This is a genomic window from Treponema bryantii (assembly GCF_900111035.1).
Classification (GTDB): domain Bacteria; phylum Spirochaetota; class Spirochaetia; order Treponematales; family Treponemataceae; genus Treponema_D; species Treponema_D bryantii_C.
Genome location: NZ_FOFU01000002.1, coordinates 288,357 through 403,699 on the forward strand (window position 1 = coordinate 288,357; position 115,343 = coordinate 403,699).

At 39.1% G+C, this 115,343-nt stretch carries 91 protein-coding genes and 2 tRNA genes (2 of these 93 cut by a window edge); 34 read left to right on the forward strand and 59 right to left on the reverse strand.

The window, feature by feature from the left end; translation table 11 throughout:
* A protein-coding gene (locus BMY21_RS04615; RefSeq protein ID WP_074641353.1) for a proline--tRNA ligase crosses the window boundary here: on the forward strand, positions 1 to 1,725 show its 3' portion. It extends 87 nt beyond the left edge of the window; only the last 1,725 of its 1,812 coding nucleotides appear in the window; the start codon falls outside the window, past its left edge; its stop codon occupies positions 1,723 to 1,725.
* A gap of 100 nt (positions 1,726 to 1,825) precedes the next feature.
* Positions 1,826 to 2,878 carry a DUF7954 domain-containing protein gene (locus BMY21_RS04620; protein WP_074641354.1) on the forward strand — a complete coding sequence of 351 codons (1,053 nt, stop codon included), beginning with the start codon at positions 1,826 to 1,828 and terminating at the stop codon, positions 2,876 to 2,878.
* Here the strand turns inward: BMY21_RS04620 and BMY21_RS04625 are convergent.
* Positions 2,875 to 3,690 (reverse strand): GerMN domain-containing protein, encoded by an 816-nt coding sequence (locus BMY21_RS04625; protein ID WP_074641356.1) that lies wholly within the window; start codon positions 3,688 to 3,690, stop codon positions 2,875 to 2,877. The genes BMY21_RS04620 and BMY21_RS04625 overlap by 4 nt on opposite strands.
* A 175-nt stretch (positions 3,691 to 3,865) precedes the next feature.
* Here BMY21_RS04625 and BMY21_RS04630 point away from each other — a divergent pair, with 175 nt between their 5' ends.
* Positions 3,866 to 5,074, forward strand: a complete 1,209-nt coding sequence (locus BMY21_RS04630) for a glutamine synthetase family protein (protein WP_074641357.1) — start codon at positions 3,866 to 3,868, stop codon at positions 5,072 to 5,074.
* 2 nt (positions 5,075 to 5,076) lie between these two features.
* Positions 5,077 to 5,643 (forward strand): ANTAR domain-containing response regulator, encoded by a 567-nt coding sequence (locus BMY21_RS04635; protein ID WP_074641359.1) that lies wholly within the window; start codon positions 5,077 to 5,079, stop codon positions 5,641 to 5,643.
* Here BMY21_RS04635 and purF read toward each other — a convergent pair.
* The gene (gene purF / locus BMY21_RS04640; RefSeq protein WP_074641945.1) at positions 5,640 to 7,112 is read right to left on the reverse strand and encodes an amidophosphoribosyltransferase; all 1,473 of its coding nucleotides are present in this window, start codon (positions 7,110 to 7,112) and stop codon (positions 5,640 to 5,642) included. The two genes, BMY21_RS04635 and purF, sit on opposite strands and share 4 nt — an antisense overlap.
* Positions 7,113 to 7,241: 129 nt before the next feature.
* Positions 7,242 to 8,531 (reverse strand): GGDEF domain-containing protein, encoded by a 1,290-nt coding sequence (locus tag BMY21_RS04645; protein ID WP_074641361.1) that lies wholly within the window; start codon positions 8,529 to 8,531, stop codon positions 7,242 to 7,244.
* Between the two features lie 117 nt (positions 8,532 to 8,648).
* Between BMY21_RS04645 and BMY21_RS04650 the strand changes: the two genes are divergently transcribed.
* Positions 8,649 to 8,721 (forward strand) — tRNA-Ile (locus tag BMY21_RS04650).
* A 224-nt stretch (positions 8,722 to 8,945) separates the two neighbouring features.
* Here the strand turns inward: BMY21_RS04650 and glmS are convergent.
* The 4 genes from glmS to BMY21_RS04670 all read right to left on the reverse strand — a co-directional run bounded on the left by glmS (position 8,946) and on the right by BMY21_RS04670 (position 14,393).
* On the reverse strand, positions 8,946 to 10,862 hold the full coding sequence (gene glmS, locus BMY21_RS04655) for a glutamine--fructose-6-phosphate transaminase (isomerizing) (protein ID WP_074641362.1): 1,917 nt from the start codon (positions 10,860 to 10,862) through the stop codon (positions 8,946 to 8,948).
* 98 nt (positions 10,863 to 10,960) lie between these two features.
* Positions 10,961 to 12,523 carry a glycoside hydrolase family 9 protein gene (locus BMY21_RS04660; protein WP_074641364.1) on the reverse strand — a complete coding sequence of 521 codons (1,563 nt, stop codon included), beginning with the start codon at positions 12,521 to 12,523 and terminating at the stop codon, positions 10,961 to 10,963.
* A gap of 51 nt (positions 12,524 to 12,574) precedes the next feature.
* Positions 12,575 to 13,219: a hypothetical protein gene (locus tag BMY21_RS04665; RefSeq protein WP_074641365.1), complete on the reverse strand. Its 645-nt coding sequence runs from the start codon at positions 13,217 to 13,219 to the stop codon at positions 12,575 to 12,577.
* A gap of 1 nt (position 13,220) precedes the next feature.
* Positions 13,221 to 14,393, reverse strand: a complete 1,173-nt coding sequence (locus tag BMY21_RS04670) for a C40 family peptidase (RefSeq protein WP_074641366.1) — start codon at positions 14,391 to 14,393, stop codon at positions 13,221 to 13,223.
* 57 nt (positions 14,394 to 14,450) lie between these two features.
* On the opposite strand from BMY21_RS04670, the gene BMY21_RS04675 reads away from it, so the two are divergent.
* On the forward strand, positions 14,451 to 16,217 hold the full coding sequence (locus BMY21_RS04675) for an AMP-dependent synthetase/ligase (RefSeq protein WP_074641368.1): 1,767 nt from the start codon (positions 14,451 to 14,453) through the stop codon (positions 16,215 to 16,217).
* On the opposite strand, the gene BMY21_RS04680 is transcribed toward BMY21_RS04675, so the two are convergent.
* Positions 16,214 to 17,449, reverse strand: a complete 1,236-nt coding sequence (locus BMY21_RS04680; protein ID WP_074641370.1) for a hypothetical protein — start codon at positions 17,447 to 17,449, stop codon at positions 16,214 to 16,216. The genes BMY21_RS04675 and BMY21_RS04680 overlap by 4 nt on opposite strands.
* A 96-nt stretch (positions 17,450 to 17,545) precedes the next feature.
* On the opposite strand from BMY21_RS04680, the gene rsmI reads away from it, so the two are divergent.
* The 4 genes from rsmI (at position 17,546) to BMY21_RS04700 (ending at position 20,627) form a co-directional block, all read left to right on the forward strand.
* Complete coding sequence (gene rsmI / locus BMY21_RS04685; RefSeq protein WP_074641372.1) at positions 17,546 to 18,253, forward strand: 16S rRNA (cytidine(1402)-2'-O)-methyltransferase; 708 nt, start codon at positions 17,546 to 17,548, stop codon at positions 18,251 to 18,253.
* A 21-nt stretch (positions 18,254 to 18,274) separates the two neighbouring features.
* Complete coding sequence (locus BMY21_RS04690) at positions 18,275 to 18,562, forward strand: flagellar biosynthesis anti-sigma factor FlgM (RefSeq protein ID WP_074641374.1); 288 nt, start codon at positions 18,275 to 18,277, stop codon at positions 18,560 to 18,562.
* A gap of 98 nt (positions 18,563 to 18,660) precedes the next feature.
* Positions 18,661 to 19,809, forward strand: a complete 1,149-nt coding sequence (locus BMY21_RS04695; protein WP_074641376.1) for an iron-containing alcohol dehydrogenase — start codon at positions 18,661 to 18,663, stop codon at positions 19,807 to 19,809.
* On the forward strand, positions 19,809 to 20,627 hold the full coding sequence (locus tag BMY21_RS04700) for a TrmH family RNA methyltransferase (protein ID WP_074641377.1): 819 nt from the start codon (positions 19,809 to 19,811) through the stop codon (positions 20,625 to 20,627). The genes BMY21_RS04695 and BMY21_RS04700 overlap by 1 nt, the downstream gene beginning before the upstream one ends.
* Before the next feature lie 2 nt (positions 20,628 to 20,629).
* Here BMY21_RS04700 and BMY21_RS04705 read toward each other — a convergent pair whose 3' ends face one another.
* Complete coding sequence (locus BMY21_RS04705; RefSeq protein WP_074641380.1) at positions 20,630 to 22,003, reverse strand: hypothetical protein; 1,374 nt, start codon at positions 22,001 to 22,003, stop codon at positions 20,630 to 20,632.
* 257 nt (positions 22,004 to 22,260) lie between these two features.
* On the opposite strand from BMY21_RS04705, the gene BMY21_RS04710 reads away from it, so the two are divergent.
* Both BMY21_RS04710 and BMY21_RS04715 read left to right on the forward strand, forming a co-directional pair.
* The gene (locus tag BMY21_RS04710) at positions 22,261 to 23,424 is read left to right on the forward strand and encodes a diacylglycerol/lipid kinase family protein (protein ID WP_074641381.1); all 1,164 of its coding nucleotides are present in this window, start codon (positions 22,261 to 22,263) and stop codon (positions 23,422 to 23,424) included.
* An 18-nt stretch (positions 23,425 to 23,442) separates the two neighbouring features.
* Positions 23,443 to 23,928: a YkgJ family cysteine cluster protein gene (locus BMY21_RS04715; RefSeq protein WP_074641383.1), complete on the forward strand. Its 486-nt coding sequence runs from the start codon at positions 23,443 to 23,445 to the stop codon at positions 23,926 to 23,928.
* Positions 23,929 to 23,936: 8 nt separating this feature from the next.
* Here the strand turns inward: BMY21_RS04715 and BMY21_RS04720 are convergent, their stop codons facing one another.
* Both BMY21_RS04720 and BMY21_RS04725 read right to left on the reverse strand, forming a co-directional pair.
* Complete coding sequence (locus tag BMY21_RS04720; protein WP_074641385.1) at positions 23,937 to 26,387, reverse strand: glycoside hydrolase family 127 protein; 2,451 nt, start codon at positions 26,385 to 26,387, stop codon at positions 23,937 to 23,939.
* Between the two features lie 46 nt (positions 26,388 to 26,433).
* Complete coding sequence (locus tag BMY21_RS04725) at positions 26,434 to 27,768, reverse strand: MATE family efflux transporter (RefSeq protein ID WP_074641386.1); 1,335 nt, start codon at positions 27,766 to 27,768, stop codon at positions 26,434 to 26,436.
* Between the two features lie 181 nt (positions 27,769 to 27,949).
* On the opposite strand from BMY21_RS04725, the gene BMY21_RS04730 reads away from it, so the two are divergent.
* Positions 27,950 to 28,855 (forward strand): DMT family transporter, encoded by a 906-nt coding sequence (locus tag BMY21_RS04730; protein WP_074641947.1) that lies wholly within the window; start codon positions 27,950 to 27,952, stop codon positions 28,853 to 28,855.
* On the opposite strand, the gene BMY21_RS04735 is transcribed toward BMY21_RS04730, so the two are convergent.
* Positions 28,822 to 29,517 (reverse strand): aspartate/glutamate racemase family protein, encoded by a 696-nt coding sequence (locus tag BMY21_RS04735; protein WP_074641388.1) that lies wholly within the window; start codon positions 29,515 to 29,517, stop codon positions 28,822 to 28,824. The two genes, BMY21_RS04730 and BMY21_RS04735, sit on opposite strands and share 34 nt — an antisense overlap.
* 167 nt (positions 29,518 to 29,684) lie before the next feature.
* Positions 29,685 to 30,299: a flavodoxin family protein gene (locus tag BMY21_RS04740; RefSeq protein ID WP_074641390.1), complete on the reverse strand. Its 615-nt coding sequence runs from the start codon at positions 30,297 to 30,299 to the stop codon at positions 29,685 to 29,687.
* Between the two features lie 167 nt (positions 30,300 to 30,466).
* On the opposite strand from BMY21_RS04740, the gene BMY21_RS04745 reads away from it, so the two are divergent.
* Together BMY21_RS04745 and BMY21_RS04750 are read left to right on the forward strand one after the other, a co-directional pair.
* On the forward strand, positions 30,467 to 31,444 hold the full coding sequence (locus BMY21_RS04745; RefSeq protein ID WP_074641392.1) for an SUMF1/EgtB/PvdO family nonheme iron enzyme: 978 nt from the start codon (positions 30,467 to 30,469) through the stop codon (positions 31,442 to 31,444).
* Between the two features lie 36 nt (positions 31,445 to 31,480).
* Positions 31,481 to 31,780 carry an STAS domain-containing protein gene (locus BMY21_RS04750; RefSeq protein ID WP_074641393.1) on the forward strand — a complete coding sequence of 100 codons (300 nt, stop codon included), beginning with the start codon at positions 31,481 to 31,483 and terminating at the stop codon, positions 31,778 to 31,780.
* 97 nt (positions 31,781 to 31,877) lie between these two features.
* On the opposite strand, the gene BMY21_RS04755 is transcribed toward BMY21_RS04750, so the two are convergent.
* The 8 genes from BMY21_RS04755 to BMY21_RS04790 all read right to left on the reverse strand — a co-directional run bounded on the left by BMY21_RS04755 (position 31,878) and on the right by BMY21_RS04790 (position 60,753).
* Positions 31,878 to 32,180, reverse strand: a complete 303-nt coding sequence (locus BMY21_RS04755) for an ATP-binding protein (RefSeq protein WP_218141025.1) — start codon at positions 32,178 to 32,180, stop codon at positions 31,878 to 31,880.
* Positions 32,177 to 33,787 carry a PP2C family protein-serine/threonine phosphatase gene (locus BMY21_RS04760; RefSeq protein WP_074641395.1) on the reverse strand — a complete coding sequence of 537 codons (1,611 nt, stop codon included), beginning with the start codon at positions 33,785 to 33,787 and terminating at the stop codon, positions 32,177 to 32,179. Before BMY21_RS04760 ends, BMY21_RS04755 begins: the two co-directional genes overlap by 4 nt.
* Positions 33,788 to 33,837: 50 nt before the next feature.
* The gene (locus tag BMY21_RS04765; protein WP_177177716.1) at positions 33,838 to 34,479 is read right to left on the reverse strand and encodes a lysophospholipid acyltransferase family protein; all 642 of its coding nucleotides are present in this window, start codon (positions 34,477 to 34,479) and stop codon (positions 33,838 to 33,840) included.
* 206 nt (positions 34,480 to 34,685) lie between these two features.
* Positions 34,686 to 35,756 carry a ComEC/Rec2 family competence protein gene (locus BMY21_RS04770; protein ID WP_074641398.1) on the reverse strand — a complete coding sequence of 357 codons (1,071 nt, stop codon included), beginning with the start codon at positions 35,754 to 35,756 and terminating at the stop codon, positions 34,686 to 34,688.
* A 72-nt stretch (positions 35,757 to 35,828) separates the two neighbouring features.
* Positions 35,829 to 48,131 carry a hypothetical protein gene (locus tag BMY21_RS04775; protein ID WP_074641399.1) on the reverse strand — a complete coding sequence of 4,101 codons (12,303 nt, stop codon included), beginning with the start codon at positions 48,129 to 48,131 and terminating at the stop codon, positions 35,829 to 35,831.
* Between the two features lie 244 nt (positions 48,132 to 48,375).
* The gene (locus BMY21_RS04780) at positions 48,376 to 58,134 is read right to left on the reverse strand and encodes a hypothetical protein (RefSeq protein ID WP_074641401.1); all 9,759 of its coding nucleotides are present in this window, start codon (positions 58,132 to 58,134) and stop codon (positions 48,376 to 48,378) included.
* 259 nt (positions 58,135 to 58,393) lie between these two features.
* Positions 58,394 to 59,794 carry a sodium-dependent transporter gene (locus BMY21_RS04785; protein WP_074641403.1) on the reverse strand — a complete coding sequence of 467 codons (1,401 nt, stop codon included), beginning with the start codon at positions 59,792 to 59,794 and terminating at the stop codon, positions 58,394 to 58,396.
* A gap of 101 nt (positions 59,795 to 59,895) precedes the next feature.
* The gene (locus BMY21_RS04790) at positions 59,896 to 60,753 is read right to left on the reverse strand and encodes a putative ABC transporter permease (RefSeq protein WP_074641404.1); all 858 of its coding nucleotides are present in this window, start codon (positions 60,751 to 60,753) and stop codon (positions 59,896 to 59,898) included.
* Positions 60,754 to 60,775: 22 nt separating this feature from the next.
* Between BMY21_RS04790 and ptsP the strand changes: the two genes are divergently transcribed.
* The 4 genes from ptsP to BMY21_RS04810 all read left to right on the forward strand — a co-directional run bounded on the left by ptsP (position 60,776) and on the right by BMY21_RS04810 (position 65,737).
* Entirely contained in the window at positions 60,776 to 62,491 is a 1,716-nt protein-coding gene (gene ptsP, locus BMY21_RS04795; protein ID WP_074641406.1) for a phosphoenolpyruvate--protein phosphotransferase, read from the forward strand.
* An 8-nt stretch (positions 62,492 to 62,499) separates the two neighbouring features.
* A complete protein-coding gene (gene der / locus BMY21_RS04800) occupies positions 62,500 to 64,065 on the forward strand; it encodes a ribosome biogenesis GTPase Der (protein WP_074641408.1) in 1,566 nt (521 codons plus the stop codon).
* 72 nt (positions 64,066 to 64,137) lie between these two features.
* Positions 64,138 to 64,461 (forward strand): MerR family transcriptional regulator, encoded by a 324-nt coding sequence (locus BMY21_RS04805; RefSeq protein ID WP_074641409.1) that lies wholly within the window; start codon positions 64,138 to 64,140, stop codon positions 64,459 to 64,461.
* Entirely contained in the window at positions 64,448 to 65,737 is a 1,290-nt protein-coding gene (locus tag BMY21_RS04810; RefSeq protein ID WP_083379683.1) for a small ribosomal subunit Rsm22 family protein, read from the forward strand. Before BMY21_RS04805 ends, BMY21_RS04810 begins: the two co-directional genes overlap by 14 nt.
* Positions 65,738 to 65,742: 5 nt before the next feature.
* On the opposite strand, the gene BMY21_RS04815 is transcribed toward BMY21_RS04810, so the two are convergent.
* Entirely contained in the window at positions 65,743 to 66,150 is a 408-nt protein-coding gene (locus BMY21_RS04815) for a hypothetical protein (RefSeq protein WP_074641411.1), read from the reverse strand.
* A gap of 105 nt (positions 66,151 to 66,255) precedes the next feature.
* Positions 66,256 to 67,734 carry a phytoene desaturase family protein gene (locus BMY21_RS04820; protein ID WP_074641413.1) on the reverse strand — a complete coding sequence of 493 codons (1,479 nt, stop codon included), beginning with the start codon at positions 67,732 to 67,734 and terminating at the stop codon, positions 66,256 to 66,258.
* 90 nt (positions 67,735 to 67,824) lie between these two features.
* Here BMY21_RS04820 and BMY21_RS04825 point away from each other — a divergent pair, with 90 nt between their 5' ends.
* Positions 67,825 to 68,907, forward strand: coding sequence for an MraY family glycosyltransferase (locus BMY21_RS04825; RefSeq protein ID WP_083379685.1), 1,083 nt, complete (start codon positions 67,825 to 67,827; stop codon positions 68,905 to 68,907).
* 2 nt (positions 68,908 to 68,909) lie between these two features.
* Here the strand turns inward: BMY21_RS04825 and BMY21_RS04830 are convergent, their stop codons facing one another.
* Positions 68,910 to 69,662, reverse strand: a complete 753-nt coding sequence (locus BMY21_RS04830) for a uracil-DNA glycosylase family protein (RefSeq protein WP_074641416.1) — start codon at positions 69,660 to 69,662, stop codon at positions 68,910 to 68,912.
* Between the two features lie 100 nt (positions 69,663 to 69,762).
* Here BMY21_RS04830 and BMY21_RS04835 point away from each other — a divergent pair, with 100 nt between their 5' ends.
* A complete protein-coding gene (locus BMY21_RS04835) occupies positions 69,763 to 70,617 on the forward strand; it encodes a toxin-antitoxin system YwqK family antitoxin (protein ID WP_074641418.1) in 855 nt (284 codons plus the stop codon).
* A 96-nt stretch (positions 70,618 to 70,713) separates the two neighbouring features.
* Here the strand turns inward: BMY21_RS04835 and rbr are convergent, their stop codons facing one another.
* Complete coding sequence (gene rbr / locus BMY21_RS04840) at positions 70,714 to 71,250, reverse strand: rubrerythrin (protein ID WP_074641419.1); 537 nt, start codon at positions 71,248 to 71,250, stop codon at positions 70,714 to 70,716.
* Between the two features lie 206 nt (positions 71,251 to 71,456).
* Here rbr and BMY21_RS15645 point away from each other — a divergent pair, with 206 nt between their 5' ends.
* From BMY21_RS15645 to BMY21_RS04860, 4 genes are all read left to right on the forward strand, one after another.
* Positions 71,457 to 73,169 (forward strand): Hsp70 family protein, encoded by a 1,713-nt coding sequence (locus tag BMY21_RS15645; protein ID WP_074641421.1) that lies wholly within the window; start codon positions 71,457 to 71,459, stop codon positions 73,167 to 73,169.
* Between the two features lie 12 nt (positions 73,170 to 73,181).
* Positions 73,182 to 75,368, forward strand: coding sequence for a flagellar assembly lytic transglycosylase (locus BMY21_RS04850; RefSeq protein WP_074641423.1), 2,187 nt, complete (start codon positions 73,182 to 73,184; stop codon positions 75,366 to 75,368).
* Between the two features lie 73 nt (positions 75,369 to 75,441).
* Entirely contained in the window at positions 75,442 to 75,717 is a 276-nt protein-coding gene (locus BMY21_RS04855; protein WP_074641425.1) for a NifU family protein, read from the forward strand.
* Entirely contained in the window at positions 75,718 to 76,272 is a 555-nt protein-coding gene (locus BMY21_RS04860; RefSeq protein WP_074641428.1) for an FKBP-type peptidyl-prolyl cis-trans isomerase, read from the forward strand. It abuts the gene before it with no gap.
* A 6-nt stretch (positions 76,273 to 76,278) separates the two neighbouring features.
* Here BMY21_RS04860 and BMY21_RS04865 read toward each other — a convergent pair whose 3' ends face one another.
* Complete coding sequence (locus tag BMY21_RS04865) at positions 76,279 to 76,860, reverse strand: shikimate kinase (RefSeq protein ID WP_083379687.1); 582 nt, start codon at positions 76,858 to 76,860, stop codon at positions 76,279 to 76,281.
* A 94-nt stretch (positions 76,861 to 76,954) separates the two neighbouring features.
* Here BMY21_RS04865 and BMY21_RS04870 point away from each other — a divergent pair, with 94 nt between their 5' ends.
* From BMY21_RS04870 to BMY21_RS04880, 3 genes are all read left to right on the forward strand, one after another.
* Positions 76,955 to 77,647, forward strand: coding sequence for a PrsW family glutamic-type intramembrane protease (locus tag BMY21_RS04870; RefSeq protein WP_074641432.1), 693 nt, complete (start codon positions 76,955 to 76,957; stop codon positions 77,645 to 77,647).
* A gap of 117 nt (positions 77,648 to 77,764) precedes the next feature.
* A tRNA-Met gene (locus tag BMY21_RS04875) sits at positions 77,765 to 77,837 on the forward strand.
* Positions 77,838 to 78,264: 427 nt separating this feature from the next.
* Positions 78,265 to 80,079, forward strand: a complete 1,815-nt coding sequence (locus tag BMY21_RS04880) for a DUF6788 family protein (RefSeq protein ID WP_074641434.1) — start codon at positions 78,265 to 78,267, stop codon at positions 80,077 to 80,079.
* 48 nt (positions 80,080 to 80,127) lie between these two features.
* On the opposite strand, the gene sdaAA is transcribed toward BMY21_RS04880, so the two are convergent.
* The 15 genes from sdaAA to BMY21_RS04955 all read right to left on the reverse strand — a co-directional run bounded on the left by sdaAA (position 80,128) and on the right by BMY21_RS04955 (position 95,369).
* Entirely contained in the window at positions 80,128 to 81,000 is an 873-nt protein-coding gene (sdaAA, locus tag BMY21_RS04885) for an L-serine ammonia-lyase, iron-sulfur-dependent, subunit alpha (RefSeq protein ID WP_074641436.1), read from the reverse strand.
* Positions 81,001 to 81,012: 12 nt separating this feature from the next.
* Entirely contained in the window at positions 81,013 to 81,672 is a 660-nt protein-coding gene (gene sdaAB, locus BMY21_RS04890) for an L-serine ammonia-lyase, iron-sulfur-dependent subunit beta (RefSeq protein WP_074641438.1), read from the reverse strand.
* Entirely contained in the window at positions 81,659 to 82,786 is a 1,128-nt protein-coding gene (alr, locus tag BMY21_RS04895; protein WP_074641440.1) for an alanine racemase, read from the reverse strand. The genes sdaAB and alr overlap by 14 nt, the downstream gene beginning before the upstream one ends.
* Before the next feature lie 14 nt (positions 82,787 to 82,800).
* Entirely contained in the window at positions 82,801 to 83,553 is a 753-nt protein-coding gene (locus BMY21_RS04900) for a LamB/YcsF family protein (protein WP_074641442.1), read from the reverse strand.
* Positions 83,550 to 84,392 (reverse strand): DUF4392 domain-containing protein, encoded by an 843-nt coding sequence (locus tag BMY21_RS04905; protein WP_074641444.1) that lies wholly within the window; start codon positions 84,390 to 84,392, stop codon positions 83,550 to 83,552. Before BMY21_RS04905 ends, BMY21_RS04900 begins: the two co-directional genes overlap by 4 nt.
* Before the next feature lie 8 nt (positions 84,393 to 84,400).
* Positions 84,401 to 85,258 carry an aminotransferase class IV gene (locus BMY21_RS04910; protein WP_074641446.1) on the reverse strand — a complete coding sequence of 286 codons (858 nt, stop codon included), beginning with the start codon at positions 85,256 to 85,258 and terminating at the stop codon, positions 84,401 to 84,403.
* A gap of 36 nt (positions 85,259 to 85,294) precedes the next feature.
* On the reverse strand, positions 85,295 to 85,969 hold the full coding sequence (locus tag BMY21_RS04915; protein ID WP_256210294.1) for a putative hydro-lyase: 675 nt from the start codon (positions 85,967 to 85,969) through the stop codon (positions 85,295 to 85,297).
* A 161-nt stretch (positions 85,970 to 86,130) separates the two neighbouring features.
* Positions 86,131 to 87,798: a 5-oxoprolinase subunit PxpB gene (gene pxpB / locus BMY21_RS16025; protein ID WP_074641448.1), complete on the reverse strand. Its 1,668-nt coding sequence runs from the start codon at positions 87,796 to 87,798 to the stop codon at positions 86,131 to 86,133.
* Positions 87,788 to 88,528, reverse strand: a complete 741-nt coding sequence (locus BMY21_RS04925) for an ABC transporter ATP-binding protein (RefSeq protein WP_074641449.1) — start codon at positions 88,526 to 88,528, stop codon at positions 87,788 to 87,790. The genes pxpB and BMY21_RS04925 overlap by 11 nt, the downstream gene beginning before the upstream one ends.
* 9 nt (positions 88,529 to 88,537) lie before the next feature.
* Positions 88,538 to 89,368: an ABC transporter ATP-binding protein gene (locus BMY21_RS04930; protein WP_074641451.1), complete on the reverse strand. Its 831-nt coding sequence runs from the start codon at positions 89,366 to 89,368 to the stop codon at positions 88,538 to 88,540.
* Positions 89,365 to 90,489: a branched-chain amino acid ABC transporter permease gene (locus tag BMY21_RS04935; protein WP_256210255.1), complete on the reverse strand. Its 1,125-nt coding sequence runs from the start codon at positions 90,487 to 90,489 to the stop codon at positions 89,365 to 89,367. The genes BMY21_RS04930 and BMY21_RS04935 overlap by 4 nt, the downstream gene beginning before the upstream one ends.
* A 12-nt stretch (positions 90,490 to 90,501) precedes the next feature.
* On the reverse strand, positions 90,502 to 91,413 hold the full coding sequence (locus BMY21_RS04940; protein ID WP_074641453.1) for a branched-chain amino acid ABC transporter permease: 912 nt from the start codon (positions 91,411 to 91,413) through the stop codon (positions 90,502 to 90,504).
* 86 nt (positions 91,414 to 91,499) lie between these two features.
* A complete protein-coding gene (locus BMY21_RS04945; protein WP_074641455.1) occupies positions 91,500 to 92,666 on the reverse strand; it encodes an ABC transporter substrate-binding protein in 1,167 nt (388 codons plus the stop codon).
* Between the two features lie 217 nt (positions 92,667 to 92,883).
* Positions 92,884 to 94,041 carry an iron-containing alcohol dehydrogenase gene (locus BMY21_RS04950; RefSeq protein ID WP_074641457.1) on the reverse strand — a complete coding sequence of 386 codons (1,158 nt, stop codon included), beginning with the start codon at positions 94,039 to 94,041 and terminating at the stop codon, positions 92,884 to 92,886.
* Positions 94,042 to 94,043: 2 nt separating this feature from the next.
* Complete coding sequence (locus tag BMY21_RS04955) at positions 94,044 to 95,369, reverse strand: aminotransferase class III-fold pyridoxal phosphate-dependent enzyme (RefSeq protein WP_074641459.1); 1,326 nt, start codon at positions 95,367 to 95,369, stop codon at positions 94,044 to 94,046.
* 151 nt (positions 95,370 to 95,520) lie between these two features.
* Between BMY21_RS04955 and BMY21_RS04960 the strand changes: the two genes are divergently transcribed.
* Entirely contained in the window at positions 95,521 to 96,720 is a 1,200-nt protein-coding gene (locus BMY21_RS04960; RefSeq protein WP_074641461.1) for a PucR family transcriptional regulator, read from the forward strand.
* A 1,081-nt stretch (positions 96,721 to 97,801) separates the two neighbouring features.
* Here BMY21_RS04960 and BMY21_RS04965 read toward each other — a convergent pair.
* From BMY21_RS04965 to BMY21_RS05010, 9 genes are all read right to left on the reverse strand, one after another.
* Positions 97,802 to 98,509, reverse strand: a complete 708-nt coding sequence (locus BMY21_RS04965; protein ID WP_074641463.1) for a hypothetical protein — start codon at positions 98,507 to 98,509, stop codon at positions 97,802 to 97,804.
* Between the two features lie 26 nt (positions 98,510 to 98,535).
* Positions 98,536 to 100,299 carry a plasmid recombination protein gene (locus tag BMY21_RS04970; protein ID WP_074641464.1) on the reverse strand — a complete coding sequence of 588 codons (1,764 nt, stop codon included), beginning with the start codon at positions 100,297 to 100,299 and terminating at the stop codon, positions 98,536 to 98,538.
* Between the two features lie 87 nt (positions 100,300 to 100,386).
* On the reverse strand, positions 100,387 to 101,241 hold the full coding sequence (locus BMY21_RS04975; protein ID WP_074641466.1) for a ParB/RepB/Spo0J family partition protein: 855 nt from the start codon (positions 101,239 to 101,241) through the stop codon (positions 100,387 to 100,389).
* Positions 101,242 to 101,330: 89 nt separating this feature from the next.
* Positions 101,331 to 101,528: a hypothetical protein gene (locus tag BMY21_RS04980; RefSeq protein ID WP_074641468.1), complete on the reverse strand. Its 198-nt coding sequence runs from the start codon at positions 101,526 to 101,528 to the stop codon at positions 101,331 to 101,333.
* Positions 101,529 to 101,575: 47 nt separating this feature from the next.
* Positions 101,576 to 102,961, reverse strand: a complete 1,386-nt coding sequence (locus BMY21_RS04985; protein ID WP_074641470.1) for a tyrosine-type recombinase/integrase — start codon at positions 102,959 to 102,961, stop codon at positions 101,576 to 101,578.
* An 880-nt stretch (positions 102,962 to 103,841) separates the two neighbouring features.
* Positions 103,842 to 104,162 carry a nucleotide pyrophosphohydrolase gene (locus tag BMY21_RS04995; protein WP_074641472.1) on the reverse strand — a complete coding sequence of 107 codons (321 nt, stop codon included), beginning with the start codon at positions 104,160 to 104,162 and terminating at the stop codon, positions 103,842 to 103,844.
* Between the two features lie 11 nt (positions 104,163 to 104,173).
* Positions 104,174 to 104,671: an O-acetyl-ADP-ribose deacetylase gene (locus BMY21_RS15800; protein ID WP_074641473.1), complete on the reverse strand. Its 498-nt coding sequence runs from the start codon at positions 104,669 to 104,671 to the stop codon at positions 104,174 to 104,176.
* Between the two features lie 3 nt (positions 104,672 to 104,674).
* Complete coding sequence (locus tag BMY21_RS15805; protein ID WP_074641475.1) at positions 104,675 to 105,265, reverse strand: P-loop NTPase family protein; 591 nt, start codon at positions 105,263 to 105,265, stop codon at positions 104,675 to 104,677.
* 6 nt (positions 105,266 to 105,271) lie between these two features.
* Entirely contained in the window at positions 105,272 to 105,571 is a 300-nt protein-coding gene (locus BMY21_RS05010; protein ID WP_074641477.1) for a S24 family peptidase, read from the reverse strand.
* A 121-nt stretch (positions 105,572 to 105,692) separates the two neighbouring features.
* On the opposite strand from BMY21_RS05010, the gene BMY21_RS05015 reads away from it, so the two are divergent.
* The 4 genes from BMY21_RS05015 to BMY21_RS05030 are packed head-to-tail and all read left to right on the forward strand — an operon-like array spanning position 105,693 to position 108,809.
* A complete protein-coding gene (locus BMY21_RS05015; protein WP_074641479.1) occupies positions 105,693 to 106,322 on the forward strand; it encodes a S24 family peptidase in 630 nt (209 codons plus the stop codon).
* Positions 106,323 to 107,711 carry a Y-family DNA polymerase gene (locus tag BMY21_RS05020; protein ID WP_074641481.1) on the forward strand — a complete coding sequence of 463 codons (1,389 nt, stop codon included), beginning with the start codon at positions 106,323 to 106,325 and terminating at the stop codon, positions 107,709 to 107,711.
* Positions 107,708 to 107,911 carry a hypothetical protein gene (locus BMY21_RS05025; RefSeq protein ID WP_074641483.1) on the forward strand — a complete coding sequence of 68 codons (204 nt, stop codon included), beginning with the start codon at positions 107,708 to 107,710 and terminating at the stop codon, positions 107,909 to 107,911. Before BMY21_RS05020 ends, BMY21_RS05025 begins: the two co-directional genes overlap by 4 nt.
* Positions 107,901 to 108,809 (forward strand): hypothetical protein, encoded by a 909-nt coding sequence (locus tag BMY21_RS05030; protein ID WP_218141026.1) that lies wholly within the window; start codon positions 107,901 to 107,903, stop codon positions 108,807 to 108,809. The genes BMY21_RS05025 and BMY21_RS05030 overlap by 11 nt, the downstream gene beginning before the upstream one ends.
* A 16-nt stretch (positions 108,810 to 108,825) precedes the next feature.
* Here BMY21_RS05030 and BMY21_RS05035 read toward each other — a convergent pair whose 3' ends face one another.
* The 9 genes from BMY21_RS05035 to BMY21_RS05075 all read right to left on the reverse strand — a co-directional run bounded on the left by BMY21_RS05035 (position 108,826) and on the right by BMY21_RS05075 (position 115,121).
* Positions 108,826 to 109,992 carry a helix-turn-helix domain-containing protein gene (locus BMY21_RS05035; protein ID WP_083379690.1) on the reverse strand — a complete coding sequence of 389 codons (1,167 nt, stop codon included), beginning with the start codon at positions 109,990 to 109,992 and terminating at the stop codon, positions 108,826 to 108,828.
* Between the two features lie 61 nt (positions 109,993 to 110,053).
* On the reverse strand, positions 110,054 to 110,776 hold the full coding sequence (locus tag BMY21_RS05040) for a class I SAM-dependent methyltransferase (RefSeq protein WP_074641486.1): 723 nt from the start codon (positions 110,774 to 110,776) through the stop codon (positions 110,054 to 110,056).
* A gap of 35 nt (positions 110,777 to 110,811) precedes the next feature.
* A complete protein-coding gene (locus BMY21_RS05045) occupies positions 110,812 to 111,447 on the reverse strand; it encodes a nucleoside deaminase (RefSeq protein ID WP_074641488.1) in 636 nt (211 codons plus the stop codon).
* A gap of 62 nt (positions 111,448 to 111,509) precedes the next feature.
* Complete coding sequence (locus tag BMY21_RS05050) at positions 111,510 to 112,244, reverse strand: alpha/beta fold hydrolase (protein WP_083379692.1); 735 nt, start codon at positions 112,242 to 112,244, stop codon at positions 111,510 to 111,512.
* Between the two features lie 53 nt (positions 112,245 to 112,297).
* Positions 112,298 to 113,182, reverse strand: a complete 885-nt coding sequence (locus tag BMY21_RS05055; RefSeq protein WP_074641490.1) for an AraC family transcriptional regulator — start codon at positions 113,180 to 113,182, stop codon at positions 112,298 to 112,300.
* A gap of 83 nt (positions 113,183 to 113,265) precedes the next feature.
* A complete protein-coding gene (locus BMY21_RS05060; RefSeq protein ID WP_074641492.1) occupies positions 113,266 to 113,901 on the reverse strand; it encodes a hypothetical protein in 636 nt (211 codons plus the stop codon).
* An 81-nt stretch (positions 113,902 to 113,982) separates the two neighbouring features.
* A complete protein-coding gene (locus tag BMY21_RS05065; RefSeq protein ID WP_218141027.1) occupies positions 113,983 to 114,333 on the reverse strand; it encodes a hypothetical protein in 351 nt (116 codons plus the stop codon).
* Positions 114,334 to 114,354: 21 nt separating this feature from the next.
* The gene (locus tag BMY21_RS05070; RefSeq protein WP_074641493.1) at positions 114,355 to 114,681 is read right to left on the reverse strand and encodes a hypothetical protein; all 327 of its coding nucleotides are present in this window, start codon (positions 114,679 to 114,681) and stop codon (positions 114,355 to 114,357) included.
* A 20-nt stretch (positions 114,682 to 114,701) separates the two neighbouring features.
* Positions 114,702 to 115,121 (reverse strand): GNAT family N-acetyltransferase, encoded by a 420-nt coding sequence (locus BMY21_RS05075; RefSeq protein WP_074641495.1) that lies wholly within the window; start codon positions 115,119 to 115,121, stop codon positions 114,702 to 114,704.
* Between the two features lie 93 nt (positions 115,122 to 115,214).
* Here BMY21_RS05075 and BMY21_RS05080 point away from each other — a divergent pair, with 93 nt between their 5' ends.
* Positions 115,215 to 115,343: the 5' end (the start) of a flavin reductase family protein gene (locus BMY21_RS05080; RefSeq protein ID WP_083379694.1), read on the forward strand. Its footprint extends 531 nt past the window's final position; 129 of the gene's 660 nt are visible here — the first part of the coding sequence; its start codon is at positions 115,215 to 115,217; its stop codon lies beyond the right edge, outside the window.

Below are 115,343 nucleotides of genomic sequence, written 5' to 3' on the forward strand. Positions count from 1 at the left end.
GGTTTAATCCGCAAACTTGGAAACGGACTTTATGCTTACATGCCATTCGGATTCCGTTCTTTAATGAAAGTTGAAAAAATTATCCGTGAAGAACTTGACAATGCAGGGCTTCTCGAAATCAAACCTACAGTAATCGTACCCGGTGATTTATGGAAGGAATCTGGCCGCTGGGACAAAATGGCTGGTGAAATGCTTACTGCACAGAACCGCCAGGGCCAGGACATGGTTGTTTCTCCAACTGCAGAAGAGGCTTTTACAGCTATCGTTCGCGATGGTCTTTCTTCTTATAAACAGCTTCCATTCACACTCTACCAGATCAATACAAAATACCGCGATGAAATCCGCCCACGCTATGGTGTAATGCGTGGCCGCGAGTTCACAATGATGGACGCTTATTCTTTTGATAAGGATCAGGCAGACCTCGACGCTTCTTACGACAACGTAGCAGCTGCTTACCGCCGTATCTTTAAGCGCATGGGCCTTACAACTATCTCTGTAAAAGCTGATACAGGTTCTATGGGCGGTTCAGGTTCAGAAGAGTTCATGGTTGAATCAGAAGTTGGTGATGATACACTCCTCCTTTGTCCAGACTGTGATTATGCTGCTAACGTTGAAAAGGCAGCATGTAAAACAGAAGTTCCACTCGACAGCAATGGTCAGCCACAGAAAAAGACTGACGCTGCAATTGAAGAAGTTGCAACTCCAAACGTATTCAGCATTGAGGATATGGAAAAGTTCTTTGGTGAAAAACCAACTACATTCCTTAAAGCACTTGTTTACAAAGTTTACAACTGTGCTGTTGACTTGTCTGGTACAGAGTTCTACAAGAATGCTCAGACAGTTACAGAAGGCGGCCAGACATATATTCCAGAGACTTTCTTCTGCGTACTTATCCGCGGCGACCTCGATGTAAACGAAACAAAGCTTGCAGCAGAACTTAAAGCTTCTGGTGCAGAACTTGCAAGCGACGAAGATGTATTGAAGTACTCTGGTGCTCCACATGGATTCGTTGGTCCAGTTGGAATTAAGATTCCTGTAATTGCAGATAAGTCTACTGTTGATATGCACGACTGTATCGCAGGTGCCGGAAAAGCAGGCTTCCACATCAAGCACGTTGAACCAGGCCGCGACTTCACTCCATTTATGACTCTTGATGTTCGTACTTGTAAAGAAGGCGATGCTTGTCCTGAATGTGGCGGAAAGTTCTATATGAAGAAAGGTAACGAGCTTGGACACATCTTTAAGCTTGGTACAAAATATACAAAATCAATGAACGTAACATACCTTGGAGAAAGCGGAAAACCAGTAACTCCACTTATGGGATGTTATGGTATTGGTGTAGACCGCACTCTTGCTTCTATTATCGAAGGACATCACGACGACAAGGGAATTATCTGGCCTATGACTGTAGCTCCATATCAGCTAGCAGTTATTCCTGTTCAGTACAAAGACAAGATGAAGGAAGTTGCAGATAAGATTTATGAAGATTTGAAGGCTGATGGTATTGAGGTTATTCTCGACGACCGCAACGAACGCCCAGGCGTTAAATTCACAGACTCAGAACTTATCGGCTACCCAATCCGCATCGTAGTTGGTGACAAGAACCTTCCAAACGTAGAAATGAAGCTCCGCCAGGATGCAGAAGCTACACTTGTTCCAGCAGACGAAGTTGCTAAAAAGGCCGCTGACATTGTTCGTGAAGAACTCAAGAAATTAAATGCGTAATTTCCATAGTCATTGCGAGGAGTGAAACGACGAAGCAATCCATAATAAATAGATTGCTTCGCTTCGCTCGCAATGACGCATCCTTACAGGACTTCCATTTATGAAAAAAACTATTCTTTCCTTAATCACATCAATCATCCTGACAACCACTGCTGCTGCGCTTCCTGGAACTACTTCATTTATTCCAGACAGTGCCGGTGAGTATGTTTACTATCGCGACACTTCATTTACCCGTGAAAGTTACGTTGGTATTCTGATGTACGATGAAGCAACCTATCAGATCCGCTACATTGCACCTCAGGATAACACAGAAAAGCTTCCTGAAAAAGAAATTGCCCTTCTGCTCACAGTTGATGCAAAGGCAGATTTCTGGAATATGACCGGTGAAAAAATAATTTCTACAATTCTTCCTGATACTGATGACACAGAAATTGTAAACTATCTTCATGATCTGCTTTATGAATTCTCTGCACGCCGTATTAAAGCTGATGTTGTAGAAACAGATAAGCTTATTATTGATCAGGATTATGCTCAGTTTGGTGGTAATACTTCAATTACTTTTGATGCACGAGTTCCTCTTTTTAATATTCGCACAATTGCAGATGAAAAAGGAAACAAAGTTTTTGACTGTGTAACAATAGGAACAATTAAATCAAGCGAAGACCAGACTTTCTCACAGTTTAAGGGAATTAACACAACAAAGCCTGCTGTTCAAAAAGAAACAAAAAAGCCTGCAAAATCAAAGGTTTACAAGTTTGAAAACCGCTCTGTAACTTTGGATGAAGCATGGGAACAGAAAATGGAAAACTTCTGGACTTTAGGAAATGAATCTCTGGTAACAATGTCTGTACTTCCTAAAGTTGCAGAAAATAAGTTTTTGAATGATCTGTATGTTCAGAGAAAACTTCTGGAAAGTTCTGAAGGCTCTTATATCGATTTCAAAAACAACGAAATTACCTATACAGCAGCTAAAGACAATTATAAGATTGTTACAGTCTCATATTTCCCAGAAAACAAAACCACAGTCTGCCTTACAAAACTGCTTACACGCAATAAAGAAGGCGGATTCGATTATTTTTCAATCTCTACATATCAGACAGCTTATCTTAAAACATCTGCTTACTTTGATAAGATTGTAAAAAGCTATCGCTAGAACGAGCTCCTCGAAAGAGGGGCTGCAATCAGCACGCCTTCACTACCAAGATAATCTCTTTTTTCACCTTCAATTAAAAACTGAACGCTTGTAACAGTAGAAAAGGCTGTTGCAGTATAAACAATCTGCTCCAGCTGATGAATATAGCCTTCAACCCCATAGGAATTGATTTCAAAATTTTCATTAAAATTCAAATAAGCAACTCCGCCCTGTACCTTAGCGCTTAAAAGCTTTGTTCCAGGCGGAATAAGACTCATAAGATTACGTTCTCCCGAAATTGTTGAATCAGGTCCTTTAAGCAGCAGATTTATAGCAGTTGTCAGCGGAGAATCACTCTTTGCTACCTTACGTTTAATAACCTGACGTACAACAGCGCCATCACCATCAATATTTACAAAACAAAGCTGGAGTTCTGTTGTTCCTGTAGCCTGCTGTTTCTTTTCATTTTCCGCTTTCTTTGGAGTTTCCTCTTTAGGTTTTGCAGTTTCAACAGGTTTTGCTGATTCTACAGGCTTTTCCGGCTCTGGCTCAGTATATTTTGGAGCAGGAGTTTCTTCAGTTTCAATTTTTATAGTAACTTCATCATTTTTTAGAGGAATTGTCTCTGGTTTCTTTGTTTCCACCGGCTCATGATTTTCAATTACAGTCGGTGTACTGCCAAATACCTTATCAAAGAAGGCTGTTTCCTTCAAATTAGTGAATATCTGATCTTTTTTTACAAGAAATATAACTAAAATAACCAGCAGGCCCAAAAGTACACAGGCTGCTGCAAATAACGTGCTGTTTTTCTTTGATTTTTTTTTCTGTGCCATATTCTGATTATCGGAGGTTTTCTTGATCAGGTTTATCGGAAATCCGCTTATTCTTGACAGATGAGCGGCAAATAGAATAAAATAAAATCATTAAGGGCAAAGGCGCTCATTCAATCTTACGACGGGACTGTCGCCGGATGGAATGTGCGCCTTTTTTCGTTCACGAGAGGTAAATATGTATTCAGAAAGTGAAGTTTTAGAGTATGTACAGGAAGAAGATGTAAAATTTATTCGTCTTGCTTTTTTTGATTTGAAGGGTGTACAGAAAAATATTTCTATAATGGCAACTCAGCTGCAAAACGCTTTTGAAAACGGAGTCAGCTTCGATGCTTCTGCAATTTACGGATTTGAAACCGCAGAAAAATCAGATTTATTTTTGCATCCGGATCCGACAACCGTTTCTATCCTTCCATGGCGTCCAAATACCGGAAAAGTTATAAGAATGTTCTGTACAATTTCGCATCCAGACGGAACTCCGTACAAAAAAGACTGCCGTACCCTTCTCGCAAACGCAGTAAAAAAGGCAAAAGACGACTTTGGAATTGAATTCAGCTTTGGAACTGAAATTGAATTCTACCTCTTCAAACTCGACGAAAAAGGCGAACCAACAAAGATTCCTTTTGATAATGCAAGTTATATGGACATTGCTCCGGAAGATAAGGGAGAAAATATCCGCCGTGAAATCTGTTTTACACTTGAACAGATGGGTATTCAGCCGGAAGCAAGCCATCATGAGGAAGGTCCTGGTCAGAATGAAATCGACTTCCATTATTCAGACGCCCTTACAGCCGCAGATAACGCTGCAACCTTCAAATGGATAGTCCGCACCCGTGCCGCAAGCGCAGGTCTTTATGCAGATTTCTCTCCAAAACCACTTACAGATAAAGCAGGAAGCGGTTTCCACATCAATATTTCCTGCTCAGATAAATCAAAAAACAGAAACGTTCTTGCAGGTATCTTAAAACATGCTGAAGAACTGACTTATTATATGAACTGTACAGAAGCTTCATATGACCGTCTTGGTTCCTGCAAAGCACCTTGCTATCTTGCATGGGGATACGAAAACCGTTCAACCTTTATCCGTGTTCCAGCCATCACAACCGATGAAGCAAGCCGTATGGAAATCCGAACTCCAGACAGCGAATGTAATGTTTACCTGGTATTCACACTTTTAATCCACGCAGCTCTTGATGGAATTAAAAATAATCTGGAACCTCCGGAGCCTGTAACTGAAAATCTGTTCTCTAACTCTTCTAACAGTCTCAGTAACCGTCCGGTAACTCCATTGAGAGACCTCAGACTAAAAACTCTGCCAGACACTCTGGATTCTGCAAAAGAAATCGCTGAAAAAAGCTCATTCATTAAGGAAGTTCTTGGATTCTAAAAATGACAGAAGACACCCACAGCGTTTTAGTTGTTACAAAAGACTCAAAACTTTCTCAATCTATAAGCGTAATGCTCATGCCGCCGCTTTTTGAAACAGAAGTCCTGTCTGATTTCAATGAAGCAAGGCGCCGTGTTTCAGAACGCACTTACAATATCATTCTTGTTGATTACTCAGATGGCGAAGGAGCAGATTTTGCAACTGATGCTTCAGAATCACTAAGTACAATACTGCTTTTGACTCCGCCAGCCCTTTTTGAAGAAGTAAGCTATCGTGTTGAAGGATATGGAATTATCTCTATCACAAATCCTTTTGATCAGTTCTATTTTTACAACATGATTAAGGCAGCAATTGCAGTTCAATACAAGGTACAGGTACTTTCAAGCCAGACTACAAAACTCAAAGTCAAAATGGAAGAAATCAAGCTTGTAAACCGCGCAAAAATGCTGCTTATGCAGAATATGAGTATGACAGAACAGGAAGCACATCGATTTATAGAAAAAAATGCAATGGACCGCAGTATGAAACGTACTGCGATCGCTGATGAAATTATTAAGAGATACGGCTAAACCGGATACTCGCCGTTAAAACAGCCTTTACAGAACGAATCTGCACCGAAGGCTTTTCTCATTCCTTCAAGACTTATAAAAGCCAGAGAATCAGCCCCAATCTCCTTTCTGATTTCCTCAAGTTCGTGATTACTAGAAATCAGTTCATTCTTACTTGGTGTATCAATTCCCAAATGGCACGGAAACTTAACCTGCGGAGATGATACGCGGAAATGCACTTCTTTAGCTCCAGCGCGGCGGAGAATCTGAACAAGGCGGCGGCTCGTAGTACCGCGAACTATCGAATCATCAATTACAATCACGCGTTTACCCTCAAGGTCGCTGCGAATAGCATTCAGCTTTACAAACACCATATTCTCGCGCTCTTTCTGAGTTGGAGCAATAAAGGTTCGGCCGATATATTTATTCTTGATAATGCCCATTCCATAAGGAACTCCGCTGGCTCTGGCATAGCCCTGTGCAGCTCCAAGACCACTGTCTGGAACTCCAATTACAATATCAGCATCAACCGGAGATTCTTTAGCTAGTTCCTCACCCATCCTGTAACGAGCCTCCTGAACAGAAATTCCATCAATCTCAGAATCCGGACGCGCAAAATAAACGTACTCAAAAATACAGGTTCGCTTTTTATCTTCTGCGTATTTTTTAGAGCGCAACCCATCCTTGTTAATTACCACAATCTCGCCCGGCTCAACATCACGCACAAAACGTCCATTTACAGAGTCAATCGCACAAGATTCAGAAGTAATAATGTAAGAGGGGGAAGCCTCCCCCTGCGCTCGCACTTCGTCGCTCGCTACCCCTTCCAACGGGGGCTCCGCCCCCGTAACGCCCCCGCCAATCAGACCAATACATAAAGGCCGGATTCCATTAGGGTCCCGAACTCCAATCAGCATATTCTCAGTCATAATACAGAGCGCAAACGAGCCCTTAATCAATTTAGCCGTCTGCACTACAGCTTCAACAAATCGCTGCTGATTCAGTTCTCCACTGTTTTCTTCTTCGTTCGGCGTTCCCAGATGACCGCCGTTTTCAATATATTTTCTTACAATCAGTTTTAATATAACTTCACTATCACTCGAGCTTGAAAAAGTACTGCCGTGGTCTTCAAGCATTTCCCTAAGCGTTGTATGGTTCACAAGCTGACCATTATGAGCCAGTGCAATAGAACCATTCTTAAACGAATTCATAAAGGGCTGAGCATTATCAATTGTTCTGCCGCCTGCAGTCGCATAACGAACATGACCTACAGCAATACTTCCATTAAGAGCTTCAAAATGTCCCTGTTCAAAAACATCACTTACAAGTCCCATTCCTTTATGAAGCTTGATTTTTGTTCCATCACTAACTGCAATTCCTGCACTTTCCTGTCCACGATGCTGCAGACTTGTAAGCGCAAAATATGAAAGAGCTGCTGCATTCTCTACTCCATAAATTCCTGTAACACCACATTCGTCACGAAAACCCATAATTACCTCGGTTAAATAAAAAACGCCGTAGACATAATCCTGCCAGAGCAGAATCATATCTACGGCGTCTTTGCCTTAATTGCCTATATTATTGTAAAATACGGGCCTTCTGTCAATCAGCTGTAAAAATCAGTTTGTGATTATTCGGTTTCGTCCATTAGTTTTAGCTTCATACATTGCATGGTCAACACGGTCAAAAATAATCTGCGCAGTGTCATCTTTTTTTACCTCTGTCAGACCAATACTACAGGTAAGCTTAATTACTTTCTTAAAATCTGTTTCAGAAATCTTCTGTCTCAGCTCATCAGCAAGTTTTGCAACTTCATCAAGCTTCATATCGTAGCAGACACAAACAAATTCCTCACCACCCCAGCGGCCGATTGTAAAATTATAAGGAGCAATAAATTCATTTATCTCTTTTACAAACTGCTTAAGAACAATATCTCCAACAGAATGTCCATATTTATCATTTACACTCTTAAAATGGTCTATATCAAGCATCATAAATGACACAGGAATACCTTTTGTATGGAAAGCATCAATTGAATTGATAATTTCGGTTTCAATTCGTCCATGATTATAGATAGATGTCAGCGGATCCTTCGATGCAAGCTCTTCATATCGTTTTAGAGTATCAAACAGCTTTAATGAGTTATCATGAATATCCTGAACCATAAACACAAATCTAAAATCATCTGTATTTGTAGTTTCTGTACGGCTGAAAATCAGTTTTACCCAGATAAAAGCACCTTCCAGATTCTTCATCTGACAATCAAATGAAGTTGTACGGCCTGGTTCAAGATTATTTTTAAGATAATCAGGATCTGTACGTTCAAGGAAAAGCTTCTGATCTGCCGGCCAGATCATATTTACAATCATCTGACGCCAGGTTGAATACTTAACATCGTAATTCATCGGGTCATTTGAAATTTCTGAAACATTTATACTGTAGGAAATATCTTTAATTAAATCGACATACATTGAAAAAAGGAATGTACTTTGAATTGTATCCAGCTTGCGGTCGGTAAGGAATTCTCGAAGATATTCGCAGTTATCCAGTTCATCAAGCATGAAAATATAATGACTTGCAGTTTCATCAAGCGGATAAATGGATATTTGAACAAGATGAATCTGATTTTCCCAATTGATTTTGACACGATCTACATATTTACCCTTAAATTCACCAATCATCGGAATAAATACATGATATTCTTCTGCAATCTTGTTGGAATTATCATTAAGGTGAAACCAGAGTTTTTCGATTAAACTTTTATAACTACCATTGTCCTCAAGAAAATTCTCAAAAACTCCATGTTTTTTTATGGTGTGATAGCTATCGTTCTTAGCGTCTACGACAATGATTGAATCAATCTTGTCAAATATCAAATCAGAAATAGATTCTTTTGAATAGGCATTCATTTTTGTAATCCTTTTATCTTACGTACCTATTATTATTACACCGAGTTGGCAAGAATTCAATCTTTTTTTTATTATCTTGATTAAGCCGTCTTTTTCTGATATTATAACAAACAATTCGGGCCATTAGCTCAGTGGTTAGAGCAGAGGACTCATAATCCTTTGGTCCTTAGTTCAAGTCTAAGATGGCCCAGTTCTTATATAAGATTCCGTTCATTTGCGGAATCTTTTTTTATTTCTCTATAAACAAACAAGCATAGCTTGTTTGTGCGCATTTTTGAAGTAAAGCCTAAAACGACCCGCTGTCGCAGCCCATTTTTTAACGGTTCTGCTATCGTTGGCGAGTTCAAGTCTAAGATGGCCCAGGTTTCGGTTGTATACAAAAAAATCCAGTCTTTTGACTGGATTTTTTTTAGCTTACTCTACTGTAACGCTCTTTGCGAGGTTTCTTGGTTTGTCCGGGTTGTAGCCGCGCATGATTGCGCAGTAATAAGCGAACAGCTGGGCTGGGATTACGGTAAGCAGCGAAGCAAGTGTTGAAGAACACTCCGGTATTTTACATACTAAATCAGCCTTTCCTTCAAATGCATCACCAGAATCCTGGGTAATTACCATTACAGTTGCGCCTCGGCTCTTTACTTCAACCATGTTTGAACCGATTTTGTCATAAAGTTTAGGCTCGCTGGCAATTGCAACAACCAGAGTTGCAGGATCAATAAGAGCTATAGGACCATGCTTAAGCTCTCCGGCTGCAAATGCTTCAGAATGCATATATGAAACTTCCTTAAGTTTCAATGCACTTTCAAGGGAAGTTGCGCTGTCAAACTGACGGCCGATATAGAAAATCTTGTCTTTATTAAACTGCTGTGAAGCAAACTTCTGTATTACATCTTTTCCATCAAGAATTTCCTGAATCTTAGAAGGAATACTTTCAAGTTCACACAAAAGCTTTGTAGCCTCTTCATCAGATAAAGTTCCGCGAAGTTTTCCAGCCTTAACAGCAAGCAGGAATAAACAAAGCAGCTGAGTTGTATAAGCCTTTGTTGAAGCAACTGCAATTTCCGGTCCGGCAAGAGTATAAATTACATCATCTGCTTCACGGCTGACAGTTGAACCAACACAGTTAGTGATTGCTACAACCTTAAGTCCCTGTTCTTTAGCAAGACGGAGAGCACTTAAAGTATCTGCAGTTTCTCCAGACTGAGAAATAACCATAAAAATATCACTTGGATCAAGAATTGGATCACGATAACGGAACTCAGATGCTACATCAACATCTACCTTCATACGGGCAATCTTTTCAAAAGCATATTTTGCAACAACGCCGGCATGATATGCAGTTCCACATGCAGTAATTACTACACGGCTGGCCTTTTTCCAGGCTTCATCCATCTTGTTTTCTTCAAAATAAACATCAACAGGCTTACCACTTGCATCTTTTACAATACGAGGACGCATTGTATCTGTAAGACCTTTAGGCTGTTCATGAATCTCTTTAATCATAAAGTGTTCATAACCGCCCTTTGTTGCTGCATCCATATCCCATTCAACATGACTAGGCTGCTTAATGATTTTTTCACCATCAAAATTGAACAAATCAACATGATCTGTATAAAGAACTGCGAGTTCACGTTCCCCAAGATAGTAAACATCACGGGTATGCTCCAGAAGGGCTGGAACATCAGAAGCAATGAAGTTTTCGCCTTTTCCAATTCCAACGACAAGAGGGCTCTCTTTACGGGCAGCAATAATTCTGTCTGGATAATCCTTACAGATAACTCCAATAGCATAAGATCCTTCAAGAACATGAAGGGTTTCAATTACAGCCTTAAAAATATCACCACTTGCCTTATACTTCTGATCAAGCAGGTGTACAACAACTTCTGTATCTGTTTGAGATTTAAAAACAATACCCTGAGCCTGAAGTTTTGCCTTCAAGTCTGCATAGTTCTCAATAATACCGTTATGAACAATAGAAATTGAGCCGTCCATATTTGTATGTGGATGGCTGTTCAAGTCACTTGGCTCACCATGAGTAGCCCAGCGGGTATGACCGATTCCCATACATCCCTTAATGAAGTCACCGGTCTTATCATATAAAGCCATTTCAGTATCAGAAAAATCCTGTTTTTTTACCTGATCAGGAATAATCTCACCTGTAATTTTTTCAGCAAGATTTAAAAGCTTTCCTTTTGCTTTCTGAACAAGAATTTCTTCCCCTGTATATATAGCAACACCAGCTGAATCATAACCACGATATTCAAGCTTTTTTAAAGCCTTAATCAAAACCGGTGTCGCATTTTTATTTCCAACATAGCCGACAATGCCGCACATAATAATCTCCTGAGATTTTAATAGGATTATTCTACAAGAAACCCTTGCTTTTCGCAATCAGTGGGTAGAGGCGTTTTTCTGTCCGTGAATTTAGACTGTTATACTCTTACAAGTGTATAAACAAAAGCAGAATTCCAGTAAATTGCAACTTCGTTAGTACTGTAACTTGGTTCTGCATCAGCATAGCACTTAAGAGCCGGTTGACCTGCGAGATGTTCTTTTGCATAAGCATCAAGAAGAGCACCACATGGCCCGCCTGCAAGCATTCCCGGATAAACCTTTTTACTTGCACCACTTGGTCTGTGATGAGGATGTACAACAGATTTTGTTCCAGCACCTGTAACATAGCAGTAATTCAAAGGATTGCAGCCAAGAATAAAGTCTATCTGAGCCTTTGCAGCTTTTATGAATTCTTTTCTACCTGTTAAATCAAAAGCCATGAGCATTATATGCGCAAGATCACAGATTGCACCATTACTGCCCCAGAAAACAAATTTTGAACAGTATTTAAAAGCCGATGCATCACAGGTTTCAAGATATTTTTCTGCCTGCGAAATTATTCCACTGTGAATCTCTGAAATAAGGTCTGCATCCAGCTTATCTTCATTTTCCAAAAGAAGCTCTGTACCATAGCCCGAAACAAAAGGCCAGCCAAAACCTTCCTGCCAGCCACAGTTCCAGGGATGCTTTGGATCAGGTTTATCTTTCTTCTTGTCTTCACGATATTTCAGAGCTTGAGAAAGATAATTTTTCTCTCCTGTAGCTGCAAAGAGAGAACAAAGGGCAAAATAACGTTCATCGCGGACATCATGGTCACCATAACCGCCCGTAGTTATTTCCGGAGGATTGATATAAAATTCATCATCATGTGAGAAAAGATAATTCTGAGCTTTGATTGCAGCCTGCAGAAGCTGAGCTGAAAATTTTGGATCACTTTCCTTATAAAAACCACTCGCATAAGCAAGACAGCCTGCAAAATCAGCTGTAGCCGCAGTAGAAACAGGAGCCAGTACAAGCTGATCTTTTTCTTCCTGAGGCATTATAAAAGGACAAAAATGATAGCAGGAAATCTTATGATAAACCGCACCATCTTCTCTCTGCATCTGAAGCATCCATTCAAGTTCAAAACGAACTTCACCAAGAAGATCAAAGCCTGAAAATTTCTGAGGACATTTCTTATAGCCGAGCAATAAATCCATTACGGCTTTTGAACCGGCAACAACATAACGTCCATAGTCGCCCGCATCATGCCAGCCACCCTGAACGTTTTTCTGTTCTCCAGTTCCATAAACTTCAGCAATTCCTGTATGGCAGATTCCCTGCCCGCAGCGTGAATCAGTAAAATATTTTAAGGTAGAAAGAGTTAATTCATCATAAACGTTATCTGAAAGAGTGAAAGGAAAGCTTTTTTCTTCGCCAATCTGGATATAATATTCACCTGGTGTCTGAACCGCAGAAAAATCGCCGGTAAAATATCCGCCGCCCGATTCTTCATCGTCCGGAGCTGCAATAAGAGGACCAGTCAGAACTACTTTTCCACCCGCTTTTTCACAAACAGAAAACTGTTCTGCTTCACCCTTTGCAGTTTTACTTACGAAAACGTTTTTGTTATCAAGTATGCGATAACCAAGTTGATTGATAAAAATTTCTGACTCTTTCATAACATAATGTTATACATATATTCAGAAAAAATAATTGAATAAAAGTCTATGCTAGTAGTTGAAATTTCCGCAAAAAAGCTGTGTAAGCGGAAGATTCAAGGTTTCTTTACTTCCATCTTTAGATATCAGATTGATTTTTACAAAACTCTGACTGACTTCCGTTGCAGTTCCATCTCCGTAAAAAGCACCAACCATTTCCAGATATTCATCTTCTGACATTTCTTCATCATTAAAAACAGGAGCCAGGAAAAGATCTAAAATCATTCTAGTCTGTTCATCCGAAGCCTTATAAAAATCTTCCAGACTTTTACGGGTAATTGCTGTTATCAGCTTTCCTTTTTCAGCCTTTATGATTTTTGATGAGAAGATATAAGAGGTCTGTTTTTTATCACACATAGAGATTGAAACAGCCCCACCCTTTTTCTGATTTATTACGATATCTGAAAAACCAGCTTTAGCAAGTTCATAAGAAACAGATTGTGAATCTATCAAAAGGTCACTTGTGGAAACAGAATAATCTTCTGCACCCAAACCTGCTGCAGAATTAATCAGCTTTGCAAAAGCCTCTCCAGATTCACCTTCAAAACGGATATCAACAGAATCATCCTGCCGCAGAGTAAGAGTTATTTCTGTCTGACAGGACATAAAAAGAGCTGCAAAAATCAAAATAAAAAATGAGCGTATTGCTTTATTCATACTATTTAAACAAACTTCCAATACCCAAAGTTACCCTGACACCTGTAAAAAATACAAGACCGGAAGATATAGAGTTTGTAAAGGAAAGCGCAGAATTATCAGGTCTGTTGAAAACAGTATAACTTATATCCTGAACAAGCTGAGCTTTTGCCTTTCCAATTGCAATAGACGGAGTTGAAAGTGATACTCCTATAATTCCCGGGAATACAGAAGCCTTTACGTCTTCTCCAGTTACCATCATTCGTGCATTTCCAAAAGTAATTACCGGGCCCGCATAGAATCTGAAATAATCATTTACAGTTGCAGAGAACATAAGCGGAATCTGGAAAACACCCATTCCATAATTAAATCTGAAACCGAGACCAAATCCTGGCTCCAGAGGCCATTTTGTGTAACGCACGTTTGTATGTAAATCAATACCACGCCACTGGAACATAAAGGAATTAGGAGATATCAAAGACCAGTCACAGAAAAGAGAGGCATCTGCTGCAAGGACATCAAGACCTTCTGCCTTTGGATTATAATAGCTGCTGCCTTTAAAGCTTATATTACTGCCAGAGTTTCCAGAAGATTTCTTTTCATCAACAAAATCTTCTTCTTCAAAATCTGTTTCATTAGAATCTGAATTTGCCTTTCGTTTACCTGAAGGCAAAAATTGTCCGCAGGCAACATATTTCGGCTTCCAGTAATCCTGTTTAAGAGATGAAATAATAACGCCGGTATTAGGGCCATCACTTATTGCAGAAATAAACTGATTATTTCCTATATAAATGCCAACATGTGTGATTGGTGCAGTATTATTTGTTTTGAAAAAAAGAAGATCACCAACTTCCTTATCCTTATCTGGAACAATACGGCAATAGTTATAAAGAGCCTTTGCAGTACGAGGAAGCTGCTTTTTGATTGATTCACGAGCGGTATAATAAACAAGACCAGAACAGTCAAATTTATCCGGGCCGATTGCACCAAGTACATAAGGTGCTCCGACATGCTTTTTTGCTTCAGTAACAAACTGTTCACGCATAACCTGTGCTTCGGCAGGACTTGTATCTTCTGCGCAAAGTTTTATACAACACATGCAGAAAACAAGAAGCATAAGAGAAAGTGTTTTTTTAGCAGCCGCTCGGGCACTTTTTTCAGTTAAAAAAGCCTTAGCCTTATCTATAATCATCATATTTATATTGTCGATATTTTTTTGCAAAAATTAAGTTTCAGACTTAAAATATATCATATGGCAGAGATAAATAATATTCCATGGAAGTACCTTGATGATTTTAGGGGCTCAGAGTTCAAAGGTGAATGGCCTACATTCCCTGAACTCCTTCGCATTCAGGCTAAAAGAAACGGAGAACGTCCGTGCTTTACAGCCTTTGATGGACCAGGAGATTCTAAGCGCACTCAAACCTACAACGAAGTTCTTGCGAATGTGACTGCACTTGCCGACTGGTTAATTGAAAACGGTCTTAAAAAAGGAGACCGGGTTGCCGTTATGGGAAAGAATTCTCCCGAATGGGCGACAGCTTACCTTGCTGCTCTTTTTGCAAGTGGTATTGTTGTTCCTGTTGATAACGGACTACACGAACCAGAAGTAGTAAATATCGTAAACACAGCAAAGCCTGAATTTGTTTTCTGTGACGACGATAAAGCTTTTTACTACAAAAACAATTGTCCCGGGGTTAAAATATATTCGCTGAATCCGGAAGCCGGCGAACGATATGTCTATAATCTGAAGGCAAAAGCTAAACCTGAACCAAATGAACCTGCTACCGAATATGATACTGCAGCCATTTTGTTCACCTCTGGAACCACAGGAAAGCCAAAAGGCGTAATGCTTTCCCACAGGAATCTTATTTCTGATGGCTTTATTGCACAAAGGAACTTTAATCACTATAACACAGATGTTTTCTACGCTCTTCTTCCAATTCACCATGCTTATACAATGCAGGCAGCCTTTATAAACCCGCTGCAGACCGGTGCTTCAATTGTATTCGGAAAGAGTATGGCTGTTTCTAAGCTGCTCAAAGAACTGAAAGAAGGAAAAATCACCGTCATGCTTGGTGTTCCTCTTCTATATAATAAGCTGCTTTCGGGAATCAGAAGAGGCATTAAATCAAAAGGACCTGTTGTTGCAGGGTTTCTCGCTTTTGTGAGCTGGCTTTCTTATATGATTAAAAAGGTTTTCCATGTAAATCCTGGAAAACAGCTCTTTAAAACAGTCCTTGAACAGGCAAGTATTTATACAATCCGTGTTGCAATTTCGGGAGGCGGCCCTCTTGCTGCAAGTGTCTGCCGTCAGTACAACGCTATGGGTATTGATTTTATCCAGGGCTACGGTCTTACAGAAACTTCACCAATTATTGCATTAAACCCGGTTGAACACTTTAAGAGTGAAAGTGTCGGCATGTCTTTTGCACCTTACGAGGAAATCAAAATCCTTAATCCGGAAAAAGTGATTACCAAGAAAGGTGTTGAAGAAGTTGGTGAAATTGCAGTTAAAGGACCTATGGTTATGCAGGGCTACTATAATATGCCTGAAGAAACCAAGGCTATGTTTACTGAAGATGGATTCCTTAAAACCGGAGACCTTGGAAGCATCGACAGCGAAGGCTTTATTAAACTTTGCGGTCGTGCCAAGAATCTTATTGTAACAAGCGGTGGTAAGAACGTTTATCCTGAAGAAATTGAAGATGCATTCCAGTTGTATGATGGAATTCAGCAGATAACAGTTCGCGGTTATTATGCAGATGATGAAAAGACTTCTGAAGAGATTGAAGCACTTATTTATCCTAGTGATGATCTGTATAAATCACTAGGATTTGAACGAAATAATGAGTTTGTTCAGGATGAGGTGCTTGAAGCAGTTCAGAAAATAGTAGCCAAAGTAAACAAAAACTTCCAGGCTTACTCTCAGATTTCTAAAGTAACACTGCTAAAAGAACCTCTTGAAATGACAACTTCTCAGAAAGTAAAGAGAAATTTCGTGCCTAAGACTTACTAGCGTACATAATTTCTGATTTCTGAACACATTTTGATTAAATCGTCGGGGCGGCGCTGGTAGACTGCATAATAAAGGTCTGGCTGGGCGCCGCCTTTGCATGATGCTGCCCAGAAGCGGACATCATCTGCCTGGCGGTCATAAGCCTGTGCCCTATAATGTACCGGTGCAAGAGCAGTTTTATCAGAAAGAAGTGTCTGTGCATCTTCTGTAAAGAAGGCTCCAACATATCGTTTACTGTTTGAATTGTCAGAAAGCAGCATTACCGAAACAGCCGGTGCAATCAAACCATAGTTTTCTGCATTCTTATCTGTCGGCATCAAAGAAGATTCATAGTTTTTGATTACGTTATAAGGTATTTTTCTGTGTTCACTTAGCAGTGTAAAGAAACATGAAAGCTGTTTATCTTCTGCAAAGAACAAAAGGTCATTTCCCTTTCCATTAAACCAGGCAGGATGAGTAAGTCCTTCCTTTGGCCAGGTTGTAAGTTCATCAAGAATTGAATGAAGAGTCAGATTCTGACCATCAAGAACAACATCAATAACAGATTCCAGATTCTCTGCCTTTCGAAGCTCTTCAATCAGCTTATCATAAGAAGAAAGACCACCTTTTGCCATCACAAGAGCACCGATAAAATCAATCAGAATACGATTTTCAGCACCATTACAGAAGAACGGACTGAATACAGCGCCTTTAGCAGTATTCAAATAATCAGTCAAACTTTTATAGCTCATAGGAATCTCAAGTTTGATTTTGTTCATAACTTCTGTACTGAAAGCCAGTTCACAATGATCAAGAACAATCGGAATGCATTTTTTATTTCTGAGCGAGCTTGGTATTGTTTCCAATACTTTAGCAGGAATATCCTCTGCAACTCCGGAAAGTGCAGATGTAATTTCTCCGTTCCAGGTAAAAAGCATGTCGTATTTAGCTTTTATAATCTGAAGGTCAAAATCTCCTTCAGAAATAACATCAAAATCAAGAATAATATTCTCTTCCTGAGGAATCTGAGCTTTTAGAAGTTCTGTCATCTCCTGAGAAAGGCCGTAGAAAGCGACTCGGACAGTTCTGTCGGCTTTTCGCTTACGGTTTATTTTAACTCCGACACAAATACCAATAATAAGCAGGATAGCACAAAGTGTACTGATGCTATAAATAATTGTTTTCTTGTTGAAAAGCTTTTTGATTTCAAATTTCTTAGTGTTTTTCTTGTTTTTTCCGGATTTCTTACTCATATTAAAAATATCGGACAAAAATGCGTCTTTTCTTATCTTTTTTCTTATATATATATTTCACTTGCAAGCACTTCCGTTTCATTCTATAATATATGCGTGGCAAAGCTTTTTGTTGTTGGAACACCGATAGGAAATCTTGGGGATATTACTTACAGAGCAATCGAAACGCTCAAAAGCGTAGATTATATTGCGGCTGAAGATACCCGCCATACGTTGCAGCTTTTAAATCATTTTGAGATTAAAAAGCCGCTTATTTCCTGCAGGGCCCAAAACGAAAGAGTTGCTGGGGAAAAGATAGTCAAACTGCTGGAAGAAGGACATGACGTTGCTTATGCTAGTGACGCAGGAACTCCTGGAGTTTCTGATCCGGGCGCTGTTCTTGTTGATGTTGTTCGCCAGGCAGGTTTTGATGTGGTGCCGATTCCAGGCCCTGCTGCGTTTGCAACTCTTGTGAGCGTTGCGGGTACGGGCGGTAAAACACTTATTTTTGAAGGCTTTCTTTCTCCAAAGCCAGGCAGACGTCGAAGCCGTCTGAAAGAGCTGATGGAAACCGGAAATGCGGTAGTAATTTACGAAAGTCCGTTCAGAATTACTAAACTTCTTGCGGACATTGCCGATATTGAAAGTAACCGGCGCATCGTTGTAGGACGTGAATTAACAAAACTGCACGAGGAAATAACCAGTGGAACGGCCGTTGACCTGTACAATGATTATTCTTCGCGACAAGCTATTAAAGGTGAGTTTGCAGTTTTTATTTCTGGTGTAAAAAATATTAAGAATTCTGATGAATCTACCGATAATTAAAAGGTAGAGGGGTAGGACGTTATGATGATAAATGGTGTAAACAGTGTAAATCCACTGAACAATGTTCAGAATCTCCGCAAAACCGAAAGCTCTGCAAAGGTAGACCGCGAATACGATTCTATCAGCGTATCTGACGAAGCCAAAGAGATGGCTGAAGCTTACTACCTGGAAAAAGTTGCAAATGAAACTCCAGATGTAAGAGCAGATCGCGTAGCAGCCGTTAAAGAAAAGCTCAAGGATCCAAATTATTTGAATGATGCCGTAATTAAATCGGCAGCAGACAAATTTCTGTCTGCAATTGGACTCTAATAGCGGCCTTTAATTGACTCTCAAAAGACGGAACACGCTTCCGTCTTTTTTTGTTTAGAGACATAAAAATGGAGAATTAGGAGAGAAGAGGAAAAAAAATGGCAGATTTAGCATTCAGAATAAATCCAAATATTATTTTAGGGCCTTATACAATCAGCCGTCTTGGCGCTCAGGTTCATGAATGGGGCTCACGCTACATGGTAATCATGGATCCTATGCTCAATGAAGCACAGCTCGCCGGTCAGATTATGCAGTCTTTGATAGACCGTAAAATTGAAAGCTTTGTATTTGCAGAACTGGCCGAAGGTCCTACTACACAGGTTATTTCACGCGCACTCGGACTTGCTAAAGAAGGTCACGTTCACGGTATTATTGCAATTGGTGGAGAAAAAGCAATTCAGGTTGGACGTGCAGTTGCTGCTTATTACAACGAAGTACATGATTTTTATAATTTCGTAGATGGTGCACTTCCTACAGCTAACGCAATTCCATGTATCTGTATTCCTACAACTTACAGAAGTCCTTTTATGTTTACACAGGATATTCCAATTGTAGATTCACGCAGCCATCAGCTTAAATTCCTTCGCGTTCAGGGTGGTGTATGCAAGCTCGTACTTACAGATCCTAACCTAATGCTCACACTTACAGATAACCAGAAATCTACACTTTCAATTGATTTGATTTCAATTGCAGTAGAAGCTTATCTTTCTCAGAAAGCAAACTTCTTCAGCGATATGTTTATAGAAAAGGGCCTCGAGATTCTTTCTTATGCACTCGACGGCTCACCTACTCTGGATATTACAACTCCTGCTGAAGTTCTGCTTGCTCAGGCAGGCTGTCTGATTTCTCTTGGAGCTGCAGCTTCAAGCGTTGGAATTGGAACTCTGCTTTCTTTGAGTATCTATTCTCGTTATCACAAGAGTAAGTCTCTTATTTCTTCTATTTTGCTGCCTTTCCAGCTTGAAGATGTAACAAAATTTAAGCTTGCAAAGGTTGAAAAGCTTGCTCATATTATCCGTGCATGCCCGGAAGAAGCTAGCGGTGAAGATGCTGCTAAACAGTTTATTGAGTACGTACGTCAGAAGATTGCAAAATCTGCCCTGCCTACCCGTCTAAAAGATTTAAACCTGACAATTGAACAACTGTCTTTGCCGGTTGAGGATATTAAGGCTGTTAATCTTATGAACAACCTGCCTCGCAGCATGACAACAGATGATTTGTTTGATTTTGTGAAGTTGGCTTACTAATGATAGAACCCGGCAAACTTTTTCAACTTGAGGGCGGACAGAAACGCCGTAAATTAGCACTTACATTTGGAGCGCTTGAGCGCGATATTCTCGGAATTGCAGAAAAAGGTACGGAGTATACTTTTACGAGTTTGCCGCGCGCCGAATATATACGGCAGGTTGCGGCTGTGTTACTGCGGGATCCTAAATTGAGCGAGGAAGCCGGCGCGCGGCTGCGCACGCTGCTGCAGACAGAACCACTCGACGAGCTTCGTGTGTGCAACTACGCCCGCAACACACTTTTGGAACTGCTCGGAACCTTTCCTGCGGAGTGGGATCTCGTTATCGCGCCACATGCTGACCCGACCACAGAAGACGGCACCGTCCGCGCCCGCGACTTTTTCCCGGGAGTCTGTGTATACGCAGAAGATATCCGCTCGCCATTTAACATCGGTTCAATTTTCCGTACCGCTGAAGCAATGGGCGCCGAAAAAGTTTTAATTTCACCGCATTGTATTGATCCTGAACAGCCGCGAGCAATCCGCTCAGGAATGGGCTGTATAGAAACCATGGGCTGGGACCGTGTTCCCCTTGAACAGCTGCCCTCAGATATTCCCGTTTTCGCGCTGGAAACCGGCGGAACTCCAATCGAAGAGTTCAAGTTTCCTGAACGCGGCATCTGCATCATAGGCTCCGAGGAACTTGGAGTAAGCCCCGAGGCCCTCACCCGCGCCACCTACGGCACAGTAACAATCCCAATGAAAGGGCTTAAAGCTTCATTAAACGTTGGTGTGGCATTTGGAATTTTAATGCAAAAATGGGTAGAGTCGCTTCAATAGTTTTATTCGCCGTACTCTTTCTTATAACCTGCTTCTAAATCGCTTACAAGCTTATTAAACTGACGCTCATCAACAATATTGAAAAGTTTAAGGGCATATCTATCAATCTGATAAAAATCAACCATTCCACGGGAATAAAAATCAATTGTTTCGGCAACATGAAGAATAGCAACTCTGTTCTTATCTTTATCAGGCACTATAGAAAGTCCATTCCAGCCGACAAGGTCAAAACAAACTCCCGAATCAAACCCATATCGTTTAGAAGCTACAAGACTCAGATAAGTTGCCGCATTTCTATGCATGAACATGTCCAGAATATTATCTCCATATTCAGGATACTGTTTACTTAACTCTGTGATATATTCAAGCTGATTTTTACTTGCCCCTGCCAGAAGAACCGCACCCATACTATTTAAAAGACCAAGCAGGTACATATATTCTTCATCCTGTGGGAAAGTATCTTTAAAAGTACAGTTCTTATAAAGATTATATGCATAGTAAGCAACCTTTCTTGAATGGAGCAAAATCTGTTCAAAATATTCAGAGTTCTCAACCAGACGGTTATGAGGATTGCTTTCGCTGTAAATAAATTTCAAATCATAATCAGAAAGCATAGCTATTGCCTTCTGAAGATTGAAGCATTGTTTATCCTGCTGAAGCACATATCTGAATGGCAAAATTGAAAGAGATAAATCTTTTCTGACTACATCATAAAGAGCCTTACGATCCACTGTTCCTTCAACATTGACCATCTTACTTACTTCATCAAAATGAGATTTCAGAATTGGTATTGAATCTTCTAGATTTACAAACTCATAAGAAAGCATTTCAACACCACAGAAAACTGTTGAATTACAAGGAAGTATAATTCTTGTAACAGTTTCATTGCCTTCAGAAAGGACCTGATAATTGTCCTTTGAGAGTCCTACCTTCTGCAGCATAAGAATGATGATAATGATACCAAGTCCGGCACCTTCTGACTGATCGAGTACATTTGTGAAAACCTCGTCCATTTCTTTATACTGCTGAACACTGTCCAGTTTCTGCTGGATACGTTCTTTTTCAAATATTGTAAGTGTTGAATTGTTTCTGATTTCTATGTAGATTTTGTCGGCAAGAATTCTTAAGGAAAGTTTTATATAAAGGCCAGCTTTTTTCTGAAGTTCAAGATAATGATCTATATTTGTAAGGGTATCCATCTTAAAGTTTTCCATACCCTTTTCGTAATCATCCCGATTATTTATATCAAGCCCTTTTTCTTTGAAGTAAACTCTCTTTGTATTGGCTTTTTTGGCATTCGTAAGAAGTTCGCTTAAACAGAAATTAAGATATTCCTTCAGATGATCCTGATGACACTCTTCCAGAAACATTTCCATTACACTGCGAATATACACTTCGGTATTTCTCGGCAACGTATATGAGGTCATCTCTATTGGCAACTGCAAACCGACGGAGACTCTTATTTTATCCCTGTCGATTTCCAAGCGTTCTTCTAAATCATCCATATATACTTTTTAATATTATATACCCTAAATACCATAAAATGCAAAAAAAAATGATTCTGCATTCATAAAAACCGATAACTAAAACGTTTTTATTTGACTAAAATAGAGAAGCAGACTTATAGTTAACTATGGACTTAAAATTGACTCCACAGGATATTGCAGAATGCATAAGCGCTCTGGTTGCCCGAAATAAACTCTGGAGTAAAAAGAGAGTATATCTTTATTTTATTGCCAATAAGACTGCAGGCTGTTTTACAAATCCCCAGAAATCAGAACATCTTAAAAGATACTTTTCTGATGTTTATGATGCTATTAAAGACCAGCCGGAATGTGCCACTTCTGTTTCCTATAAGATTTTTTCTACTGAATATGCAGGACACGCAAAGGATTTAACTCAATCAGTCGTTGCCCAGCTGATTGCAACTGATGAACCTGATTCAGAAAGCATGATTGTTACTGCAGGCGGAGATGGCACATCTCTTGAAGTTCAGACTGCACTTTTTAAAGAAGCTATGCAGGGGCCTAAGCATAATGATGCAATTATGAATCATATTACGATTCTGCGTCTTCCACTTGGAACCGGTAATGATGGAACTGATGGCCACAAAATCGAAGAAACAATTGAACTGCTGAAGGGTGGCCTTGTTTTTGCTAATGACAGGGCTGTTCGTATTTACCCTGAGAATGAACCTGATAAAGCTGCTATAAAATCCTATGGGAAAGATCCGGCAAAATATGGTGATATAAATTTCTGTGCACCGTGGTATGCCTTCAATATTGCCAGCATTGGCCTTGATGCCTATGTAGTTCATATGACTAATACTATAAAGAAAAGACTACCTGGAAATTTTTATCATCTATGTGTTCCATTGAGCGGCTTTACTTACGATAAAGTTTTTCCTTCAGGAACTGTAACAATTGAACTTTTTGAAAATAGAGAAAACAAGTCTGGAGAACTGAATTTACCTATTACTCTGCTTGCCTTTGGCGCTTCAGGCTACAGAGTTTATGGTGGTGGTCACAATATTCTTCCAGATTCAAACAATCTTTGCGTTGCTCCAAAAATCTCACTATGGACTTTAATAAAGGATAATCATCGCTTTGTTGATGGTTCTTTTAAGGGAACTAAACTTGCTACTCTTCATAGTGTAGAAAAGATCCGGCTTTCTTATGATAAGTCTATTTTGCTGCAGTGTGATGGAGAAACTGTTCTTCTGACTCCTGCACATTTTCCAATCATTATGGAACTTACAGATCCATGTCTTAGGGTTCTCAAACCTGTCAGTTTGTGATATAAATACGTCAATCTGATGGAAAACGAAAACTCTGAAAACTGCTTTTATAAAAATGGACTCCACTTTGAATGCCAGCGCTGCTCTTATTGCTGCGGTCATTCTCCTGGCTTTGTATATCTTTCTAAACGAGATTTAATGACTCTCTGTTCTCACTTTAACATGAAAGTAGCTGAGTTTGTTGCAAAATACTGTCGCTGGGCAGATTATTATTATGGAACTCAGGTACTGGCTCTTCTTGAAAAAAAGAATTACGACTGTATTCTCTGGGAAAATGGCTGTTCTGCTTATGAGGCTAGACCTGTTCAGTGTTCAACTTATCCATTCTGGTCATGGATGATTGCTGATGAAAAGACCTGGAATGAATGTGCCGCCGAGTGTCCTGGTATGAACAAAGGACGCGTGTGGCCATATGAGGAAATCGAAAAAAACAAAAAGGCTTATACAGATAATGTACCTCTTCACAGAGAAGAGGTAGAAGCAATGATTGCTAACGGAGAATAGCGCCCGTTTTATTTCCAGCTTGTACTTACCGGGGCTACTAATCGTGCCGACTCATTACCATCTTTTCCGCTGAACTCTATTCTCAGTTCTTTCTGACCTTTTGTCAGAGACTGTGGTAATTCAAAGCTTTTTACAAACTTCTCATCATCACCATCACAACTTAGTGTATAATCTGCAATCAGTGTGTCACCGGATTTTATAATTATCTGCTTACCTTCATCTGTTTTCAGGAAAGTACAATCCAGATAAATCTTTTTATCTTCATCTGGAAGAACCTTAAACATATACGAGAAACTTCCGCCTGCCTTTGCATAACGGGTAAGCTCGTGAGGATCAGCAACAGAACCAGTTCCAGTTTCCTGCATATATGGCCAGGTTGTTTCATTACCTTCTGTCTGAGCACCATAGCCCACACCGATTCCTTCAATATAGTTTGCGGTGCTGTCTGCAGAACTCTGTGCCATAGTCTCAAGCATTCTGATTTCTTCTTGAGAATCAGTGAACAACCAGTAAATACCATATCGCTGATTATTGATTCTATAATACGGAGTAAAACAAAGAGTTCCATACCAGTCTGCATTTCTGAGAATAAATCTCAAACCTTCCTGTTTTTCAAAATGTTTATTGATATTCTTCATAAACTCATCTACTGGTTCTTCCACCAGCAGTGTCTCTGTAGCAAGCGGTTTAAGTCCACTGGTTCCACCGTAGTTTCCATTAAGCGGCATCTCGAGTCCGCGGACAATCTTATTTGCACAAACATCGCACTGCACCCCGACCTGTCTCAAAGACATTTTACTGTCGCGGCCGAGTTCCGCAGCCAAAACCACCGGTCCATACTTAAACGCAAAGCAGCGGCTGTTGTCCGGAAGATTATACGCACGAATCTCCATAGGGAAATCAACAGTTATCTTATCTCCATTCTTCCAGCTTCGTTTAATATAAAAATAATCAATGTCTTTTGTTGCACTTGCAGAAACTCCGTTAATCATAAAACAAGGAATGCCGGCAACCCAGTCTGGAATACGAATAGCGATTGTAAAATCAGACTCACCCGCCTTCACAGTTAATTCAATTTTTCCACTTTCCGGCAGATCCGAACTCTGACAAATCACTACGTTCTTAGAGTGCCATCTTACTTCCGAACTTACAAACTGATTCACATAAAGCGTGTCTTCATCATAAAAATACAGACTGTCTCCAAGCTTTGTGAAATTCTCAAGACCAGTTCCCGTACAGCACCAGAAGTAGTTTTTATTTACATCAATATTGCAATAAGTCTTAAAACAACCTGTAGCCATCGGCTGAAAATAAGTTGTCATTCCAGTTTCATGATTTACAGAAGCAAGAATTGCATTTACAAAAGTATTCTCATAATAATCTGCATATTTTTTCTCGCCTGTCAGCATGAAAAGTGTGCGGGTTAATTTGAGCATATTATGAGTATTACAGGTTTCGCAGTTACAGTTACTTCGTTCAGCATCAAGAATATTATCACGGCCAAAATGCTCACACTCACTGTTTCCACCTGTGATGTAAGTATGACGCTCCGTTACGATTTTCCAGAAGGCCTTACAGTACTCAAGATATTTCTGCTGTTCGGCCGCAGCCCCGCTTTCTTCAAGCAGAGTTACACAGCGGTTTATAGCGCCAACAAATTTCGGGATTGTACAGTTTGCGTGCTTGTTATTCAGAACATCAGGCTTGCCACCTTCACGACTGGCTGCCAGAACATCTTCAAAAAGTTTTTCTTCATCAAAAGCATGAGCCGCATTCTTAAAATGCACTGCGTTCTCATAACCAGCGGCCTTTGCAACTTTATAAAGCTCATAAAGGCAGTCGTTCATTGCGCCATATTCAACGGCAAGTACATGGTCTCTCTGTTCAGCTGTCCAGCGGCTGGTACGGTTATAAATCCATTCACCAAGTTTTTCTGCCACTTCAAGTGAACGCTGGGCTGTGTCACTATCTGCAAGCTTTGCAGTCTCCACAAGCCCATTCACAATTTTATGCATTGTGTACCAAGGCACCCAGGTATCGTTATAATCAGCAGCTTCCATCTTATCAAACTGAAGTTCAGGCTTAGAAGGATCTGCCATAGTGGCACCAAAAACAAAACCTGTACCTGTCGCATTCTGACATTCTGCAAGTCCTTCGATTATGAGTTTTAAACGGGCCTTAAGAGTTACTCCGTCAGTTCCTGAACAATCTCCGTAACCACCTGCACAAGCCTGGGCAGCGGCAGTCAGATAGTGCCCCAGTGTATGTCCGCCGATTCTTGTATTTTCCCACCCACTGTAAGGTCCACTTGCCTTATTAGGCAGGCCGGCAGTTAGTCTGAAATTATAAAGAAGTCTGTCTAGATCAAAGTTATTCAGAAAATCAACATCCTTCTGAGTAACCTCTGTAAAAAAATCATCCTTAAGAATTACATCACCAAGATTGAAAGCCTTAATCATATTACCTCCACGTCATGCTGAACTTGTTTCAGCATGACGAGTTCTTCTATATCTTTTTATTTTTTACCCACAAATATCTGAGATAAGCTGTGAATCCACTCAGGAACCACACAATTCCCACAGACCACCAGATTCCCCATACGCCGATAGCCGCAATAGATGTTAGAGCAATTGGTACTGTAAATCGTCCAATTACCTCTGTAATTCCGTTAATCAGAGAGAAGGTTGCATCGCCTACTCCGTTAAGAACACCGCGCACCATATAAATCAGTCCAAGGAAAATGTAGAACCAGCTGGAAATTCTAAGCGCCTGCGCACCCATAGAAATTACTTCTGCATCCTTTACAAAAACTCTTGTAACTCCATTTCCAAAAATCTGAATGATTGGAATCATCACAAGTGTAAAGATTGTCATCATCAGCATGCTCTTTCTGTAACCAAGAATGAGACGATCTTTCTTCTTAGCGCCAAAGTTCTGTCCACTGAAAGTTGAAAGAGCTGCACCAAGTGTCTGATACGGCTGATGAATTAACTGCTCAATTCGGCTGGTTGCGGTAAACGCTGCAACTGTAACCGGACCAAAGTTATTTACAACACGCTGAAGTGCCATGCAGGAAATTGCAATCAGAGAGAACTGAAGTGAAATTGGAACACCGAGTCTTGTACACTTCCACAAAATATTTGCATCCAGGCGAACATCTTTTTTATGAAGTTTAAAGTACGGATTTGTTTTGAAAGCAAACGTAAGGCACAAAAGTCCACAGACAAAATTTGCTATCAGAGTTGCAATTCCCGCTCCCACTACTCCCTGATGCAAAAAGTAAACAAAAATAATGTCGAGAATTACGTTGAGGATGCATGAGAAAATCAGAAAATAGAGCGGAGTTTTTGAATCTCCAAGAGCTCGAAGCATAGAAGAAACAAAGTTATAAATGGAAATCAGAGGAAGGGCACAACACATAATTTTCATATAAGCTGCAGCCTCATCAAGAATTGATTCCGGAGTTTTCAGAAAAACAAGAAGAGGCTTTGTTGTAAAAAATGCTACTGTACCAATCACAAGAGGAACTAGCACCATGATAAACGCCGTATTTACAATACAAACCTTTACTTTTTCATCATTTCCCTCTCCAAAAAAGTGTGATGTAATAATTCCACCGCCGGTTCCAATTCCGTTACAGAGCGCAAAAAAGAAAAAAGTAACAGAACCTGTGGCTCCAATTGCAGCAAGTGCATGTGCTCCAATAAGCTGGCCTACAATTACTGAATCTGCAAGATTATAAAGCTGCTGAAAAATGTTTCCATTAAGCATTGGAACAGAAAAAGTAAGCAGCAGGCGGACAGGACTTCCTTCCGTCATGTTAATCATATTTGATTTCATCTCACTATCTATTATAACGCTCAGCAGTTTAGTGAAATTGTATAATTATATTTGAAATATGTATGATACATGTCATGCTGAACTAGTTTCAACATCTATAAACAAGCTCCCGAAACAAGTTCGGGATGACAGAATTTATGTAATAATGACAACCCATAAAAAATGTAGTATAATTAAAGAAATGAAGCCCGAGTCAAACACCTCAAAGGGTATTTTTTTTATAATCTGCTCTGCATTTTTCTTTGCTCTGATGGCCGTTTTTGTTCGGCTTGCAGGCGACATTCATTTTATACAGAAAGCCTTTTTCAGAAACGCAGTTGCCTTTTTTATTGCCCTTGGCGGAACTATTCGCGATGCACGTCATAACGGGAGGGCAGCCATTCAGATTCCTAAGGGTGCAATGCTTTATCTTTTTCTACGCGCCATTGCAGGCTCTGTCGGTGTATTCGGAAACTTCTACGCTATAGACCACATTCTTTTAGCAGATGCGGCCATTCTCAATAAAATGGCTCCGTTCTTCACAATTCTTTTCTGCTTTATAATATTAAAGGAAAAGATTAAAACTGTTCCGCTGATTTGTATCATCATTGCTTTTTCAGGATCAATTCTGATTGTAAAACCATCCTTTAACTTTACACAGATGATTCCAACACTTGCAGCATTTATGGGTGGCGTTGGAGCTGGTCTTGCATATGCAAGCATCAGGAAATTGAGCTATCTTAACTGTAACGGCAAAATCATCATTCTGTTTTTCTCTGCTTTTTCAATGCTGCTATCAGTACCGTATTTAATTACAAGTTTTAATCCTATGACCCTAAAGCAGACTCTATTACTCTGTTGTGCAGGTGGCTGCGCTGCCGGCGGACAGTTCTCGGTAACTGCAGCATACTATCACGCACCTGCCAGCAAAATCTCAATTTACGATTATTCACAGGTTTTATTTTCTACCCTGTTTGGTCTGGTGTTCTTCGGTCAGATACCAGACTGGATGAGTCTTGCAGGCTATATAATTATCATCTCAATGGCAGTTGTGAATTATATTTACACTCACAGTCATGCAGAGGTCGATAATTCAACAAGTTTCTGAATATGAATTTCCATAATATCAAGGCAAGGAACCGGGCAATTGTTATCATTCAATGCCAAAGGTAATTCTGTGCATCCCAATATAAGAGCTTCAATTCCCTGCTCTTCTTTCATTTTTTGAATAATCGAAATAAGTTCTTTGAGAGATTCTTCTTTGACAATTCCATATTCAAGTTCATTTGCAATATGATCATGAACAATTAATCTGTCCTCTTTGCAAGGTGTACATACTTCAATTCCGTTTGCAACAAACGCTCCGGAAAGATAATCCTGCTCCATGGTAAAAATAGTTCCAAAAAGTCCAACCTTTTTAAAACCTTTTTTTACAGCATATTCTGCAGCTGCAACTGGAATACTTATAAATGGTTTATGGACAGCTGGTTTTAATTTATCAAAAACAACATGCATTGTTGCTGCAGTTAGCGCAATTATATCTGCACCACCATTTTCCAAATTCTGGATTTTCGCACCAATGTAATCTGTCAGTTCGTCATATTCTTTTTTTGCAACAAGATCCAATGCCTTATGCAAATTCAAACTTTCGATTGCTATTTCAGGAAAACCAATTCCACCAAGCTTATTATTTATTCTGGTATTGAGTTCCTTATAATATACAAGCGTAGATTCAGGTCCAGTTCCACCAATCAGTCCAATTTTTTTCATAAATACCTCTTTTTTTTAATTATGCATTTTATTTATTAAAAATAATTATATATAATACGCAAGCACCTTATCAACATCATAAATAGTCATATTTTTACATAAATTCGGAAAATGTCATAATTTATTTGAACACTAAGGCTGGAACCACTGTCAGCGAAGGTTGATGCTTAAATAAAGTTTGTCCATAGATGAGTTTCTTTTTCAGGGAGGCCAAACTGCTCTTTTCCGAGAGCTATGGACTTCATAAGGAAGCTCATATTACGGGCGAGAACACGGAGAGTCTGCATACCTTCTGCATCTTCAGCAGCTTCACCAGCGGCTCCTCCGTGAATATTGTTCCAGTACTGACTTGTAGCGATAGGCATTCCGCTTATTGTAAAGAACTTATTCAAAACATCAAAAGCAGCAGTAGTACCACCACGTCGTGCACAGATAAATCCGGCTCCAACCTTCATTGTCTTATCAAAATGGCTGCTATAGAAAAGACGCTGTAAAAAAGCCTGTACAGTAGCATTTGGAGCAGCATAATAAACAGGTGTTCCTACTACCATTCCGTCAGCAGCTTCAAGTTTTTTGGCAAACTCATTAACTGCATCATCAAAAACACAATGTCCAAGCTCTCCACATCTTCCGCAGGCGATACAACCGCGGATATCTTTATTTCCAATATTAAAAATCTCAGTTTCAATTCCCTGAGCCGCAAAAATCTTTTCCATCTCATGCAATCCAAGCAAAGTATTGCTGTCTGGACGTGGACTTCCATTTACCAAAAGAACTTTCATATCAACCTCTTATAAAATAATATAATTATAAGATATTTTAAGGGAGGGCAGAAAACAAGAAGAATTCTCTATTAAAAAAGAACGTTTATGCTATTCCAGAGCCCAATCTAAAACGTTTATAAAGGATTTATTTCCTAAATTTCAGGATATGGTTTATAATATTATTTATGAAATGTATTAAATGTGGCACTATGCTTCCAGATGAAGCTCATTTTTGTTTTAATTGTGGATATCCTACAAGCGATGTAAAGGTTTTACGCTCCTGTGAAGAATGCGGAAACACCCTCAGCACAATGGACAAATTCTGTTCGCGCTGTGGCGTTCCTGTAAAAGTTGTAAAAGAAGGTGATGGAGCAGCACAAACCTCAGAAAAGCCACGTGTAACTTTAGGAAAAAATCCAAAGATGATTTTGATTCCTGGAGGCCAGTTTGTAATGGGAGGAGGTTCTCACAACAGCCTCGTTACTCTTGTAAGTTATTATTTAAGTGAAGTACCAGTAACTCAGCAGCAGTATGCTAATGTAATGGGTAAAAACCCTTCAAAACTTCAGGGTGAAAATCATCCGGTTGAAAGCGTAAACTGGTGTGAAGCAATCATCTATTGTAATATGCTCAGCAAACTTAATGGTCTTATGCCATGCTACAGTATTGGAACAACAACTGATTTAAGCGCTTTTGAAGCAACAAGCCCAGTATGGAAACGAATCAACTGTAACTTTACTGCAAACGGATACCGACTTCCAACCGAAGCTGAATGGGAATATGCTGCCAGAGATGGAAAGACCTCTACCCCAAGTCCTTATGCAGGAAGCACAAATATAAATCAGGTTGCCTGGTACGGTGAAAACAGTGGAATTACAAGTCACGATGTTGCAACAAAAGATCCTAACGGATTAAAACTCTATGATATGTGCGGAAACGTTTCTGAATGGTGCTGGGACTATTACGTACCAAATCTGCCTACAGGCGCACAAACTAATCCACATGGTCCAAGTACAGGTGATATGCATGTAAAACGAGGAGGAAGCTGGCTCGATGATCCTCAGCAGTGTACAGTTTTCTATCGTAGTGGAAGTGCACCAAACGGAAAGAGCAGCAGCCTTGGATTCAGAGTTTGCTGCAGTGCCCTTGGCGATACAATGTAACTTGCAAAATAAATAAAATGGTGAGAAAATAGCAATATGACAATTACAGAAAATAAATCATCAAATTCTCTCGAACTCGTAATCAGCGGCCGCCTTGATACAGGTACAGCCCCAGAACTTGAAGCAAAGCTTAAACAGATTGATAAAGATACTCAGACCTTGTATCTGAATCTTCAGAATATTCAGTATATTTCCAGTGCAGGACTTCGTGTTGTTCTTCTGGCACACAAACTTATGCTTCCAACTGGTGGAAAGATGATTATCCGTTCACCGTCTGCATTCACAAAACAGGTACTCGAAGCAACTGGAATGGACAGCATTCTTACTGTCGAATAATACATTTTTTTATTGTTAATTTATTTTTCCCGTCAATAAATTCGTATTCAACCGAATCCATAAATTTCTTTGTAAGGAAAATTCCAAGCCCGCCAATTTACCGTTCATCTGCACTTAAGGTCAGATCCGGGTCTGGCCGTGCAAGCGGATTAAACGGCTTTCCACCATCACAAAAAACAACTTTAAGAATGCCAGTTCCAACCCCATCTACGGCAAAATCACAACAGATTTCAGCTTCTTCAGCCCCTGAATAATGTGCAATATTTACAAAAATCTCTTCCACCGCTAAATCAATTTGATTCAGAATCATTTCATCACAATCAGAAGGAATTTGAGAATGAATAAAATCATTTACAGCCTGCATACTCTCATCTGCAGCTTTTATTATAATTTGCTTCATTCCACCCCCTGAAATAAAAGTTCAAGCATTGTAATATCATCAAATTGAGGTGCAGTTTTTACAAAAGCATCAATATCACTGCGAACAAATTCAAGCACCTCTCGAGGAGTTTTATTTCCAGCAGATTTCATAACTTCAAGCAGACGGTTTTCTCCATAAAGCTCATTTTCTGAATTAGTTGCCTCAGTAACACCGTCAGTATAAATAAAGAGCCGGTCACCTTTTGCAAGAGTTGTAGAGTGCGTTGTATAAGGAATACCATCCATCCCGGCAAGCATTAAATTAGGTTTAGTTGTAAGATATTTTATTTCACCATTCTGCATAATCAGAGGTGCATTATGGCCTGCATTTGCAAATTTGAGTTCACCAGTTGAAAGAGTCAGAATACCCATCCAGCAGGTAACAAACAATCCGCTCTCATTTCCTTCACATAAGATTGTATTCACATGTTCAAAGATTTTGGCAGGATTAAACTCGTGCGCCGCAGTATCCTTCAGAAGCGTTTTTGTAATAACCATAAACAGAGCCGCAGGAACACCTTTACCACTTACATCACCAACAACAACCGCAAAATGGTCATCATCAATCATATAGAAATCATAAAAATCACCGCCAACTTCCTTAGCAGGCTCCATTGAAGCAAAAAGCTCAAGTTCTTTGTGATTATCATAAGGCGGGAACACACGCGGAAGCATTTCGGCCTGAATCTGCTTAGCAACATTCAGTTCAGCTCCAAGGCGTTCCTTTTCTGCAGTAGCAACAGTAAGGTCTTCAATAAACTGATTCAAATCCTTACTCATCTTTTTTACAGATTTTGCAAGAATACTGATTTCATTATGACCGTGGATTTTTTCCAGAAGTCCCGTTAATTCACCGTGATGTTCTGCTAAATGACTGGTTTCGTATGTTACAAAAAGAATAGGACGAATAATTCCCAGATAAAGGAATAGCGCATAAAGAGCAATAAAGAGAGCAGTAAGAACCAGCGCCCAGATTATGATAGATTGAAGAAAGCGCTTTTTGTACGCTTTGATTTCATGCATCGGCTTTACGACACTGACAATCGCACACGGTTTTCCTGCAGAATCAAAAAGAGGAACAGCACTAGTAACATGGCCGCCTCCTTTTTTATAAGAGAACATACTATAATTATTACCCTGTTCAATTACACTTCGCAACTTACTTATATAAAACTCGTCTTTCTTTTCAAGAGACTGAACATAACCGAGTTCAATTATTTTACTGTTCAATTCCTTGCTGTTTACAGTATCAAAAACATAAGTCCGTGATTTGAAATCTGTAGCAACAGTCGTAACATAAACATATACAAGTTCTGAGGCTTCTGTAATATCAATCAGACGCTGATTAGTCTCTTCCCATTCAGCATCTGGACCGTCATTAAGCCAGTATTCAAGTTTGCTGCCATCTATGTAAGTTGCAGCTGTCTGAGCAAATTGTTCTGTTACAGTTCCGTAAATAATTTCCAGTTCCCGCTTAAATTCCCTGTAACCATTGTAACTGTTTACGAGACACATAAAGGCACCAAAAATTACCGCGCCAAAAATCAGTTCAAGGCCAAGTACAGAAATGCGAAACTTTTTTTTCATCAGAAATACCTCAATAAAAATTATACATCATAATTGAGGAAAGAGAAAAATTATTTTTGATAGATATTAAGATGTTCCTGAATACGATTTTTTACAAGCTCAGCAATTTCAGTAGTAGACATTCCATCATATTCTTCCGGGGCAATTGGTTTAAGATAGTGAACCTGAATAGGATTAGTTGTTTTAAAGCCTTTATCAAAAATCTTGAAAGAATCAACAATAGCAACAGGAAGGATTGGACAGTGAGCTCTCTGAGGACTTTTAAAACTGCCTGCCATAAATTCGCCAAGCTTTCCATCCTGTTTCTCATAGCCGCCCTCAGGAAAAACCATGTAGTTTAAGCCCGCTTTCAGGTCCTTTGTAATTTCGCTGTAAGCCTTTACAACAGAATGAGTATTTCGTTTTAAAAGTCTCTGCGATTTTATAAGCCTGCAAACCTCACGAATAAAAGGCCGGTGAGTAACGCTATCATCCAGAATAACCCCAACCTTCCTTGGAAATGTATACCAGATTGCAAGTGGATCAAATTTTTCCTGATGATTTGAACAGATATAAAAACCGTCTTTTTCCGGAATATTTTCAAGCCCGTATGGAACTACCTTAAGTCTGGACTCTTCAATGGCAAACGTGATCATCTTTAGACAATAGGCATACATTTCATCTTCCGTATATTTACTCTGATGAAACGCCATATACACCATTTTCGGATAGTAGACTACGATTTTGAAAAAATTACTTGAAATTGCCTTAAACAATATTGAAATGCCACGTTTTTTATTCATAATCAGCCAAGTAAGTCAATAATAACATTATTTAAAATGATGTTCAAATAGTTGAGAATATCATAATGAAAAAGAAACAATTACAGTTGAAACCTAAAATATTTCTGCTGCAATTATTAATTGCATCTTATGTTTTCAATAAAGATAGATTCCATATTTTCTGTAACTGGAATAAATATAGAATCGTTTTCAATAATATTACATATTACAGATTGTGCAGGATGACCAAATATATTGCCGTTTCCAAAGGAGACCGGAAGAACAAATCTTTGTTGGTTTGCTTTTAAAAATGAGAAATCAAAACTATGTCGGCTTCCATGATGAGGAACCTGAATTGTACCTGTTTTCTCTCTTATTTCTTTATCATACATGATATTGACAACTTCAGATAAGTTGCCATCACCAGTATAAATACAGCCTGGTTTGAATAAAGGTAAAATATCATAGCCCCAGAAAAAATTATTATTGCAAATTGTTAGGTACTCTTTTTTATCTTTTACTGGACCTGAATACACAAATAATGAGTTTAAATTGATCTTATCTGGCAAATTATAATAGGCTTGCTTTATTTTATCTTTGTTTTTTATACAATAATCAATATCTTTTAATGAGTCATAATCAAGTTGAAGAGATCCTAATTCTTTTTTTAATAATTCTAATCTGGATACCCTTTCCTTATTATATGGAATATATATCCAGTCATCATTTATTGTAATTCTGGTATCACTCATGATTTCCTGTTTATTAATCAAATCATCTATCATAATTGAACCATCTGTCGAAGGAATATCCCCCTTATTATTTTCAATATCAGGTTTTACATAAATAATGGCTGTATCACTTCCAAAAAAAGTTTCTGGAGAAGTGAGTAAATCATACGAATCATTTTGATCTTGTGCCTTATAAACATTTTGAAGAATAATTTTTTTATCATCATGAATTAAAGGAAGAATACATCTCTTAATTGGAAAGTTTTCATGTAAAGTTTGTATAAAATTTACATGATCACTATCAAAATGAGAAATAAATAAAATATCTATTTTTTCTTCAGGTTCAAAACTATTTTTAACTAATCGTTCAGCATTTGAAGATTTTGTTAATTCTCCACAATCATAAACAACATTAAAATTTTCAAATCGCTCTGAATAAAAAGCACCTTGACCAATGGGATGAAATACTCTTAACATTTTTTCCTTTTCTTCAGTTTTTAAGGAGACAAAACGCAGACTTGCGGTTTGTCTCCTTATGTTTTAACCAGACTAACGTAACTGTGCAGTTTCAAGACATGAACCGGTACTTGTAGAAATCTGATAGCCTAAAATACCATTCGATGTTCCGTTACCATAAGTTTTACTCCAGTTTACAGATTGGTAACCATTTAAAGTATTGGAAATCGAACTATTCTTTATTTGTCCATTAATTTTAGAATCTTTAAGTACCCCATTATTCTTCCATACTCCAACATTTACCTTATCTTCTCGATTAGTTGTCATTCGGCTTGGTGAAGGAACAACTGTTACTTCCCATGCACCTGTAAATCTTTCATTTGAATCTGCACCAGCAGGAGCCTGATTAAAGGTAGCTGTAGCATCAGACACTGTAGGATCTACCAGGTATGCATACTTTGGCATTTTGATTGCAGAAGTATAGTAACCGATGTATGGAATTGCATGACCTTTAGAGTTCACTGCGACATCCAGAGTCAAGTGTTCACCAACTGCACCAGATGCATCAACTGTACAAGTAGATGCAGTACTTGATGGAGATTCAAGATAAGCATACTTTACATCTCCATTACCAGCATAAGCGGCAATATGAAGATGATTGTCCTTATCTGCCACAATATGACAATATTCTCCACCTTCTGCAAAAATTGTTTGTGGCTCAGTCCAGTTTTTAGCAGTTGCATCTCCCTTAAGAGACTCCCAAGCTGTAATAGGATCAGTAATAGAACTGAATTTACAGCAGTTATCTTCGGCATCATACCAAACTACACAGACAACGTCTTTTCCATTGCTCTTAACAACTGCAACATCGACATACTGACCAGCACCTCTACCAGATATACCAGGCACATTTTCTCTTGAATAAACATTGTTAGCATATCCAGATATAAATGAAGCACCAGATTTACCGTTTGCAATTACCTGACAATTAGTTGTTGCATAGTATGAAGGAGCACCAGCTTGATATGTATCATTAAAACCACCGGTATTTCCTGTTGTAGCACCAGAGAATGTACCTGCCCTGAATCTTATCTGATTTGTAAGAGCATCATAGTAAACTAAATACAGGTTTGTATTTGTTCCAGTTACAGTTGAAGCAAACTCCGGAGAAAGATAACGATATTTCATAAGAGAATAGGCAAATGTTCCATCTCCTGTCTTAAGCGCATTTTCTTCCAAGCGAAGAGCATGGAAATCATTCACTGTACCTGCTGCATCATTTAATGTACCCGCTGTACTATGTAGACCTCCACCCCAGCGACTTGTATAGAGATCCCATTTATCAACGGAACCACTGCTATTTGTATCACCACCAGAACAAACAGAATATGTATAACCTAAATCATCTACATGGAATCCAACACAAGGGCCTGCAAAAGTATCCCAGTCTCCTGCCCAATAAATTGATGAGTAATTATCATTATAACCATCAATTATTTCAGAATAGTCTTCATATCGATTATTTCTCCATCGTTGTGCTTGATAATGGAATGACTTTGGATTTCCACCCATACTGAAATACAAACCACCATTTGCAAAAGCATAATTAAGCATTCCAGTTGTCTGGTTTATTTTCATATTGATACCTGTTGTAAGACCATTTATTGGCACTGCAGCACTATCATTGAATTCCCAGACATCAAATTCTACATCATCAGTAAGAATGTTGTTTGTGTCGCCATTTCCCTGGCGGTTGTACCAGTTTGCATAAGCATCACCAGTTTCACTAGCTGTTCCCTTGGCATCATTTTCGTTAATGTTATTCATTACAGGTATACCATTAACCGTAAGATCCAATTTTCCAGTTGAAAGCCTTGCAACATTAAAGCCAAGTTGTCCATTTGTACTATTATCAATTTTCAAGGAATCAGTTGCGTTACCAACAGTAAAGGTATTACTTCCACTTACGATAGTTGCGCTACCATTAATATTGAAACCGTACAAAATAACATCTTCTGAAGTATCTGTAGTAAGTGTTATACTAGAATCTATATTTGAAACGATAGACTGTACTGGATAGTGTCCTAATGCAGTTCTGTTATAAACAGATGGATTTGTAGTCTTATGCTTTGAAAGTCTTGTTTTAACCGTAGTAATATACGGTACAATATCCATCTTGTAGTAATAGGTCATGTTATCTTCACAGTCAGACTTTTTGTATACAATAGTACTGCCTGGAGTTGATGAAGAGACCTTTGTGTTACAATAGAAATCTGTATAATAAGTTGTAAGAGCATTCGGCTGCTTCTTTGCATTACTCCATACATCAACCTCTTTAAGAGCTGTTTGTTTTGTATTTGTATCAACTGTATGAGTAGATTCTCTTGAACCTCGTGCATCTACAGCCCAAACAATAACTTTCTGATCAAGTTCAGTTTTATTTGTTCGTTCTGCTGTATCTACTGTGAGAGTCCATTTAGCAAGGTGACCGTCACTATTACAATAAATATCCTCTACAGAGAAGCCCCATCCATCGGCAAAAGCTCTTGATGTCCATGTACCGTTGGTATATGTAGAAGCTAACTTTTCTGTATCAAGTTTTGTATGGTTATCCATTTGAACATAAAGTTGATTAAGTTTTATATCGTCAAATGCATAACCTTCAATCTTAATCTTACCAGAAACTTTAGGGTCATCACCTAGTTTAGTTTTTCCAGTTCCTACTTCTGTATTCTTAATAGCATCGGTAAGTTCTTTTTCAAGTTCAATATGACCTTCTGCAATTAATTTGTTGTCACTGTCTTTTGTCCAACCTACAGAGTTTTCTGTCTTTGAATTCCAGTAGAATGGACGAATCTTTACTTCTGGAGCTTTTACATCGGTATAATTATTCTGAAGAGCAATCTGCATTTCACAGCTGAGTTTTGTGTCACCTTCTGTGCTGTCAGAAATTACAATATCGAACCATGTTGGAGCATTTGATGTAGAATTATCCAAAGCTCCAAGTATTGTTGCTCCATCGAAAGTGATTACACTTTCTGTATTACCAGTAACGTAAGTTACAGAGTTTGCATCTGTAACTGTTGGTAGATTCTGACCATTATCTGTTCCAGATACTGCAGTTGTTCCATCATCATTTGTGATTGCGGCCTTTGCAGCACTCTTCAAAGCTTTTGACCCTGAAGTTGTTGAAGCTGTAAAGCCTGTAATCTCTTTTGTTTCTGAATCTACAGTAAAGGCAGCTTTTTTACCAATCTTGTATTCATAGTACAAATCACCGTTTCCACCTACAATTTCTGGGATAAACTTAACTGTATCTGTTACCTTCATAAAGGCTATAGAACTATTTGCCGCAATTCCATCAACATCATCAGCATTACCAGAAACAATCAATTTTGAAGTTACATCATTTGAACGATCTGTTGCTTTTCCATCAATTGTTGGACGAACGCGGGAATAATATCTGCTCTTTGTTTCATCCTCGTAATCTGCTGCATGGACTCCAGTATTACGCCAGCCCTTTGCGTTTCCGTTATAATCTGTCCAAACTGTAACACCAGCAAGACGAGGTGCATTATTTGCCACATTTCCAGAATATGATTTTTCGGTAGCGTTTCCTGCTTTATCAAAAGCTACAAAGTGTATTGTAACTGGACCATCAAGCATATTCTGAGAGTTGAGAGATGCTGACCATGGATAAGAATTAGTCTGCTTTGTTACCCCTTCAATTAACCAGTCACCATCTCCACCAGATATTACAGTTGTATCTTCAACATTTTTCTGGTAAAGACCATTATAGGTTGCCCCCTGCTTTTTACTTTCTGGAGAAAGATTATCAATTACCAAAGCTGGAGTTACGTAAATTTTCTTTGATGAATTAGAAGTAGTCAATGTACCATCTACAGTGATTGTTGTTGTAGTAACTGTCTTAATCTTATAAATTACGCCATCAACCTTACAAATACCACCTTTGCGTATCCAATCATCACTTACAGAAACTGTAATTGTATCTGATTCGGTCTTTGTGGCGGTTAATTCTTTCCAGTAAATACCATCGCCATGACTTGCAACTGAAGTATACTGGAAGCCTGTTGAAAGATAATAATTGTTATGTTTATCATTTGTTCCAGAAGATCTGTCTTTTGTTACCAAAGGATCAAGAACGTTTGTTGTATTTCCTATTGTTCTTGTAAAATACATAGCAATTCTTTCAAATCCACTCTGTTTTCCTTCTTCATCGAAGGTTCCGTAAACTGAGTACATACCAGAAGAATTTTGTACCTTATTTCCAGTACCAGAAAGTTCGACTGCATTATCATCAGCACTTACAGTTGCTTTGAAGTCAGGAGAAGTACAATCGTAATTTACTGTGATTGTACGTTCTACAGAGTTACTTTCAGCTGTAGCATCTACTGCAGAAATCTTATATGTGATAGTGCCATAACCTGAATCTTCTCCAATTGGAATACGGAAATCATAATCATACGCAGTAATTGTATGCTCAGTTGGTTCTGTATAATGAGTAGTATGTTCTGAAGACTGAACAACCTTATCAGATTCAGAATTGTTTATTGTACCTGTATTTGTGGAATTATTTCCTTCTACAAGAGTATGAGATGCAGAGCCATCATGCCATAACAACTGTTTTACACCATTACCATCTGTAACAGAACCTATTAAATACCACTGTCCAGAAATCCACATATCTTCCTTATAGGTGATACGCTTATCGATATTGCTTTCCGAAAACTTATTAGCAGCAGTTTCATTCTTAAGTTTTACAAGCTGCATATCACTAAGAGAAGGAGCATTCTTATCAATCTGAACTGTTCTTGAAACTGTATCACTTATTTTTCCAGAAGCACTCTTTGCTATAATATTCACAGTATAGTCAGGAGTTGCATTTTCTTTTTCCAATTCATGATGACTATTAATAGCAAAGTTCCAGCTGGTTGGTGTTCCACTAACTTCAATACCTTTTAAAGTAGAAGTAATGTTTACAACTCTATAATAAGGTTCAGAACCTGTTGATTTATTTTTTGTATCTTCAATTAATTTATCAAGTTTTGTCACCCAATCATCATTTGAATTATCAATTGAAGTTGGAACAATAATCTGTGCATAAACCTTTTCAACTGAATTTGTTTCAATTGTTGTTTCGCCCGAGAATCTGATAGTTCCACCGAGTTTTGCATTATCATCTGGATAAGTAATCTTAACCACAGGTTTATCGCCATTTGGTATTACTTTAAGAGATAATGCCTCTGGTTCAGAAGAGTTCTCTATTTCGTCTACAACATAAACCCACAATTTAAGAACTTCTGTATCATTATAATTATCGATATCAGATACTTCATAAAGGTCTTTAAGCCATTCTCTTAATCTTTTTTCATGAGTTACACCTGTGATAGCAGTGGCAGCTGTATCGCCATCAAATTTAATTACAGCAGAAAGTTTATTATTCTCAAAGAGAATTTCTTTCCAATTTGTTCCTATACGATTTTTTGCTTCAACTGGTGTAGTTACATCATCTTTTGTAAGAGAATAATATACATGTTTCATATCTGCTGCATTAACAGTTCCACCAACTTCTATATCTTTGATACCATAAACTGTCTGATTGTCTTTATGACTTGTAAACTCAAATTCTGCTGGAGTGTTATCAATTGTAATGCTTACAGTTTCTGTTGTTGTCTTTGCACCATCAAATACTTCAAGCTTACACTCTCTGAGTCCACTTTCCATACCAGTCGCAATAATTTTTGCAGATGTCCACTTATTATATGTGTGTCCATCTACTTCTTTTGTTGCATCGGTATCTGTACTTGCAGCCTGTTTGAAATTGTAAATATAGTAATCATTATCCATATCTTCTGCTGCTGTTGAATAGCCAGATACAGTTGACTTATCACTTGAATTCTTTGGAACCTTAAGTTTTATTGTATCGACACCATTTATATCATAAGCATATACACGAATATAGATTTCCTTTTTATTACCAGTTCCACCTGTTGTAGGTTTGCTGCTTATTGACTGCCAATTTAAAGTAGTAGTTGCATAAGTCCATCCTTGACTTGTTATAAATGGAGCTGTCGTATCTATTGTTGTACTAACAGCAGAAGCCTTGATTGTTGTACCAGTTTCTGGAAGATATCCAAATTTATTATTTTTACTGTCAACAATTTTTACAGAGTTCAATACTTCTGTTTTCTGAGCATCTGTAGAATAAGTAGTTAAATCGCTGGAAATATAATCCTTTGTACCATCATTTAACTTAAACCAGATTTTCTGTGGACCATCAGATAGTTTTAATTTGAATGAACCATTGGTATAAGTGAAATCCGAGTTCGCAGCTGGAGTTGTCCAGGTAGTTGAAGTAGTTGGTTTTTCATTTCCAATATAACAACTTATAGTAGACGGAACCCCGTCATCATCAGAAACATTTCCATAAATCTCGTTATTACCAAAGATAGACTCTGCAAGATCAATATTTGTAAGTGTAATAACAGGGCGGTCAGTATCCTGATTTACATAGATATCTTTTGTAGCTTCTGTTGTATTTCCGGCAGCATCTGTTGCAATTGCTTTGATTGTGTACTTTGTGTTATTGATAAGAGTTGTTGTATTACATTCGGCAATCCAGTTATTGGCTGTACTTTCTGATGTCTGATCCAAATCATTCCAAGCTGTTTCACCTGCTTTCTGATACTTAAGCACAACTGTACTGAGTTTATTTTTATCGCTTGCTGAACCATTAATTGTGATTGTTCCGTTTACATCTTCAACATCAATACCATTTACCTTTGTTTTTGAACCAGGTGTTGTAACTGATTTGAAGCTGACAGATGGAGGATCACTATCCTTTGTAACAGTAAGAATCCTTTCCTTTGCTTCATTTCCTGCTTTATCTGTAATGAGTGCGTAGATTGGATTTGTTTTGTCTGGATCATATTTATCAACACCATTTGTAACAGGAACATTTACAATCCAGTAATTTCCAGATTGTGTTGCAGCAATTGTATGATTTCCATACGCATATTTAACTGCAGCAATTCCAGAATTCATATCTGTACCTGAAGTTTCTGCATCAGCAACTTCAATCTGAAGATCATATCCATAGTCGCCATTTACAAGAATTTCTGAACTTGACTCATAGTTTGTTGTACGATACTTAACCTTAGATGTAGTAAGAGTTGGAAGAACTGTATCTACATAAACAGTTTTTCCGCCTGCATCTTTAACATTGCCTACAACATCTTTTATCTGTACCTTGATTGTATTACTTCCTTGTGAAGTACAGTTTACAGTTGCTGTATAAGTTCCTTCTGAACCAGACATTGGATTCCAGTGGGCACCATTATCTATAGTATATTCTACTGTAGAAACTCCCGAACCATTTGCTGGATCTGCTACATCCACGATTTTAATATTGATGAATGATGATTTATACCAGGTCTTGGCAGCATCACCTGTACCAACAGTGGTTCCTGTTGAAGTAACTGAAAGAGTTCCATGAGTTGGAGCTGCTGTATCGACTACAACTGTTCGCTGAACAGAGGAAGAACGACCGGCCTTGTCTGTTGCTGTAATTGTAAGAGTATGAGTTCCATCAGTAAGTTTATTTTCTGTTTGTGTATCTGTTCCAGGATTTATTTCCTTAGACCAGTTACCATTTGTAATTGCAGTTCCTGCAATTGTCCAGTTTTTTGCATTCTCGCCTGTACCATCTGTAATTACGATATTTTCAATTCCGTTATTATCTGAAGCTGTACCTGACAGTGTCAGTTTTCCGCCAGCTTTAACCTGTGCTCCAGTTGTATTTACAGTTGTTTCGGTAAGGGTTGGAAGTGCTCTATCTACCCAGAAAGGTTTTGAGAATACCGATACATGGTTTGCATCACTTCCAGAGACATTGTCTTTTGCGTAGATGTAAAGATACCATCTTCCTTCTTTGAGATTTGCAGCAGCTGTTCCTCCCAGATTTTTTTCAACTGAGAGTTCACCATTATCTATAGAAGTCCAGCCAGTTCCTGTTGAAGCAGAAGTTTTTATTGCATTTTCATTGGCAAATGGAGTTTGTGTGAAAAGATATTTTGCTGTCTGAATTCCTGAACCCGCATCAGATACAGAACCTGCAAATGTATATTTTGCATCTGTAAGAGTTTCAACCGATTCCGCAGGAGCATTCAAATTAATAACTGGTGCTACAGAATCTTTATAAACATAATAGGTCTTTGGCGTTTTACGACCAGCAACATCTTCTACTTCTACTATAATCTCATTTCTCTGATTTGGTGTGATAGTAATAGCTTTTGACCAGGTCTTATTTGTTACTTCAACAATATCGCCTCCAACTTTAACCTGCTTGATTCCATTAGTATCAGAAACACTTCCTGTAAGAGTAAATGTTGTTGCGTCATAATAGAAATTCTGTTTTTCGGTAAGTACAGAATCTTCATATTTTACATAATCAATAGAAGGCTCTTCTTTATCTACAACAAAATAACGAGGACGAAGTTTTGTATTTGTTGCATTTTTATTTGTTGTTGTTACGTTACCAGATTTATCTTCTGCTTTTACATGGAGATACCAGTTTCCTTCTGTCAGTTTTCCATCTGCGGCTACATGACCTTTAATCAAATCTCTTGAGATATAGAAATCACCCCCACTAAATGTTTCTCCAGTTCCCCAATCAGTTGGAGTAGAATTATCATTAGTAAACTTGTAATAAATTTTTGCAACACCTACACCGTCATTTCCATCATTTGCATTAATTCTGAAAGTATAGCTTTCATCATCAAGAGGATTTGCAGAATCTGCCTGAGGAAGCTTTATTTCAATGCCAGGACCTTTTGTATCGCGGTGAATTGTAATAATATTTTCCTTTGTATTTCCTGCAAAATCTTTTACTTTAATAGTAATTTTTGTTTCACCATCCTGAAGTGTTGGAGTAATTGTAAACTTATATGTTCCAGCTACAAAAACAGGTGTAATATTCGTTGCTGAATTTGTTGCTTCTACTGTTACATAAGATGCACTATTTTCAAAATTTGTATCACTTACTATACCTGTAATTGTTACAGCGGCTTCGCCAGAATAATAATCTCCAGAAGTTATAGAAGTAACTGTTTCACCAGCAGCATTTTTGAGGTTTGTTGCTGTGTAACTTACAATTGGAGTAATTGTATCTATTTTTACAGTAGCAGTTTTTTCTGCAGCATTACCAGCTGCATCTTCTGCAAGAATTCTTAACGTATTATTATCAGAATCGTTCTGGAAAATAATTGTTCCACTATAGACGCTTCCAGATTTAGCAAGAGGAATCCAGTTTTGTCCATCATCAAGAGAATATCTAACCTGAGAAACTCCTGTATCACCTGCCTGTTTATCTTCTGCTGTCAATGAGAGTGCTAAATTCTTAGAATTATACCACTTAGAATTCTCATGAATTTCACTTGCAAGTTTTACATCAGAAATTACAGGCTCATTTAAATCTACAGTAATAGATTCATCGCCTGTTCCGTATTTAGGATTCTGTTCCTTATAATTTACATCATGAACTTCATAATAAACCTTATAATCTCCAGAAATTGTAATACCTGCCTGTGTTAAACTAAAGGAATCTGTAATTGTTGGATTTGCACTATCAAGTTCAGGAATTTCATTCTCTTTTAACGTAGTTTCACTGAGAATCTCATCATTTGATTTCTTAATAGTACGAATCAAAGTAAATGGTTTCTGATCAGATTTAATAGCAACATGAGCAACTATATTCTCACCAATTCCTACAGGATCCTTATCAAACTTTATACTCTTAATAACTGGTGCTGCAGCTGTAACACGTACATAGAAATTTCTAATTACAGCAGGATTATTCTTATTATCAGTTACAGAAATATCAACATTATAAATACCAGGATCTTCTGGCATAATTAAATCAAGAGGATATTCAGTAACATCGTTAAGTGCTATAGTTACTGCTTCCGGATTATAATTTGTTCCAGTAAGCTTATAAGTAACCGAACTAAGACCATCATCATCTATCAATCTGTAAGAAACAGTCTGATTACCAGAATACATATTCTTAAAGTTTGATTCTTTTTTGATATCTTCTTCAGATAATTTTACCGTGTTAGTATTTGCAGTCTTTGGTAAAATTACAGGTGCATCTGTTGACTGATCAATTGTAAAATCTCGTTCGAATAAAGTTTTTGAAATATCTTCAATATCAACACCTTTGTTTCCTGCACGGTCTTCTGCAAACATCTTTACTTTGATTTCCTTTTTATTAGAACCATCTGCAATATCTTTTGTATGAATTATAAAAGACTGTTTTGCAGGTGTTGTAATGTAATGTTTTACAGTTGCTTTAGTTTCTGCTCCAACCATAAATGGTAACTCATTACCATTTTCATCTACAATTATAAAGTAAGGGCGTCTGTCTTTTCCTTCTTCAAGAGCTGTCTGAACAGTATCATAATCATCAAGAATAGATACCTTCATAGTTACATCACCGTTAAGATAACCATCCTCTCCAGAACCATCTTCTAAATCAAGATCGTACTTTTTTGCTGTCGGTAACATGCTATCAATACTGATTGTTGGACCATCAATATCATAGATAACAGTTTTTGTACGAGTTGTCGGCATGTTATCCATATCTGAAGTAATATCAAAAACATACTGATTACTTTGTGTCTGATCAAATTTGAAATTATCTCCATCAATTGGAATTTCATATTCAAAATTATAAATAATAAGGCCGCCTTCGATTTTCTCCTTGTCTGCTTCTGTAACCTTATGAGAATAAATTTCCTGACCAGTTATTTCCTCACCTTTTTTACAAACAATAGAAATTGTTGGATATCCATCTGGAACTGAAGTTGTACCGGCAATTTTAAGAGTCTTACCTTTCATCAAATATGATGTTGTTGGAGATGGTGAAGTGAGTGTTAATCCAGGGGCAACATTCTTTGCCTTAAAACGGATATAGAATACTGAATCATCAAAAGAAGGAACTATTTTGTTTCCTTCTGTATCAGCTCCTTCAACTCCAATAATATATGTTTTTCCATACTCAAGGGGTACAACTGTACCATTTTTATCTTTACAATTCTCTTTCTGAATTGTTGTAAGGAACTGTCCATCTCCTTTCTGCTGGTATTCTGACTGCTGAGGATAAATTTTACTACCGAGAACTTCCTTTCCAGTTGCATCAGTTGAAACTGGAATAAGATAGACTTTCATATTCTCTGTATCCAGAGAAATTCCATCCAAACCTTTTGCAAGCTGAATTGTAAGTGAACGATCATTTTCTACATCATTTGCAATGCCGAGCTCTAATCCAGAAATTGAGAATGTAGGGTTGTTAAGTGGATTAAGCTTAAAGCTACCTGCTGAAATAGCATTACTAAAAAGATTAGAAATTAATGATTGTGTTTTTGCAGAACGGCCTGTATCTGTTGTATTTTTTCCTGCTTTGAGTGCATATAAATCTGGAATTTTGATTTTTGATGTACTGGCAGTAGCTTTCTGATACTCAGTCTGGAATTTTTCCCAATCTGCCCAAAGAATATATGATGGCTCTGAGTTTCCATCATTATCATCTTCTTTTTCTTCACCTGCTACTGGATAACGTTTTGCGCCATCATATGCAACGATTTCACAATAATATGCTTTTTCACCAGCTTCCTTATCATCACCATAAATGGCAGAATAAACATCTTTATCGAGGAATTTTGCTACATCAAGAGAGATTGTTGGAGGTATGCTTGTTATTTCCTTTTCATAAAGAATTGTAGCTGGATCATCTTTGCTATAGAATTTTATTACAATCTTTTCTATATCATTATCATCTGCAGCCTGTCCTTCAATTGTAAGATACTGACCGTAAGATTCTATCTTATTTGTATCTGTTTCCTCTTTTTTCGAAGAAGGTCTCGATAAAACTACTACTGGTGCAGTATTATCAATAACATAAGAACGGGTAGTTTCTGATTTATGCCCTGCGGTATCTGAAATTTTAATAGTAACTTCATATTTTCCATCTACTATTTTTAAATTTGGTTTCTTTGGATCTGGCTTTGAAGGATCAATCAGACATTTCCAATTGTTTTCATCATACATTTCTCCTTTAAATGAAAAAACCTGATCTGTTTCGTTATTTTTTAAGAAAACGTCAATATCTTCAATAGTACCATCATCTGTCCAAGTTCCACTAATAGTAAATGTATCACGGATAATTGCAGATGTCTTTGGTGTGTCAATTGAAATCACAGGTACATCAACATCGACCGAAGCACCCAGACCAATTTCACAGGCTGCAAATAGATTCAAACTAAGTGCAAGCGTAACCAAACCAAACTTTAAAAGAATAGAACTAATACTTTTTCTCATATACAACCCCAGAGTATATAAAAACATTTTTTTGAGGTCGCCTAAAGGACAAATGATGTAACTAGAGATGAGTTAGAACTTTTTATTACCCTTTAAGCGACAACTATACTTATATAGTATCGGCATAAAGCGTCTGAAATAATATACATTATTTCGATTTTATTTTAGCACAGGTTTGAAATCTGTAAAAGAGAATTTTTTATTATAAATACAGAGGTCCGCCTTGAATCGGCGGACCGTTCAGTTATTTCATTTGGGCGGTTTCGATGAAGCCACCGGCTCCCTTTGTTATAGCGTAGCCGAGAATAGGATTCTTTGATCCGTTACCGTAAATCATTCCATTACTATTTTCTGCAGTAGAATTACCAACATTTGCTCCTGCCGAACCTGGAGTTATACCATTTGGTACATTTTCATCAGTTGTTGAATAAGTCAGATTTCCTGAATTATCTTTCCATACACCTACATTTATATGATCTATAGAAATTTTACTGTTACTAGGAATGACACTTACTTCCCAATTCTTTGTAAAGCTCTCATCTTCTGCACCTGAAATAGAACTTACATCAGATATAGATTCTTCAGAAGCCCAATATGCAACTTTTGGTCTTGCACAGCTGCTTCCATAATAACTGATATATGGAACAGGATTAGAATCCTTTATAGCAACATCAATACTTAATTCTGTTCCAACAATACCATAAGAATCTACAATACAAGTTTTGGCACTTGCAGGTGCATCAAAATTGTCCAGATATGCATACCAGACATCTGCATTTCCATTATCATAACATGCAATATGGACATTGCCTTCACCATCTATTACAACCTTACAATATTCACCGATACCGTTTCCTTCGCCAAATATTGCAACAGGTGTACTCCAACCAGTTGCAGCCTGTGAGAATGAATCTATACCTTTATCTGAACCATCTTCATTTTTACCCAAATATGTATTATCACCTTTATATGTTGGTGCGGTAATTTTTTGTGGTGTTTTATTATAAGAATAAAGCATCTGATTATTCGTTGCATCATACCATACAGCAACAACAAGATCATCTGTAAAACTGACTGGTTCCTGTTCAGTACCAATATTATAAGTATTTCCAGCACCCTTTCTTGCAGCAATACTTACATATTGTCCGGCATGTACAGGAGCTCCTTCTCTAGTCATTACAGCTGTATTTGCCTGGTAATTATGATTCTTGTTATCAGATCCTTTGTAGAACGTTTTTTTATTTTTTGTCTGTCCTGCTATTAAAGAAACATACTCCAATGTATACGGTAAGTCCTTAACAAGTTTTGATCCTGTCAATGACTTTGTTCCTTCTGAATTATCTGTCTTTGCATCACCAGAAACAGAGGTAGGGCCATAATAATCATAGAAAAGATTATTTTTACTTCGCACTTTATTAGTAGCATTCTCTAAAATACCCCACTTAAATCGAATTTCTTCATTTATTGCATCATAGTAAGCAAGATAAACTGTTGTACTAGTAGCAGTTGCGCTCGCAACAGTTGTAGCTATTGATGAGGATTGTATTCGTTCCTTATTGATATTATTTCCATCAAAAGTTGAACCATCTGTAGACTCTCCCTGACCTACAAGTTCAATTCTTAACTGTCCTGTTCCATTATTATGTCCATAAGATTGATCATAAAAGCCTTTGCCCCATCTGCTTGTAAATATTCCAAATGCATCAGCTGACGGATTACCATTAATATCCCCACCTGCAGTAGTACCAAAAGAATTTCCGTTTGCATCATAGGCGAATCCTATACTTGTCCAGAAATCAAGTCCCTGTTCCCAGACATCATAAGATTTATCAAGACTACCCATGCTAAAATTCAGAGGCCCACTTGCAAAAGCAAATCCTACCTGTTTATTCTTTGGATTGATTGCCATAACTGGCTGTGACAATGGGCCACTCTTAGGCTTTCCGGCCTCACTATTGATTCCCCATATATCAAAAACAATATCATCTGTAAGCAGATTGTTATTATCACCATTAGGCTGGCGGTTGTAGTAGTTATCATAAATTGTTTTATCACCTGTTGGATTATCATTCAAATTTACCGTTTTACTATATGAACCTCTACTATCATTATAGTTTTCATTGTTTAGAGCTTTTACACCATTTATCTCAAAATCATATGCACCAGAACTTGAGAGTGTTGAAATATCCAATGTTGTATTATCGCCAAGGTTATAACCTGCAAATATAATCTCCTCATCAGAACTGACAGTATAATGACCGAGTGCTGTTCTACCATAAACGCTTGGATTATTCTGTTTTAATTTACCAAGTTTTGTTGTTATACCAGTAATATAAGGAACGACATCTACTCTATAACTAGGAGTGCGATTATCTTCATAAACAATAGTATCATCACTTAAAGTCTTACTATTTTTTTGAGTAATCAATGTTGTACAATCCATATCGAGATAGAAAGAAGTTGATTGAGTTTTTGCAACTGACCACTTAACTGCTGAAACTGAAGTCTGGGATAGATTTTCTACAGAAGATGCTTTCTGATTCTTTCCAAAGGTTCCATCTTCGTTCAGACCACCACGGTCCTTGACCATAACCTGAATCTGTCTGTTTGTATCTGCAATTCCGTCAATTTTTGCTGTATCTATGGCAACCTTCCAATAAACAACATTGTAATCAAGACCATTTTCTTCTGTTTCTACAACTTCATCTGCTGAAATAAATTTTATGCCATTGTTCTGCAAATCTGTTAAAGCTTTCCAACTTCCAAGAGTATCTGGATTTTCTTTTTCGCGGGCAGCTATTTTTATAAAATCATCACTTGCAGTAAGTCCAGTAAACTTTAACCACAATTCGTCTACTGCAACATTGTCTTTAGCTATACCTTCCAGATAAACAATACCAGAAAGCTTAGGATCTTTATCATGAAGCCCTGTCTTTTCTTTAAATGTATCAGAAGGCAAATCAGCTTCAAGTTCTATATGCCCTTTAGAAATTTTCTTTGAATTAATTAATTCATAGTAAATACTGTTTATTGAAGAATCTACCCAATAGAATGGTTTTATCAATGCTGTTGGTTCTTCTCCATCATTAAGAGCTACATAGAATCTTAAAGACAAATCAGCCCTGTTGCTGGTATAACCTATTTCGGTTCCTGATGTATGATCCCAGATCTGGAAGTGGAAATCCTTAGCACCATCTGTAATACCATGTAAATTTGAAACTGTTAATTCAATTGGTGTTTCTTCTTCACGAATATCATCAGAATGGGTAGAAGCCATTTGAGTAACTATTCTCTTACCATTACTGTCCTTAATAATATTTGCATCATCCTTATCACCAACATAGTATGTCCAGCTTAAACCATCGTTACCACCAACAATTTCCGGAATAATTTTAACATTTCCTTTCACTGTTAAAATTGGATTTCCGCTCAAAACAGAAATACTGTTTCCATCATTAGGAAGTGCAAGACTATAAATCTTATTTCCATTAGGAGACTGACCATTTACTGTTACATTTTCAACTTTATTCTGACTTGTTCGGTTATATAAACCAGAATACATTGTCTTCATTTCATTTTCAGTTACAGTTCCGCTGCCGTCGACATCGCTTCCAAATTTTACGCCTGCTATTCTTGGGCGGTTATTCGAAACAGTTCCACTGTAATTTTTATAGGTTGCATTTCCAGCTGCATCAAAAGCTACAAAATGAATTGAAATAACTCCATCTTTTATATTCTGTGAATTTATTGCAACTGTCCATGCATTGGTTGATTTTGTGTAACTTTCAACCATCTGATCTCCATCATCATTTGCAATCTTATTTGATGTATCTCCGAAATATGTTGTTCGACCTGTTTCAGAAACAGTATTATCAATAACCTGAGCAATTGTAAAATCAACAGAAACAGTGCCGGAATCAATTGCTGTATCCAGCATAATTGTATTCTCAACAGTATCAACTGATTTTATGAGATACATTACATTATTGATTCTACACAGACTTCCATTATGAACAAATGACGGGATATCTTGTGGAAGTGTAACATGCATATTACTTGCTGTACAATTTGAAATAGTTTTCCAGTAAAGATCTGTATTCGACTGAGGTACAGTAAAATCACTCTGCTGGTAACAGTTTTCTGGAATTCCACTTTCAGAAGTTCCCTGTACTTTCATAATATCAGTGAGATATGGAACAGAGGCATTTCCTATTTTTATGTCTCTTGTAATATAGAAAACAATTCTCTTAAAACCACTGCCCTGACCATCATTAAATGTTCCAGATATTTGATAAGTTCCTTCTGTCTGAATAATCGAATTACCAGAAATCTCACTTAATGAAGTTGCTTCAAACTGAGGAGCTTCGTTATCACAATTAAGACTTACTGTGTACTCAGTTGTTTTTCCTCCCTGTGCTTCTTCTGCAGAAAGCTTAAAGTTTGGACCATAACATTCTTCTGAACCAATAGGACTTCCTACCGGAACTTTTATAATATAATTTGAATTACCAAATGGTGTTGATTTTGCTTTTATGTCTTCAGTTCGATTTATTCCTGTTTCATTTGTTTCTGTCAAAATAATATTACCAATGCCACTGTCATCTTCAACAGAACCTGTAAGCCACCATTTTCCCTGAATCCACATTCCCTCTGTATATAGAATACTGGCTGTTTCGTCTCCTGATCCCTCTGCATTATTTGCAAATTGGACAAGTCTCATTTTATTTACGTTACCAAATATTGGAGAACCAGGATCCAGATTAAAGTGCAGCTCCTTTATTTCACTTATCTTTCTATTATTCTTTCCAACTGCTAATACACGAATCGCAATTATACTGTTAGATTTATCTGCCTTATTTAATTCGCTGTGTAAATTTGTTGTAAGGTACCAGTTCTGAGGAGACCCCTGCGCTTTTATTGCATGGTCATAAGGGACCTCAAGACCTGTTGATTCTATACTGTATCCAACATTTGACCAGTTCTCAGAGCTCTTTAATTCAGTTTCCCAGTTTTCAGAGAAAGCTCCATTCTTATAATCTTTATCTATCTGTATGAATACATCTTCGACAGTATCTGTTGCAATTGTTGTAGAACCAGCCAAGGTTATTGTTCCACCAAGAGTCATATCCTCTTTTGGATAAGATATTTCTACTTCTGGTTTATCCCCCTGTGTAAGGATAACAAGAGGCAGCTTTGAAGGACTTTCAATTCCAGAGTTATTCAGTTTATCTACTGCATAAATCCAGAGACAAACATTTTTCTTATATTCATTATAACTTGTACCCTGGCCATACAAAGCATTTACATACGAATTGAATAATTCCAGATAGCATTCATCTTTATGATTATTTACATTATCTACATCACCATTAAATACTGCGACAATCGCATTGGTATTTTCAGTTGAAATATCGTAATACTCAGAAGGCATATCTGTTTCAGATTTTGTTATAGCCATCCAAACCTTATCAATTCCATTATCATCATCTGCTCGTCCACTGACTGTAACACGATTATCTGCAACACCTTCATTACCATAAACTGAATCATTTTTAGAAGGATTTATTATAGAAACAACAGGTGGTTTTCTATCTATACAGATATTTGTAAAACCTTTATTTATTGGCTTATCAGCGTTATCAGTAGCAATAATAGTAATAGATTTTTCTGCAATACTTATTGAGCTTATATCTATTTCGAACAATGAAATCTGCTCTTTTCCATCATTTACCGATTCTGATTTTATAGAATTTATTTCAACACTATCATATAAAAGTTGAATTGATTTGATTCCATTAGCATCACAAGCCTTTGTAAGAACATAAAGTTTTTCTGATGGTCCACCAGTTACTATTGAAGTAGCCAAATCTTTCCATTTAATATCTGCACTATCTTTTGTCTGATTTCCATTTATAATAACTCCTTCCATATTTGTAACAGCAGAACAATCATCTAATGTATATGCTATTACTGGTAGAGTTGGATCTACAAGATCGATGTTCAAATATACAATTGAATCATATTTTCCATCAGAATTTCCTATAATCACATTTTCATTATTCTCTTTCTGAGCAAGAAGTTTTGGAGAAGATAGAGCCTCCTGTGAAGAAGCAGCGGCTTTTGTAATGAATTCTTTTATAGTATCACCAGCTTCTTTCACTTTGAAATATAACTTATGCTCATTATCCTTACTTCCATCTGTTGGAAGATTAATTGTAAATTCTAATGAACCTGTTTCATAGCAACTTATCCATTCTGTTGAATCAAAGGAATACCACATATTTGATATGGTATCATCATCCTCAACGATTCCTCTAATTTGAGAATTTTTAACCCAACTAGGATTTGCCTCACAAATGCCATCTTTTATTGTAAGACCACTTGTAAAAGAAATAACAGGACGATCACTTTGAGGATCTACAGTAACTTTGCATGGTGCAGAATATCCTACATTGTCAGCTATATCCTTAGAAGCAACAACAAACCATACATCCAGTGTTGATTCTTCAGAAGATCCTTCCTTAAGAGTATTTGTATTTATATTACTAAATGTCCAGCTATTCTCATTTTCAGAGGTCTTTAATTCAACAAATTTCTGATCTGGATTAGGAGTTGTTAATTCATTCCATATATCAGCTGATGTAATAACTGATTTTGTACCAAGGGTTTCATTTCTTGTATAATAAAGAATGATATTTCCGTTTCCTTCTTTAAGCCCCTTTGCATCGGCTGCAGTGCCGGTTAAACTGATTTTTTCATTTACCTGAACCCCAGCTGTATATTTATCTGCATCAGAAGGTGCTTTTATTGTTACTTCTGGTGCAATTGAATCCATTATGATTGTTCCAATACTTATGGTTGCTGTATTGCCAGTTCCTGCTTTATCCTTTGCTGTTGCATAAACAGAAACTGTACCTTCATAAATTTCCCCATTATCATATTTCAGTTTTGACGTATCGACAGTTGCATTCCATGTTTTACAGCGTTCTGCTTTTATCTCATCTGAAAGTTCTTCTGTAGAACCATCTATTGGATATGAAGCAATATCAGGCTGAAGATTTACATTGAAAGAGATTTTCTTTTTTTCTGTACCACCCTTTTCTTTGTAAATATTTGCATAAACCTCTAACGTATCTATTCCAGCAGGAATATCCAGGACTGAACCATTCAAATTAAAAGTTTGAGTTGCATTTGAATACCGTATTGTATCGTCATTTGCAATAATCTCAGGACCTTCTGTATCTACATTGAGATAATAATAATTATTTTCATCATATGGTTTTTCTACAATTGAATTTCCAACTTTATCTACCGCAACAAAAACAAGATAATTTTCTCCAACTGAAAGACCTGATATTGGTGCATAGAAATTTGATTCAACATCATCCAGATAATATTTTCCTGCAATATTATCTTCTCCATAATCAACAGAAATTGTTGTTCCATCTTTCTGATAACTTTGTGTATAGAAAACTCGTTTCTTTATTATTTTATCACCAGAGAGGAAAGCAACAGTACCATCACATTCAGTTTCATAATTCTTATAGAATGATTCAGTCTCCCCAGGCTTTGTGTGATAAACCTTATAATAAAGCATATCAAGCCCGCTTCCTGAATCAGAAAATTCTCCACGTACTTTTACTGTTTCTGAATTTCCATAAGTTTGATTTGAATATTTTCCGCCAACATCAATATCTTTATCTTCATTTGTTGAAACTTCAGTATTATCATAATTTCCAATTCGGAATACTATATCTTTACCTTTCGCATCCAGTTTATGTATACCTACAGGAGGATTATTATCAAAAATGATTTTCAGAGTTTTCTTTGTCTGATTTCCAGCAAGATCAGTAACAATAATATCTGCAGTTACACCACCGTTTCCATCTGGAGAAATATTATCAAAATTCAAATCTGCAAAACTAAATCTGGCAGAAGTTGAGGTTCTCGAATCTAATCCAGGTATTATAAGTTTAATAGATTCTATACCTGTATCATCTGTTGCTATTCCAGAAATACTATATTTTTTTCCTTCCTTGTTGTTCAAATAATATGTACTGTCTTCTATAATGAGCCCATTATTATTTGTTTCTTCAACTTTTTCATAAGCATTTGTAAACTGAATATTTGAGATTCCAGGGGCAGTTGAATCATAATTAAGAACTACTGTTGCATAAATTGAAATAACTTCATTGTCTTCATTTCCAGATGTTCTCTTAATATAATAGATTAAACTATGTGGGAAAGCACCATTTGAACCTAAATCTTTTAACTGATCATAAGTTAATTCATCAGTATATTCTCTATCTTGTGAATCTGTTATAGCTTTTAGTTTCTGCTCAATTTCTGCATCTTTTGAATCAACTTTACGATAAAGTGCATAAGGAGTTGCTGAATCACCCCATTTAAGATTTATTTTTAATTTGCTATCCGGATATTCTGTCCAGGCAACTTTATTTTGAGAAATATAATTTAATGAACAGTTTGTATCTATTTCTATTTTTTCAAGGTTAGACTTAAGTTTAAAAGCATACAAACCTTCAGAAATAATTTTACCATTATCTTTACCCTGAGAGTCATTTCCTTCAACAACAACGACATAATATTTCTCTGTTTGCACATCGTAATTAGAGCTGTCAATTGTTCTTACTGTTTTAAACTTATAAGATTTTCCTGAAAGTGAAATAAAAGCTGAGCCAAAAGGAAGTTCCTGTTCTGTATTTTCATCTTCAATATGAAATTCTTTACCAGGTTTTATAATTGTGACTGGAGATTTTGTTTTATCTATTACTCCAGTTGAATTACATTCCTGCAGATAAACTCCAACAGTATCTGGCATGATTAGATATCCATCAAGTCCTGGACTGACTTCAACTTCAAGATATCTGTTTCCTGCAGAAAACTGATATGCTACATCATTAGACATATCTTTTCCACTATCAAGAATATTAACCGAACTAACAACAAACTTCGGATTATTTGCCGGATTTATTGAGAACTGACTTTTATTAACTGCATTTTCAGCAAGTTTTTTTAAAACCTCAGAACTATTCAATTTACCTGCTTCGGTAATGTTTTTAGTTCCGTTTTTGATATGATAGAGCTCTGTTGTATTATATTCATTTAGAAAAACTTCAGACAAAATAGAATCCATATAATAGTCTTCAGTTTTATTTCCCTTTTTATCATCAGCTGTCTGCTCACTGCCATCCACAGGAAATCTCTGTGCATTATCATAAATGGTAAATGAACAATATCGTTGAGATGCAGCACCTATTTCATCAGCAATGATGACTCCATTTTCATCTGTATGACCATAAATCTGCGCATAGATATTTGCTTCATTGGCAGTGTAAGAGGCAATCTCTTTTTCAATAGTTAACGGAATATTATCTAAAGGAATACTAGCTATTGGAGTATCACTATCAAGATTCTCATAAATATTTACTTCTATTCTACTAACTTCATTGTCATCAGCAGCCTTTCCTTCAATGCTAAATGTTCGGCCATAAGAGTCAAAACTTACTTTACCAGCTTCTGCTATAGTTGAAGGTCTGGAAAGCAGCATTATTGGAGCGGTATTATCAATTGTAAATGTAGTATTTTGTGTTGTTGTATGGTCGTTTGCATCTTTAATGTATACACTAGCCTGATAAGTACCATCAATAATTTCTGTTTCTCCTTTTTCATTTATAGGAGAAATGGTGACTTTCCATTTTCCAGTTCCACGCTTTACTGAGTTTTCTTCTACAGTACCTGTAAGATTTATTATATTTGTACTTCCATCTGTTCTCTGGAGTTTTGCAGAAACACTAACTACAGTTCCATCATCTGTATAACTTCCACTTAGCAAGAAACTATCACGAATAATTGAATCAACTGGAGGATTTAATATGTAAAGAGCAGGTGCTTCCGTATCAACAGAAGCTCCCAGCCCTATCTCGCAGGATATCGTTAAGAGAATTGAAAATATTGATAATAAAATAATTCTTAGTTTCTTCATAGTTATACCTCATAATTACAGCGCACTTAAAACTTATATAACTTTTCTAAAGAAACTTTATTAAATAGAGATTATTCTTCAACTTCTATTTTCGGCTGAATTCTCTATTTTCTTGACTTTTGATCTGTATAAATATAACATTTTTTTATAATTTGTCCATAAAAAAACAGGCATTTCAGAGAATTCAAAGAATTTCCCGAAATGCCTGTTTATAGTCGGTAAGCATAGCTTACCGCTTAGCTATTCTTTTGATTATAGACTACTTTGCACCAAAAATATCAAAATATCCTGCAACGAATACTACAAGGATGATAAGCGGAGCAATCCACTTGAGGTAGAACTGAACAGCCTTGTTCTTAGGGAACTTAAGTCCGTCACCTGTATCAGCCTCAGCGATAAAGCCGTCCCAACCCCAGCCCTTCTTGTGCATACAGAAACAGAGGAAGATTAAAGATCCAAGTGGAAGGAGGTTCTGGCTTACGATAAAGTCTTCAAGAGCATCAATAGAACCGATGTGTGAACCGAAGTGCACTCCAGACCATACGTTCATACCAAGAGCAGCAGGAGTTGCAAGAATCAGAATAGCGATGAAGTTAATGAGTACAGACTTGCGGCGGCTCCAGCCAAAGCGGTCCATTGGGAATGCTACGATGTTTTCAAATACAGCAATTACTGTAGAAAGAGCAGCAAAACTCATGAACAGGAAGAAGAAAGCACCAACAATACGTCCGGCAACAGGGCCCATAGCGTTGAATACGTTTGGAAGAGATACGAATGCAAGACCAGCACCAGCACCTGGTTCAACTCCGAATGCAGCACATGCAGGGAAGATGATAAGGCCAGCACAGATAGCAACAAAAGTATCAAGACCAATAACGCGAACTGCTTCGCCAGTCAAAGAATGCTTTTTATCGATGTATGAACCGAAAATCTCCATAGAACCAATACCAAGGCTCAATGTAAAGAATGCCTGACCCATAGCAGCATAAATTGTATCCCAAAGTCCATGCTCACCACTTACAAGAGCCTTAAAGTTTGGCTTAAGATAGAAAGCATAACCAGCACCACTCTTTGGAAGGAAAACTACATAAATTGCAAGACCAATCATGATTACAAAAAGTGCAGACATCATGATTTTTGTGATGCGCTCTACACCTTTCTGAAGACCAAGGAAGCAGGCACCAAAACCAATTACGATTACAACTACCATCCAGATAAGAAGGCTTGAAGGAGTTCCTACAGTAGCACCAAAAGCAGCACCAACTTCATCAGGAGTCATACCTACAAACTTTCCGCTGATCATTTCAAAGAAATATTTAAGGAACCATCCAGAAACTACTGTATAGAACATCATCAAAAGATAGTTTCCGGCAACAGCAAAACCATTGTACCAGTGCCACTTTGTTCCGGCAGGCTCAAGCTCTTCAAAAGCAGCAGCCATACTCTTGCGGGATGCACGTCCAACGGCAAATTCACAAATCATTACTGGCAGACCAAGAATTACAAGGAATGCAAGATAAATTAGAACAAATGCGGCTCCGCCGTATTTTCCAGTAATATAAGGGAAACGCCATACATTTCCCAAACCAATAGCACAACCAGCAGACAAAAGAAGGAATCCAAGTCTGCTACCAAGATTTTCGCGACTATTATCGCTCATATCAAACTCCTGTTTTTTTTATACTTCAAGATATTGTATATAGAAACAGAAGAAATCGTCAAGGGTGATAGTGCCACTTTCAACAGTTCTGCATGACGTTCCTATTTTTTAAGGTGTGCCTTAATACGAGCTTTTACATGAGATTTCAGATGTTCCAGCTCATCCTTATACTGGATACTCTTCATTGTAGGGAAGTGAGCCATAAAGCTTTCAGCTGCTGCATGACGGGCATTCTGAATACGGTCAATTTTATCGAGGATACTCTGGCTGATCTGATCTTTACTGATTGCAGCATATTCCTTAACAGAAGCAAGCATTTCTTCAATATTTTCACTGCGGAACCAGGTCTCGTTACCATAATGATCGCGCAAGCTTTCGCCGAATACCTTGATTTTTTCCATTGTGGCACTGAAATCAACAAGTTTACGAACAGTAAGGAAGATATCTATAGTAAGAAATACTCCAATTGCATCTGCCGAAATCATAACGACAAAATCACCAAGCCAGGTAAGGAAATGAAGCATCTGAGGATAGACAAAGCGGATTACTCCAAGCCCAAGGAATCCGAAGAGAACTGAGTTCAAAAGACAAATTCTTCCATTAATATTGAATTTATAGTGTGAATAATCCCACCAGCGTGTATGAAACATTTTTTCCATAAACCAGCTTACAAAATATTCAACTATAGTGCATAAAATCATAGAGGCAAAAAACAGAGGTATCCAGGTAGAATACAATTTTGCAGGTAGCAGAAGAATTACAATGCCGCCAAAACCATAGACCGGACACAGAGGCCCATACAAAAATCCGCGGTTTACGAATTTATGCTCATGAAAGATTCCTACATAGAGAACTTCGGAAATCCAGCCAACCATACTGAACATAATAAAAATCAAAAAAGCGGCCTTAAAAGGCAACTCGTAAACGGGCATCATATTCATATCTTTAAATATAATCATTTTTCTATTATAATTCAAATTTATGGAAGTATTTCTCGGAATCCCTGCGGCCGACGGAACCGGAATTGGTACAGCTTTTGTAATTCCAGACCCGGTAAAACGTGCTATTCCGCAGCATCACATCAATATTGATCAGATAAACAGAGGCTGGTCTCGTTTTGAAGCTGCTGTTCAGACAGTCACTCTGAGCCTTTCTGAGCATCTGGATTCTCTTTCCAAAACCAGTGAACGTGACCGTGCTCAGCGCGAGGTTTTTGAGACCTACATCCTTATGCTTGAGGACCCGGTTTTTAAGCAGGAAGTCCGCGACTTTTATGAAAATCAACTCTTTAATATAGAATATACTGTTCAGTTTAAGGCTGAAGAATATGCTGCAAAGCTTCGTCAGGCCGGAAACTATTATCTTTCTGAACGTGCCCAGGATATTACAGATGTATTTGGCCGTGTCCTCGACGAAATGCTCGACATTCATCCTTTTGATATCAACAGCGTTCCAGACGGCTCGGTAATTCTGGCAACATCCCTGAGTTCTGCTGATACAATCATCCTTAGTAAAAGAAAGATTGCCGGACTTGCCCTTAGTGAAGGTGGTGTTTCTTCGCATGTGGTTATTCTTGCCCGCAACTACGGCATTCCAACTGTTGTCGGTCTTGAAGAAATCAGCAAAAAGGTTCGCAACGGTGAAACTGTAATTATTGACGGTAAGGACGCTGAAATCCTCGTTAGTCCTGACCGTAATACAATAGAAGAATATAAGGCAAAAATCCGCGAGGAATACCAGAGAAAGCTTAGTCTGCGCTCGTTCCTGAGCAAGCCGGCCGTAACAAAAGACGGTACCCGCTTTAAGCTCTACGCAAACATTGGTACTCCTGAAGAAGCTGAAATTGCCCTTGCTGAAGGTGCTGATGGAATCGGACTTTTCCGCACTGAGTTCCTTTACATGGCACAGAGCGGAGCTTCGCTTAATGCGGCAGCTCGTTCTTTCAGTGAACAGACTCAGTTTGAAGCATATAAGAGCGTTCTTCAGATTATGGGTGATAAGCCTGTTACTATTCGTACCCTTGATGCCGGTGGTGATAAGCTGATTAACTCAGTTGATTTGCCGGCCATCGAAGAAAAGAACCCTCTGATGGGACTTCGCGCCGTTCGCCTCAGTCTTGAATATCCCAATATTCTGAAAACCCAGCTTCGCGCTTTGTACCGTGCCAGCGTTTACGGAAATCTCGAAATCATGTTCCCGCTTATCACAAGCGTTGATCAGGTAAAAGAGTGTCTTGAACTCGTAAATGTTGTAAAGCAGGAGCTTACCAGTGAGAAAATTCCGTTCCAGGAAGACACTCCGGTTGGAATTATGATAGAGACAGCCGCAGCAGCCCTGATTTCTGACTGTTTGAGCAAGGTAAGTGACTTCTTCAGTCTTGGTACAAATGACCTTACACAGTATACTCTCGGAATTGACCGCGAAAATCAGCATGTAAGCGGACTTTACAACGAGTTCAGTCTTGCAGTTCTGCGCCTTATTGAAATGACGGTTCGTTCCGCAAAAGAAAACAATATTCCTCTGGCAGTCTGCGGTGAAATGGCAGGCCGACAGGACAGTGTGATGGTGCTTGCGGGTATGGGTATCAGAAACCTGAGTATGAGTCCAAAGCTGATTTCAAGTACAAAGGAACTGCTTTCAAGATTCACAATCGCCGAACTCGAAGCAATTTCGGCTAAACACTTAAATAACCTCTAGGGAAAAACATGGCAAAGAAAAAGAATAAACCTGACTTCTCACGTCCAAAAGAAGAGGCGTTGGAAGAAAAAAAACAGAAGGCCGCAGAAAAGGCCGGCGCCGAAGAATCTGATTTCATTACTCCTGGCGCTGTAAACGGAATTACCATAGCTCCGGACGGCACGGTTACCGCTACCGGCGACACAGATCCTGAAGATGCCGAATATGACGGACTTCCTCTCGTTGTAATTGCCGGCCGCCCTAACGTTGGAAAATCAACTCTCTTCAACCGCTTTTTACATCACCGCGTGGCTATTGTAAACGATCAGCCAGGTGTTACCCGCGACCCTGTTGAAGCAACTGCAATTATTAACGGAAAACCTGTTCACCTCGTAGATACCGGCGGATATAAACTTACCCGCGACATCGGTACAAAAGAAGCCGAACTCGACGACTACGTTGTTGAGCGCTCCCTCGATATGATTGACCGCGCCGATGTTGTGATTCTTCTGCTTGATGCAGGCGAGATTACCGGTGAAGACGAAGAGTTCATCATAAAAATGCGCCCTTACTGGAACAAGCTGATTGCTGCAGTAAATAAAACTGAAGGCGGAAAGAACGAAGCAGAGGCCTGGAACTACGCTAAGTACGGTTTCAACGAACTTATGCTGATTTCGGCAGAGCACGGTGACCATATCAGTGACCTCGCAGACGCAATTACTTCGCGCTGTGACTTCAGTAAAGTTCAGGTGCTCAGCTCGGACCGTCCTATTAAGATTGCAATTCTCGGAAAACCAAATACCGGTAAGTCTACTCTCAGTAACCGCCTGACTCACAGTGAGAACTCGATTGTCTGCGATTATGCAGGCACAACCCGCGACGTTGTGGAAGGTGAATTTGAGTATGCCGGCCGCCGCTTCAAAGTACTTGATACTGCGGGTATTCGCCGTAAGGCGAAGGTTCATGATGACGTCGAGTATTACTCTGTAAACCGCGCCATAAAAACCCTGGACGAGTGTGATGTTGTATTTCTGATGATTGATGCGGTGGAAGGTCTTGCAGAACAGGACAAGAAAATCTGTTCGCTTGCCTTTGAAAAGGGCCGTGGAATCATCTTTGTTTTGAATAAATGGGATTTACGCGAAGAGCAGGACAATAAGGCAATTAAATCTGTTCGCGAATGGATGAACATCATGTTTGCTCATATGGATTTTGCACCTATTCTTCCTCTTAGCGCACTTGAGGGCAAAGGCGTAAAAGATTTGCTTAACACTGCAATTGAAATGTATGGTCAGCTTACAAAGAAGATTGGAACATCATCTTTGAACAATGCCCTTCAGGACTGGCTGGAGAGATATCCGCCGCCAGCAAGTAAGACTGCACACTTTAAGATCCGCTATATGACTCAGCAGAGTGTAAACCCGGTTTCGTTCATTATTTTTGCAACAAGACCGGAAGTTGTTCCTGAGCCTTATGTTACTTACCTCAAGAACCGAATCCGTGAAGACCTCGGTTACGACATGATTCCGGTTCAGGTAGAGTTCAAAGGCAGCCGCCAGAAGTGGGAAGTGAGGAAGGCCGCTGGCGGCCGGTGATAAATAGCAAAGCGTTAAAAAAATTGCGAAAGCAATTTTTAGCTTTACCATGACTGGGAAGGAAAGAGATTTATGTACACAATCGGCCAGATAGAAGACCTGACGGGTGTAAAAGCCCATGTTCTCCGCTATTGGGAAGAAGTCGTTCCAGGCTTCACCCCAAGAAAAGATATGTCCGGCCGCCGTCTCTACTCACAGCGCGAAGTAGACCTTATTCTTCGCCTCAAATATCTGATAACCGAAAAGAAGTTCACAGCCGAAGGTGCCGGCCGCCAGATTATCGAAGAAGCCCAGGCCGTTCAGGACAACGCCGACCTCATCAGCCAGATCCGCGACTGCCGACAGCTTCTTACAGAAACGTACCTTAAAGTAAAGAAGAACAATGAAGAACAATAATAAGAACACAAAACCACGTCATCACGAGGCACACCTAAACACACGTCATTGCGAGGAGCGCAGCGACGAAGCAATCCATTCGTCTCTCTTCGACACAAGCGCGCTTACCCGCGAAACTGTTTCTATTCTCAATTCCTTTGACGAAATTATTCAGGGAGTTCGTCCTTTAAATAGCCGTCAGCTCCAGCAGCTGCCGGAAAATATCAGAAATCTTTCTCATCAGCTTACAGACGACCGCGCAAGCCGCCGTCTTGGTTATATGAACGACAATATTCAGCTGAGTTCTTATGTACGCTATTACACCTGGTGGAACCTTGTGCGACTCACCAGACTTTTTGCTAATATTCCGGCCATAGTTTTCCCTACCACAGACTGTACCTGTCTTGACCTCGGCAGCGGCCCTCTCACAGTAGTTACTGCTCTCTGGCTTGCACGACCTGAACTCAGAAAACTAAAGCTCACATGGTACTGTCTCGACGTCTCTGCTAACTCCATGGCTCTTGGTGAAGATATTTTCCTCTCTGTAGCAGCCCGTACAGGAGAAGAACCGTGGCACATTGTACGCGTAAAAGGTGCTTTCGGTACTGCAATCAAACAGAAGGCAGGCTTTTTGACCTGTGCAAATATGTTTAATGAGCTCGACCAGGCAAGCGACATGCCGCCTGAGTTCCAGACAAAGAAGTATTACGAACAGATTCAGCGTTACTGCGAAAAAGATGCCGGAGTTCTCCTTGTAGAACCTGGTGTTCCAAAAGCAGCGCGCACTCTAAGTCTGCTCCGCACACGCTTTATAAAAGACGGCCGTACTATCGCAGCTCCTTGTCCTCATGCAGAAGAATGTCCTATGAGTGGCTTTAAAGCTTATACAGGAAGTAAAAATAAATGGTGTAATTTTGCCTTCAGTACAGAAGATGCACCGGCTAAACTTCAGAAACTTTCTGTTGCCGCTAAACTGCCGAAGGAAAGAGCTACACTGAGTTTTATTGCTGTTGAAGCAGCGACATCTGCGGTAGTTTCGACAGGCTCAACCACCGTATCTACCGAAACCTCGATCCGCATCGCCTCAGACAAGCTCCGCCTGCCAAACTACATGTGCGGTTACTATGCCTGTACACAGTTCGGACTTGCCCTCATCAAACTGCCGGACGAAAATAACAAGCGACTTCCAAAGCCACCTTTCCGTCCGCAATCAGGCGACCTTATTCAGGTTAAAATAAAAACACCGGATTCTCTTCCAAAGGACGAAAAATCCGGTGCCGTAATTATAGAGATTTAGGTAGATTATTTGCCAGTAACTGCGCCGCAAACTCCGAGTACAATACCTGCTACTACCATGTAGAAGCCAACCATTGCTCTCTTAAGAAGCTGCTTACCAATTGCCTTATAAATTCCACCGCTTGTCATGAAGCCGATGATAAGAATAATTGCACCTGCAAGAACACAAAGAGCAAAAATCAATTTAAGGCCTTTGAGCTGTGGAACAAAACAAGCAACAATACCTGCGATTGCTCCTGCAATAATCAAAATAGAGCCAATTGCAACAAATCCGCCCTCTTTAGCATTTTTGATAAAATCAAATCCATTTGCTGAAGAACCGAACAGACCCTTAAACATTGGACAGAAGAATCCAATTGCAACCAATGCCATACCAATTAAATAAATAAGTGGTAAGCTACTCTTTTTTCCCATAAAATCACTCCTTTCATTGGGTTAGTTTTTTTGTTTAACTCTCTTCGAAAACGTTTTTGTGCTTATAATATTATTTTATCACAGTTTTTAGGATTTTCAATAAAATTACACAAACTCAATGCCTGTATCCCGGCATAAATGCTGAACGGCAAGTCTTCCGGTATAAACTGCTATTGGAAGTCCTCCAGGCATCTGAATGCGCTGGCCAGCAAAGTACACACCCCAGATTGAATCCAGAGTCTGAGGATAATTTCTCTGCTTTCCGCCCTTTTCCCATACGCTCATCCAGCTGCCTTCATAAGAGCCGGTATAGCGTTCGTAAGTACAAGGTGTAGCCACATCAATCACTTCAAAAGCAGAAGCTACCTCAGGAATAAACTGCGACAGTTCTTTTACAAAAAGCTCGCCTAATTCCTTCTTTTTCTCTTTATAAGTCCCGTCAGCCTTTGCAGCTTTCCAGAAATAGTAACAATCTCCAATCAATAGACAGGTAAGAGTTGTTCCACCCTCCGGAGAATGCTCTTTATAAGCCGCATAATTATAAATTCGCAATTCTGTCCATTTACAGCCCGCATATTCAAAAGGCTTTTCAAGAGGAAATACGCAGCAGTACGGAAGACGTGACAAATCAGCTTTAACACCAAGGCCAATAAACATATTCTGTTCTGTAACAGCCTCATGACGCATTGTATTTACCCAAGGCTCATCAATCATAGTATCAAAAAGACAGTCTACGGCAGCACGAGCATCCTGAGTGACAATAACAGCATCAGCCTCAAACTCACCCTTGTTTGTTACAACCCCGCGTACCTCATAATCTTCAACCTTTACATTTTCTGCCTTTGTACGGAATTCAATTTTTCCGCCAAGAGCCTTATAGGTTTCGAGCATATTATTTGCCATTCTGATTGAACCGCCGTCTGGATATCCGCAATCACCACAGGCAAACGAACCGAGTGTATATATGAAGGAAAGTGCATTATATCTATAGCCGATTACGCTGCTCAAAAGATGGCGCAGATTTTTATTCTTAAACTTTGCAAGATATTCAGCATAGCTTACATTCATCAGATATGGCACGCGCAGAATAGCCGGAACCATTTTGATAAACTCCATAGGATTGATAGGAGCCGGAGTTTTGCACTTACAGCCACGCACATCAAGAACAGGCAGATGAAAGTTCGTAAAATCCTTTACGGCACGACACATCTTTTTAATCATGTGCTTGTCTTCAGGGGCATATTCAATAAGAGCCTTCTGCATCTGTGAAATATCACGATAAAGACTCAAAATTTTTCCGTTCTCATCTATTAAATTATAAATCGGATCGCGTAATTCAATAGGATTATTATCCTGAAGGGCACCGGTTTCATGCCAGATGCGGTTTAATGGCATTTTCGGACTAGAACCAGTAAGCCAGTGCATTCCGCCTTCAAAATAATATCCCTTACGACTCCAGCTGGTAGAAAGTCCACCTGGGATATTGTGCTGTTCCAGAATAGTAACGTCAAAACCTGAACGGGCAGCATAAATTCCTGCAGAAAGACCGGAAATTCCCGCTCCAATAACAACAACCTTATACATATAATTGGATTTTATCATATCAAATCTTATTAAAGCAACCTATTTTTGTATACTTGACTTTTAGGGTCGTTACTATATAATTCCCATGATATGTCTCAAAGTATATATATAGCTCTGGCTGGCATTTTATCAATCATCTCTATGCCAATAATCCTTAAAATTTGTAAGAAATTTAGTTTATATGATTATCAGAATGCCAGAAAGATTCATTCAGGAAACATACCTCGTCTCGGTGGAGTTGGAATTTTCCTTTCATTTATAATTGCTTCAGTAGTTTTTTTGTCTATCAATGATGTCAGCAATCTTAATAAGATTCTTCCTATTATGATAGCTGGAACTATTGTATTTATTTTTGCCGTACTTGATGATCTTCTTACACTTCCTGCACTCGCAAAGCTTATTGTCCAGCTTATAGCAGTTTCTGTTGTTGTTTTTAACGGTTTCCGCTTTAAGCAGATTTTCTCATGGGTACTTCCTACTCCTGTAAGTTTAATTCTTACCTTTGGATGGATTCTCGGCGTAATCAATGCATACAATCTGATTGATGGCTTGGACGGTCTTTGCGGAAGTTTCTCTATTTCTGCAATTATTACTCTTGGAGTTCTCTATATGCTGACAGGAAATCCAGAGTTTATTCTCTGCTTCATTCTTGCCGCTGCAGTATTCGGATTCCTCTGCTTTAACTGGCCGCCAGCTAAACTTTTTATGGGAGACGCAGGAAGCCAGTTCCTTGGCTTTATGATTTCTGTATTCCCGCTTTTTGAATCAAACGACGTATTTGAATTCAATAAATTCCTTATTATGATTGTGATTACAGCTTTCCCGGTTTTCGACACAATTGCCGCAATCTGGAGACGTTTACGCGATAAGAGACCTATTATGTCTCCTGATCGTTCTCATCTTCATCACAAGCTTCTGAATATGGGATATACAAAAAAGAGCGCTTTGTATCTGCTCTGCTTCCTTCAGATTCTTTTGTGTACTTCTGTAATTATTTCATATTTCCTCGGTGCAAGACGTGGTATGGCACTTCTGATTGAATCAACAGCTTTTGTAACTCTGTTCTTCAGTTTTGTACATTACACAAACCGCGCCATTATTATTAAACAGAAAAAAGAAGCTCTCGAAGAACAGAAAGCTTCAGAAAATGAGGATTCTGAAAAGACAGAATAAAATTATATAGAAAATATTTCTTTTCTATGAAGAACGCCCAGCTCGTGAATATTAGATTCCAGCGGGGCGTTTTCTTTTTTATTAGCCTTTATAAAGTCAGTAAGATCAATCGGAAATCGATTCATTGAAAAATGCTGAAAAACATAAACTCTGTTCCAGGCAGCCGGATTTTCTGCAAGCGCATTCCTTAGTGTATCGCGGTACTGACAGAACATTCCCTTTTCTTTCAGTTCAGAATAGCCAACAAGCCAGAGTTCCGTGCCAAGTGCCGCATGAAGAGCAGCAGTTTTTTCTGCCATCCAGATTTGAGATTCTTTTATAAGTTCTGCAATTGACGGGCCACCCTGTTTTGAAATTGTTTTGAGTTGGGCGGTTTTTGCACTGTGCACCGGTGTTTTATTTAGAATTATGACGTTCTTGCGGAAATCAACTCCAAGCTCTGAATTACGACGGAAGTAACCTTCAGCAATTTTCCCTGCCTGCCCAACAAGATAGCGGTTATTTTTGGCAAGCTGCTCGTCTTTTCCAGGATTATCACCAATCACTATAAGCTTGATATCATCTTCTGGTGTAATATCGTCAAGTGAGCGATTATATACTACTGTAGTTTCAAAAGGATAGTCTGGAGTTTTTGCAATACGGGCTGCTTCCTGCTGTAAGCGGGTAAGTTCTGGAGCAGAAGCTTTCCATTCTTCTATCTTCTGCTTAAATTCCTTGTTAAAATCACAAAAATACTTCCACTGCTCTTCTGTCATTTCTGATTTACCTTTTTCTTTTTACTTTTCAAGAATTATAGTATAGAATATAAACATTGCATTAGCAAATATCCAATTATACATATTATCTGGAGGAACTATGAAAAAACTTCTCGCATTTGCCCTTACTGCAGGTCTTAGCCTCTCGCTTTTTGCAGCAGATATCTTCAAATACGCTCCAATTACTGGAAACGTAAAAGCCTATACCGAAACTAACTTCTCAATTGCAACAAGATTCGGAACCTTATACAGAACTCCAAGCTTAAAGATTACACACATTTTTGATTCAAACGGAAAAGAAGCTTCATCTTCTGAATTAACTCCAAAAGATGCTGTAATCAATACTATTTCTTCTACTTACGATTCAGCTGGAAATCTTGCAGAACAGCTTTGTACAAGTGCTGATGGAGAAATCGTATGGAAAAACAGTTTTACCTATAAGAATGGTCTTAAAACAGATGCTTCTGAATATGACAGAAAGGGTAACCTCCGCGCACGTACAATTTATACTTATGACAATAACCTTCTTACAGATGAATCAAGCTATGATGGCGAAGGGGCTTTAATCTGGAAGACTATTTACAAGTATGATGACAATAACCGCGTTATTTCTGTAAATGAATATAATCCAGACGGTTCTCTCAGCGAAAAAACTGAATATAACTATACTGAAGCTGGTGCTATTGATTCTGCAGCTATGCTTGATGCCTTTGCAGGAAAACAGACTTCTTTAGTTTTCCGCTATGGTGCAAACGGTGCTTTGAATGAAATCACTACTTATAATTCTGATAAGCAGGTTATCAAGAGAACTCTGATTAAATATGATGCAAAAGGAAACGTAAATAAGGTTTCTGAATATGATGTTGCAGAAAAGTTCGGTACAACTGTAAATGAACTGGTTGCTATGTCTGAATACAACTATGAATATAACGGTTCAGCTGCCGATGCAAAATAGTAATATGGTGGTTGAGTAGTCTGAAAGACGTATCTAAACCACATAAAAAAGGCCGGGCATTTTTTTAGTGCCCGGCCTTTTTATATCTGATGTCTATTAATAGTTCTGTGCTTCAATCTGGAAATAAGCCTGAGGATGTGCACAAACTGGGCATACCTTTGGAGCTTCTTTTCCAATTACGATGTGACCACAGTTGCGGCACTGCCAGATTGCATCACCTTCGCTTGAGAATACAAGTTTGTCTTCAATATTCTTAAGGAGCTTGCGGTAGCGCTCTTCATGATGCTTTTCGATTGCTGCAACACCTTCGAACATCTTAGCAATTGCTTCAAAGCCTTCTTCGCGTGCTGTTTTAGCAAAACCATCGTACATATCTGTCCATTCGTAGTTTTCACCGTCTGCAGCTGCTGCAAGGTTCTCTGGAGTTGTTCCAATTCCACCATTGAGCAATTTATACCACATTTTTGCATGCTCTTTTTCGTTTTCTGCAGTCTCAAGGAAAATGGCAGCAATCTGCTCATATCCTTCTTTTTTAGCCTGACTTGCAAAATATGTATACTTATTGCGGGCCTGTGATTCGCCAGCAAAAGCCGTCTGCAGATTTTTTTCTGTTTGTGTTCCCTTAATGTTCATATTTTCTGAGCTCCTTTGATATGGTCGCGTACGACCAAAATTGAATAAATATATTTCTTCAAATATAATCTGAAAACCCGCATAAGTAAATGAAAAAAGTGTTATATCCATAGAAATAATTTAGAAAACAGCACTTGAAAACTGAGGACAGATGTTTTACCATATAATATGGTGGGTATTTTGCCGATATTTTAGAGAGGATTTTTATGAAAACTATTGGTATCAAACTTGCAGACGGCTCCTTTTATCCTGTTCTGGAGGATAATACTCCTTCAGAAAAGAAACTTGAGCTTACAACGGCGCATAATAATCAGACTAAGGTTATGGTTGACCTCTATCGTTCTGCAACCTGTTCTATGGATGATGCCGAATATGTTGATTCCCTCCAGATTGAAAATTTAACTGCCCGCCCTAATGGTGAGACTGATATTAAATTCAGTATTTCTCTCGACGAAGATAACCAGCTTTCTGCAAAGATTGTTGACCCTGAAACTGGTAACGAAAGCAATACAACTATCACTCTTGTTTCCCGCACTCTGGAAGAGCGTCTTATTACTGATGATTATGATATTAACGATTCGGAAGAATCTGTTGGAAAAGGCGCTAAGGTTGCCGGTGCAGTAGCGGCTGGTGGACTTCTTGCAGCAGCTGCGGCAATGGCAATGAAGAACTCGGATGAAACAGAGGAAACTGAGACTGAAGAAGTAGTCGAGGATGTCGCAACTGATGAAACTGTTGATGCAGAAGATACTATTGAAGAGTCTGATTTTTCTCTGGATGAAACTGCAGTTGAAGAGCCGGTGATTGAAGAGACTGCTGAAGAAATTGTTGATGAATCAGTTGAGGAGCCGGCTGCTGAAGCTGAAGAACCGATAATTGAGGAAAATGCCGACGAAGTTGTTGAGGATGCAGAGTTCAGCGAAGATGTCGTAGAAGCCGAAACCACTGAAGATGCCGGTCTCCCAGACATGAACTTTGATATTCCAGAAGAGAACTCTGACGAAACTCTGGTTACTGAAGACAGCAGTTTACCGGATATGGACTTTGATCTTCCAGATGACACCGCTACTGATGAGACGATAGTGGAAGATACATCAGATGAAACATTTGCTGCTGATACATCAGACGATACAATTATTTCTGATGAAACAATAACGTCTGACGAAACTGTAACTTCGGATTCAGATGAAGATTTTATAGAAGAAGATTCAGGATTGCCTGATATGGATTTTGACATTCCTGATGATACTTCTGATTCAACCGATGTTGATTTTGGAACTGAAAATGAAACTGAGAATTCGGATTTCCCGGATGACTTCTTTAATACAGAGGATGATATGAAAGACCCTACTTTTGACACAGAAACTCCTGCTGCCGGTGGCTTGAACTTTGACGGACTTTATGATGAAGAAACCGAACGCGGCACTCCTGCTCAGACTGACGAAGATGATGTAAAGAAAAAGACAAAGGTTCCTGTAATAATCTGTATAATCTGCGCAATCATCTGTATTATTGCGACAGCTCTTATTCTGTTTATTATTCCATCAAAATATAATCTTATTACAAAGAAAAATGCAAAAAATGCTGATACAACAGTTGCTGTTGCAGAACAGCCTGCTCCAGAGCCTTCTCCTGCTCCAACTGCTGAACCGGAACCTGAGCCTGCTGTTCCAGAAGCTAAAGAAGATGAAATCATCATTATTGAAAAAGCAGAAGAAGTTGTTCCAGCTCAGCCACCTGTTGCAGAAGAAAAGCCTAAGGATATCACTTACAAGATCAAATGGGGTGATACACTCTGGGATATTGCTGATACTTACTATAAGAATCCTTGGCGCTACAAGTATATTGCACGCTACAATGGAATAAAGAATCCTGATTATATTATTTCTGGAACTAAAATAGTAATTCCAGCTGAGTAGGAGCAGCAGATTATGCGCCCTACTTCCTTTGCTTTACGTCGTTTTATAAGTTATTTTCTCGCTTCATTTATGCTGCTAAGTGCCGTATCTTGTAAAGGTGCGCCGCATCCTGAAGGCCAGGAAAAATTCGGTGATGATACTGAATATTTTATTGGTCTAAGACTTTTGAAGGAAGGCAATGAGAACGCCGCCCGCGAGAAATTCAAACGCTGCATAAAAAAAGGAACCCCCGTAATCGCGCAGAAAAGCGCCGAAGCACTGTGCACCTTCGGAAATATCCAGGAGAAGAATACAGCCGCCGAGAATCTGCTCAAGCAGTTCCCCGGAGATGATGCGATTCTGATTGCCGCCCGCCAGTTTTCTGCTTCCGGAGAAATCAACAAACTGATTGAGTGTACCTCTAATCTGGATTTTTCCACCGCAAAAAATGAAGTAATCCGCCTCCGCCTGGAGGCAATGGGCCACCGCGGCGACTCTTCATACGAAACCGAAGTCTACCGCTGGTTCACCGAGTGTCCTATGTCCACCGAGCACTACCAGTTCTACCGCGACTTTTACAATCACCCAGACTTTACAACTGCATACGAAAATCCAAATTCAGAAATGGCAGCTTCTCTGGAATTTACACCTCAGCAGTTTGCAATGAATTACAGGATTGAATCTTATAAACGCAATTATTCTTATACAATTTACTGCTCAACAATGCTGACAGAATATTTTAAGGATAGAGTACTTTCACCAGTCCCTCAGTTGATTTCCGATTTCGGAAAAAACTATTTATACGGAAGCGTAGAATATACAAAAAATGCCGTACTGTTCCGCCAGCTTGCACAGGATTTTGCCGGTACACCAGCGGAATACTATTTCTGGTTTTATGCCGGCCGTTATTATGAAAAAGCCGGTATTTTTTACAGACAGAGCCGTCAGTGTTTTGAATCAGCTATGGCAACCGCCGAAACACCTTTCCAGAAGGATAATGCACTGTGGTATCTTTTAAACACTTCCCTCAATTTCTCAATGGATTCTATTATTGAATCAATCGATGAATATTCCCGAGAGTGGTCTGACTGCGAATATTTTGAAGATTTCTTTGAACAGCTGGTATCAGCTCTACTCGCCGCAGGCCGCTGGAATGAATTTGGAAAGATTTATAAAGCTATTGACGGTTACGCATCAGATTTAACAACCGCTCAGTTTGCCTATATATACGGCCGTCTTATTCAGGAAAATCTTGCAGAAGGAACTGATGAAGATGTAATATCTGCATTTACCCGTGCCTGCCAAGGAGGAAGCTCTTTATATTACAAGGCACTTGCAGCATACCGGCTGGGACTCTATAAAAAGCCAATTGAACTAAAAGGAGTTCTCTGCTCACCTATGAGCGTTCATGAATCACAGAATTCTCACCAAATTCCCGCCGCTTCTGAAAATACCCGTTCACAGGAAAATCTCCTTCTTGGTTATGCTTATTTTGGCTTTCCTGAACTGATTTATCCTGAATGGCAGAAAACTCAGGGTTCTACAATCTCAACAGAAACAAACTTCTATCTTGCAGACTTCCTAGCAAAATGTGTTGATCCGGCTGTTCCTGAGACCTCGGACTATTATACCCAGTCACTCCGAATTGCTGCCCGCGCCCAGCGACTTGCTAACCGCGAAATCACAAGAGAAGAACTTTCACTTGTTTATCCTCATTATTACGAAAATTTTGTCTCAAAATATTGCAAAGAATATAAAATCAGTGAGCCTGTGATGTACGCCCTTATTCGAAGCGAAAGTTTTTTTGATGCGGATGTCATAAGTTCAGCTGGTGCCATAGGACTTACACAACTTATGGAATTTACAGGCAGCGACATTGCCCGCCGCTTCAAAATGTCTGATTACTCCCTCACCGACCCGGAAACTAATATCCGCTTTGGTACATATTATCTTTCAACTCTGATTTCCCGCTGCGAAGATTCTGCCCTTCTCGGATTTTTCTCATATAATGCCGGAATTACAAGAGTTCGCCGCTGGCTTCAAAGTTCCCTCATTGAATTCGGTAAAAAGAGCAATATGCCTCTGGATCTTTTCCTTGAGACCGTACCTTTTGCCGAAACCCGTGAATATGGTCGAAAACTGATTTCTGCAACCCTGGCCTACGACTGGCTCGAAGATCCGCATAATTTCGAGCAGACTGCAGCGAATTTGATTGAATAGTACCGTTTTTTTTATTATCTTATAGTAGACTTTATTAAACACCGGCCGTCCGCGGCCTTATACAGGGGTTAATATGATTGAAGATCCAAAATTGCTTGAAACTGTAAAAGAAGCTCTTGAAATGTTCCGTCCACAGCTTCAGGCTGACGGCGGAGACATGGAGTTTGTCTGTATTGATGATGATTATAAGGTTCACCTGAATCTTACTGGTGCCTGCGGTGGATGTCCAATGGCTGTTATGACTCTTAAGATGGGAATTGAAAGATACCTTATTGATGCATGCCCTGAAATTAAAGAGGTTGTTCAGGATAACGCCCAGAATCTTGATGATATGGGAATGGGGTTCTAAATGAAAATTGAAAACGACAAGTGGGTTGAAATCCACTACACACTTAAAGACGAAGCTGGTCAGCAGCTTGATTCTTCTGTTGGAAGCGAACCACTCGGTTATGTTCACGGAAGAGGTTATCTGATTGCTGGCCTTGAAAATCTTATGGCTGGTCACGAACCTGGCGATAAATTTTCTGCACGTATTGAGCCAAAAGACGGTTATGGTGAATATGATGAGCGCCTTATTGTTGAACTTGACCGCAATAAGTTTGAGTTCGACGGCGAAATCACTGTAGGAATGCCATTCCAGATGATGACTCCACAGGGACTTTCTATTGTTCACGTTACAAAGGTAGAAGGCGATAAAATCACTATTGATGGAAATCACGAACTTGCCGGAAAAACTTTGAATTTTGATATCGAAGTTGTAAATGTTCGCGACGCAACAGAAGAAGAACTTACACCAACAAGCGGATGCGGCGGTAGCTGCGGAGGTTGTGGTGGATGCGGTGGCGGAGACTGCGGCAGTGGCAGCTGTGGAGACGGTGGTTGCGGCGGCTGTGGCTGTAACTAACTGATACTACTTAATATCCAATGCGTCGATAAGAGTTCTAAAATTCTCTTCTATCGGCGCATTTTTTATGTCCACAACAACATCAGCTATTGCCTGATACTGCTGATAACGATCGCGATATTTTTTCATCAGAATGTCCTGTATCTGAGAAAGCGATGTCGGATTTTCATTCAAAACATAGGCAGGTGCATTTATAAAGGAACCTGTTTCGGTCTGCTGGATTTTTGCCATAATGCGGCTAACCGAATGTTTAATATCCAGCTTCAAGAAAACGAAAGTACCACAATCGCGAAGAGCCTGAAGGGCCGGCGGATTATCACAGATTCCACCACCAGTTGAAACTACAATCTGACTGTTTCCAAATTCCTTCATAATTGAACGGCAAGCTTCTTCTTCTGCAAGTGTAAACTCTGCAACGCCCTTTGTTTTGTACAAAGTTCGAAAATCAATTCCACGTATACGTCCAATCTCATCATCTGTATCTATGAAATCAACTCCAAGCTTCTTTGCAAGAAGTTTTCCCTGTGTAGTTTTTCCGCAATGTTTACAGCCCATAAGAACTATCGAATTATTCATGCTTTCGCTCATAGTAACAGTATAGCATGCGAATTGTAAAAATTAAAGGTTTCGTGTATTCTTTAATTAACGTAATTGCCGTGCGCGGCTTATTCAGGAGAGTTCCATGGGTATAGCACTTTGTTTTGTTCCTCTGATCCTTGCCATCGTGATTTTTTCGACTGCATTTAAGCTCAGGCTCACACATCAGCTGATTGCAGTTCTTCTTGGCCTTGCAGCTGTTCTTCCGATTTCTTTTATCCAGTACTTTATGCCTGCAATTCCCGGATTACCACTCTCCCCTGTTGTCCGCGCCCTCTTGAAATCAATCCTGCTTTACGGCCTTGTTGAAGAAGCAATAAAAACTCTGGCTTTACTTCCCCTTACTCATAAACCTTATGATGAAGCTAATTGCGATAATCCTGCGGCCGGCCGTCTGAACTATTTACTACTCGCCTTTACTGCAGGTCTTTCTCTGGGCTGCTTTGAATCTGTTGTTTATTATTTTGATCACCTTCAGATTGCAAACAGCCGCGGCGCAACACTTCTTTATGGTCAGATTGCTGTAAGAATCTTTACTTCTGATGTTATACATATGATGTGTACAGGACTCTGCGGATTATTTATTTATTCCTGCCGTAATAAACCTGTACGTATTTCCTGCATGATAGCCGCTGTACTGCTTCATGGAATTTATGATTTCTTTGCAGGCTTTTCGGGAGATATCCGCTGGTTTTCGGTTGCAGTTGTCCTTATGGCCATTATTGAATGCAGAATAAAATATACATCCTTGAAAACTGACGAAAACGCTACTAATTAACACTCTTTTCTAACATTTTGTGCAAATTTTTGTAAAAAAACACCAAAATTTGCCAAAAATTCCGCATTCGGCCTTGACAATATCCGCCTAACCACCTATAATACCCAAACAATACGACGCGGGGTAGAGCAGTTGGCAGCTCGTCGGGCTCATAACCCGGAGGCCGCAGGTTCGAGTCCTGCCCCCGCTATAACAGACCACTCAGAAATGAGTGGTTTTTTGTTTTAAACTGAAGATTACTGAACCTCGATAGACAAATAAGACCAAAAATAGTAGTATTCTGCCCTTGGTTACCTACAATATAACACTAGATTCTAAAATTGGCAATTCAATAAAATTCATCTGAATTCACTGAAATTCAACTTTTACTTAAACTCCTTACTTTAAGTTCGTGGGCCGTAGGTTTTTGGCCTACGGAACTTGTGATATAAACTTAAAAATATAAGTTTGGCAATGTTATGGTAATGTTCCGGCAATGTTGGACAATGTCTTGGCAATGTTCGGCAATGTTTTAAATTATCCATCAGAACTAAAAACTCTTTTTTTTTACATTTAACACCAATTATCACCTTTACTTTTGGTGTTAAAAGGTGTTAAATATATGTAAGAGGTTTAATATGGCAGATATTAAAGAATTAGAAGAACAGATAGCAAAACTTCCCATTGGATACATTACAGAAAAGGTTATAAACGATAAAAAATATTACTGTCAGCAATGGAAAGAAAACGGGAAATCAAAAAGCCGCTATATTTCCGAAGAGGAAGCAAATACTCTCAAACCTCAGATTGAAGAAAGAAAAAAACTTCAGAAAGAATTGAAAGCTTTAAAAAAGACTCTGCCCGATCCCGTTTCTGAAGAAACAGAAGAAGAAACTCCAGAACCAGAATTCAAAATGTCAGCACTCTTTGGAGAAGCCCTTTTAAAGATGGCACAGACAGCAAGTCAGTATGAACGAAGAGACTGTTTTTCTAAGATTCAGGATTTCTTAAAGACCCCAGCTGCCGATAAAGTTTGTCTTGTTTTTGGTCTCCGCAGAACCGGAAAGACAACCCTTCTGAAACAGCTTGTTCTTGCCATGAATGAAGAAGAACAAAAATCAGCCATCTATATAAAAGCATCAACAGAAAACACAATTGAAGAATTGAATGCAGATTTGAAGCTTGCAAACAAACTCAAATATAAATATGTCCTTATTGATGAAATTACACTTATTGAAAAATTCATCGATAATGCTGCCCTTCTTTCGGATGTGTATGCAGTTCAGGGAATGAAAATTGTTTTATCTGGTACAGATTCCCTGGGCTTCTGGTTTGCTCAGAACGAAGAACTGTATGACCGCGCAGTTACTATTCATACAACATTCGTACCTTTCCGCGAATATTCCCGCCTTCTAAAAATCGATGATATTGATGAGTACATCCGTTACGGCGGAACTCTGAAGGCTGGTGAAACTAATTTTGAGGATACCGATGCAAATGCGTTTGACGCCTCTTTCCGTACTGATGAATCTACACGCCGTTACATTGACACTGCAATTGCACAGAACATCCAGCATTCCCTTAAATGTTATGACAGGGGAAATCATTTCCGCAATCTGATTGACCTGTACAAAAAAGACGAACTCACAAATGCCATCAACAGAATCATCGAAGATATGAACCAAGCCTTTACAGTTGATGTTATTACAAGAGATTTTAAATCCAGCGATTTAGGCTCTGCAAAAGATCTTCTCCGTCGTGAAAAAGATGAAACAAAGCGCACAGATTTTCTGGATACCTTTGATGCAAGCGATGTTACGAAAAAGCTTATGGAAATCCTGAAAATCCGCAACAAGGAAAGACAGTCCATCGAAATCGAAGAAGTTCATATTCAGGAAATTACCGAATACTTAAAGGCCCTGGATTTACTTGAAATCGTTTATACAGAGAACATTCCTATCAGCAATAAGAAGCAGGAGCGGATTATTTTTACCCAGAGCGGAATGCGATTCTGCCAGGCTCAGGTACTTGTTTATTCTCTGATGCAGGATGAAGTTTTCGGCTCCTTGACTGGAGAATTACGCGATATTATCACAGAGAAAATCTTAGAAGATGTCCGCGGCCGAATGCTTGAAGATATTGTTTTTCTGGAAACAAAGCGCACTTACGGTACAAAGCGCAATGTCTTTAAGCTCAAATTTGCTTCCGGTGAATTTGATATGGTCGTTCAGGACAAAACAAAAAAACAATGCGAGATTTTTGAAATCAAACACAGCAAGGAACTATTTCCTGCTCAGTACCGCCATATTAATGATGAAGAAAAGATTTCTCTCACGGAAGCTCAATTCGGCAAGGTTGTACGAAAATGCGTACTCTATCGCGGAGAATCCCAGATGCTTGAAAATGGCGTTGAGTATAAAAATGTGGAAGAGTTTTTGAAAGGGTTGAAATGAGAAAGCAGATTATACAAAATTTCCTACCACCATTATTTCTAACCATTTTTAAATTGATGAAAGTCTTTCAACAACTTTTTGGGCAGTTGTAGTTGAGGCCAGACCGTCCTGGCTGGTTTCGCGGAGGCATTGGGGAAGAAGATTTCCGATACGACCCATGGTTTCAAAAACTTCGTCGGCGGTAATGGCACTTTTTATGCCGGCCATTACCATCTGGCTGGCTATTATGGCATTTACGGCGCCTGAAACGTTTCGTTTTATGCATGGCACTTCTACGAGTCCTGCAACTGGATCACAGGTTAGTCCCAGCATGTTTTTCATTGCAAGAGCGGCGGCATCTGCTATCTGCTCATTTGTACCACCCTCCAGAAAGATTAATGCACCTGCAGCCATGCTACTGGCCGAACCAATTTCTGCCTGACAGCCGCCTTCTGCGCCTGAAATGCTTGCTGTATTCGCAATCACCTGGCCGATTCCTGCTGCAACATACAATGCCTGAACAACCTTTTCCACGGCCGGAGCCTTCTTTTCATAATACGTCAGCAGTACGGCCGGAATCACACCGCAAGAACCTGCTGTAGGTGCTGCAACTATCCTTTTCATACATGCATTGGATTCCGCCATTTTCACAGCTTTTTCCATCACCATTGTAAGAAAATCTCCTATGAGCCTGTTGTCCTGTCGACGGAATTTTTCAAGTTTTGCTCCATCACCACCACTAAGCCCGCTATGAGAACGTAAATCAGCTGAATAATTTTTGTCGGCCTGGACCATTGCATCGAACAGCCGCTGCATCCGGCCGAATGACTCCTCGTAACTTACATTGCGCTCCTGTAAATCATCTTCTAAGACTACCTGCCAGAACGGTACATCCCGCTCATCTGCAATTTTTATAATTTCCTGAATTTTGTTGAATCCCATAAATGCACCCTGCTACTTCAAACTGTAATAAGTTACTTTATTCACACCTTCAAGCTTTGAAAGCCACGTCAATGCTTCTTCCGGAATCTCCTGATCCAGCTCCAGAACCATAACTGCGTCCCCACCACGATTTGCCCTGTACAATTGCATTGCCGCAATATTTACACTTTTGTGCGAAAGCATGCTTGTTACTTCGGCAACGTGCCCTGGCTGATCCTTATTGTGAACAATCAAAGTAGGGTTTTCACCGGAAAAATTAGCACTAAGCCCATCAATATTTGCAATATTGATAACCGAACCTCCAAGCGATTCTCCTATAATTTCAAGTTTACGCCCGTTTTTCCCAGTCAACTTCAACTGCACAGAATTGGGATGATAATTTTTCAAGTTTGCTTCACCAAAAATCAGTTCAATTCCGCGCTCTTTTGCAATTTCTATACTTTCGGGAATTCTGCTATCATCTTCATGCATACCAAGCAGCCCCGCAACTAGGGCAAACGTAGTTCCGTGCCCCTTTCCAGTTGCCAGAAACGAACCATAAAGCAAAATCTCAGCTTTGATAATGGGCTCTCCCAGCAGTTTTTGCGACACATATCCAATTTTTACCGCACCAGCAGTATGCGAACTTGAAGGTCCAACCATCACCGGACCGATAATATCAAAAATATTCATACTTATATTTCCGTTCAACTCGTTTTGAAATATTACATACAATTTCATAGCCGATTGTGCCAATTGCATCCGCCATATCATCAGCAGTAATAATTTCATCCCCATCCTGACCAAGCAGCGTGACTTTTGTTCCCATCTCAACGCCCAAAATATCAGAAACATCAACCATAATCTGATCCATGCATACTCTTCCCAGAACTGCAGCCCTCTTCCCATTTATCAGAACATAGAAATTATTGGATAAAAGCCGGTTGTACCCATCAGCATATCCGACACAAACTGTAGCAATCTTCATTTCCCATTCTGCTTTAAATGTTCTACCATAGCCTACAGTTTCGCCTGAGTGAAGATTCTTTACCATAGAGACTACGCTATACCAGCTTAAAGCAGGTTTTATCCCTTCTGGCAACTGGTTCTGATAACTTGGCTTAAGTCCATAAAGAATAATTCCGAGTCTGGCAAACACAGATTTTTCACATTTATTCCAGAGGCCGCCGGCAGAGTTCAAACAGTGAACATAAGGAAGATTCAAATCTTCTATCCGCTTTGCAACTTTTTCAAATTTTTTAATCTGATTATTTGTAAATTCTACAGCTTCTTTATCCATAGAGTCTGCTGTGCAAAGATGAGTAAAAATACCCTGAAGGCAAAACTTGTCAGAATATTTTCGTATTACCTCTTCACAAAAATCCGGATAATCTGCATCAAGACCAATACGATTCATTCCTGTATCGAGGGCAAATACAGCCTTTAATCTCGGACCTAATTTAGCCAGCAATTTTGCATGGTTTTCATCGACAACGGCTTGTGTTATATCATATTCAATTAAGTTCTGAGCCTGAGTAATAGGGGTATAGCCCAGAACGAAAATCTGTCCCTGGATTCCGCTGGTCCTGAGTCTTACAGCTTCATCCAGAGTTGCAACAGCAAAATCTGTTACGCCTTCTTTCTGTAGAACTTCGGCAATTTCTGCATCTCCTTGCCCGTAGGCATCGGCCTTTACAACGGCCATGATTTTTGTTTTTTCTGGAAGCTGATTTTTATAAATTCTGTAGTTTTCAATTATCTGAGAAAGGTTTATTTCTGCCCAGCAGCGTTTGTCGGTTATAATCATCTTGCCTCCTTTTTTTATAAAGCTTCGATTTTTATATTTTCCTGAAGGAGCCGTTCGCGGATTAGTTTTACAAAATTAAGGGCCTTAGGGTTATCACCATGAACGCAGATTGAATGCGGACAGATGCTGATTTCTTTTCCGGTGATGGTTTTTACTTTCTCTTCCTTTATCATTTTGATAACACGTTCTATTACTTCTTCTTCATCTGTAATTACAGCGCCGGCTTTTGTGCGGGCAACAAGAGAGCCGTCTTCTTCATATGCCCTGTCTGCAAAAACTTCGTTAGCACATTTTAGTCCAACTGTAGCTGCAGCTGTTAAAAGCTGGCTGCCGCTGAGGCCAAGAAGAATAAGGGAGTCATCAACCTGGGCAATTCCTTCTGCTATTGCAAGGGCAAGTTTTTCGTCTTTTGCTGCCATGTTGTACATAGCACCGTGAGGCTTAACATGATTCATTTTTACGCCAGAAGCTTTACAAAAAGCATTGAGTGCTCCGATCTGATACTGCACCATTGCCTTAAGTTCTTCTGGAGCAACGTTCATATTGCGACGGCCAAAGCCCACAAGGTCTGGATAGCCCGGATGTGCGCCAATGCTCACGCCACTTTCTTTTGCAAGCGAAACTGTCTTTACCATTACAAGAGGATCTGAAGCATGAAAGCCGCATGCAATATTTGCAGAGGAAATAAATTTTATAACTTCCTCATCCATACCGATTTTATAATTTCCAAAGCTTTCGCCTAAATCACAATTCAAATCTATTTTCATATTGCTGCTCCAAGGGAATCAATTATTTCTTTTTCTATTTCCATTCCAAAACCGTCTACGCTGACAATCTGCTTTTTAAGGACGCCGTCTACACTGCCCATCTCAACAGTTTTTTTGATGAAGGCCTTTGCTTCTTCAAAATCCATAAAGACTTTTACGCCGCTTAATCTTTCCAGATATGCAATGATTGCATAGGCTCCCCAGTTTGAAACTGTCGCAATCACAAGTTGGTCCACGGTTACGACACAGGGCTTAAGGGAAAGCTTTTCTTCTATGATATCAGCAACATTTCCCATGCCGATTTCATTGCCGCCGTCACCAACGCCTATAGTCGGCACAATTCCAAGTGCAATGCGGAAGAACAAATCTGCAGCTGCGGTTTTATCTGTAATGCTTACACCGCGCATATTTGCGTATTCGCGGGCAGCATTTTCTCCGCAGCGTTCAATGCTGATTAAGCCGACCGGGGTATAAGTTCCAAGCTGTTTCATACACCAATCCAGGTCAGCATCAAAAGGCATATATAGAACCTGGATGCCTTCTGATTCAAAGAAACCCTTGCAGAATTCATCTGTGAGAATCACCGGCTCATAACCCAATTTCCGCAAAGCCTTTGCAAGAAAAAGAGTTCCCACAGGACCATCCGTTTCGGCAAAGCCCGCTACAAAAAATCCTGTTGTAAGAAAGACTCTTCCCTTTTCCCAGCCCAGGATTGTCTGAGCAGCCTTCTCTGCATACCTGTCAGTTTTATAACCGCGCAGAATATCCATTCCTCTTCCCGAGTGTCGTAAAACTATGTCTTCTATCGATTCTTTTGATTCAGTCTGGCTCTCTTTCATAGGCAAAATTAAATGATGTTGGCTTTATAGCCTGTCTCACGTTCAAAATCTTCGACCGCAGCCTTCTGCAATTTTCTAAGCAAATCAGTAGCCTTACCGCCAACCTTCTTGCCGTCAATCTCGCAGGCCGCAAGTCCCAAAGTTCCCGCCGAAGTTATGAAAACTTCATCTGCATCAAAAAGTTCATCAAGTGTGAAAACACGCTCTTCGTAAGGGATGCCCAGTTTCTGACAAAGCGAAATGTAATGGCGGCGGGTAACACCTGGAAGAATAAGTTCGTCTAACGGTGGAGTAATATAAACTCCATTTTTGATAATGTTTACGTTTGTGTGGGCACATTCAGTAACACGTTCGCCGCGGTGGAACACTACTTCCTTTGCGCCAGCTTCAAAAGCCTTCTGACTTCCAAGAACACTAGGAAGAAGGTTCAGCGTTTTGATATTGCAGTGGAAGAAGCGGGTATCTTCTTCTGTGATCAGTTTACAAGGGGTACGAAGGTCTGTGAGTTTTGATTCTGTAATATTGATAATCAGATTTGGTTCTACATCTGGGAAAAGGTGATTTCGTGGAGCGGTACCGCGCGTAACTTCCCAGTAAACAAAGCAGACTCCATCTGAATCCATAGCATCAATACACTTCTGAAGTTCTGCAAGAAGCTCTTCTTTTGAAAGTTTAAAAGGAATCTTTACAGCTTTAAGGCTGTTATAAAAACGCTCCAGGTGCCAGTCTTTTTCAAAGATTTTTCTGTTTGCGCTGTAAGTTGCATCGTAAACTCCGTCTCCAAAAAACATAGCTCTGTCCAGGAAAGGAATTGTAAGTTCCTCCTGAAGTCCCATTTTTCCGTTGTAGTATGCAACATTCTTCATATTCTAGCCTCCAATATTTAAGCGGTAGTTGCCGCGTTAATTTTGCAATTGTGCTTCCGGGATATCTGTAATAAGCATGTGGCCCGGCGCATGGGTAATACAAAAATCCGGTTTTGAATTCATAACAACACTTTGTGGAGTAACTCCGCAGCACCAGAAAACAGGAACCTCTCCTTCTTTGATTGTGCTTGGCTCTCCAAAGTCAGGTTTGTTTATATTCTTAATTCCTATTGCTTCAGGGTTACCGATGTGAATCGGAGCTCCGTGAACCTTAGGAACTTTTGCCGTAACAGTAACAGCCTTTACAATCTGCTCATAAGGAATTGGTCTCATTGAAACAACCATCTTTCCGCTGAAAATACCTGCAGGCTTTGTATCAATATTTGTAAGATACATAGGGACATTGTGATTTTCAGAAATGTTTCTTACATCAATTCCGTTTGCCATAAGAGGCGCTTCAAAAGAAAAGCTGCAGCCAATTACAAAGGTCACAAGATTGCCCTGCCAGAAATCGCTTACGTCTGTAAACTCGCCTACAAGTTTTCCTTTTTCCCAGACTCTGTATTTTGGCAGGTCTGTAGTGATGTCACATTCTGCAGCAGAAGTATTAAGAAATTTGTTTCCGGCGTCTCCGACTTCCAGAAGAGGGCAGGACTGAGGATTACGCTGACAGAAGAGCAGAAAGTCATAGGCATATTTTTCCGGAAGAATGCAGAGATTTGCCTAGGCAAAACCGTCACACATTCCGGAAGTCTGTCCGGTAATCTTTCCTTCGCGGATCAGTTTTCTCACTTCGAGGGGTGAAGTGTTTTTGTATGGATTCTGATAAATCATTTTTAAAATGCCTCCTTTATATTTTCCTGATCAGGTTCTCAGGGCAGTAAATTAAATCTTACCTTAGTGCTAGGAAGAGCCTGAGCCAGACGATACATTGCAGATTTTTTTACGCAGGCTATTTTTGCATAACCTCCTGTTGTCTGCCGGTCTGCTGCCATAACCACAGGAAGTCCTGCAGAAGTTATCTGTACAGCTCCGAAAGGAATTGCATCAGAAATAATGTCTGTCTTTCCACATTCAAGACCCGGTCCTGTAAAGCGGATTCCCATTCTGTCGCTTTCGGCAGAAACCGTATAAATTGAATCTGTAAATTTCTTTACAATTTTTTCTTGAAAAAAATCAAACTGTGAAGATTTTATGCAGTCTAAAAGAAGAACGTCTTTGTTCTCTGTGAATCCTTCTGTGCTTTTGTTATCTGGAACTAGCAAAGGATTCTTTTTATTAATTCCGATGGCAAGCTGATCATCTGCCTGAAGTTTTCTTCCCATATATCCGCCGATTTTACTCTTAAGATTTGTTGAAGAACTTCTAAAAACTTTTGGTACCAGAAGCCCGCCGCTGAAAGCAATATATGAGCGAAGACCTTTTGAAGCAAAACCGCAGCTGAGCAAAGAACCAGCCTTCGCAGATATTTTTTTATTCATCTCAATGCGCATCCCATCAAGGGTTGCGTTTTCAAATACGGCACCTGTAATTGCAAAATCGCAGGCAGTAACAAAACGGATTGAAGGCCCCGCAAGCGTTGTCTCAAGACAGGCGGCATTTTTTTCATTTCCACAGATTTGATTTGCCAGGGCAAAAGAAATCTGGTCCATGGCGCCGCTCTGTCCGATTCCATATTTCTGAAAGCCTGTAATTCCTGTATCTTGTATTGAAGTCAAAAGTCCAGGTTCAAGAATCTTTATACCGCCGCCACATTCGTAAACTTCTTTCGAATCCGCTGCGTCGTCGGAAGTTTCAATGGAAGCTTCGGAGTTACCGGCCACTTGTGCCAGCCACAGGCTTTCATCAAAGTTTTCAAACTCTTCACGAGTAATCGGCAAGAAACGGATTTTGTCTCCGGCCTCATACAAAAAGAAAGGTTTCCTCTTTACATCAAAAAGTCTAAGAGGTGTACGGCCGATTATGTTCCAGCCTCCCGGCGACTCTACCGGGTAGAGGCCGGTCTGTGCTCCACCGATTGCGACACTTCCTGCCGGAATCTTTGTGCGGGGAGTTTCCAGCCTTGGTGTTTCCAGCCGAGGATTCATTCCACCCAGGTATGGGAAGCCCGGCAGAAAGCCCATCATGTAAATCAGGTAATCTGAAGAAGAATGAAGCTTTATCACTTCCTCCTTAGAAAGCTTTGCATGAAGGGCAACCTTTTCCAGATCGGGCGCAAACTCCTGGTCCTCATAACAGACCGGAATGGTAATTGTTCTTTTTGAATCAGTGGATTCAGTTTTTTCCTCTTCAGATTTTTGAAGAGCCTTCTGCGCAAGGTCTTTCAATAAAGATATCTGGCAGATTGCTTCATCAAAATATATGCTGACTGAACAATAGGTCGGAAGAACTTCGAGAACTCCGGCTATATCTTTTGCAATATATTCGAAGGTCTTTACAAAAGCAGAAATCCGGCTGTTTACTTCGGGGCAAATTTTCTGCTCAAACTGAATTTGTAGAGAATCTTCGCTTGCCTGAACAATTTTCGCATCAACCGCCAAGATATGCCTTCTGTACTTCCGGGTTTGAAATCAGTTCTTCGCTGGTTCCGCTGGCAATAATTTCACCTGTCTGCAAAACGTATCCGCGGTCTGCAAAATCAAGTGCAACCTTCGCATTCTGTTCAACAACCAGAAGAGTCATCTTCTTTTGAACATTAAGTCTCTTCAAAGCACGGAACATTTCGAACATCAGCTTTGGCGCAAGTCCCATACTTGGTTCATCCAGCATGATAAAATTACAGTCGGTCATAAGTGCACGTCCTACTGCAAGCATCTGCTGTTCACCTCCAGACAGAAGTTCACTTCTCTGCTTACGTCTTTCATACAGACGCGGAAACAAATCATAAAGTAGATCGTATAATTCCATAGTCCTCATTTCATGTTGAGGTTCATTCTTACGGCCATAGCATGCCATCTGAAGATTTTCTTCAACAGTAAGATTTCCAAAAATATGACGGCCTTCCGGAACAAGACACATCATCTTTTCCTTAATCAGAACCTGAGGCTCTGTTTTTAAAATACTGTAATCGTCATAAAGAATGTCTCCAGAAATTACAGTTGGTGCTTCCGGCTTAGGTAGGCGCGACAAGGTGAGCAGAGTAGAAGTTTTTCCTGCGCCGTTTGCACCAATCAAAGTGACAATCTCTCCTTTGTCCACATTAAAGCTGATGCCATGCAAGGCTTCTATATTTCCATAACTGACTCTTAAATTTCTTACATCAAGTAACATAAGCACCTCCTAAGCCTTTTTCTTTTCCGGCAATCCCGGATAAGCATCCTTAATACTGATATCAGCATTTCCAAGGTAAGCTTCAATTACAGCCGGATTCTTTTGAATTTCTTCCGGACTACCTTCTGCAAGTTCCTTACCAAAATTGATAACCTTAATGTTATCTGCCAGTGTGTTTACAACCTGCATTTGATGTTCAATCATCCAGATTGTGATGCCAAAAGTTTCATGAATCCACTGAATGTAAGAAATAAGGCCATCAAGGTCAGAAGTAGAAAGTCCAGCAGCAGGTTCATCAAGCATTAAAAGTTTAGGGTTGAGACTGAGGGCACGGGCAATTTCTACACGGCGCTGAATTCCATAAGGAAGATTTTTTGGATAATCCAGAGCCTTGTCAGCAAGACTGAATTTCTCCAGAAGCTCCCAGGCTTCTTTATGAATCTGAGCTTCGCGTTCCTTGTATTTTTTTGTCTTTAGAAAGACATCCTTAATTCCAAAACCAAGACGTGAATGCTGGGCAATACAGATGTTGTCGAGAACAGTCATATCGCTCCACAAACGGATATTCTGGAAGGTACGGCCAATCTGCAGATCTGCAATAACATGTGGCTTCATACCGTTGAGCCTTGTTCCGTCAAAAATAATGTCGCCTTCAGATGGAACATAAAAGCCGCTTACCAGATTGAAAACAGTTGTTTTACCTGCGCCATTCGGTCCTATCAGGGCATTTATTGTTCCTTTTTTTATATCAACATTTATATCTGTCAGTGCCTGCAAACCACCGAATCTGTGTGTAAGGTGTTCTATCTTCAATAATGTTTCGCCAGATTCTTCTCTCATGCTGCACCTCCTTCAGAAGCTTTTTCTGTGACTCTTTCTTCATTTTTATTTTTTGGCAGAAGCTTTTTGAGCCCTGGGAAAACGTGTGTAAGTTCTCTTGAGCCCATAATTCCTTCCGGATGGAATTCCATAATCAGAATCAGGATTAAAGGAATGATTACCCACTTTAAGATCTGGGCAGGGCGAAGCAGTTCCAGCAGAATTGTAAATACGATCGCAGAAAGTACCGAACCACTCAAAGAACCCATACCGCCAAGATAAACCATTACAAGAGATTCAGTTGATTTCATGATTCCAAAACTTGAAGGGTTTATGAAACCAAGAAGGTGAGCGAAAAGCCCGCCCGCAATTCCTGCAAGGAAGGAACTGAAGGTAAATGCGATGAGCTTCATGTTGTTAGTGTTGACTGACATAATCTCAGCTGAAATCTCATCATACTTAACTGCACTGATTCCCTTTCCTAAAGTTGAGTTCATCAGGAAATGAATTGAAACAATTGCGAAAACGGCAAAGACAAGAGCCCAGACTAAGATCCATGGAATGTCAAAAACATCTGCCATGTTGTTCATTACACTCTTCATTCCCATGAGACCGCGACTTCCGCCAACCAGAGGAATGTTGTTTATTGCTGTTGTTACGATAAAGTTTGCAGCAACCGTAATAATTGCAAGATAGTCATCACGAGTTTTGAATGAAGGTATTGCAACTATAAGACTTACCAACATTGCTCCAAGTCCACCAATCAAAATACAGATTGGAAATCCTATTACAGCAAGTCCTTCAGGTAAAAGCGCATGTCCGGTAATTGAGTTTCCATCCTTAAACAGAATCAGCGAAACAACGGAAGAAATATATGCACCAGTTGCCATAAATCCTCCGTGTCCACAACTGAACTCACCCATATAACCGTTTACGATGTTCAGGCTCGCAGACATAATTGCATTTATACAAATCGTTACGATAATTGTCTGGAAGTAATTATTGATGATTTCGAACTTAGCAAGAACTGTAAGAATCAAAATCATTACAATTGTTGTAACTGGAATTGTCAGTTTTCTTTTTCTTTCAGAAGGATTGAAGCGTGCATCAATCCGCCCATTCATCTTTTCTAACCAAACCATATTCAATCCTCCTTAAATCTTTGTACTCTTTGCTACACCAAAGAAACCTGTAGGCTTAATTGTCAGTATGACTAGAAGGATTACGAAAGAAATCAAATCCTTGTAGCTTGAAGGCAGGAAGGCTGTAACAAAAATCTCAATGAAGCCAAGCAGGAAGCCGCCGATAAAGGCACCTTTGATATCACCGATTCCACCAACTACGGCTGCAATAAAGGCCTTCCATCCGATAATCATTCCCATGTATGGATCCATAACCGGATAAGACATTCCGAAAAGGATTCCGGCTACTGCTGCCAGGGCAGAACCAAGGGCAAATGTAAATGTGATAACTGTATTTACAGGAATTCCCATTAAAGGAATTGCAAATTTGTCATAAGAAATGGCGCGCATACTCATTCCGAGTGTTGTTTTCTGAACTATGAATTGCAGAATAAGAAAAATCACAACCGCACTTACAATAACCAGAACCTTAAGGCTGGTGATTGTAACCGGTCCGATATTCCATACATACTTTGGAAGAATATCAGGGAAGCTTCTTGCAGATGCACCAAGAATTGCAAGATTTCCATTTTCAAGAATGAAGCCTATCATTAAGGCTGTAATAACTACATAAAGTCTGTTTGCTCCCTTTGCTCTAAGGGGTTTATAAGCTATTTTTTCTATACCAACACCTAAAAGGGCTGTAAGGGCCATAGTACAAACAAGAGTAATTACAAATAAAGGTACTCCTGCCAGGCCCGCAAACTTTGCAGTTAATCCGGCTACTACAAAAAAAGCGATGTAGGTTGATGTCATGAAGATATCTCCATGAGCAAAGTTTATGAGCCTCAAAACGCCGTAAACAAGACAGTAGCCCAGGGCAATCATTGAATAAAAACTACCCCACTGCAGGGCATTAAAAATGTTTTGAATAAAAAATGTCATACACACCTCCATCGTACAAAATCTTTTCTTGTCCCAGAAAATCTGGTGGCCGGAACTGCCGATACCACCAGATTTCAAAAGGTAACTTATGGCTTCAAGCTCTTTACATATTCGAACTCGCCTTCTTTTGTTACACGAACTACAACGGCTTCCTTAACTGGGTCTCCATCCGGAGTAAATTGCATATTTCCTGTTACACCGGCAAAACTCTTGATTTTACCCATTGCATCCTTGATAGCTACACGGTCCTTTTTAAGGTTTCCTGTAAGACCTGCATCCTGAATTGCCTGAAGAACAATGTAAGTTGCATCGTATGTAAGGGCAGCAACATCGTCTGGTACATAACCGTAAGCCTTTACATACTTGTCAATGAATTCCTTTGTCTTTCCTGTAGCACCCTTAGCTGCGTAGTGTGTTGTAAAGTAAGCACCAACTACGGCTCCCTTTGAGAGAGGGAACAAGTCGGCAGAACCCCATGAGTCTGAACCCATAACCGGCTTTGACCAGCCCAGATCCTTTGCCTGTGAAGTAATAAGTCCTACAAAGTTGTAGTAGTCTGGAAGGTAAAGGAAGTCAGCGCTTGAGTTTACAACCTTTGTGAGCTGAACACTGAAGTCCTGGTCCTTCTGACCGAAAGATTCAAATACAACAACCTTTCCGTATTTTGACTCCCACTCACTCTTAAAGAGTTCTGCAAGTGTTTTTGAATAGTCGTCTTCGAGGTTGTAAACAATTGCTACGTTCTTTCCGCCGAACTGCTCACTTGCGAACTTAGCTGCAACTGGAGCCTGGAACGGATCAAGGAAGCAGGCACGGAAACAGAAAGGACGGCCTTCTGTAGCCTTAGGGTTTGTAGCCCAAGGTGTAATCATCGGCACCTTCATGTCGTTGTAGATTTCACCGGCAGGAATTGCGCGTCCTGAACCTTCTGGTCCGATTGATGCAAGAACTTTATCGATATCAATCAATTTGTTTGCGGCATTAATAGCAGAGTCTGACTTAAGCTCGTTATCAACATAAACAAATTCAAGAAGATATTTTTCGCCCTTTACATCGAGACCGCCGGCAGCATTGATTTCATTTTTGATGATTTCACCAGCGAACTTAGCGCTTTCACCAACTTTTGGTGAGTCACCGGTAAGAGGAATATTAAAACCAAGTTTGATTGTTTTCTGCTTTTTTGCAGCAAAAGCATTTGTCATTGCCAGAGAAGCAATAACACCAAGTAAGATAATTCTTCGAAGTCTTTTCATATTCGGCCCCTTGTCTTATGCAAAGAGCTTTTCTGAAAGGACCAGCAAAGCTCCCTGCACATAAAATAAAATGTCATACGACACTTTTTCATGCACACAACGTCTTTGCTGACTTATGTTCTGATGTCTTCACGTTACAGAAAAAAAACTTTTAATACATTGGACAAAGTGCATAAAAAAAAAGAATATTTTTATGCACTTTGTCCATAGAGTATCTTTATTTTACCCTCAATGTATCATAAATTTTTATCTGTTCTTCTTTGGAAAGAACTTTCCAGCAATTTGCAGGACTGCCCGACGCAACAGAATCGCCGGCCATCTTTTCTTCCATGGCGGCAAATTCCTGCAAATCAATTCCGTATTCTCTTAAGGTTGGAACTTTCAGCTCCTTTGTAAGAGCTTCCAAAGCCTCAAGAAATTTCTTGGCCCCAACTTTTGGATCACAAGCTTTCTCGGCAGCTCCTATAGTAACTGCCAGTTCTGCAAATTTTTCATAACAGCCTTCAAGAACTGCACGAAGACATTCCACCGCAAGCATAGCATTTGAAATACCATGCGGCACGTGGAAGCAAGCCCCTATAGGTCTGCTCATTCCATGAATGATTGTTGTAGGCGCTCCATTAATCGCAACTCCCGCTTCATAGGCGGCAAAGCTCATATTCTCGCGGGCTTCTTTGTTTGAACCGTCTTTACAGGCAATCGGAAGATATTTAAAAATCCTCTTTACTGCATCAAGACAATACATTTCCGTTACAGGATTTGCTTTACGACAGGTATAACTTTCTACTGCATGACAGAGAGCATCCATTCCAGTTGCCATGGTTATGCTTTCTGGCGCAGAGATTGTGTAGTTATAATCTATGACGGCAAGCTTTGGTAAAAGAGAATCACCTTTATAAAGCAGCTTCTCATTTGTTCCCGTATTTGTAAAAACAAAATATCGTGTAACTTCAGAACCTGTTCCTGCAGTTGTTGGAATCAGAACTAAAGGTGCAAAGTTTCCATTCAATTCCTTGCCCTTATAGTCAATCATTTTTCCTGGCAGCACAGACATGGCTGAAATTGCTTTAGCAGTATCAAGCGGAGTTCCTCCTCCCAGACCGATTATAAAATCACAGTTCTCAAATTTAAAAACCTGTACACCAGACATAATCATTTTGTCATCCGGTTCTCCAGGTAAATCATTAAAAACCACTGATTCAATTTTCAGAGAGGAGAGAAAATTTTGAAGCTCCTGGGTGAGACCTGTTTTGGTAATTATTTTTCCTGTTACGATTAAAGCTTTTGTGCCTAATCCAGATAATTCCAAAGCAGCATTTTTTAATGCACCTTCGCCGAAAAATATTTTGGGAACGGAAGTAAAATTATAATTCATATTTACTCCAGATTGCTGTCAACAATACTCAAAACATCATCAAGCTTTGCAAGTTCTTCATCAATCTGAGTTTCTGTAATAATTAATGGAGGCGCAACAATGATTACATTTTCGTGCGCATAGGTGAAGAAGCCACGGCACTTCAGTTCTTTTACAATTGCACTCATTATTCCCTTTGGATCCTGACCCCATGGAACAAGAGGCTCTCGTGTTTTTCGGTCTTTTACAAGTTCAACTCCACTGAACAGACCGATGTAGCGGACATCACCAACGCATTCATGTTTTGCCTTAATTTCTTCGAGTTTCTGTCCTAGATATTTTCCAACCTTCTGAACATGTTCTTCAATATTGTTTTTCAAATAAAATTCCTGGCAGGCAACTCCGGCTGCGCAGGCAAGCGGATGTCCTGAATAAGTAAGACCACAACTCAGGTATTTGTCATCAAAGAAATGTGCAATTTCATTTTTTACGATTGCGCCACCAAGCGGAATATAGCCTGAGTTTACGCCCTTTGCAAAAGTGATGATATCTGGAGTAACGTCAAAGTTCATATAAGCAAACATTTTTCCGGTTCTGTACCAGCCTGCCATAACTTCATCACAAATCATCATAATGCCAAATTCATCACAGATTTTGCGTACACCTTTAAGATAATTTTTTGGATAGATGATGATGCCATTTGAGCCGACAACAGTTTCCAGAATGATTGCGGCAATTCTGTCACCTCCTTCAAAAATTACCTGTTCACGGAGCTTTTCAACATAATATTCACATTCTGCATCTTCAGATTCAAATTTGATTTTTTCCTGATAAGAGTAAGGTCCGCGAAAGTGAATAAAACCCGGAATAGCAGGCTCAAGAGCAAAGTGACGCGGTTCGCCGGTAAGATTTCCAGCACCAAAGGTAGAACCATGATAAGAACGGTACTGGCTCATAACCTTAAAACGGCCGGTATACATTCGGGCAATTTTGATGGCATTTTCATTTGCATCGGCTCCACCATTTGTAAAAAAGACTTTACCAAAACAGTCAGGAAGTCTGTCTATAATTGATTTAGCAAGTTTTGCTCGCGGTTCAGCCCCCCAGGAACCCTGAACATAAGCATATTTATCGAGCTGAGCTTTAATAGCCTCTGTCATTTCTTTATTTGCATAACCGGCATTTACATTTACCTGTTCAGAAGACATATCTGCATAACGGTTGCCTTCGGAATCATAAATATAAATTCCTTCTGCGTGTTCAACAACAGTTGGATTTAATCCGCCCTGTTTACTCCAGCCAAGCAGAACATTTTCGGTCTGCATTTGTGCAATTTCATCTGCTGTCATAAAATCCTCCTAAAAACAATAAACACCGAATAAGCGGCGTTGCTTTGAAAATATCACAATAAGATTTTTTATTTATTGACAAAAAGTACAAATATTATTATTTTTTGTGTGCAAATTGCCCGATAAGGCAATGTTTTGTAAGGATTAGTTTATGGCTCTTTCACTTCAAACAATTTTTAATTTTACAGAAACTCCTTTTAAGCTTAAGCTGCTGGCCGGAAAAAAAGGCTTCAAAAAAAATGTAAGCTGGGTTTACTATACCGAAGATGCTGCAACAATTGAGTTTATAAGAGGCGGAGAGCTGGCCGTTACCCTTGGCGTTAATTTTGAGAGAAGTAAGGACAATCTGGGAATTCATTCTGATGATTATATTTATATATTTTTAAAAGAGTTCATTGACGAATTTATAAAACATGATGCAACCGGTCTTATTATAAATACTGGCAAATACATAAAAGAAATTCCGCAGAGGGTAATTGATTATTGTAATGAAAAAGATTTTCCGCTTTTTTCAATGCCCTGGGAAATTCACACAATAGATTTAATGCAGGAAATCGGCAACATGATTGCTAATGATAACCTGAATACAAAATCAGTTGAAAAATATTTTTATAAAGCCATTTTTGAACAAAATGATTTTGACCCGCTACAAGTCAAAAATACAATTTTTCGAGACACCAAAGAATTCATGATTGTTCTTATAGAGCTTAAAGAAGAACTATTTAATGATGATATGATGAAGATAAAACGTTATGTAGAATACAATTTCTGCTCGCACTTAAATATCAAACAAAACGAATATGCCTGTTTTATACATAATCATAGAATCATTTTTATTATGAAGGATGCAGGATTTTATGAAATTCATGAAATTTTTAATAATGCAAAAGCCGACAAGTTTTTCAAACATTCAAAGATTTCAATTTCAGATGTTACAAATTCTGTAACAGGGCTCAGCGAAATCTACATCCATGCAGAAGCTGCATTAGAAATAAATGCCTCCCCGGAAAAAATAAATTTTTATGATGATTTAGGAATTTATAAAATTCTTATTGATGTTAGAAACAAAGGAATCCTGAAAAACTTCTATAAGGAAAAACTGGGTAAACTTGAAACAATGGGAGAAGCAAAACATGAAGATTTTCTGCATACCCTGGATTTGTATCTGAAAACTGGCGGTAATATTTTACAAGTTGCTAAATTAAACAACGCACACAGAAATACTATTATTTATAGAATCAATAAAATGGAAGAATTGCTTTTTTCAGATTTTTCAGATGGTGAAACCCGTACCGAACTGCAGGTTGCACTTTATATAAAAAATCTTTTAGAAAAAAATATGTTCGTTTAAGATTCATAGCCCCAAAGCAAAATAATGTGCTATAATCTTACTATATTAATTAAAAGAGAAAAAAATATGTCAAAAGAAGCATTTAGAGAATAGGCAAGTAATGGTGGCAGTCGTTCACAAGATCCTAATTATATAAACGTATCCGCAAATTGAATTTACGTTTACATTACAGTAATATACTTTTTCTCGAGAAATTCGCTCCATTTTGGAAATCTGATTTATTTGGTTGATTTGTTACTTTGTACTTTCTTTATTCTAATCTTTGCTTTTGATAAAGGTTTTATTTCTTCGATTTTAAATAAGAAAACATTTCAAGATTTCGGAAACAAGGCAATGTATATCTTTTTAATACATTATCCAATAAGAATATATTGCGCATGGTTCGTCAAAAAAATATGGGGTTGGACTCCAATTTCTTCTATTTTCTTCATTATTTTTATTTTGATTTCAACCTTTTTTATATCAGATATCCTGTATAGAAATCAAAAGGCTTAGTCTATATTCTTCAATATTATAAAAAAACTCTTTATGTTAGCCCTCTTAACATTGCAAATTGGAATTTAAATTCTATCAGAAGTCCAGAAGGCTGGCCGTCTGGCAGATAATCCAAAAAGACAGAGTCTTGTTGGCGGAGGTTTAGAAAGGGCAACGTTGCCCTTCTCAGGATTCCAAAGGGCAGAGCCTTTTGGTGGCTATGAAGTGGAGAAAAAAAGCGGTGAAAGACTTCCTTTTGGGGAAGCTTTCATTTGCCCGCGCTTTTCGTAACGGAATAGACAAGGGGTCGAGGGGATATGCCCTCGCACAATAGAAGTTTGTTCGCAGATTTTTGTAAAAAACGCGGGCAAACTTCTATTGTGTTAGAACTTGGTCACAAGTTCTGGAGGTGCCCAAAGGGCTCTTTATTCTTGCGGATTTGTTGATTTTTCTGATAGCGTAACGTTGCTTTATCTATGCAAATAAAAAAAAAGGCCAGATGACAGCTCCCTTAAAAGACTGAATCCGTCAACGGATAACTGTTATCTGACCTAAAAAAAATGTCATCACTCGGTTCTCGTAAAAAGCAAATGACATAAATCAATTTTTATCGTTCTATGTCATAATCCCGTTTGTGAGCTTTTTTTTTTCTCTGCTCAGGTTCATGGCTGACGGAATCACTTAAGACTTTCAGCTTTGCATCAAGAAGTTTTGCGAAAACAGAGGTCTTGTCTCCCGCCTTACTGTTCATCCATTTATCAACGTATGCGGAATGCTTTTTAGCCCATGGCTCATTCTTCAAAACAGAATCATACTGCTTCAAGGCTTTCATAAGTTCCTCGTTTTCAGGGTCAAAAGATTTTACGTTAGCAATCTTATGAATATTGATGAAGGCCTGGCTCTTGCGTTCCTCTTCCAGAAAAGAATTGCTAGGGCTTCTTAATACAGAATAGAATACTTCATCTTTGTTATCCCTGATAAAGTTGAATAAAAGCCGTTCCCGCGTTTCTCTCTGCATCTCTGCCAGAGCCTCGAGTTTTCCGCTTTTAGTCATACCTGATAAAGATCCTTTTACACCATCGATAAATTTATCAGCTTCGTGTTTGAGGAATGATAAATGTTCCTTTGGAAGAGAAAGCTTAAATTCTTCTTCCTCTTCCTCTGGCTCTAAATCCAGAAATTCACCAAAGAACTCTTCAAATTCTTTATCGATTAAAGCGAATTTTTCAGCATCTCTTTTTTCTTCAAGATATTCTACCCAATCTGAAAAATCCATTCCTGATGGAACATAGTTCCCGTTTGAAAAACTACTCATACTGTTGTACTCCTCTAAGTAGTTGTTTAATCCCACCAGTCAATTTCTTTTCTGGTACGGGTTATTTTGTTTTTACGTTCCTGAACTTCTGGAATTGCTTCCTTAATTTCACGAACTTCCTTAATCTGGCTGAGGGTATTTCCTCTCATGCCCTTTTCGATGTACTCTCCGAAATTGCTGCAGTAGCTTTGCCTCATGTCTTCCGCAACAATCATCAGTTCATCAGGTGTCTTGTTCCAGAAGTGTTTTGCAAAATACTGCGCCTTATGAAGCCATCCGCAGAACTTTTCTTCAAGGCCGTTAAACCATTCGCAAAGGCCTTTTCCATCTCTTCTTCTTGCCATAAGTCTTGCATCGTCAAACTTTATGTCATCTGCAAAAGTGAAGTATGGGGTAGCCGCATTGTTGTTGACTTTCTCGGCCCTCTCTGCGAGTTCCTTAGTTTCCTTCAGCATCTGGTCTAAGGCTCTGTCTTTTTCTTTTACCTCCTCCTTTTTCTTTTTAAGTTTCTGCACGAACTTGTGAAGGGATTCGGAAGCATGCTTTCTGGCGTTCGCTAAGAAAGTCTCTTTTTTTGCAACATTTTCCTCGCGCTCTATTAATTCATCTTCCCTGTCGCTCAGTTTGAATTCCCTGCTCTTAATGTCATACTCCTTTTGTACAACATACGCGTTATGCTCTTCCTTTTCTTTTTCAAGGTCCTTTGCCTTCTGCTTGTTTTCTTCAGCTTGTTTCTGGTTGTCTTTTTCCCACTCAACATTATCAGCCGATTCTTTATCAACTGCCTTTACATTTTGAAGAAGTTTTTCTCCAAGTGCGTAAACTTCACTTTTAAGGCTGGGGTCTTTTGAATAAATGTAATCTTCCGTTGTAAGATGGGCTCGCTTTTCATTCGGATTCTCGATTTCAAGGCCATGCTCACGTGCGATTTTTACTAAAAGATTCCTCTGCGCATTAGTCCATTGAATCAGGTTTGTTACCATTCGCGATTTTGTGATTTTCCCGCCTTCGGCTTCTGCTTCTTCAGTCTGTTCTGTTTGCACTGGCTTATCTTTAAGACTTTCAAAACATTTCATACGCTCGTTCAGCGGAACTTCTTCAAGCGAAGGCTCTTCCTTCTTTTTTCTGCGGGGTTTCTTCCTCAGACCGTAGACTTTCTCTGCGACTTCTGGATCAATCTCTATGTTCATGATGCCTTGTTCAAGTAAAGCACCGTTCATGGAGTTTTGAATCTTCTGACCGCGTTTGCAGTTGTAGGCTATTGGGATGTAGTCTAAGTGCATGTGGGGCGCACCTTTTACAAAGCCACCGTTTCCATCCTTCCGCATTTCATCCGCATGATAGTAAGCACCGATTACCTTCATGTTCGGATTCTGCTTCTGAAACTCTTCCAGAAAGGCCTTGTAAATTTCCTTCTGGACTTCTGGATCTGGCATCTGTTCAACGTTTCCGATTGTAATAAGGGCTTCCCTTACGGGTACAAGGTCTTTTGATTTCTTTACCTTCTCCCAATAAGAGTTGAACTGCCGTTCCTTTTTCTTCTGCTTGCCGTTGTATTCCCTGAAAGCTTCTCCGAAAATCTGTTCGTAGGCTTCCTTTGGGGGAACATCAATCCATGTTTCGTGCAGTCCGCCTTTTACAATATGATCCTGCTTTTCACAATATTTGGGGTCTCTGATATTATGTTCTCGACAAGCCTGATAAAGCTTCTTGCGTTTTCTCCCGCTTGAATCAATTCCATCTTTTTCCATTCCGCCGTTGTGGAAAGATGCCGTATAGCTTTCGCTCACTGTTGTACTCCTTTGGGCAGGCTCTTTCACTTTTGGCTTTTGGAACAAAGGCCCTGGGAGTAGCCTTTGTTTCCGTTTTAACTTGTGTTATGCGCTCAGAGATTTTTCAAGATCTTCAAGGCTGATTCCTTTTCTAATCTCACTGATTGCGTAACGAACACCATTTGCAAAGGCTTCATCCGTCTTTGTTTTGGATACTGACTTTGCAGTTGATTTTTTTGCTGCAGGCTTTGCTTTCACTTCTTCAGTTTTAGCTTCTGCCTCCGCTTCTGACTCAGGCTTTGGAGCTGCTGGGGAGACAGTCTCTTTGTCGGTCTTTTCTTCAGACTTTGGCTCTGGCTTAGGCTTTTTCTTGTCCTGAATCTGCTTGTAAACCTGATTCATGCTAAGCTCATCCTTCTTAATAGCTTCCAACTGCTCAGGGCTTGCTTCCTTCAAAACAAGCCTTGTCTTTTCAACAGTCTTTGCAGAAACTCCAATCTGCTTTGCGATGATTTCAGATGCCTTTCCCTTTTCACCGACTACGTTTCCTTTTCCTTTCTCAAAGTTGAAGTTTGCGACTGCATCTAAAAGAGCTTGTCCGCTTAAGTTTCTGCGGTTTATCTGCTCTTTGATTGCAAAAGTCTTTGCTTCTTCGATGTTTGCAAAGTTGTGGATGATACAAGGAATTGTCTTGTTTCCCAGAGATTCCCAAGCACACTTTCTTGTGTGGCCGTCAATCAGGATGTATTCTTTTCCACGCTTCCAGATATGAATTTCGTGACCTGACTTAAAACCTTCTTCTCTCATTGATTCCCGCATCTTTTCCAAAACATCTGCTTCCATAACTAAAAGCTTCTGGAATTCTGGAATGAGGACAATGTCTTTAATTTTGAGAGTTTTCTTCTCTCCGATTTTCTGAGTGGTGTCTTTCACCATGCTGATAATGTCGTTAAGTTTCATATGTTTACCCTTATGTGTTGTTTATAGTTTAGATTTCACTGACAATCAGGAATCTATTACCAGACTGCCAGTGCCACCTTCAAAAGTACTTATGCTGATTTCTGTAAGCGTTCAACGAATGCCAGAACATCAGACTTTTTGTACTTTCTTCTGCGTCCGTCTTTGATGGCTCTTTCTTTCAGCCAATCATAACGTTCACAAGAATGAAATGAAGAAGGTGCGCATCGTAAGTATTCGATGACTTCCTTCTGGAGCCAGAGTTTATCTGGTGATGTTTCATTTTTCATGTGCTGCTCCTCCAAAAGATTAAGTTTTAACTCTCTCCGATTATTTTTTAAGCTCCTACTTTTTCCGGTAAAAGCTTAACTCCATTTTCTTCTTCATCTGCTTCATTATCCTTTATGACATAAACTGCATCCGAGCTAAGTTTTTTAAGAATTGGTGAAAACAAATGTTCCGTACTTTCTGCAATCTTATTCAGGGCAATTTCTTTCTGAATATGATTTGCATAATTGTTGAATACGCTTTCAGTTTTATGGCCTGAACCAATCATACAGATTCTCTGGTCCCCGATATCAGAAAGTGTATTTGTACACCATTCATGACGGAAACTGTGGAAAGTGATTTCTTTTGGATTCGGATAGCCGATTGATTCCAGAGCCCTTCTGAGATATCTGTTGAATCTTTTAGGTGACAAAGGCTTGTCGGGACTTTGAGGGCTGAAGAAGATAAACGATTCAGGTCCTGTTCCCCACGGATTAAAGGATGCCTGATTCAAAATCATGTCTCTTAATTCAGGCGGGATTCTGAATTCTCTTTCTTCTCCGTTCTTTGGAGATTTGAGTCCTTCATAAGGGCTGTATGAATGGCGGATAAAAATTCTGTCTTCACCGATATCACGAATCTGAAGTGCAAGAATTTCCCCCTGGCGCATTCCAGTAAAGCAGGCAATAACGCATGCAAGCTTTACACGGTCGTTATCCCATTCAGCATTGAAGAGCTTTATAGTCTGTTCAAGTGAAAGAATAACTTTTTTCTTTGGAGTGCTCTTAGGAAGAATGATTCCTGAATAACAGTTGTTTTCCGTCATTCCGTTCAGGTGTGCCCATTTTAGGGGAATTGTCACCGCCTGAAGAACAGCCTTTACAGTTTTTGGTGAAAGCTTCTGAGTAGACTCAGCCATAAAAATTTTCTTCACATCATCTCTGGTAATTTCTCCAAGAAGCTTTTCTTCCAGAAGAGGTTTCCAGTAATGCTTGATAATGTTTCTCATGTTCAGGATATGGCGGTTTGTTTCAGAATGACCTTTTAATTCCATTTCACGAAGATAAGCAGATTTATCCCGAGTCCAGAAATCAATAAGGTATTCCATTGCATCACAGTCACCTTTTGCATTTGTCCGTACAGCGGCTTGAATGATTTTTCGGGCTTTCATTACCTCGATAAGATCATTAATTTCCTGCTCAGACAAATCATTCGTCCTGAGATAGTTGAGAATAGAAATAAATGTGAAGGATTGTTTGCCGATTGCTCTTCCAGTTCTGGATGTTCGTTCAGGTACACAGCCTTTTACGACCCATTCCATTACCGTACGTTCGGCATCAGTTTTGTTTTCTTTTCCCGTACTTTTGTTGCGGGAAATTGTTCCGTCTGGGAGACGGACTTGTGCATACCAGAATGGTGAATGCTTTGTTTTGAATAAAAGGTAAGGTTTATTCAACTTACTTTTCCTTAACCGGGCAGGCAGGAAAGTTATTTGTACTTTACCATTATGGTTTCTAAATGTAAAGTACATTCTGACAAATACGCGTATTTTTAAGCCTTACCGTTTACTTTATATTCGAATTTCCAGTTATATGCCCCTGAAAATAGCAAATATAAGTAAAGCTAATTCCTTATACCATATAGAATTAAACCATCCGGATTCTAAATGGCACATAGTGGGCCATCAAGGTTCGAGTCCTGCCCCCGCTATCCAGAAAACTTCCTGAAATCTCAGGAAGTTTTTTTTATTTAACACTAATTCTCGAGATCTCTTACCAGGACTCGAAACGGAGTGAGTGGTCCAAAAAAAGGCGAGCAGTGCGGAGCGTTTTTTAGGAACCAGCGACAGGAGGTCGCTGGTAACGAACGCAGGCGTCGTGGAAGGAGCGGACACGATGTCCGCGACTGGAACCCCGAGTCCTGCCCCCGCTATACTAAAGAACTTCTTGTGAACTCAAGAAGTTCTTTTTATTTAACTTCGATTATTAAGATTTCTTTACAGGACTTATCTTCTTAAAATACATTTCAACTGCATTCGAAAAGAAATACAACGAACTCGTAGAAGAAGGCGACGGTTTTGAAGACGATCCAGACGCATACGAATCAGAAAATATTTTCTTTGTTCCGCCAGAAGGTCAGGAAGACGCTCTTAAAACTGTTATCAGTCAGTGCGAACTATGGACGGATAATGTCGTTGATTTTGATGAATCAGATAATAGCGTTTCTTATTCAATAAATAATGATTATGGTACATTGAGAGTGGCTGAACAAAATCCAGATTATGGAAAATAAAAATCTATCGAATTCATCCATTACTAAAGCAAGGTAATTTTTCCTCACAACTCCGTATACTTTTTATTGCTTCCCTTCGCTTTATCGACAGGATATTTTTTCTCATTCATATCCATTTTCATATTGATGATTTCATCTTCGTTGAGGTTAAGTGCGTCCAGCATATCCTGGCAGTAAACGAGGACATCTGCGAGTTCTTCTTTTACATGCTGGAGGTTGTAGTCTGTGTCGCTCCACTGAAAACATTCGAGCAGCTCGTTAGCTTCAATCGAAATTGATTTAGCAAGATTCGCCGGACTGTGGAACTGAGACCAGTCGCGGTCTTCTACAAATTTTCTAATGCGTTTTTTTGTCTGTTCTGTCATACTATTTTCCCCTAACAAAACTCCGGATAATCTTCTTTTGCAAAGCCGTACTCGCGGTCACCAAAGAGTATCAGTGTAGTTTCATCGAAATCATTCTTGTGTTTTTTCATTGTTTCAACAGCTACTTTTATGGCTTCACGCTGCGGATAGCCATACACGCCGGCGGAAATCAAAGGAAAAGCAATTGTCTTAAGCCCATTTTCCTTTGCGAGCTTTAAGGAATTCTCATAGCAGGCTGCCAAAAGAGATTCTGACTCAGCAGGTGAATGTTCGTAGTAAACTGGTCCAACCGTATGAATAACAAATCTGGACGGAAGATTATAGCCTTTAGTGATTTTAGCCTCGCCGGTTTTGCAGCCGTGAAGTGTACGGCATTCTGCAAGAAGTTCGGGTCCGGCAGCACGGTGAATTGCACCATCAACTCCGCCACCTCCAAGAAGAGAAGAATTTGCTGCATTTACAATTGCATCGCAGCTAAGTCTTGTAATATCACCCTGAATAATTTTCATATTTTAACTCCTCATACACTCATCACACCATTGTTTTACTTTCTGGCCGACCTCTTCAGGCGATAAATTATCTACACGAAGAACATCGACATTCTCACGTCCAATAAACCAGGCTCGTTTTAGCGGCATCATGTATTGAAGATGATGTTCAAAAAAGTTTCGGGATCTGGTTGTATCATTCTGTTTATGCTGTCTCAAAACTTCATCAGCAGCGTCTAAAAAAAGAATTCTATCTGGGAGACATTTTCGGACTTCAGACAATTCCTTTTTAAGTGCATTTTCTATTTCCCAGTCTTCACCAATGCTTTTAGGATAATTAATGGTATAAAACTCAATCTCTTCAGCACCATAATCCATAATGCTGCAGGGATATTCGACAGCCTTTTGATGCCGCACAACTTCTTTATGAAGCCATAATTTCTGAATTTCCAGATAGTCTGGATACTTATTTTTGTCTAAACCGCGCCTTTTAACCTCTTCAATTACATCAGTATTATCCTCATAGCTAATATTGATATAAGGAGCATGTTCCTGAAGATATCTGATCGCAGTTGTTTTTCCAACGGCCATACAGCCCTGTAAAGAGAGAATCATTTTTTTTTATTTTACCGTATGAATCACATAAATTATAGAGCCAGTTACAATTGCTTCGCCTTTTATATTACATACCCGCCCAATCTCAAATTCTCCCTGACTCTCGTAAACCACAAGTGATCCGGGAGTTATTCTTTTTGCGCGGTCAATAATAAGAAGATCACCATTGAATATACACATGTTCCTGAAACGGTCTGTATCCACAGTCATAAAAACCGTTGCCGTAGGATGCTTAATGTAAAGAGAGTTCAAATCTATTCTTTTATCATGAAATCCCTGTGCAGGACATGGATAACCTGTAATCATAACTTTCTTTATAATACATTTGGAATACTTTAAAGTCAATTAAAATAATCTTTTGGAATACTTTAGTTTTACTTTTTTCTGACTATATGTTATAATCTGGATGATTGGAATGGAGACTTTTATGGAAGCAGTTGAATTCTGGACAAAAATCAAAAAGAATCTTTCTGAAATTGGAAAAACTCAGGAATGGCTCTGCAATGAAGCAGGACTGGACCTTCAGTCAATGAGAAACCGCATCTATAAAGAACGCTTTCCTTCTATACAGGAAACGCTGCGTATCCTTGAAGTTTTTGGTACCACTGCAGAAGAGTTCTTTGGAATGAATACAGAAAGACTCGAAAAGACATTTGCAAAAGATGTACTTTTGATTCCAGTTGTGGATCAGGTATTTTCAGCAGGAAAAGGCCAGTATCTTCCAGACAATGACACAGTAAATGAATATATATCCGTTCCAAATCATCTGAAGAAATACGGCAACAGTCTTTCGGCCTCTAAAGTTCGCGGAGATTCAATGGAGCCTACCCTTTTTGATGGCGACACAATCATCTGCGATATCAACGGATACGACGGCACAGATGGTATTTACACAATTCACTATAAAGGCAACGGTTTTGTAAAACGACTCCAGAGTACAGGCGACGGAGTAAAAATTATTTCCGATAATCCCCGTTATGAGCCAATGTTCGCAAACAGTGAAGACGACAGCTTTACCGTAATTGGTAAGGTTAGAGCCGTACTTCATAATATGTAAATGTCAGATAAAACTTACATCGCAATAGACTTAAAATCTTTTTATGCCTCTGTTGAATGCCGCGAACGTCTTTTAGACCCGCTTACCACAAAACTTGTAGTAGCAGATAAAAGCCGTACCAGTAAAACAATCTGTCTTGCAGTAACGCCAGCGCTCAAAGCTTACGGACTCAGCGGCCGCTCACGACTTTTTGAAGTAGAAGCTAAGGCTTGCGAAATCAAACGACAGACCGGCAAAGAACTGGACTACATTATTGCAGTTCCACGGATGTCGCTCTATATCAATTATTCCACCCGCATTTACAATGTATACCTTCGATATTTTGCACCCGAGGATATCCATGTTTATTCGATAGACGAAGTTTTTATAGATGCAACCAGCTACCTTTCTTTTTATAAGATGACAGCTCATGATCTTGCAGTAAAAGTTATCCATGATGTGCTTACAGAAACAGGAATCACAGCTACTGCCGGAATTGCCCCGAATCTGTTTTTATGCAAGGCAGCCATGGATATTGTTGCCAAGCACATTCCCGCAGATAAGGATGGAGTAAGAATCGCAGAACTTGATGTTGCAGGATTTCGACGGCAGCTCTGGAGCCATCAGCCATTAACAGATTTCTGGCGGGTTGGAAGAGCTACAGCTCGCAGACTCGATAAATATTTTATCCGTACAATGGGAGACATAGCCCGCACCTCGCTGGAAAATCCCGAACTACTTTATAAAGAATTCGGTATTGATGCTGAGATTCTCATGGATCACGCCTGGGGCATTGAACCCGTTGGCATGAAGGATATCAAAAACTACAAATCCGAAGCAAAGAGTCTTGGAAGCGGCCAGGTACTTCACGAGCCGTACACTTATGACAAAGCAAAAATCATAGTTCGTGAAATGGCAGAGATTCTGGTACTGGATCTGTTTAAGAAAAAACTCGTCACCGATTCAATTACGCTCCACGTTGGCTACGATATAGAAAGTCTGTATGTACCAGGCTTTGATGGTGAAGTTGTACGGGATTATTACGGTCGAGAAATGCCAAAGCCTGCCCACGGAAGCTGGAGCTTTGGAACAGAAACAAATTCATCAAAGCTAATTGTAGAAGGTTTTGTTTCAATTTTTGAAAAGATTGTAAATCCTTCATGGCTTTTCCGCAGAATCAATATAACCGCAAACAATACAAAGCCAGAAAGCGAACGGCAGCCCAGTCTGTTTGATGAACTTACATCAGATGAAGGCGGAGTAAATCATCAGAAGGAAGACAGCCTTCAAAAAGCCCGCCTTGAAATAATCCGCAAGTTTGGAAAAAACGCCATATTAAAAGGAATGAACCTCGAAGAAGGCGCAACTACCATTGACCGCAACGCTCAGATAGGAGGGCACAAAGCATGACAGAACAGGATGATAAATATGCCGACCTTCTCGACTACAACTGGAATCACGACTCCTTACAAAACCGCATGCCTCTTTCTCAGCGCGCTAAAATATTTTTACCTTTTGCAGCACTTACCGGCTTTGAAGAAGCTCTTGAAAATACATTACGTGCCGAAATAGCCGAGATGGAATATAATGGAAAATCAGATGAACTCTAAACCAACAAATATCGCTCATTATCATCTCCCCGGACTTTTTGAATTCTACGAATTTTATAAAGTATTTCTGCCTTTATATCGGGAGCATAGGGAATACTTTTTTGATTGGTGTGATATTTCATCAATTTATGGTGCACCATCTGATTGCCTTTGGGGCGGTGGTCGAGCTGCTTTTGGCAATGCCAATGTAAAAGATGTAACTGCACTTTTGAACGAATATGAAATCTCTGGCCGGCTTACTTTCAGTAATTCACTTCTTCAGAAAGAATATCTTACAGATAAAAAATGCAACAGACTCTGTGAGATTTTTGAAAAGACAGTCATTAAAAACGGTGTGATTGTTCATTCTGATTTACTGAGTGATTATCTTAATCAGAACTTTCCAAATCTATATCTGGTTTCATCTACAACAAAAGTTATAACTGATTTTGATGCTTTTCTGACAGAACTCAATCGCCCTGAATTCAAATATGTAGTTCCTGATTTCCGATTAAATAAAGAATTTGAAAAACTTTCCGCTATCCCAGTTTCTCTAAAAGATAAGATTGAGTTTTTATGCAACGAATGCTGCAGCTTTACCTGTAAGGAACGCAAAGCATGTTATGAAAATGTTAGCCGTAAAAATCTTGGGCTTGATGTAAAAGATCATATTTGCAGTGCACCAGGTGGAAAAGACGGATATCGTTTTTCACTTGCAATGAAAAATCCAGGATTCATTGGAGTATCAGACATTCAAAACAAATATCTGCCAATGGGCTTTTCAAATTTTAAACTTGAAGGCCGGGGACTTGGCAGTGCAATTGTTCTGGAATTTCTTCTCTACTATATGACAAAACCCGAATATCAGCTGCAGGTACGTGAAGCTATATATCTTGATTCAATGCTGGATTTATTTTAATACTCCATTTAAGAGCTTACCAAAATCTATACCAGGTCAAAAATATCTTATGCTTGATGCCGAACTTTTCCGGGTATTTTTCTTCCAGCATGGCACGATGTTCTTTATCAAACTGAAGCAGTTGTTCTTCGTTCATACTGGCCATCACACCACGACTTGCAAGCATTCGTCCATGCCAGCTGTCCCGTGTAAATGGAATTTCTGTTATGAAAGTCTCCAGCTGAGGATTTTCAAAATAGTGACGGCGTAAATCCTCAAGAGCACTTGCTGCCCCATGCCATGACGGATTGATTTTCTTTACCAGCGCATTACTGTCCTGAGTTACAGGTTCTTCCTTCATATAAGAAATATAAAGTTTTAAGAAAATGCCACCTTTTTTTATCAGTGATTTTATTTTTGGAACAACAATATCAGGATTAAAATACCAGAAGCACTGACATGCTGTAATTGCATCAAAAGAATGTTCCGGATAATTGAGTTCTTCAGCAGAAACTTTTTCATAATGAATATTATCCATTCCCAGAGAAAGATTTCTTGCAATCTCGAGCTGTTCTTCTGAAATATCTGTTGCGGTTATATCAGCCCCATACTTACAAAGATTTCTCGGGAAAACGCCGGTTCCTGTTCCAAGGTCCAGCCACTTAGTACCTTCTTTTCCAATTCCAAGAGAATACAATTTTTCAAAAAGATTCTTCGGATAAATATCCCTAAAACGCCCATAATATTCTGCAGTCTTTCCAAAATCAAAGGCTTTGCCGTTATCAACCTGAATCTTATCCAGCGTACCATTTTCCGGTTTGTATAAATCCTTACTCCGATACTTTATATCATATGGAACATAACTCAAAATCGGAATATCAGATTTTTCATACTCAGCCGGATTACAACCGAACTCTGCAAAGAATGCGCGCTGAAATCCATCAGGACTGTCATAGCCTGCTTCCAGAGCAACATCAAGAACTTTCCTCTTCTCTTCCTTAAGCTTCCGGGCTGCCTCAGAAAGCTTTGCCCGTCGGATAAAATCTGCAATGCTTATACCAACAGTTTCCTTAAAAATTCGGTAACACTGCCATTCAGAATAATCTGTACGGGCTGCGAGATTTTCTATAGTCAGATTTTCATAAAGATTAGAAAGAATATACTTCTGAATCTCAAAAACTTTTTCTTCTTTTTCACTGAACATATTTTGATTATACGCCTAAGCCGTCTGCTTTTCTCGACTTTTTTTGCAGAGAAAAAACAATTTAGTTTTTCGTAAAAATCAGATGATTAAAGAACGACACTTTTTTGAAATCGTCTATTGTTCCAACGCGGGTCTCCAGTTCGAGCATCGAGTTGTACCATTCATCGGTGTATTTGATTTCATTATTTGATGAGAGCCCGTAAAATGCACGGATTCCGTAGAGCTCTGAAAGTGTCATTTCGTTTCCGAAAAAGTTTGTAAGATATTCGTTAGTGTAAACATCGCGGTTTCCAAACATGCTGTCTTCAGGCTTTTCATCTAAGAGATCAAGCGCAGCTTTCGGATTATCTGTTAATACGGCACAGCCATAAACACGACCATAAAGATTATGCTTTATGATTGATAAGCGTCCTCCCGGTTTTAGAACCCGTTTCAGCTCTCCAAGAATCTCATCTTTATTTTCTACATATTCGAGAACATTATGACAGAAAATGAAATCATAAGTATTGTCTGCAACCGTTTTCAGATATTCGGGCCCCTGGGTAATCAGATTGTAGTCATCACTTTCAAAACGAAGTTTGTACATTTCTTCATTCGGCTCTAAGGCAATTACATCATGATTTTTCTCATAATGCATTGCAGTAATACAAAATCCCGCTCCAAAATCAAGAATCTTAAGCCTCTTGTCATTTGAGAATTTTAGCTGATTAAAGATTACATCGTAGAATATTTTGCCCCAAGGCTGTTCTACCATTTTCCGGTAGTTTTCGATTGGTGTAGACATTTTTAACTCCTTTCACACTTTTATATTTTTTTACACTATTGAGTCATTATGCTTCTGCTTAATTCATTGAAGATACATTCTATTGAATACTGATCCGGCGTTTTATTTTCAAACCAGCCGTCTTCAAAAAGTTTTTTTGCTGCATTTACGCCACGAGAATTATATACAGAAAAGTCTGCCAGCATACTTTCAAGTTTTTCATTATCCTGATTGTAAAGTATCTCCTTGATAGTCTGCAAGCCTCTCTGAACATCGCCATATAATGAAGGCATCCAGACTACATCAACATGTTTAGAAGCTAAAAAATTACTCTTGCTTAGAAGCTCAACTGCACCACCGTGATCATCGTGTGCACCAATAATCACTTTTCTGATTCCACCCATGACTAAAGTTCCTAAACACATAGGACACGGTTCAAGAGCCGCATAAAGAGTATATAATTTTACATTTGGATATTTAGTAACATCTAGATTTCTAACAGCTTCAACTTCTGCATGAGAAACGCGAGGATTCGGTATTTCTGTTTCACCGATTTTATTTCTTCCCACCGAGATAATATTTCCGGTTTCATCAACAATTACTGCTGCAATGGCTTTGCTTTTATGGCAGACAGATTCCCATTCCATTTCAAATATTTTCTGCCAGATAGTTTCCAGCTCTTGAAAGTCCATTTTTTACTCCTTTTACACTTTTTATAATTTTAGCACAGGGTAAATTACGTTTCTTGATATTTTTAATCATTTAAAAAGTCTAAAATTCTTTTATTTATATCGTCAATCTGTTCACCAACAAAATGAGGACGATGACCTCCTCCGAGTACTTTGTAGATTTTTGCAGATGGAACTTTTTCCAGTAATTCCTCACAAGTACCAAATGGATCATTTTCACCATTGATAAAAAATGCAGGACATTTTATATTTTTCCACTCAGCATCTGTTAGACTTGGGCTTTGCTGCCAGTCAGCAACTGTGTTTCGTAAGTATGTCTGCCAGTCGCCTCTATGTGCTTCATGGTGTCTGGATTTAATATCTTCAATGAAATCTATACTGTTATTCTTCAGCAGATTCTCCGGCAGGAAATCCGTTGCACCTTCCGGTCTGGGATAGGCAGCTCCTCCAATTGTAACCAGACTTTTAACTTTTTGCGGATATTTTGCTGCCATGTAACAACCAACGTAAGCACCGCAGCTATAGCCAATTATATGAGCCTGTTTGATTTCCAGTTTATCCAGAAACATTGCCATATCATCTGCAACCATCCGACTGTTCCATGTAAGGTCATCACATAGGGTTCTTCCATGCCCACGAAAATCAGGATATAAACATCTGTACTTACCTGAAAAAGGAATAATTTGTCCTGAAAATGCCAGTAAACCTCTGCTGAAATGGCTATGCAAAAACAGAACTGTTTCGCCCCTTCCAAACTCTTCATAATACAAGTTTAAATCATTTAATTTTACGTAAGGCATATAGTCACCTCATTTTAAATTTCAAGGGCAGCAAAATGGCCACCCCTGTTATATTACTTCTTCTTTACCGGAATCCAGATTGCACAGTGATAATCTGAAGTTGACGGATCGCCATCGCCATACCACTCGATGTTTACACGTCCCGGGAATTCAAAGTCAGGATTTCCAGGCAGCCACTCTTTCCAGATTTTTGTGTTTACATCCTGAAGTGCTTTTGGACATGGACCATAACAATCGAATATTGCCCAGTCAAAATCAGGAAGCTCGTAAACAGACATGCCTTCCGGAATTTCGCCGCCCTTGTAAAGACCTGCAACAAAATAGCGGAACTTGCCTTCGCCAATGTCATCAACACAAACACCGTATTCGCCGATATTGTTTTCTATGATTGCTTTTTCGTAGTTGTTAGACGGAGCTTCGCCACTCCAGACACGAGCTGCATATTTTTCGCGAATTTCATCCCAGAACTTTGGAATCTCTACATAAGAAGTTTCGCCGTCAAACTCGCGTGCAAAACCAATTACCTTAAAGCCAGCCATAGTTTTAATTTTGTAATCCATCTGATTACCTCCGTGAATAGAAATCTCAATTTTCAGAGGAAGAAATGGTTTTACCGGAGAGCCTTCACGCACCTGCGACGGACTCACACCGTGAAAGCGCGAAAAAGCCTTTGTAAAACTTTCGGGAGTTTCATAACAGTAACGGAACGCAATGTCGATTATTTTTTCATCAGTTTTCTGAAGGTCCAGCGCTGCAAGGTACAAACGTCGGTTTCGAATATACTCACCAAGCCCGTACCCCGTCATCAGCGAAAATCCTTTCTGAAAAAAGAATGAGGACATAAACACCTGATCCGCAACATCCTGCGCAGAAATGTCGTCTTCCAGATGCGCTTCCATGTAATCGATTGCTTTTCTAATACTGGTCAGCCATTCCAATGTCTTTTCTCCTCTGACAATTTTATTCTAAACGGAGATTATTTAGAATTCTTGTCAATTATTGTCTAGTTTTGTCCAGGAGATTATTCTCCCATTCCTAATTCATCCCAATCTTTATAAAGCTTTGTATAATCCAAGGTATACTCAATCAGTTTTCCGCGAGATACTTTTTCTACAAGCTTGCGGACGATTTTTTGGGAGATAGAATACAAATCATTTGAAACAGAAAAAAAGTCGTTTGAAAAAAGAGTTTCTTTTGGGTAATCGATTTTTATATTAGTATTATATGGCTGTTCTGCAAGATAAGTTGCGAGACCTTCGCCCATTATGAATGACATTTTACTGTTGTCTTTACAAAGCTGATTTTGACAGATGTGAACAAACTCATGAATCATAATTTTCTGGAAATCTTCAATAGAATCATTTTTATGTACCTGAGTTTTTTTGTATTCATCATAAGCGAGTACATAAATAGACGGGCCGTTAGCACAACCAACTATATAATCCTGATATTGTGTGCCAGATATGTTTTCATAAAACTTAATCCAGTCATCTAGTTCTGAATAAATCTGAATGTTCACATGGTTGTCTAATTTCTCTATTCCCCAGAAATCAAGAATACGCTGAAAATTTTTTGAAAGAGCCTCGTTTATTGTCTGAACAAGTTTTTCACTTTTTTTGTCGTATTCGATTGAATACACATCACTTTCATAAATCATTTTTTTATCTCCTCAATATAAATTCATAGTCAATATATTTGCCGGAAAACGGCGTTTCATTATTTTCCCGTTCACTAACTTTTACAAAACCCACACTCTCATAATTTCTTTGATTATTCTGACTGCCTCTGCAAGCTGCGCATGTCCTAAGCCCTGCCCTTTGCATTTTATCAGAATGCAATTATGGCCTATTTCAACATAATCAGGACTGTGTCCCGGATCCCAGGAAATGTGACCGACAGGCCCACCATCAAGAAGTGTGATAAAAGAAAACTTCTCTGCCGCTACAGGATTGTTATATAAAAAATCATCGTATTCTTTCCAAGTAGTATCCCAGATCTTTCTACATTCTTCATTAAATGAATAGGCATCTACCAGTTGATTATATAATGTGCCACGGGGAAAATCTGTTGTCTTTTTGAACTCTATCATTTGGACCTTTTGATTATAAAATTAAACCATATATTTTGGTTTGATTATCTTAGTATAAATAACAATAAGAACTGGAACACCAATAAAAGTAAAGATACCAATAAACACACCCGAAATCAGTACACTTGCGAAAGCTGTAGATGCAGGAATCAAAAATAAAATGCCATAAACAATCCACATGATTCCATTTGCACGATTATACTTTTTAACATCACTTACATCTTCCGGAGAAATCTTATCACCCGACCAGAAGTTTGCAGGAGTCTTGCTGTGGTAATAAAACAACCCACCCCCTGCGTATAGTAAGAACATAAAAATACAAACTGCAAACATGATGATCTTTTCCATTATTTTCTCCTGATAACTTTTTATATCGCCTTGCTCATAAACATTTCCATCGGCTGTTCAAAACCTGGAATATTCATCACAAGACTACCGCAATCATTATAGCCGTTTTTTCTGTAAAAGTGCTGGGCGGATTCATCTACCTGAGTTGAAGTTAGAACCATACCGTAACCCTGGGATTTCATATCCTGTTCCCAGTGGTTTAGAAGTTGTTTTCCATAACCCTTATGCTGTTCCGACCAGTCAACAAAAAGCATTGTACAAAACGGTGTGTTATCCCAGAACAAATTATATCGTAAAAGTCCAACAGGCTTGTCGTCTGCAAAAAGCACATAACCTTGTTTACGTTGAACTTTGTTTTCGAATTCTTTTTCGGGTAAGTGTTTGTCGAGTGAGTACCAGAAGGCTTTATCTTTTGATGTTACGTATTCTATTTTTGTCATTTTACTTAATTAATTATCCTACAATATAACATTATAACATAACTTTTCTTTTTCGGAAAAAATATGATAAAATAGTTAAAAAAGGAGCCCACCATGAAACATCACTACAAAGAAATGCCAGAAAACTTAAAAGGCACCTATGCCGATTACTCGCACAATTTCGGTTTCAACTGGAAGGAATTTGTTATGACAGTTCCGTCTCCGCTGCTTCTGGTTACAACA

Excerpts from the sequence above, each read along its gene's own strand:
- BMY21_RS04620 (WP_074641354.1), top strand. The coding sequence starts at position 1,826 with ATGAAAAAAACTATTCTTTCCTTAATCACATCAATCATCCTGACAACC.
- BMY21_RS04625 (WP_074641356.1), bottom strand. The coding sequence starts at position 3,690 with ATGGCACAGAAAAAAAAATCAAAGAAAAACAGCACGTTATTTGCAGCA.
- BMY21_RS04630 (WP_074641357.1), top strand. The coding sequence starts at position 3,866 with ATGTATTCAGAAAGTGAAGTTTTAGAGTATGTACAGGAAGAAGATGTA.
- BMY21_RS04635 (WP_074641359.1), top strand. The coding sequence starts at position 5,077 with ATGACAGAAGACACCCACAGCGTTTTAGTTGTTACAAAAGACTCAAAA.
- purF (WP_074641945.1), bottom strand. The coding sequence starts at position 7,112 with ATGGGTTTTCGTGACGAATGTGGTGTTACAGGAATTTATGGAGTAGAG.
- BMY21_RS04645 (WP_074641361.1), bottom strand. The coding sequence starts at position 8,531 with ATGAATGCCTATTCAAAAGAATCTATTTCTGATTTGATATTTGACAAG.
- glmS (WP_074641362.1), bottom strand. The coding sequence starts at position 10,862 with ATGTGCGGCATTGTCGGCTATGTTGGAAATAAAAATGCGACACCGGTT.
- BMY21_RS04660 (WP_074641364.1), bottom strand. The coding sequence starts at position 12,523 with ATGAAAGAGTCAGAAATTTTTATCAATCAACTTGGTTATCGCATACTT.
- BMY21_RS04665 (WP_074641365.1), bottom strand. The coding sequence starts at position 13,219 with ATGAATAAAGCAATACGCTCATTTTTTATTTTGATTTTTGCAGCTCTT.
- BMY21_RS04670 (WP_074641366.1), bottom strand. The coding sequence starts at position 14,393 with ATGATGATTATAGATAAGGCTAAGGCTTTTTTAACTGAAAAAAGTGCC.
- BMY21_RS04675 (WP_074641368.1), top strand. The coding sequence starts at position 14,451 with ATGGCAGAGATAAATAATATTCCATGGAAGTACCTTGATGATTTTAGG.
- BMY21_RS04680 (WP_074641370.1), bottom strand. The coding sequence starts at position 17,449 with ATGAGTAAGAAATCCGGAAAAAACAAGAAAAACACTAAGAAATTTGAA.
- BMY21_RS04690 (WP_074641374.1), top strand. The coding sequence starts at position 18,275 with ATGATGATAAATGGTGTAAACAGTGTAAATCCACTGAACAATGTTCAG.
- BMY21_RS04695 (WP_074641376.1), top strand. The coding sequence starts at position 18,661 with ATGGCAGATTTAGCATTCAGAATAAATCCAAATATTATTTTAGGGCCT.
- BMY21_RS04700 (WP_074641377.1), top strand. The coding sequence starts at position 19,809 with ATGATAGAACCCGGCAAACTTTTTCAACTTGAGGGCGGACAGAAACGC.
- BMY21_RS04705 (WP_074641380.1), bottom strand. The coding sequence starts at position 22,003 with ATGGAAATGTTTCTGGAAGAGTGTCATCAGGATCATCTGAAGGAATAT.
- BMY21_RS04710 (WP_074641381.1), top strand. The coding sequence starts at position 22,261 with ATGGACTTAAAATTGACTCCACAGGATATTGCAGAATGCATAAGCGCT.
- BMY21_RS04715 (WP_074641383.1), top strand. The coding sequence starts at position 23,443 with ATGGAAAACGAAAACTCTGAAAACTGCTTTTATAAAAATGGACTCCAC.
- BMY21_RS04720 (WP_074641385.1), bottom strand. The coding sequence starts at position 26,387 with ATGATTAAGGCTTTCAATCTTGGTGATGTAATTCTTAAGGATGATTTT.
- BMY21_RS04725 (WP_074641386.1), bottom strand. The coding sequence starts at position 27,768 with ATGAAATCAAATATGATTAACATGACGGAAGGAAGTCCTGTCCGCCTG.
- BMY21_RS04730 (WP_074641947.1), top strand. The coding sequence starts at position 27,950 with ATGAAGCCCGAGTCAAACACCTCAAAGGGTATTTTTTTTATAATCTGC.
- BMY21_RS04735 (WP_074641388.1), bottom strand. The coding sequence starts at position 29,517 with ATGAAAAAAATTGGACTGATTGGTGGAACTGGACCTGAATCTACGCTT.
- BMY21_RS04740 (WP_074641390.1), bottom strand. The coding sequence starts at position 30,299 with ATGAAAGTTCTTTTGGTAAATGGAAGTCCACGTCCAGACAGCAATACT.
- BMY21_RS04745 (WP_074641392.1), top strand. The coding sequence starts at position 30,467 with ATGAAATGTATTAAATGTGGCACTATGCTTCCAGATGAAGCTCATTTT.
- BMY21_RS04750 (WP_074641393.1), top strand. The coding sequence starts at position 31,481 with ATGACAATTACAGAAAATAAATCATCAAATTCTCTCGAACTCGTAATC.
- BMY21_RS04755 (WP_218141025.1), bottom strand. The coding sequence starts at position 32,180 with ATGAAGCAAATTATAATAAAAGCTGCAGATGAGAGTATGCAGGCTGTA.
- BMY21_RS04760 (WP_074641395.1), bottom strand. The coding sequence starts at position 33,787 with ATGAAAAAAAAGTTTCGCATTTCTGTACTTGGCCTTGAACTGATTTTT.
- BMY21_RS04765 (WP_177177716.1), bottom strand. The coding sequence starts at position 34,479 with ATGGCGTTTCATCAGAGTAAATATACGGAAGATGAAATGTATGCCTAT.
- BMY21_RS04770 (WP_074641398.1), bottom strand. The coding sequence starts at position 35,756 with ATGTTAAGAGTATTTCATCCCATTGGTCAAGGTGCTTTTTATTCAGAG.
- BMY21_RS04775 (WP_074641399.1), bottom strand. The coding sequence starts at position 48,131 with ATGAGAAAAAGTATTAGTTCTATTCTTTTAAAGTTTGGTTTGGTTACG.
- BMY21_RS04780 (WP_074641401.1), bottom strand. The coding sequence starts at position 58,134 with ATGAAGAAACTAAGAATTATTTTATTATCAATATTTTCAATTCTCTTA.
- BMY21_RS04785 (WP_074641403.1), bottom strand. The coding sequence starts at position 59,794 with ATGAGCGATAATAGTCGCGAAAATCTTGGTAGCAGACTTGGATTCCTT.
- BMY21_RS04790 (WP_074641404.1), bottom strand. The coding sequence starts at position 60,753 with ATGATTATATTTAAAGATATGAATATGATGCCCGTTTACGAGTTGCCT.
- ptsP (WP_074641406.1), top strand. The coding sequence starts at position 60,776 with ATGGAAGTATTTCTCGGAATCCCTGCGGCCGACGGAACCGGAATTGGT.
- der (WP_074641408.1), top strand. The coding sequence starts at position 62,500 with ATGGCAAAGAAAAAGAATAAACCTGACTTCTCACGTCCAAAAGAAGAG.
- BMY21_RS04805 (WP_074641409.1), top strand. The coding sequence starts at position 64,138 with ATGTACACAATCGGCCAGATAGAAGACCTGACGGGTGTAAAAGCCCAT.
- BMY21_RS04810 (WP_083379683.1), top strand. The coding sequence starts at position 64,448 with ATGAAGAACAATAATAAGAACACAAAACCACGTCATCACGAGGCACAC.
- BMY21_RS04815 (WP_074641411.1), bottom strand. The coding sequence starts at position 66,150 with ATGGGAAAAAAGAGTAGCTTACCACTTATTTATTTAATTGGTATGGCA.
- BMY21_RS04820 (WP_074641413.1), bottom strand. The coding sequence starts at position 67,734 with ATGTATAAGGTTGTTGTTATTGGAGCGGGAATTTCCGGTCTTTCTGCA.
- BMY21_RS04825 (WP_083379685.1), top strand. The coding sequence starts at position 67,825 with ATGTCTCAAAGTATATATATAGCTCTGGCTGGCATTTTATCAATCATC.
- BMY21_RS04830 (WP_074641416.1), bottom strand. The coding sequence starts at position 69,662 with ATGACAGAAGAGCAGTGGAAGTATTTTTGTGATTTTAACAAGGAATTT.
- BMY21_RS04835 (WP_074641418.1), top strand. The coding sequence starts at position 69,763 with ATGAAAAAACTTCTCGCATTTGCCCTTACTGCAGGTCTTAGCCTCTCG.
- rbr (WP_074641419.1), bottom strand. The coding sequence starts at position 71,250 with ATGAACATTAAGGGAACACAAACAGAAAAAAATCTGCAGACGGCTTTT.
- BMY21_RS15645 (WP_074641421.1), top strand. The coding sequence starts at position 71,457 with ATGAAAACTATTGGTATCAAACTTGCAGACGGCTCCTTTTATCCTGTT.
- BMY21_RS04850 (WP_074641423.1), top strand. The coding sequence starts at position 73,182 with ATGCGCCCTACTTCCTTTGCTTTACGTCGTTTTATAAGTTATTTTCTC.
- BMY21_RS04855 (WP_074641425.1), top strand. The coding sequence starts at position 75,442 with ATGATTGAAGATCCAAAATTGCTTGAAACTGTAAAAGAAGCTCTTGAA.
- BMY21_RS04860 (WP_074641428.1), top strand. The coding sequence starts at position 75,718 with ATGAAAATTGAAAACGACAAGTGGGTTGAAATCCACTACACACTTAAA.
- BMY21_RS04865 (WP_083379687.1), bottom strand. The coding sequence starts at position 76,860 with ATGAGCGAAAGCATGAATAATTCGATAGTTCTTATGGGCTGTAAACAT.
- BMY21_RS04870 (WP_074641432.1), top strand. The coding sequence starts at position 76,955 with ATGGGTATAGCACTTTGTTTTGTTCCTCTGATCCTTGCCATCGTGATT.
- BMY21_RS04880 (WP_074641434.1), top strand. The coding sequence starts at position 78,265 with ATGGCAGATATTAAAGAATTAGAAGAACAGATAGCAAAACTTCCCATT.
- sdaAA (WP_074641436.1), bottom strand. The coding sequence starts at position 81,000 with ATGGGATTCAACAAAATTCAGGAAATTATAAAAATTGCAGATGAGCGG.
- sdaAB (WP_074641438.1), bottom strand. The coding sequence starts at position 81,672 with ATGAATATTTTTGATATTATCGGTCCGGTGATGGTTGGACCTTCAAGT.
- alr (WP_074641440.1), bottom strand. The coding sequence starts at position 82,786 with ATGATTATAACCGACAAACGCTGCTGGGCAGAAATAAACCTTTCTCAG.
- BMY21_RS04900 (WP_074641442.1), bottom strand. The coding sequence starts at position 83,553 with ATGAAAATAGATTTGAATTGTGATTTAGGCGAAAGCTTTGGAAATTAT.
- BMY21_RS04905 (WP_074641444.1), bottom strand. The coding sequence starts at position 84,392 with ATGAAAGAGAGCCAGACTGAATCAAAAGAATCGATAGAAGACATAGTT.
- BMY21_RS04910 (WP_074641446.1), bottom strand. The coding sequence starts at position 85,258 with ATGAAGAATGTTGCATACTACAACGGAAAAATGGGACTTCAGGAGGAA.
- BMY21_RS04925 (WP_074641449.1), bottom strand. The coding sequence starts at position 88,528 with ATGTTACTTGATGTAAGAAATTTAAGAGTCAGTTATGGAAATATAGAA.
- BMY21_RS04930 (WP_074641451.1), bottom strand. The coding sequence starts at position 89,368 with ATGAGAGAAGAATCTGGCGAAACATTATTGAAGATAGAACACCTTACA.
- BMY21_RS04935 (WP_256210255.1), bottom strand. The coding sequence starts at position 90,489 with ATGGTTTGGTTAGAAAAGATGAATGGGCGGATTGATGCACGCTTCAAT.
- BMY21_RS04940 (WP_074641453.1), bottom strand. The coding sequence starts at position 91,413 with ATGACATTTTTTATTCAAAACATTTTTAATGCCCTGCAGTGGGGTAGT.
- BMY21_RS04945 (WP_074641455.1), bottom strand. The coding sequence starts at position 92,666 with ATGAAAAGACTTCGAAGAATTATCTTACTTGGTGTTATTGCTTCTCTG.
- BMY21_RS04950 (WP_074641457.1), bottom strand. The coding sequence starts at position 94,041 with ATGAATTATAATTTTACTTCCGTTCCCAAAATATTTTTCGGCGAAGGT.
- BMY21_RS04955 (WP_074641459.1), bottom strand. The coding sequence starts at position 95,369 with ATGACAGCAGATGAAATTGCACAAATGCAGACCGAAAATGTTCTGCTT.
- BMY21_RS04960 (WP_074641461.1), top strand. The coding sequence starts at position 95,521 with ATGGCTCTTTCACTTCAAACAATTTTTAATTTTACAGAAACTCCTTTT.
- BMY21_RS04965 (WP_074641463.1), bottom strand. The coding sequence starts at position 98,509 with ATGAGTAGTTTTTCAAACGGGAACTATGTTCCATCAGGAATGGATTTT.
- BMY21_RS04975 (WP_074641466.1), bottom strand. The coding sequence starts at position 101,241 with ATGAAACTTAACGACATTATCAGCATGGTGAAAGACACCACTCAGAAA.
- BMY21_RS04980 (WP_074641468.1), bottom strand. The coding sequence starts at position 101,528 with ATGAAAAATGAAACATCACCAGATAAACTCTGGCTCCAGAAGGAAGTC.
- BMY21_RS04995 (WP_074641472.1), bottom strand. The coding sequence starts at position 104,162 with ATGACAGAACAGACAAAAAAACGCATTAGAAAATTTGTAGAAGACCGC.
- BMY21_RS15800 (WP_074641473.1), bottom strand. The coding sequence starts at position 104,671 with ATGAAAATTATTCAGGGTGATATTACAAGACTTAGCTGCGATGCAATT.
- BMY21_RS15805 (WP_074641475.1), bottom strand. The coding sequence starts at position 105,265 with ATGATTCTCTCTTTACAGGGCTGTATGGCCGTTGGAAAAACAACTGCG.
- BMY21_RS05010 (WP_074641477.1), bottom strand. The coding sequence starts at position 105,571 with ATGATTACAGGTTATCCATGTCCTGCACAGGGATTTCATGATAAAAGA.
- BMY21_RS05015 (WP_074641479.1), top strand. The coding sequence starts at position 105,693 with ATGGAAGCAGTTGAATTCTGGACAAAAATCAAAAAGAATCTTTCTGAA.
- BMY21_RS05020 (WP_074641481.1), top strand. The coding sequence starts at position 106,323 with ATGTCAGATAAAACTTACATCGCAATAGACTTAAAATCTTTTTATGCC.
- BMY21_RS05025 (WP_074641483.1), top strand. The coding sequence starts at position 107,708 with ATGACAGAACAGGATGATAAATATGCCGACCTTCTCGACTACAACTGG.
- BMY21_RS05030 (WP_218141026.1), top strand. The coding sequence starts at position 107,901 with ATGAACTCTAAACCAACAAATATCGCTCATTATCATCTCCCCGGACTT.
- BMY21_RS05035 (WP_083379690.1), bottom strand. The coding sequence starts at position 109,992 with ATGTTCAGTGAAAAAGAAGAAAAAGTTTTTGAGATTCAGAAGTATATT.
- BMY21_RS05040 (WP_074641486.1), bottom strand. The coding sequence starts at position 110,776 with ATGTCTACACCAATCGAAAACTACCGGAAAATGGTAGAACAGCCTTGG.
- BMY21_RS05045 (WP_074641488.1), bottom strand. The coding sequence starts at position 111,447 with ATGGACTTTCAAGAGCTGGAAACTATCTGGCAGAAAATATTTGAAATG.
- BMY21_RS05050 (WP_083379692.1), bottom strand. The coding sequence starts at position 112,244 with ATGCCTTACGTAAAATTAAATGATTTAAACTTGTATTATGAAGAGTTT.
- BMY21_RS05060 (WP_074641492.1), bottom strand. The coding sequence starts at position 113,901 with ATGATTTATGAAAGTGATGTGTATTCAATCGAATACGACAAAAAAAGT.
- BMY21_RS05065 (WP_218141027.1), bottom strand. The coding sequence starts at position 114,333 with ATGATAGAGTTCAAAAAGACAACAGATTTTCCCCGTGGCACATTATAT.
- BMY21_RS05070 (WP_074641493.1), bottom strand. The coding sequence starts at position 114,681 with ATGGAAAAGATCATCATGTTTGCAGTTTGTATTTTTATGTTCTTACTA.
- BMY21_RS05075 (WP_074641495.1), bottom strand. The coding sequence starts at position 115,121 with ATGACAAAAATAGAATACGTAACATCAAAAGATAAAGCCTTCTGGTAC.